The organism is Xanthomonas sp. WHRI 6106 (assembly GCF_040202405.1).
GTDB lineage: Bacteria > Pseudomonadota > Gammaproteobacteria > Xanthomonadales > Xanthomonadaceae > Xanthomonas > Xanthomonas cannabis.
Window position 1 is genome coordinate 329,909 of sequence record NZ_JBEGFC010000003.1, and the last position, 115,343, is coordinate 445,251.

Here is a 115,343-nt window from a genome sequence, read left to right on the forward strand (position 1 = left end):
TGTTCCATGTGGTGCACGGTGGAGGTCAGGCGGAAGCGGCGCGGCTCGTGGATCAGCCGCATGATCTTGACCAGGTTCTCGCCGAGAAAACTGTTCAACTCCAGGATGCCCTGGCCGACGCCATGGGTGGTGCGGCCCAGACGGTCGAGCGCGGCGACGAAGCCGTAATCGCGCTTGGGCTTGGGGCGTTCGTCGTTGAGTTCCTCGATGGTGCACACCAGGGCCTGGTGCTCGTCGCGGAAATCGATGGCGTCTTCCTTGAGCCCGAGGCGGCCGGCAAAGCGCAGCAGCTGCAGCACGCCGGCCGAATCCAGTTGCCCGATACCGCGCGCGTCGATGCGGCGCACCCCGTCGGGCACGGTCTGCAACAGTTCTGCCTGGGGCAGGGCGGTCGCCAGGACCCAACTGCCGGCGAGGCGGATCTGTGCCTGATCCTGCGAGTCTTGTTCGATGCGGGGAGGTTGCGGTTTGATCATGGGTGGCCTGTCCGTGGCACCAGCATACAGGGCCGGCGTGAGCGAAAGATGGGGACGCGGCGGCGGCGATCGCCTCGCCCCCGGCAATCAGGGCGCCGGCCACGCGCGCTGCGGCATACACTGGCGGCCTCGCCACACGGCGTTTCTCCGGCCCGACCCGCCACGCATGTCCGCTGCCACCGTCGTCTTACCGTCCGCCAGCGCCACCTACGCCCAGCGCGTCGCCTTCGTATCGGAAATCGCCGGGCGCCTGCATTCCTATGGCACCACCGCGCAGCGCCTGGAGGCGGCAGTGGTCGGGCTGTCGCAAAAACTCGGTCTGGACTGCGAACCCTGGTCCAACCCCACCGGCATCATCCTGAGCTTCAGCGACCCGACCAAGGCGATCGGCTCCAGCGACATCACCCGGGTGATCCGGCTGGCGCCCGGCGAAAACGATCTGTACAAGCTCAGCGTGGCCGACTACGTGGCCGACAGCGTGGCCAACGGGCGCATGAGCATTGCCCAGGGGCACACCGCCTTGCGCCGGTTGGACCGGGAGGTCGATCGGCGCGGCAAGACCATGCAGGTGCTGGCGTTCGGGCTGGCAGCCGCCGGCGTGGCCGGGTTGTGGAAGCTGCCCTGGCTGGACATCGCCACTGCCGGCGCCATCGGCATGTCGATCGGCCTGCTGACCCAGTACACCGACAAGCGGCCTGCGACCAAGGAGGCCGGCGAAGCGCTGGCCGGGCTGCTGGCCGGCGTGGTGGCGGCAGTGGTGGCCTCGCTGGTCGGGCCGTTGAACCTCAATACGGTGATCATCGCCTCGCTGGTGGTGTTGCTGCCCGGCATGTCGCTGACCAACGCATTCAACGAGCTGGCCAGCCAGCACTGGGTGTCCGGGACTGCGCGCCTGGCCGGTGCGGTCACCACGGTGCTCAAACTCACGGTCGGCGCGGTGATCGCGGTGACGCTGACCCAGCTGGTGGGCCTGCACCCACGGGTGGCCGCCTTGCGTCCGCAGTCGGGATGGGTGGAATGGGCCTCGCTGCTGGTGGCCGCGTACGCGTTTGCGGTGTTGTTCAAGGCCAATCGGCGCGATTATTTATGGATCATGGCCGCGGCAATGTCCGGTTATGTCATCGCGCGTTATGCCGGGCATGCCTGGGGCGGCCCGGCTGGCGTATTCGCCTCGGCCATGGCACTGACCGCCGCCGGGAATCTGTTTGGGCGGGTCGTTCAAAAACCCGGTGCGCTGATCCGGTTGCCGGGCATCATCATGCTGGTTCCCGGGAGTGTCAGCCTGCGGGGATTTTTGACCCTGGTGCAGCAGCAGGATGTCAGTGTCGGACAAGCGGCATTGTTGGCGGTGACCAATATCGTGATGGCATTGATGGCCGGCCTGCTGTTCGGCAATCTGCTGATTCCGGCGCGCAAGAATTTATGAATAAGCCGATCATCGCCCAATAAAAACGCCGGCAATGCCGGCGTTTTTATTGGTCTGGATTTAAGCGGCCTTGGCTTTCTTACTGGCGCGCTTGGTTGCCGTCTTGCGCGGCGTGGTCTTTTTTGTCGCCGCCTTCTTCGTACCACCGCCCACCTTGCTGATCAGAAAGTCTTCCACTTTCTTGCCGGCAGCGGTCAATTCAGCCAGCCAGCGCGGCTGCTTGCCGCGGCCGGTCCAGGTTTCCTGGGCATTGGCAGGGTTGCGGTATTTCGGCGGAACCTTGCCCAGCTTGCGGCCGGCACGCGGGCCAGGCTTGCCGGCAGCGGCGGGACGACCCGGCCCGGCACTGGCGGCGCTACCGAACAATTCTTCGATGGAATACCCCTGGGCTTTTGCCGCACGGGTCAGCTGAGTGCGAACCTTGGCGATCGGGGCGCGCTTGGCAACCACGGTCTGTTGCTTCTTTGCGTTTTTGATCAAGGCGCCCAATTGCTTGGCCGACAGGCCGGTGAGATCGATCGACATCACTACTCCGGAAGAATGAGAGAGAAAGAATGCCGGTCCGTGGCAGCGGCGGCCATCATAATGTCAGGAAACCGGTATGACAAATGCGCCGAAATACTTCGGCGCCTTGCGTTCATCCAATTGGAGCGGTGGTGCGTTGTTTGATCAACGGCCCAGGCGGGAGAATAATCCGGCCTTATCCAGGTTTTCTGCCGATTCGGCGGTGCGGGCGCGATATTCAAATGTGCCGGCGGCCAATCCCCGTTCCGAGACCACCACCCGATGCGGAATGCCCAAGAGTTCCATATCGGCAAACATGGCACCCGGACGTAGGCCGCGGTCATCCAGTGCTGCATCGATACCGGTGGCAATCAATTCGTCCAGCAATGCCTGGGCGGCGGCCACCACGCTGGCATCCTGTTTGGGATTGATCACGCACACCACCACCTGCCACGGCGCCATCGGCGCCGGCCAGATGATGCCGGCCTCGTCGTGGTTCTGTTCGATCGCTGCGGCAACGATGCGCGAAATGCCGATGCCGTAGCAGCCCATCTTCATCACCGCGGCCTTGCCGTTTTCATCGATGACGGTGGCCTGCAGTGCCTGCGCGTACTGGCTGCCCAGCTGGAACACGTGGCCGACCTCGATGCCGCGCGCCAGACGCAGTTCGCCGCCATCGGCGGCGCGCTCGCCTTCGACCACGTTACGCACATCGGCCACGGTCTCCGGTTCCGGCAGGTCGCGTCCCCAGTTGACGCCGACCAGATGCGCGCCGACCACATTGGCGCCGACCACGAAATCGGCCATTGCCGCGACATCGCGGTCGGCGACCACGCGCACCGGGCGCGCAGTGTTCACCGGGCCCAGGAAACCCGGCTCGCACCCCAGGTGCTCGCGGATTTCGGTTTCGTTGGCCAGGCGGTAGTCGGCCAGGCCAGCCACCTTGCCCAGCTTGATCTCGTTGACCGCATGGTCGCCGCGGACCAGCACCAGCACGAAGCCGGCCTGCGTCATCACCGCCACCGACTTGACCGTGCGCTGCAACGCGATGCCCAGCAGCTGTGCGACGTCTTCGCAGGTCTTCTGGGTGGGCGTTGCCACCTGCTGCATCACTTCGCTGGCGTCGGGACGCGCGGCGGGCAGCGCGGCGCTGGCGGTTTCCACATTGGCCGCGTAATCAGACCCGGTGGAGAACGCCAGCGAGTCTTCGCCGGAGGCGGCGATGACGTGGAATTCCTGCGAGGCGTCGCCGCCGATGGCGCCCGAATCGGCCTGCACCGCGCGGAACTCCAGCCCCAGGCGGGTGAAGATGCGGGTGTAGGCGGCGCGCATGTTGTCGTATTCGCGCGCCATGTCCTCGTCGGTGAGATGGAAGGAGTAGGCGTCCTTCATCAGGAACTCGCGCGCACGCATCACGCCGAAGCGCGGGCGGATTTCATCGCGGAACTTGGTCTGGATCTGGTAGAAGTTCAGCGGCAGCTGCTTGTAGCTGTTGATCTCCTGGCGCGCGAATTCGGCCGCGGCTTCTTCGGCGGTGGGGCTGTAGCAGAACTCCTGCTCCTTGCGGTCCTTGATCTTGAGCAACTGCCCGCCGAACTTTTCCCAACGGCCGGTGGCGTCCCACAGCTCGCGCGGCTGGATGGTGGGGAACAGCACTTCCACCGCCCCGGCACGGTTCATTTCCTCGCGCACGATCGCCTCGACCTTGCGCAGCACGCGCAGGCCCAGCGGCGACCAGGTGTACAGCCCGGAGGCCAGCTTGCGGATCATGCCCGCGCGCAGCATCAGACGGTGGCTGACCAGCTCGGCGTCGGCCGGGGTTTCCTTGGTGGTGTGCAGGTGGAACTGGGAAAGACGCATCGGGCTTCGCTTGGGCGGAAAGCCCATAGTTTGCCAGTCTCGCGCCCTGCCGGTCATCGCCGGGTGCGCGTTGCCGGTGGTCGCCGGCCGGCAGGGCGGCTGCCCGGCGGCTCTCGGGCGCCCGGGTCTGCGCTCTCGAGTGCCTCGCCAGGGGAGCGGCCGTGCGCAGACATCGGCAGTGGGCGAGCCATCCGATGCCGGTTCAAGGTGGTCATCACGCGAGCCCGGAGATCGTGCAATGGGTCAGGCCACTGCCGCCATCCGGTATCGCGTTCGTTCTGCCAGGACGTCCAGCCGCATGGATGCGGCCGGTATTGGCAGCATGACCGGTGCATGGGCCTCGGTCCGCAGGCGGGACGGCGTCGCCCGTGCGCTGGCGATGCCGTCCGGCTCAGGTGGCCGGGGTGCCAGTAGCTGCCGGCTTGCAGTAGGCCTTGACGGCGGCGTCGGCAAGATTGCGCTGCGCGGCGCGGGCGTCCGCATCCAGCACCGCGCCGGGCTTGCCGTCGGCGCCGGCGCTCATGCTCACCTCGCCCTTGCCGCTGAGCAGCTCCAGGTTGCGGCGGGCGGTCAGGCAGTCGGCCGACTCGGGCGCGGTGGTCTGCGGGGCCGCAATGGCGGCGGTGCCGCTGCGCGCATCGATCCGGCGCGCCTCATAGCGCTGGCCGGTCGGTGGCGGGGTTTCGGTGTAGTGGGTCACGCCCTTGGCGTCCTTCCACTTGTACAGATCGGTGGCGCCGGCGGTGGCGCTGACCAGCAGCAACAGGGCGCAAAGCCCGGACGGCAGGTGCATGTGGCTTTCCCCTGGATGATTCCCGCCGCGATTGCAGCATCCGGCGCCTGCCCTGGCAAGTGATCGCGCGTGCAGGGCGCGCTACCGCCGGACGGACCTCAGGCCCTACACTTGGCGGATGGATGAAATGAGACCGCCTCCGCGCTCGCGCACGATTTACCTGCTGCCGAACCTGTTCACCACCGCCGGGCTGTTTTCCGGGTTCTACGCCATCATCGCCGCCGCCAATGGCCAGTTCGTGCAGGCGGCGATGGCGGTGTTCGTGGCTGCGGTGATGGACGGGCTGGACGGCCGGGTGGCGCGCCTGACCAACACCAGCAGCGAGTTCGGCGTGCAGTACGACTCGCTGGCCGATCTGGTCAGCTTCGGCATGGCCCCGGCGCTGGTGATGTACCACTGGTCGCTGTCGGCGCTGAAGTACGACAGCAACGTGATGGGCCGGGTTGGCTGGTCGGCTGCCTTTCTGTATGCGGCCTGCGCGGCGTTGCGGCTGGCGCGCTTCAACACGCAGGTCGGGGTGGTGGACAAGCGCTGGTTCATCGGGCTCGCCAGCCCGGCGGCGGCGGGGCTGATGATGTCCTTCGTGTGGGCATTCGCCGACGACAGCCTGGGCTTCGATGGCGAACAGCTGCGCTATGTGGCGCTGGCCGTCACGGTGGTGTCGGCGCTGTTGATGGTCAGCCGGATCCGCTTCTGGAGCTTCAAGGGTGGCGCACGCGGCCCGCGTGCCGACCGTGTGCCGTTTCTGGCATTGGCCATCGCCACGGTGGTGATCGCGTTGCTGGTGATCGATCTGGCGCGCTCGCTGCTGGTGATCGGCGTGTTGTATGCGTTGTCCGGCCCGGTGATGTGGCTGTGGCGGCGCTGGCGGCGCGTGCCCGAGCTCCCGTGAGCCGGCGTCCATGAACCAGGCAGCCAGCGAACCGGTGTGGTCCGATCTGCAGGTGTCGTGCCTGCAGGCGATGGGGCACACCGTGTATCTGGACCGTGATGCGGCCGATGCGTTGCCCGCACCCGTGGACGTGGCCGACAGTGCGCCGGTGTCGGCGCCAGTGCGTGCGCCACGCGCACCGCAAACCGCGCCGGCTGCCAGCGCATCGCCGCGGCGTCCGGCGCCTGTAGCGCCGGCCGAGCCGCCGCGTGTCCCGGACACCACCGCCACGACCGCGCCCCAGCGGCGCAGCCGTGTCGGTCTGCCCGATCGCCTGCAGATGGCGCTGTTGCGTGCGTCCGGTTGCAACCCCGGTGATCCCAGCACCCAAGCCTTGATGGCGTCCTGGCCGTTGGCCGAATTGCGTGGCAACCCGGCCGCCAAGCGGGCGCTGTGGCCGCAGCTGCGCGCGTTGCGTCGTCGCCAGGACCCGGCATGAGCGCGATGAACGCGCCGCTGCCCGCCACGTTGCGTGCCATGCGCGAAAGCGATCTGGACGTGGTGATGGAGATCGAGCTGCGCGCCTACCCGTTCCCTTGGACGCGCAGCATCTTTCGCGATTGCCTGCAGGCCGGTTACCCGGGATGGGTGATGGAGCAGGGTGGTCGGGTCATCGGCTATGGCGTCATCAGCGTCGCTGCCGACGAGGCACATGTGCTCAATGTCTGCATTGCGCCCGAAGCACAATCGCAAGGGCACGGGCGCGTGCTGTTGCGCGCGCTGATCAAGGGCGCCTGCGACCGCGGCGCGCGGCGCGCATTTCTGGAAGTACGTCCATCCAATCCGTCGGCGATTGCGCTGTATCACTCCGAAGGCTTCAACGAGATCGGGCGGCGTCCGCGGTACTACCCCTCCCACACCGGCCGCGAGGATGCGTTGGTGATGGCGATCGAGTTGTTCTTCGAAGGCTTCTCCTGAGCGAGCGCGGCAGTCCTGCCATGGCGGGGCGCTGTGCGTTGACTTGAGTGCGGATCTGGCGCGCATCGGTGCGATGCGAAAGGCGCCAGCGTACGCGTGAGGAGACCGCGATCCTGGCGATGGACACGGCTCGCCATGGCGGCTGGAGCAGCGAACGAGACGATTGCGTGCACCGCCAGGCGGGCGCGGCCGGTGCCCGTGATGGGCAGCTATCTGTCGATTTCCGGGCCCTACGCGCCGCCCGCACCACATGACGGCTGCCGCTGAGCGCTCGTGAACATCTGTGCACCGTTGCGCCGCATGCGTGCCGCTACGGATGCGGCGCTTGGTCGCAGGCGAGACGGTCCAAACGCGCCGATGGATTGCATCATCGTCAGCAGTTGCGGTGAGAATGCTTCGTCTGCGATTACGGCGTTTCTTGCAGTGCCTTGCGTCAACCACTCGGTGCGCAGGATGTCTCGGCCGGATCGTACACGCCATGTGGGTCTGTCGGGATACGTGTCGCTTATGTAGCGCGTCGACGAGCCGCCAACGCGTACGGCATCAGCGGTTGCGTTATCGCGGCAACCACATGCGCAGCGATTGAACGCGTGGCAAGCGACACGTCACTGTGCGCCGCACGCACGTTGACGCTGCCTGCGTGTGATCGCAGCGGCACCCGGTATCCGACCCATGCACGGCTGCACGGCGACCCGCATCATGTTGCGTTGCAGTGTCCTTGGCGCTGTCCTCGCGTGTCTTGATTGCAGCGTTTTGTCCTCTCTTGTGTGTCTCGCAACCGTTTGCGTGACTGCGCGTGCATATCGATGCATTGCCTAGATACAAGCGATTGCGATGCTCCTAGTATCGGTGACGCGGAACTGAAAAGTACAAACCTGAAAAGTACGTTCCGTAGTCGATAGACGAGGGATGTGCCGCTGCGCGGTGCATCGAACCCATTCGAGGGAGACATCCAAGATGAAGCCGAAATTATCAACGGCGGCCGCCGCGTCGCTGTTTGTCGGGTCGTTGCTGCTCACCGGCGTTGCCTATGCCGATCCTGCGCTGGAAGTGGCAACCACCGGGTGGGCAACGCAGAACGGTGGCACCAAGGGCGGTTCGAAAGCAGCCGCCGCCAACATCTACACGGTCAAGACTGCTGCGGAACTGAAGAACGCGCTCAAGGCCAGCGTGGGAAGCAACGGGCGCATCATCAAGATCAGCGGCATCATCGATATCAGCGAAGGCAAGGCCTATACCACGACGGCCGATATGAAGAGCCGCGCGCGTCTGGACATCCCGACCAAGACCACGCTGATCGGCATCACCAGCAACGCCGAGATCCGCGAAGGCTATTTCTACGTCAAGGCCAACGACGTCATCATCCGCAACATCACCATCGAAAATCCGTGGGACCCGCAGCCTGTGTGGGACCCGGATGATGGCAGTGCCGGCAACTGGAATTCCGAGTACGACGGCCTGACCGTGGAAGGCGCCACCAATGTGTGGGTGGACCATGTCACCTTCACTGACGGTCGCCGCACCGACGACCAGAACGGCACCGCCAACGGCCGCCCAAAGCAGCACCACGACGGCGCGATGGACGTCAAGAAAGGCGCCAACTTCGTGACCATCTCGTACTCGGCGTTCAAGTCGCACGAGAAGAACGACTTGATTGGTTCCAGCGACAGCGCTTCCAGTACCGACAGCGGCAAGCTCAAGGTCACCATCCACAACACCTTGTTCGAAAACATCTCCGCGCGTGCGCCGCGGGTGCGCTTTGGCCAGGTGCATCTGTACAACAACTACCACGTGGGCAGCACCAGTCATAAGGTGTACCCGTTCTCGCACGCACATGGCGTGGGCAAGGAGTCGAAGATCTTCTCCGAGCGCAATGTGTTCGACATCAGTGGCGTGAGCAGCTGCGACAAGATCGCCGCCGACTACGGCGGCAGCGTGTACCGCGACCAGGGCTCGCTGCTCAACGGCAAGGCACTGAGCTGCTCGTGGAATAGCAACATCGGCTGGACCCCGCCCTACACCTACAGCCTGTTGTCGGCCGACAAGGTCGCCGCCGACGTCAAGGCAAAAGCAGGCGCCGGCAAGCTGTAAGCGATCGCACCTTCGACAAGACGCGCCACATGCAGTGCGCGACGACGCGTGCTGCATGTGCTGCGGAGTCATTCCAAAAACGCAGGTGCAATATGTGCGAAATGTACTGTTAAAAAACGTACATACGCATTAGCATCGGACGGGCTCGCTAGGGGACTGGCCTGATGGCCTGGGCGAGCACACGGCGAGCACACGGGGAGCACACCGCATGGCGGTGTGCCATGCACCACTCATTCAAGAGATTTGATCACCATGTCGAAAGCATCGACTGTTGTGGGACGTACCGTTGTGGGTGTCATGTTGAGCGCCACGTTGTTGTCGACCACGGCCCACGCCGCCGACCCCGCGCTGGAGGTTGCCACCACTGGTTGGGCCACCCAGAACGGCGGTACCAAGGGCGGTTCCAAGGCAGCGGCCGCGAACATCTACACCGTCAGCACCGCAGCACAATTGAAGGCCGCATTGAAGGCCAGTGTCGGCAGCAACGGGCGCATCATCAAGGTCAAGGGTGTCATCGACATCAGCGAAGGCAAGCCCTACACCAAGACCTCGGACATGAAGACGCGTGCGCGCCTGGACATCCCGACCAAGACCACCTTGATCGGCGTCGGCACCAATGCGGAAATTCGCGAGGGCTATTTCTACGTCAAGGCCAATGACGTCATCGTGCGTAACCTCACCATCGAAAATCCGTGGGATCCGGAGCCGAAGTGGGACGCCGACGATGGCGACAAGGGCAACTGGAATTCCGAGTACGACGGCCTGACCGTGGAAGGCGCCACCAATGTGTGGGTGGACCATGTCACCTTCACCGATGGTCGCCGCACCGACGACCAGAACGGCACCGCCAACGGCCGCCCAAAGCAGCACCACGACGGCGCGATGGACGTCAAGAAAGGCGCCAACTTCGTGACCATTTCGTACTCGGCGTTCAAGTCGCACGAGAAGAACGACTTGATCGGTTCCAGCGACAGCGCTTCCAGCACCGATAGCGGCAAGCTCAAGGTCACCATCCACAACACCTTGTTCGAGAACATCTCCGCGCGTGCGCCGCGGGTGCGCTTCGGTCAGGTGCATCTGTACAACAACTACCACGTGGGCAGCACCAGTCATAAGGTGTACCCGTTCTCGCACGCACATGGCGTAGGCAAGGAGTCGAAGATCTTCTCCGAGAACAACGCCTTCGACATTAGCGGCGTGAGCAGCTGCGACAAGATCGCTGCCGACTACAAGGGCAGCGTGTACCGCGACCAGGGCTCGCTGCTCAATGGCAAGGCGCTGAGCTGCTCGTGGAACAGCAACATCGGCTGGAAGCCGCCGTACACCTACAACCTGCTGTCTGCCAACAAGGTCGCTGCAGACGTCAAGGCCAAGGCCGGTGCCGGCAAGCTGTAACCAGGTGCAGGCAACGCTGTGATGGCTGCAGCGCCAAACAGCAACATCCAACGCCCGCAGCACTGCGGGCGTTGGTCATTGTGAGCCTGGGTATTCGCCACGACACGCTGCGCACTGGCGCAGCGCAGCCATTCAGCCCCATTGCCTGTCTGCCGGCCGACGCGTCCTCAGTCCTGCGCAGTGTTGCTGGGGCCCTGGCCCGGCGCGCAGACCGGCTTCTGGCGTTTGTCCACCAGCTTGCCCATCAGGCGATCGCTGAGCGGGAGCATGTCGCCGTTGAGTTGCCAGTCGTAGATCACGCTGAAGGCCAGCACGCGCGCAACATAGTCGCGGGTTTCCTTGTAGCTGATGGTCTCGATCCAGAAGTCCGGCTCGAAGCCGGGGCGCTGCGATAGCCAACGGCCGGTCGGGGCGGGGCCGGCATTGTAGGCGGCGATGGTGAGGTAGGGCAGGCCGTAGGTGTTGAGCAACTGACGCAGGTAGGCGGTGCCGATGGCGATATTGGTGTCCGGCTCGTACAGGCTGGCGGCGCCGGCATAGCCGGGCAGGGCGATCCCCTTGGCCACCGCCGCGCCGGTGCCCGGCAATACCTGCATCAGGCCCATCGCATTGGCGGGCGAGCGTGCGCGCGGATTGAAGATGCTCTCGGCACGGATCTCCGCGGCCACCCAGGCCGGGTCGATCGCATTCTTGGCAGCTTCGCGACGAATGCTGTCGTCGTGATGCAGCGGGAAGCGCAGCGAATACAGCCGCTGCTCGTCCGGTTGCTTGCCAAGTGCAAACACCGCGCGGTCGAACCAGCCGTTGTCGCTGGCCACTTCCACGGCCAGACGGCGCTGGGTGTCATCGAAGCGGCTGGCGGCATCGTTCCATTCGGCCACCGCCCAGCCGGGGCGGTCGATCTGGAACAGGGCGATCGCGCGCATCAGTGCGGGATCGCGTGCCACCGCGGCCTTGGCCTGCGGGCTGTCCTTGGGCTCCCATGGGCATAGCCGATACGGTTGCTGCACCCGGTCGGCCGCCAGGAAGCCGTGGAAGGTGGGCGACTGCGCCGCTGCGCGATACAGCGGCTGTGCAGCGGCGGCCGCGCCGGTCTTTTCGGTGAGGCGCGCTTCGAAATACTGCCAGCGCGAGTCGGCGCGTTGGCTGGCCGGCATCTTGCGGATTGCGGCCAACGCCGCGGGCCAGTCGCCACGCGCCATCGCCTCGCGTGCGCGCCATTCGTGCAGGCGTTCGTCATAGGCGCCGTCGGGCACCGCGTTGAGCCGGCGCGCCGAGTCCGGCAGGTAGGAGGCGACTGTCCAGAGCGCGATCTGATACAGCACCTGGCCGCGTTGCGCGTCGCTGAAACCCAGCGCGCTGGCGAGCGGCGGCAACTGTTGTTCGGCAGCATCGGGGGCACTCTTGGCGAGCTTGGCCAGGCCATCGACGGCGATGCGGCGGCTGCGTTCGGTCCGGGGCCAACCCAGTGCACGCGGGTGGACCTTGTCGAGAAAGGCAGCGTAATCGGTTGCCAGCGCCAGATCAGCCGCCGGCAAGCCGCGCGCGGCGGTACGCATCACCGCAGGCAGCTGCGCATCGGCAGCGGCTTCCACGCGCTCCCAGCGCAACGCCGGGGTCAGATCGCCGCGCGCATCCAGGGCGGCGATGACGGGTTCGCAGGCATCAGGCAGGGCCTTGCCGTTGCGCCACAGCCCCAGCGCGTCGCGGCTCCACTGCGCGTCCATCCGTCCGGTGGCCTGCCGCGCAGTGAGGTGTGCGCAGCGCAGGCCGATATTGTCGGTGTTCTTCCAATTGGCCAGCAGCGTGGTCCAGTCCTGACGCCGTGCCACTGCCGGCAGCCAGGTGCTGCGGAAGCTCTCGGCCACCGGCTGGCCGGCGTAGCGCTGCAGAAAGCTCTGCGCCTGCGCGTTCGAGACGGTGTCGATGCTGCGCTTGAGGGTGGCGAACTCCAGCCAGCCATACAGCGGATGGCGGTTCAAGGCAGTGAGCTGGGCGGGATCGGACTGGCCGCGCTCTGCCGTGGCGATGGCGTCGCGCATCGCGGTCAGCTTGGGATCGAGGATTTGCGCATGCAAGGCGGTGCTGCCAAGGCACAGCAGGCCGGCGAGGAGAGCGGCGAAACGGGGGGCAGAAGTCATCGCGCGATGATACCGAAGCAGGGCTGGGCACCTGAGTGAACGCGAGAGACAGCCATGCCGGCGAACCATGCAGCCTTGACCATGATCCCACGCTGTGGCCGCAGCGCGGCGTCATGGCGATCGCCCAATCGCCATGACGCGGAATGTGCAGGCGCTGGCGCCAGGCCCAGTCCCAGGCCGGCCCCGAACGCGACACGCATCGCAGTGCTGCACCGCCAGATTGCGATGCGTTAAGGTTTCGTTTACAAGTTGGAGCGGGACCGCAGGGCACGGGGGCGTGCGGACACTTTGAAGAATCCTTCTGGAGAGAGAAAGGATGAAGCGTCTGATTTGCCCGTCGCGGTCGCGCCTGGCCGTGCAGTTGTCGTTGTGTTTGATTCCCACGCTCGCCTGGGCGCAACAGCCCGAGGCCGCACCCGGCACGCGCACGCTCGATAGCGTGCAGGTCACCGGTACCCGCATCAAGACGGCCGAGCTGCAAGGCCAGGTGCCGATCCAGACGCTCAACCGCGCCGATATCGAGCGCACCGGCCTGACCTCGATCGGCGAGGTGCTGCAGGAGCTCACCGCGTCCGGTTCGGCGCTCAACGCCAAGTTCAATTCGTCCGGCAATTTCGGCTTTCCGCCCGATGGGGGCGGGGTGGGCGCGGGCTCGGCGCAGGTGGATCTGCGCCATCTCGGCTCCAAGCGCGTGCTGGTGCTGGTCGATGGCATCCGCTGGGTCAACGAATCCTCGGCGTCCGGCGTGGGATCGTCGACCGACCTCAACACCATTCCGCTGGCGATCGTGGAGCGCATCGAAGTGCTCGAAGACGGCGCCTCGTCGTTGTACGGCTCCGACGCGATTGCCGGCGTGGTCAACATCATCACCCGGCGCACCTTCGATGGCGCGCAGGTCACGCTCAACTACGGCCAGTACGGCAAGGGCGATGGCGCCAACCAGGGCGTGGATCTGGCCTGGGGCACCAGTGGCGAGGATTTCAGCCTGTTCTTGGGCGCCAGCTACGTCAAGCAGGATCCGATCTATGCGCGTGACCGTGCGCAGGCGCGCTTCCCGATCCCCGGCACCGGGCTGACCTTCGGCAGCTCGGCCACGCCGGACGGGCGCTTCCAGTTCGTCGACCCGAACACGGGCGCGCGCCAGAACCTCACCCCCAATGCCGGTGTGGGCACGCCGCAATACGATGGCAGCGCCGGTTGCACGCGCAGCGATGATTACCACTGCTTCGGCACCGCCGACCGCTACAACTTTGCCGAGCAGAACCTGCTGCTGACGCCGTCCGAGCGCAAGGGCGTGTTTGCGCAGTTCCGCTATTACTTCAACGACGATGTGCAGTGGTACGTCAAGGCGTTGGGCAATCGCCGCGAGTCGACCAACCAGGCCGCACCGGAGCCGATCTTTCTCGGCCCCGACGCCGGCACCGGCAATCCGCTGGCCGACAACATCCGGATTTCGGCGCTCAATCCGTTCAATCCGTTCGGCTTCGATCTGGATTCGGCCACCAATCTGATCCAGATCGGCCGGCGCCCGGTGGAAGGCGGGCCGCGGCGCTACCAGCAGCAGGTGGATACGCAGTACGTCGGCACCGGGCTGGTGGGCACCTTCGAGGGCGCCGCGCGGACCTGGTTCTGGGACGTCAACGGCATGTACAGCAAGAACAAGGCCGAGCAGACCAACTACGGCAGCTACAACCTGTTCAACATCAATCTGGCGCTCGGCGACCCGGCTGCATGCGCGGCAGTGGCCGGCTGCGTGCCGCTGGATATCTTCAGCGGCGCCGGCAGCATCACGCCGGACATGTTGCGCTGGATCCAGCCGGTGGTCCGCGACCGCAGCCAGAACGAATTGAGCCTGTTCACCGCCAACCTCAGCAGCGAACTGTTCCAGTTGCCGGGCGGCGCGGTGTCGTTTGCCACCGGCTACGAATACCGCAAGTACGAAGGCGCGTATCAGCCCGATCCGCTGACCGTGGCCGGGCGCTACAACGGCGTGCCGTCGTTGCCCACCTCCGGCAGCTACGACGTCAACGAGGCCTATCTCGAGCTCAACATCCCGATCTTCGCCAACTCCTCGCTGGGCGACAAACTCGATCTGAACATCGCCGGGCGCTATTCGGATTACTCCACCTTCGGTGGCGAGTTCACGCCCAAGTACGGCCTGCGTTGGCAGGTGACCGACGAGCTGGTGTTGCGCACCAGTTACGCCGAAGGTTTCCGTGCCCCCACCATCGGCGAGCTGTTCGGTTCGGCCGCACGCGCCGACCTGCAGCTGTCGGACCCCTGCTCGATCGGCCTGGGCGGCACCGCACCACGTGGCAGCGCCGCCAACTGCGCCGCGCTGGGAGTGCCGGGCGGGTACCAGCAGGCCAATCAGCAGATCTCGGTGACCACTGGCGGCAATGAACAGCTGGACCCGGAACGCTCACGCAGCTTCAGTGCCGGCTTCGTCTTCAGCCCCGGCTTTGCCAGCAACGCCAGCTGGTCGGATCGGCTCGACCTGGAAGCCACGTTCTATCGCCACCATGTGGACGGTGCGATCCAGGCGATCAATGCGCAGACCCAGCTGGATCTGTGCGTGGACACACTGGACGTGCTGTATTGCGACGGCATTGCACGCGCCTCCACCGGCGGCATCAATGCGTTCAACAACCGCCTGACCAACCTGGGCTCGATCAAGACCGACGGTTGGGACGTGGACGTGTTCTGGACATTGCCGGAAACCACGTTCGGCCGCTTCAAGCTGTCGTGGCAGAACACCTTCGTGGGCCGCTACGAGGCGCTTGGCGCAGCGGGCCAGCGCCAGCCGCAGGGGCCGGGCATCGAAGTGGTCGACAGCGCGATTCCCGAGTGGACCAGCAATGCCGTGCTGGATTGGTCGCTGGGGAACTGGACGGCGTCGTGGACGGCGCGGCACATCTCCAAGCTCACCGAGCAGTGCGGCGATGCGGTGGAGTTTGCGGTGTGTGGCAACCCGGCCGAAGGCACCAATCAGCTGGATGCGATCACCTATCACGATGCACAGATCGGGTATCGCGTCGATTGGCTCAAGGGCCTGCAGCTCACGGCCGGCTTGAACAATGTGTTCGACAAGGACCCACCGATCTGCCTGTCGTGCTCGCTCAACGGCTATGACGCCTCCACCTACGACATTCCCGGCGGGCGTTTCTGGTACGCGCGTGTGGACCTGAAGTTCTAGGGCGTGACCAGACGCCGCGTGGTTCTCAGGGAGGGCCACGCGCGCCGACATGCAACGGCGGTCATGCACAGGCATGATCGCCGTTGCGGCTTGCTCCTGGCATCGGACCTGGGTGCCGGCCGCCAGGCGCCATATCGATGGACGGAGCGCTGCCGTGCAGTGGTTGCGACGGACCGGCCGCAACGGCCGCTTTAAAGGGGTGCTATCGGGCGATAGTCGGGCAAGGCAATCCTGTTGGAATCACGTGCGAAGCCGTCAGTGACGAGACGGCGAACAATTGGCATGCCTGCCAGGCGCATCGCCCCACGCAATAGCGTCAGCCCGGCTGCGGAGTGCGGCCACAACAGGCGTGGTACGAGCTTGGGAATGTTCTGACCTTCCTTGACGAACGGGCGCATGATCCTTTCGTAGCGCATGCATGCGTGCATCGGCGAGACGGCCTGGGCAAGTTCGCCTGCCAGCACGTAGCTGCCGACCAACGCCAGCGTCGTGCCGATGCCCGACAACGAGGTGGGGCACCAGGCGGCATCGCCCGTCAGCACCACCCGGCCGGCGGACCACCGCGGCATGTGCACCTGGCGCAACACGTCGAAATAGAAATCGTCGACGTCCCGCATCGCGGCGAGAATGCGTGGAAATTCCCAGCCATCGTTGGCGAACTGGGTTTCGATGAAGCGCCGCTGCCGCTCCGGCGTCCAGGCGTTCTCGCCTCCGGGCTTTTTTTGTATGCCCAGATAAGCGCCAAGCTTGCCGTCGAGTGCGGGTTTGAGCGTTGCGCCGCGTCCGCCCACCGTGTTGTATTGCCTGGCATAGGCACTGTCGTGCGATTGCCGGGGGATGCTGAAATAGGCAAGGGTCAGGTCCATCCAGCGCGGCACGTTCTCGCCGGGAAACACCAGTTCGCGGGTATGCGACCCAACGCCTTCGGCGACGATGACCGCGTCGTAGCGGGTGCATCGACCACTGTGGAAGGTGATCTCGACACCGGCCTGGTCCTGGGCGACACCGCACACGCTGTCGCCGAAGCGATAGGCCACGCGTTCACGCGAGGCCTCGTACAACATGCGCGCCAGGTCGCCGCGACGGATTTCCAGGTCGGCGGTGGGGCCGCTGTCGGTGTCTGACGCGTCTGCCTTGAACCGCGCAATGACGCGATCGTCTGCGTCCACCCAGTCGGTGCCGAGCTCCCTGGTGCTGCGTTCGAATGCGCGGGCTTCCAGTCCCATGCGGCGCAGCACGTCGCGCGCATTGCCCCGGACGTCGACGTTCTGGCCGCCGTCACGAAACGCCGGTGCGCGTTCGACCACCTCCACCTCGACCCCGTACGCGTCAAGCCACCACGCAGCGGTGGTCCCGGCGACGCTGGCGCCTGTAATGAGTATCCGGCGGGACATGCGACCACTCCTGCAGTGAATTTACATCATGTATGATACGTAAATATCATGCATGATGCTATTCGCTGGCAGCGGATTCCAGGTTGGCGATGAGCCGGCCGAGAAGCGCCGTCAGCAGGCCGGCGTCCTTGCCGGAAAATCCCGAGACGCCGAGTGCATTGACATCGAGCAGGACGGTACGCCCGGTTGCGGCGGCGTCTTGCCCTGCCGCGGTCAAGCGAACGGTGGCGGCGCGCTTGTCGGTCGACGATGCTTCGCGCGCGATCAGCGCCATCGCTTCAAGCTTGTCCAGCAACGCGGCCATCGCCGGCTGCTTCACCGCGGACTCGCGCACCAGGTCCCGCTGCAGCATCGGGCCCTTCCAGGACAACAGCAGTAATGGCCCGATCAGCGCGAGCGTGATTCCATGCTCGCGCAGGCGGGCATCGACCAGGCGATTGAAGACGCGCGCGGCATGGTTGGCCAGATAGCCGGGCGCGATGGCGGCTTCCGGGTGGATGTCCGAGGTCATGCGCAAAGCATAGCCCACGTGTGCCGGGCTAGGTGCTTGCGTCAATGGCGCTGCGGTCATCTTGCAGGCAGCAGTACCGTTGCCGATGAAGTGGCGCCCGGTGCTGTTGCCGAGCGCCTGCAACGCGACGCGCCGCTGCCGGTGCGCGAGGCGACCGGCGCGCTCGCGCTTCCAGTTTCAAGCAAGCGCTAGGCTCAACGGCGAACCGGCGCATCGCCTGCGATGTAATAGTCGGCCGTGCTGCGCGGCAAGGGAGTGCGCCCGCGCATGCGGTCGGCGATCTTCTCGGCGATCATGATGGTGGTCGCATTGAGGTTGCCGGTGATGATGCGTGGCATGATGGACGCGTCGATCACGCGCAGGCCTTCCATGCCGTGCACGCGGCCCTGCCCATCGACCACGGCCATGTCGTCGGTGCCCATCGCACACGAACACGACGGGTGGTAGGCGGTTTCCGCACGCGCGCGGACGAAGGCATCCAGTTCCGCATCGGTCCTGCAATCGGCGCTCGGGCTGATTTCGCGGCCGCGGTACGCATCGAGCGCGGGCTGGGCGATGATGTCGCGGGTGATCCGGATCGCGTCGCGGAATTCCTGCCAGTCCTGGTCGGTGGATTGGTAATTGAACAGGATGGACGGATGCTGACGCGGATCGCGCGACTTGGCATGCACGCGTCCGCGGCTGGGCGTACGCATCGAGCCGACATGCGCCTGGAAGCCGTGCTCCTTCACCGCATTGCTGCCGTTGTAATTGATGGCGACGGGGAGGAAGTGGTACTGGATGTTGGGCCAGTCGAACTCATCGCGCGTGCGGATGAAGCCGCCGGCTTCGAACTGATTGCTGGCACCGGTGCCGGTGCCGGCGAACAGCCATTCGGCGCCAATCGCAGGCTGGTTCCACCATTGCAAGGCCGGGTACAGCGACACCGGCTTGGTGCACGCGTACTGGATGTAGACCTCCAGATGGTCCTGCAGATTCTGGCCCACGCCTGGCAGGTCGTGCACCAGTTGCACGTCGAGCGCACGCAGCAGATCGGACGCGCCCACGCCGGAGCGCTGCAACAGTTGCGGCGATGCAATCGCGCCGGCGCACACCAGCACTTCGCGGCGCGCGTGCGCATCGATGCCTTCGCTGCTGTTGCCGACCAGGTAATGCACGCCGATGGCGCGCTTGCCGGCAAACAGGATGCGGTCGGTAGTGGCGTGGGTGACGATGTGCAGGCCATCGCGCGGCTTGGCCATGTCCAGGTAACCGCGCGCAGTGCTGGCGCGGCGGCCGCGCGGGGTGACGGTACGGTCCATCGGCCCGAAGCCTTCCTGCTGGTAGCCATTGAGATCATCGGTGCGTGGGTAGCCCGCCTGGACGCCCGCCTCGACCATGGCATGGAACAACACGTTGTTGTCGTTCTTCGGCGTGGCCACGCTCACCGGGCCGTCGCCGCCGTGATAGTCATTGGCGCCGATGTCGCGCGTTTCGGCCTTGCGGAAGTAGGGCAGCACATCGCGGTAGCTCCAGTCCTCAAGGCCCGGCCGCCTGGCCCAGTGATCGAAGTCCAGCGCGTTGCCGCGGATGTAGCACATGCCGTTGATCAGCGAGGAGCCACCCAGGCCCTTGCCGCGCCCGCACTCCATCCGCCGGCTGTCCATGTACGGTTCCGGCTCGGTTTCGTAGGCCCAGTTGTAGCGGCGGCCCTGCAGCGGAAATGCCAGCGCTGCGGGCATCTGGGTGCGGAAGTCCAGACGGTAGTCCGGCCCGCCTGCTTCGAGCAACAGCACAGTCACGCCCGGGTCTTCGGTCAGGCGCGCGGCCAGCACGTTACCGGCCGAACCTGCGCCGATGATGATGTAGTCATATTCGCGTTGCATGGTGGTCTCCTGAAGCATCTGCGATGCCGCGGCAGTTGAGGTGCGGCGCAGGTGTGCGGGCTTGCCGCGGCAACGTGTGACCACGCCCCGCGCCTGGTTGGCAGGAGGCAGCCGCCGAGCGACTGCGACCTGGGGCGAACCCCTCAGAAGACCGAGGCGTAGCGTTCCAGCTCGACCTGGACCGATTTGGTACGCGTATACGCCTGCAAGGTGGCCAGGCCGTTCTCGCGCCCCACGCCGGATTGCTTGTAGCCGCCCACCGGCATCGGTGCGGGCGACTCGCCCCAGGTGTTGATCCAGCAGATGCCCGCTTCCAGGCGATGGATCAGCCGATGTGCACGCGCCAGATCCGGCGTGACAACGCCGGCCGCCAGGCCATAGCTGGTGGCATTGGCGCGTGTGATCGCTTCGTCCTCGTCGTCGTAGGTGAGCAGGCTCAGCACCGGCCCGAAGATTTCTTCGCGCACGATGGCCATCACGTCGGTGCAATCGCTGAAGATGGTCGGGGCCACGTAATAGCCCTGCGCCAGCGCACCATCGCGCAGGCGCTCGCCGCCGCACAGCAGGCGTGCACCCTCGGCCTTGCCCTGGTCAATGTAGTCGAGCACCCGCTGCATGTGCGCCGCGCTGACCAGTGGGCCGAAGGTGGTGCGCGTATCCAGCGGGTCGCCGATATGGATGCGTTGCACGCGTGCCAGCAGCCGCGCTTCGAAGGCGTTGCGCAGCGCGCGCGGCACGAACACGCGGGTGCCGTTGGTGCACACCTGCCCGGAGCTGTAGAAGTTGGCCATCATCGCGATGTCGGCGGCCAGATCCAGGTCGGCATCGGCACACACGATCAACGGCGACTTGCCGCCCAGTTCCATGGTCACGTCCTTCAGCGACGAACTCGATGCGCTGGCCATCACCTTGCGGCCGGTGGCGGTGCCGCCGGTGAAGCTGATCTTTTCGATCTGCGGGTGTTCGGTGAGCGCGGTGCCCACGCTGGCACCATCGCCGGGCAGCACGTTGAACACGCCATCGGGCAAGCCGGCTTCGGTGAACAGCTCGGCAAGCTTAAGTGCGGTGAGCGGGGTGACTTCGCTGGGCTTGAAGATCATCGCGTTACCGGCCGCCAGCGCGGGTGCGGCCTTCCACAGCGCGATCTGGATCGGGTAATTCCACGCGCCGATGGCACCCACCACGCCCAGCGGCTCGTGCCGTGTATAGAAAAAGCTGCCCTCGCGCAGCGGCACCTGCGCACCCTGCAGTGCGTGCGCCACACCGGCGTAGTACTCCAGCACGTCGGCGCCAGTGACGACGTCCACGCTGCGGGTTTCGCTCAGCGGTTTGCCGGTGTTGAGCGTTTCCAGTTCGGCCAGCGCATCATTGCGCTCGCGCAGCAGGGCCACCGCGCGCAGCAGGATGCGCGAGCGCTCCACGGTGGTCAGCGCCGCCCATTCGCGCTGGCCGGCCCTGGCGCTGTCGACGGCAGCATCCAGATCGTCGGCACCGGCGCTGTGCACGTTGGCCAGCACCTCGCCGGTAGCGGGGTTGACCACTTCGAACGTATGGCCGCCGCGGGCGGGAACATGACGGCCGCCGATGTACAGCAACTGGTCGGGAAAACGTGGCATGACAAACCTCCTGGGGACAGGCGCCGCAGTGCTGCAACTCAGCGGGTGAGGTGCAGGAACTGTAGGTGACGCTCGTATTGATCGATGATGTCGTTGATGATCTGCTCGCGGCTGTAACCGACCAGGTCGTAATCCTGGCTGCCTTCGTACAGATACACTTCGGCGCGGTAATAGCGCTGGTTGCGCAGGCGCTGTGCAGCAAACGACGGGGTGAGATACCCGCGCAGGACCACCTGGTAGCGGAAACCCTGTTGCTCGCCATGATCGACGCTGATGTCCATGTCGCCGTCGTCGATGCGGCTGCTGACGTTCCAGCCTTCTTCCTGCAGCTGTGCAGTCACCGCCTCGATGGCCGGGCGCACCTGGTCGCGCATGAAGCGATAGACCTCGTCGCGCGCCGGGAAATGCATGGCCTGGCCCAGGCGTTGGCGCCAGCCGCCATGATGGCGCGATTGCCCGATCAACGGACTGGGGCTATGCAGCTGTGCACGTTTGCGCTGCGATTCCTCGCTGAGCGCGCGCGACAGCCCCCACGCCATCAACAGCAATACCGCCGAGAACGGCAACGATGCCAGCACCACCGCCGATTTCAGCGCGTCCATGCTGCCGGCCAGCAACAGGCCTGCGGTGACCACGGCAGTGAGCACGCCCCAGAACACGCGCAGCCAGCGCGGTCCGTCATCGTGCGGTTCACCGCCATGCGAGGACAGCGTGGACAACACCACCGTGCCGGAATCGGCCGAGGTCACGAAGAACACGAAGCTGATCGCCACGGTCACCGTGATCACCGTGCGGCTCCACGGGTAACTCTGCAGCAACGAATACAACACCGTCTCAGGGGCGTCGATGGCCTGCTGTGCCCACGCGGCCTGGCCATGGTGCAGGAGCTGATCCAGTGCGCTATTGCCGAAGATCGACAGCCACGCCAGCGTAAAACCGAGCGGTATCAACAGCACGCCCAGCACGAACTCGCGAATGGTGCGCCCGCGCGAAATGCGTGCGATGAACAAGCCCACGAATGGCGCCCAGCCGATCCACCAGGCCCAGTAGAACACCGTCCAGTTGCCCAGCCAGTCGGCGCGGCCGCCATAGGCATACACATCGAAACTCTTGCCGACCACGCTGCCCAGGTAGTCGCCCAGATTCTGCATCAAGGCATTGAGCAGGTACTGCGTGGGGCCGGCAAACAGCATGAACAGCAACAGCGCGATCGCCAGCAGCATGTTGATGTCCGACATCCAGCGCACGCCTTTTTCCACGCCGGAGACCGCGACAATGATTGCCGCGCCCATCATTGCCGCGATCAGCGCGACCTGCACCCAGTGCGCGTGCGGCACGTCCATCAAGGTGCCCAGGCCGGCGTTGAGGTGCAGCACGCCAAAGCCCATGTCCGCGCCCAGGCCGAACACGGTGGCCACGATGCCCAGTGCGTCCACGGTGTAACCGATTGGCCCGTTGATACGTTTCCCGATCAGCGGATACAGCGCCGAACGCAACGCCAGCGGCAAATTGTGGCGGAAGGCGAAATAGGCCAGCGCCATCGCCGCCAGCGCGAACACGCCCCAGCCATGCAGGCCCCAGTGCAGGCACAGCAACTGCATGGCCTGCCGGGCGGATGCTTCGCCGTTGCCGGTGCCGCCCTGGGGCGGTTGCAGATAATGGGTGAGCGGTTCGGAGACGCAGAAAAAGAATAGCGTGATGCTGATGCCCGCCGCGAACAACATGCCGGCCCAGGAGAGATAGCTGAATTCCGGTTCGTCGTGATCGGCACCGAGCTTGATGTTGCCGTAGCTGGACAAGGCCACGCCCAGCACGAACACCAGGTACACCGTCATTGCCAGCAGGTAGTACCAGCCGACATTGCGCGAGGCCCAGGTCTGCGCATCCAGCAGTACGCGGCCTGATTCAAGCGGAAACAACGACACCAGCACGGCGAACGTGCATACGACCGTGGCCGCCAGCACGAACACCGGGCGCAAGGTACGGACCGGCTGGGTGTGCGGCGCTGTCGCACTCATGGCAACGCACTCATACGATGCGTATCACGTGATGTGCTCCCAACAAAAAACCGCCTGCGTTATCGCACAGGCGGTGTCGAGGGGGTGTCATCGGTCGAGTTCGCCAGTGCGAACCCGTTGGCAGCTTGCGTGCGCTAGCGCAGCAGCTGCAGTGGCACGCGGATATCCATGCCGACCGCCAGATGATCCGAAAACGCTGCCGGTATGGCTTCGGTGTGTTCGATCACCAGGCTGTCGCTGACCAGGATATGGTCGATCGCCCGGTCCGGCCGCCAGCTCGGGAAGGTATGCACCACGCAACTCGGCGGCTGCAGGCGCGTATGGCGGTACAGGGCCTGCATTTCCGGCCGGTCGGCCACGCAGTTGAAGTCGCCCATCAGCATGGCGTTGGGATGCTCGGACAGGAGTTCGGCGATGAAGGCCAGCTGCGCCATGCGCGAATTGGCGCCCAGCGACAGATGCGCCACCGCCACCGCAAGTCCCTCGCGGCCCTGCCCGAACTTGGCCAGCAGGATGCCGCGCCCGCCGATGCGGCCGGGCAAGGCATGGTCCTGCACTTCCAGCGGTTCGAGCTTACTGAGCAGGCCGTTGGCGCTGGAGGCCACCCCACCCATGCGGCGGTTGGGTTGGTGGCTCCAGTAATGGAAGCCGGCGCGCTCGGCCAGGTAGTGGGTCTGGTTGGTGAAGCCCGAGCGCAGGCTGCCCGGGTCGGCTTCCTGCAGGCCGACGATGTCGCGTTCGCCGGCCAGCTTGGCGATGCTGTCCAGGCTGGTGCGCTTTGCTCCCAGCGGCAGCGCATGCGACCAGCTGCGGGTCACGTAATCGCTGTAGCGGCGGGTGCTGGAGCCGGCCTGGATATTGGCGGTCAGCACCCGCAGGGTGCGCGAGTCCGAAGCGTTCACGGCGTGACGGTCGTCCGGCTCACTTGGCCAGCGTGGCGCGTTCGCGCGCGATCAGGTGATCGGCGATGCGCAGCATGTCCGGGAAGCTCTGGCCCTTGACCAGGTACTTGCCGTTGACGATCAGCGACGGCGTGCCGGTGATCTTGCTGCGGGTGGCGAACTGCTTGGCACGGTTGGTCTTGGCCGAGACGCCGAAGCTGCTCATGGTGTCGATGAAGGTCTTGGAGTCCACGCCGTACTTGGCGTAGAACGCGGCGATGTCCTGCACCGAATCCTTGCCGCGCTCGCCCTTCAGGCTCTGGTCGACGTGGATGGCCTTGTACAGCGCTTCGTGGGTCTTTTCCTGCACGCCCAGCGTTTCGGCGGCGTAGAAGGCGCGCGCGTAGTCATCCCATGGACCACCGAACATCGCCGGCACGTAGACGAAATGCACGTCCGACGGCAGCCCGGCCTTCCACGGCCCGATCAGCGGCTGGAACGCGTTGCAGGCTGGGCAGACATAGCCGAACACCTCCGCTACTTCGATCTTGCCGGCGGCCTGCTGATACGGCTGGCCACCGTCGATATCCAGATAATCGGTGCCGGCGACCGGCTCCGGGCCATTCGGCGCGCGCGGGGCGGCGCTGGGTGCGGCCGGCGGCGGGGTGGTGGCGCTTTCGCCCACCGCTGGCGGGGCGGCCGGGTCGGCGGCCGGTGTGGCAGCGGCCGGAGCGGGCGCCGTCTCGGCCGACGGCGTGGTGGCGGGCGCAGTGTCGGACGAGCCGTCCTGGGCCTTGCAGGCGACCAGGATCGGCAGCAGCGCCATCAGCGTCAGGGCGAAGCGGGTCTTCATCGGATTGGATCTCCAGCGTGGGGCGAGGAAAGGGCCGGACGGCCGCGGGGCGCATGATGCCACGGGCGGCTGTCGGTGGCGGTTACGCGGTTCAGCGCTTGGCAGGTGCGGCGTGTTCGCGGGCGATCAGGTAGTCGGCCACGCGCAGCATGTCCGGATAATTGCGCGCGCCGATCAGATAGCGGCCGTTGACGATGAGGGCCGGCGTGCCGGGCAGCTTGCTGCGCAGGGCGAACTCGCGTGCGGCCTTGAGCCTGGCGTCCACCGCCTCGCTCTTGAAGGTGTCGACGAAGCGCTGCTGCGGCACGCCGTAGTCGGCATAGAACACGGCCAGTTCGTCTGCGGACACGTTCTGGGTCGGCACGCTCTGCTTTTCATGGATGGCATCGAACATTGCGCGGTGGCTGCGCTTGGCCACGCCCAGGATGTCGGCGGCGAAATAGGCCCGCGCAAACGCATCCCAGTACCCGCCGAAGGCCGCCGGCAACGGGGTGAAGCGCACATACGCGGGCTGCTTGGCGGCCCAGGCCTCCAGCGTGGGTTCGAAATGCGCGCAATGCGGGCAGGTGTAGCCGAACACCTCGACCACTTCGACCTTGCCGGCCAGCGGCGCATACGGCTGGCCGCCGTCGATCAGGGTGTAGTCCTCGCCTTCGACCGGTGGCGCCGTCTTGTCGGCGGCGCAGGCTGCCAGCGGTACCAGGATCAACAACAGCAGGGACAGGCGGGAAAGCAGATTCATGCGGGCTCCGTGGGGCGAGGGGGAGAGCGGGAAACGACGACGCCGGTCTCGGGACCGGCGTCGTGACACGGTGGGGCAGGTGCGTCCGTCAGCTCATGAGCGTGCCGGTGTGCCGGCGGGCATCTGGGCGGCGGCCGCATCGTCGGCGCGGTCGTGCAGACCTTGCAGATAACTGGCCAGCGCCTGGATCTCCTGCTCGGTCAGCGGGTGCGCTACCTGCGCCATGATATTGAACAGCGCCGGATTGCGCTCCTGGGTGGTGCCGGCCTGGTATTCCTTCAGGCGGCGCGCCACGTACTCGGCATGCTGGCCACCCAGGCGCGGGTAGGCCGGGCCGGGATTGCCGCCGCCGGATGGGCCATGGCAGGCCATGCAAGCCGGCACGCCGCGCGCGATGTCGCCGCCGCGGTAGAGCTTTTCGCCGACCTCGTAGAACTTCATGCCCTGGTACGGGCCCTCGGCGATGGCCGCGTCGTCGGCCACCCCGGCGGCGGACTTCTGGGTGGCGAAGTAGGCCCCCAGGTCGCGCATGTCCTGCGCCGTGAGGTCCTTGACGAACGGCACCATGACCGCCGACATGCCGGTGTTGCGTTCGCCGCTGGCGATCAGCGCGACCTGATGCGCCACGTAGCGCTCGGTCTGCCCGGCGATGCGCGGGTACATGGCCACCGCCGGGTTGCCGTCCGGGCCGTGGCAGGCCGCGCAGGCCGCCGCCTTGGCCTGGCCGGCCTTGGCATCGCCCCAGGTGGTCTTGGCCAGATCCACCTCCAGCGGCGCAACGCGCACGGGCGGCGGATCGGGGATCGGCGTGACCGCCGACTGCGCAAATGCCACGGCCGCGATGACCGGCACGGCGAGGGTGGCGAGGACTAGCACACGAGCATGGCGCATCAGCTAAAGCTCCGTATGGACCCGGCCCGCGCGCGTTGGGTGCTGGCTGTGGCAGGCGTGCTTCGATTATCGACACGCCTTTGCGCCAGGGTCAACGAACAGTGCAGCAAAACCGGCAGAGCCCGAACGTGCGATCCTAGGGGGATGTCGCTCCTTATCGAACAAGCCCGCTACCACCTGTCCGCCCACAACGCCCGGCAATTGCCCGACGATGGCGGTTACGAGGTGGCCTTCGCCGGCCGCTCCAACGCCGGAAAATCCAGCGCGCTCAATGCGCTGACCCGCCAGAATTCGCTGGCGCGCGTGTCCAAGACCCCTGGCCGCACCCAGCAGCTGGTGTTCTTCCAGATCCAGCCCGAGCGCTACCTGGTGGACCTGCCCGGCTACGGCTACGCCAAGGTGCCGCAGGACCTGCAGGCGCACTGGCAGGCCTTCATCGACCGCTATTTCCGCACCCGCGAGGCGCTGCGCGGGCTGGTGGTGGTGATGGACATCCGCCACCCGCTCAAGGATTACGACCTGCAGATGCTCGGCTATGCCGCCGAACGCGGCCTGCCCGCGCACGGCTTGCTGACCAAGGCCGACAAGCTCGGCCGTGGCCAGCAGATGCAGACGCTGCAGAAGGTCAAGAAGGAAGTGACCTCGCGCTTCGGCGACAGCGTGACCGTGCAGACCTACTCCGGCGAATCGCGCCAGGGCGTGGACGAACTGCGCGGGATTGTCGGTGGCTGGCTGGGGCTGGATGTGGAAACGCCCGCCGCCGAGTGATGCCCGGCGGCCGTGACCGCCGCGGCCCATCGATGCGATGCGCGACGGCGGGCGAAGGCCCGCCGTTTCGCGTTCAGGGCGTGGCCGGCACCGCGCCGAACTCGGTCGGCACCCAGGCGAACGCGGCACCGTCGCGGCGCACGTGGCCCAGCCCCGGGAACGGCAGGTGCGCGCCGGCCACCCACCACCGGCCGTCCGCAGCCTGCGCCAACATGCGGCGGCGAGAGCCGATCGCCCTGGCACGGTCGCTGTCGGCCTCGAACGAGGCGTCCGGCTGTGCGAACTGCACGGCGTGGTAGTGCAGCACGTCGCCCCACACCAGCAGCGTGTTGTCGGGGCCGCCGTCGAAGCGATATGAGACATGGCCCGGGGTGTGGCCCTGGCTGTCCAGGGCGACGATGCCGGCCGGCAGGGCGGTCTTGCCCGGCTGAAACCGGCGCAGACGTCCCTGCGCCTGGTAAGGCGCCACCGCCGCGCGCGCCAGCGGGAACGCGAATTTCAGCAGCGGCCCGGCACCCGCCTCGGATGCGGGGTCCAGCCAGTACGCGGCATCGGCAGCGGACAACCATACCGTGGCAGCGGGAAACGCCGGTTTGCCCTGGGCGTCCAGCAGGCCGCACAGGTGATCCGGATGGGCGTGGGTGAGCAGGACATCGTCGACCTGGGCCGGGTCGTAGCCAGCGGCGCGCAGACTGCTCAGCACCTGGCCCAGACCAGGGCCCAGACACTGCGCGGTGCCGGTATCGACCAGGCTGAGGTGGCTGCCGTCCTGCACCAGATACGCGTTGACTGCTGTCTGCAGTCCCCTGGCGTCTTCGGGCACGAAGCCCTGCGCAAGCAGCCGGTCGCGTTCGGCCGGGTCGAGATGGGACAGCTGCTGGCGCGTCAATGCGACGCTGCCATCGAACAGCGCGGTCACCCGCAGCGTGCCGATGCGTTGCAGATAGAAACCGGGCGCCTGCTGGTGGGTGCCGGCAGGCGTGGCAGCCTGGGCGAGGGTGGCGCTGGCGGCCAGCAGCAGGGGCGCCAGCGAACGCAGGGCGGGAAACGACATGGGGGCAACTCCAGGACAGGCGGCACCGCCGCGGTGGCGTCATGCTGGGCGCCGCGGCGCGCGCGATTCGCTCATTACGCTGCGTCAAGCGCTCGGCGCGGTCGACCTAGCGGCTGTTGCCGATGCTGCCCGGGTCCAGCCCGTAGCGCTGCTGGAAGCGCTGACTGAAGCTGCGTGTGGAGCGATAGCCCGCCCGTGCGGCCACGGTCTTGAGCGGCCAGCGCGTGGTGTAGAGCAGGGCCATCGCGTGCGCGAGCCGCGCATCGGTAATCAGGTCGCGCAGCGAGCGCTGCTCGGCGGCCAGATGCCGGCGCAAGGTGGCGCCGCTGATGCCCAGGCTGTCTTCGATATCGCGCGAGCGCCAGGCCCGCTGTGGCTGTGCGGTGATCAGCGCACGCACCTGGTCGGCGAGACTGGGCGCAGGCGGTAACAGCAGACCGCCGTGGCCGCGACGGCAAACGCCGATGATCAACGCGGCCAGTGCAAGGCGCGCTTCGGTGTACAGCCCCTGTTGTAGCGCATCGCGCCATTGCCGCAACGGCCCGTCGAACGCGATGGCCGGCAACCGCGCGATGTCGGCACCGGCCTCGGGGAGCGGCTCGTTCCACAATGCCCGCGCTGCGGACAGGGCCTCTTCGCACAACGGGACCACTGCACTCAGGTAGAGCCCGGTGTGCGGGTCGGGGGTGTTGACGATGTCGATGCGGCAGCGGCGCGTCACCAGGAACAGGTCGCCGGGTACGAATTCCAGCACTTGGGTTGCCGTGCGTACCTGCTTGCGGCCCTGCAGCAGGATGGCGAACTGCGCCTGGGCCAGGTCCACCGAGCGCGCCCCGTGCTCGCGTCGCGCGCTCACGCAGGCAAAGCCTTCGGCGCGCTCGCAGTGCATCAGGCTGGTCATCTGCGCAAGCAGGGCGTCGGTGGGCGTGGGCGCAACGGTCATGGCCGGGCGATGCTACAGGATCGTGTGCGCGCCACTGCCTAGCGCCGTGCCTGCCGCTCTGCCGGGTCGTGCGGGCCTACGACGGGCGAATGAAGCACGCTGCTGAAGGCTGGTCCCTGGCGCCCCCGGGTCGGTTCGATTGCGCAACCTTCCTTCTGGAGGCGGCCGGAGGATCCAGGCGAGTCGGGTTCGAGGGCAGTGGTGAGTGCAGGCTGCTGCGACGGCCATGCCCGACATCGCTCACCGGCGACGTTGCCTGCGCTTGGCATTGCGGCAGGATCGTGCCGGCGTGCAGGGGGCTGCCGCCAGCCTCGACGCTGCCATGCGCATGGATGGAAATCTCAGACCCGGCCGATGGCGGCAATTCTTCCATGCCCTGCGGGTATAGTGCGGGCCTTGCGGTGGCTGGGGAGGACCCCCACATCGTCCCACCCCTTTCGTTTGCGAGCCTGCCCTTGTCGAGTCCCAGCCACGTTGCCGAAACGCCGATCACCGAACGCGCGGAACTGGTCCAGGTGCTGGCCTCCGGCGAAAAACCGAGTGCGGACTGGCGGATCGGTACCGAGCACGAAAAGTTCGGGTTCCAGCTGGATGATTTGCGCGCGCCTAGCTTCGAGGGTGCCCGCGGCATCGAGGCCTTGCTGACCGGCTTGACCCGTTTCGGCTGGGAGCCGGTGCAGGAAAACGGCCACACCATCGCGTTGCTGCGCGACGGCGCCTCGGTGACCCTGGAGCCGGCCGGCCAGCTGGAGCTCTCCGGCGCGGCGGTGGAAACCCTACACCACACCTGCGTGGAAACCGGCACGCACTTGGACGAAGTGGCGCAGGTGGCCGGCGAGTTGCAGCTCGGGTTCCTGGGCATGGGCTTCCAGCCCAAGTGGCGCCGCGACCAGATGCCGTGGATGCCCAAGGGCCGCTACCAGATCATGAAGAACTACATGCCCAAGGTCGGCTCGCTCGGCCTGGACATGATGACGCGCACCTGCACGGTGCAGGTCAACCTGGATTACGCCACCGAAGCGGACATGGTGCAGAAGTTCCGCGTCTCGCTGGCGCTGCAGCCGATCGCCACCGCGCTGTTTGCCGATTCGCCGTTTACCGAAGGCAAACCGAACGGCTACCTGAGTTACCGCTCGCACATCTGGACCGACACCGACGCCGACCGCACCGGCATGCTGGATTTCGTGTTCGAAGACGGCTTCGGCTACGAGCGCTACGTCGATTACCTGCTCGATGTGCCGATGTATTTTTCCTACCGCGATGGCGTCTACCACGATGCCAGCGGGCAGAGCTTCCGCGACTTCATGCAGGGCAGGCTGCCGGCGCTGCCAGGTGCACTGCCGACGCTGCGCGACTGGTCCGACCACATGACCACCGCGTTCCCGGAAGTGCGTTTGAAGAAATATCTGGAAATGCGCGGCGCCGATGCCGGCCCGTGGGATCGCCTGTGCGCGTTGTCCGCGTTCTGGGTGGGCTTGCTGTACGACCAGACTGCGCTGGATGCGGCCTGGGACCTGGTCAAGGATTTCAGCCCCACCGAGCGGCATGCGCTGCGCGACGGTGTGCCCAGGCACGCGCTGGGCCTGCCGTTCCGTAACGGCACCGCGCGCGATCTGGCAGTGGAGGCGGTCAACATCGCGCGCGAAGGCCTGCGTCGTCGCGCACGCCTGAACCGCGACGGGCAGGACGAGACCGGGTTCCTGGACGTGATTGCCGAGATCGCCGAAAGCGGCGTCACCGCCGCCGAGCGCAAGCTGGCGCTGTATCACGGCGCCTGGAATGGCGATATCGACCGCGTGTTTCGCGAGTTTTCGTACTGAGTGAGCGGTACGCGGCGGAAGGCGCGCCGTGAGGTGGCGTGCGTTGCCGTGGGTGACGGTGCGCGCAGTGGATTGTCGGTAGCGCACAGATTGCGTTTTGCGGTGCGCCCTCCATGCCTATCCGACAACTGCTCGCCAGGCGTTGTCGCCACCGCTATTGGCACCGCCGCAGTCACTGGTCCCGCGCACTGATCCGTCGTTGGCCGGCCCGCTCTGCGCTCAGCGCCGCTCCGGCATGCACGGCAGGCGCACGGTCACGCGCAATCCGCCCTGGGCGCGATTGTCCAGACGCAGATCGCCGCCGTGCGCCAGCACGATGCTGTGCGCCACCGACAGGCCCAGGCCGATGCCGCCGGTGCCGCGGTTGCGCGAGGACTCGCCACGCACGAACGGCAGCAGCAGTTGCTCGCGCTGGGTCGGGTCGATGCCGGGGCCGTCGTCGTCGATCCACAGCACCCCGTCCTCGCCGTCGCGCTGCAGGTGCAGACGGGCGCATTTGCCGTATTTGAGCGCATTTTCGAGCAGGTTCATCACCGCGCGACGCAACGCCAGCGGGTCGCCGTCCAGGGTGATCGCCGGGCCCGGCAACAGCACCGCGTCGGCGCCGATATCGGTGGCGTTGTCGACCACGCTTTCCACCAGCAGTCGCAGGTCCAGCGGCGCGCGCTCGCCGCGATGCCGATCGTTCTGGATGAAATCCAGTGCGGCGGAGATCATCGCCTTCATCTCGTCGATATCGGCCAGCGCCTTCTCGCGGAGCGGCGGTTGCAGGTCGTCCAGGCGAAACGACAATCGCGCCAGCGGCGTGCGCAGGTCGTGCGCGATCGCTGCCACCATGTGGGTGCGCTCGTTGATCAGGCGGTTCAGGCGTGCCTGCATGCCGTTGAACGAATCGGCCGCGCGCACGATCTCCGGCGGGCCGCTGCGTTGCAGTGCAGGGGCATGCGGGTTGCGGCCCAGCCGGTCGGCGGCTTCGGCAAAGCGCTTGATCGGCGCCGACAGCGCGCGCGAAAACCACCACGCCAGCGGTACGTTGGCGAGCAGGCCGGCCAGGAACAGCAACACGACGTGCGTCTTGAATTCGGCCGACAACCGCCGGCGCGGCGACTCCACCGTGCGCCAGCGGCCATCGGGCTGCTGCAGGGCGGCGGTGAAGCCGTCCAGCAGCGGCACGCCGGGTGTCAGCCGTTCGTTTTCCCAGTCTTCCGGCGCCTGGCCCGGCGCTGCTTCACTGCCGAAGGGCCGGCCGTCGGTCGCGACCGCACCCGCACGGGCGGGCGGCCATTCCGTCGGCCGCTGTCCGTGGTCGCCAGCGGCGCCATCGGCCATCTGCGGCAGCCTGCGCGCGCGCGGCGACGGCTGCTCGTCCAGGCGCGGGACCTGGCGCTCGTCGGCGCTGCGATAGAACCGCACGTGGCGTGCGTCCACGTCCAGCCAATGCGCCAGCAGCATCTCCGCAAACCGGTCGCGCACCTGGCCAGACGGCGGTGTCGGCGCCTGCGCACCATCGTGCACCTTCAGGGTCTGGGTACCGGCCGGCATGCGCGTGGACAGCAGTGCCACCACCTCCGGCGGATGCACCGGTGGCTCGTACACCGGCGTGCGCATCACCAGCAGGGCGATGCCGATCACCTGGGCGGTGAACAGGGCCACCGCCAGCAACACGAACGTACGGGCAAAGATCGACAGCCCGCGCCGTGCCGGCTTGCTCACAGGCGCGAGACGCTCGGCAGCAGCATGTAGCCTTCGTTGCGTACGGTGCGAATCAACTCGGTATGGACGCGCTCATTGATCTTGCGGCGCAGGCGGCTGATCTGGCTGTCGATGGCGCGGTCGTAGACGTCGGTGTCGCGACCGCGGGCATAGTCCAGCAACTGGTCGCGGCTGAGCACCCGCTGCGGGTGCTCGACGAAGGTGCGCAGCAGGGCGAATTCGCCATCGGACAGATTGATGAAGATGCCGGTGGGGTCGCGCAGGTCGCGGCGTACCACGTCCAGCCGCCAGCCGGCGAATTCGTAGACGTTGCCGCGCTGGTCGGCCTGCTCGCTGCTGGCCTGGCTGCGCCGCAGCAGCGCGCGGACCCGGGCCAGCAACTCGCGTGGATTGCAGGGTTTGGCCAGGTAGTCGTCGGCGCCCACTTCCAGGCCGATGATGCGGTCGGTGTCGTTGCCCAGCGCGCTGAGCATGATGACCGCAGGTGAACCGCGCTCGCTGGCCAGGGCACGTGCCGCACTCAACCCATCTTCTCCGGGCATCATCACGTCGAGTACGATGAGGTCCGGGCGGTGCTGCGCCATGCGCGTGCGCATGTCCGCCACGTTTTCGGCCACGTCCACCTGGTAGCCGTGGGCGCTCAGGAATTCGCCGATCAGCTTGCGCAGGTCGGGGTCGTCGTCGACCACAAGAACGCGGGGTTGTTGCATATCCATGGAGGTCATCGTCGGTGGCGCGGAGGTTGGCCCGCGCGGGGTGGTGGCTACCGGATACATGGTGCTCGCAGATGCAAGGCTGGAACAAACATAATAATGATGGATTTTGTCAACCATTGGCACACGTGCAAGGCACCATGACGGGACGGGACATCGCGCAGGACATCATCGCTTCGACACTGCGCCAGCCCGACGGTGTGCGTGCGCAGGCAAGGGCGTTTCCGATGATGCGGGTGATCAGCCGCGACAACGGCGTGGGCCTGACCCGCGACATGGTGCTGATGGCGCAGACCCTGCGCGCCGGCGGCGTGCCGGTGCAGGAACTGGGGTTCACCAGCCAGCGGCTGCAGGACACCGGCCGCGAAGCGCGGCTGTGGGCCAGCCGCGCGCTGTTCGGGCGGGTGCCGCTGCAGATCTTTTCCGAACGCGTCTACGCGCGCTGCCTGGCGCTGGGGCAGATCAATCTGCTGGTGCCCAATCCGGAATGGCTGCTGCCCAAGTGGCTGCCGTTGTTGCCGCGCTTCGATGCGGTGCTGTGCAAGACCCATCATGCCGAGCGGATTTTCCAGAGCCTGGGTTGCACCACGCGGTTCATCGGTTTCACCAGCCCGGATCGCTACGACCCGCACGTGCCGCGGCAGCGCGCGTTTTTCCACCTGGCCGGGCGCAGCACCGCCAAGGGCACCCGCGTGCTGCTGGAGACCTGGAAGCAACACCCCGAGTGGCCGCTGCTGACCGTTGTGCAGAACCCGCGCACCGCCGGCAAGCCGGTGGTGGCGCCGAACATCGATCACCGCGTCCGTTATCTGGACGATGCAGAACTGCGCCGGCTGCAGAATGCCCATCTGTTCCATCTGTGTCCTTCCGAGGCGGAAGGATTCGGTCACTACCTGATGGAGGCGCTCAGCGTCGGCGCGGTGACGCTGGCGACCGATGGCGAGCCCATGAACGAATTGGTGCGGCCCGAGCATGGCGTGCTGATTCCTGCGGCCGAGGTGCGCCAGCGGCGCCTGGCCTCGTATTACTACGTGGACGCAGCTGGCATTGCGCAGGCGGTGGATACCGCACTTGCCATGCCGCAGGTGCAGCTGGATGCCCTATCGGCCAATGCGCGCGCCTTCTATCAGGCCAACGATGCCGCATTCGCGGCCCGCTTCCGGAATGCGGTGCTGGCATCGCTGCCCGGGCATGTGGCAGACGACGCAATCGGTGTCGAGCCGGTCGGTGTCGAAGCAGTCGTGGTCGAGCGTTGACGTTCGACGTCGATGTGCTGCATTGCTGCACATGCTGCAGCGCCTGCGTGTGCCGAGCTGCCATCGATCGGTGTGCGCATGTGCGTGAGGTGCTTCCACCTCTCCGCCAGATTGCGGGCCGGCTGATCCTCATCAGCATCTGACTGCATCGCAACGCCTGCGGCGGGCGGCAAGCGGACGTTGCCGTAGGTGCGCCTTGCGTGATGTATCGCCAAGCGCCGATGGATTAGGGTGCCCGGACTACGCTGATCGAGAACGCGCTACGGCTGCCGTCATCGTGCAGCGCCTGGTCCGTGTCGAGCACGCTGCTGACAACCTCTTCGCTGTTGATCGCGCATTGTGGTTGCCAAGGATTGCGAGTGATCGATCATGGCTCCTGCAGGAAAGATCCCGTCACAATGAAGAGTCCCTCCGGGCCACAGTTTGAGAGTGAGGTGGCGTTGCGCGACGAGCTGGAGGGCATGCGCCAGCTGCATGCGTTGCAGGTCGGCCTGGCGGCGCAAGCGGACGCGCGCGTCGCGTTGAGCGAGATCACCGCGCTTGCCTGCGCATTCGCGCGCACCGCCTGTGGCTGCGTGCAGCTGGTCGATGCGCACAGCAGCGAGATGGAGTTGCGCGTCTATCAAGGACACGACGAAAACAGCCCGTTCGTGCAGCATTTCCTCAAGGACGGGTTTCAGGCGACCTGCCAGGCCATGCGCCGCGAACGCCGGCAACTGGTGATCGAAGATATCGAAGCGTTCGCGCCGCTCAAGCACACGCCGGACTACGACGCAGCGCTGTGCAGCGGCATCCGTGCCGCCCAGTTCACGCCGTTGTTCAGTCGCGACGGCACGCTGCTGGGCTTGCTCGGAACGCAGTTCAGCGTCCCGTATCGTCCCGCCGATCATGAGCTACGGCTATTGGAACTGCTGGCATGGACGGCGGCCGATTTCATCGAGCGCTACCGGTCCGAGCGCGCGCTGCGCGCCAGCGAATCGCGATTGCTGGCCTTGTCTGCAGCAAGCTCCGAGGTGCATTACCGGGTGAGCCCGGACTGGAGCGAGATGTGCGCGCTGGGCAACGCGGACGCGTTCGCGGGGGTGGTTGATCCGGACCGGCGCTGGATCACCGACTACATCCCCGAGGAGGATCAGGCGAAGGTACGCGATCGCATCGATGCAGGCATCCAGGGCAGGAGCGCGATCATGCTCGAGCACCGTGTACGCCGCAGCGATGGCAGCGTCGCGTGGATGTCGACCAAGGCCGTGCCGGTGATGGAGGCCGATGGCCGCATCCGCGAATGGTTCGTGGCGGGTGTCGATGTCACCGCCCGCAAGCAGGCCGATGTGCAGCTGCGCGCCAGCCAGGCGCGGCTGGCCTATGTGCTCGATCAGGTCCCCATCGGCGTGGGATTGTTCGATACCGCCGGCATCTTCACTTACAGGAATCCGCGTCTGCACAGCCAGCTCGGTGACCGGATTCCGTCGCGCGACGACGTGCATGGTGGGCACTGGAAGGGCTTCGACCAGCAGGGCTGCCCGGTGGCAAGCGAAGACTTTCCAGGCGCGCTGGCCTTGCGTGGGGTGGACTCCGCCTTGCCGGTGGACTTCGTGCATGTCGGGGGCGACAGCGAACGCTGGTTGCGCGTCACCGCCGTGGCGCTGCGCGACGGCGACAAGGTGACCGGCGGGCTGACCGTGGTGCAGGACGTCACCGAGCAGCGACAGGTGCAGGCAGCGCTATGGCAGCTTGCCGAACGCAACCGCGACATCCTGGAAAGCATTTCCGATGCGTTCTACGGCGTGGATGCGCAATGGCGTTTCACCTACGTCAATCGGCAGGCCGAAGCGGTGTGGGCGCGCACGCGTACAGCGTTGCTCGGCAAGGTGCTGTGGGACCAATTCCCGGAGATGGTGGGCTCGCCAACGCACCGCGCGCATCTGCAGGCAGCGCAGAGCGGCCGCATGATGCGCCTGGATGCCGCATCGCCGGTGCCCGGGCACTGGGTCGACATCAGCATCTATCCCACCGGCGACGGCGGCCTGTCGGTGTATTTCCGCGACATCACCGATCGCAAGCATGCCGAGCAGCAACTGCGTACCAGCGAGGAACGCTTCCGCACCGCACTGACCATCGAAACGGTGGGGGCCACGTACTTCGACATGGACGGCCGCCTGATCGATGCCAACGATGCGTTCCTCAAGATGACCGGCTACAGCCGCGCCGAGGTCGAGGCAGGCGGACTGACCTGGCAGAACCTGACGCCGGCGGCGGCGAGCGCGTTGTCGGCGCATGCCTTCCACGAGCTCAAGACCAAGGGCAGTGCCACGCCGTACGAGCGCGAATATCGGCGTAAGGACGGCAGCCTGCGTTGGGCCTTGTTCGCCTCCAAGCTGCTGCCCGACGGGACCGGATTCGAGTTCGTACTGGATATCACCGACCGCAAGGCCACCGAGGCGGCGCTGCGCGAAGTGCAGGACCGCAACGCCTTCCTGCTGAAGCTCTCCGATGCGCTGCGGTCGCTGTCCGATCCGGCAGCGATCCAGAGCAAGGCGGTGTGCCTGCTCGGCGAACACATGAACGCCGGGTGCGCCTATTACATGGACGTGGACGGCGATGGCGGGCGCCCGCTTGTCGCACGCCACTGGCATCAACCGGGCCGGGCCAGCCAGGCGCACGGCACGGTGCTGACTACCTGGCCGCTGTCCTGGCTGAGCGAGCCGGGCACCTGGGTGGTGCGCGACACCCGCACCGGGGGCGCGCTGCCCGACGACCAGCGCGCGGCGGCCGGTGGCAACGAGATCGGTGCGCTGATCGCGGTGCCGTTGATCAAGCAGGGGCAGCTGGTGGCCGCGCTCGTGGTCAATCAGCGCAACGCGCGCGACTGGACGGTGGCCGAGGTGCGGCTGGTGGAAGAGACCGCAGCACGCACCTGGGAGGCCCTGGAGCGTGCACGTGCGCAGGGTGCATTGCGGGACAGCGAGGAGCGTCACCGCGTGATCCTGGAAAGCGCGCTGGACTATGCCATCTTCACCGTCGACCCCGGCGGGCGGATCCAGACCTGGCCACCCGGCGCCGAAGCGGTGTTCGGCTGGAGCGCCGAGGAAGCGGTAGGGCAGGACATGGCGATGACCTTCGTCGCCGAAGACCGGCTGGCGGAGGTGCCGCAGCACGAGCTCGAGCAGGCGCGCCGTAGCGGCGTGGCCCCGAACATCCGCTGGCATCAATGCAAGGACGGCCGCCGGGTGTTCATCGAAGGTGCCACGCGCCCGTTGCGCGATGGCAACGATAAGCCGCTGGGCTATCTCAAGATCGGCCAGGACGTGACCCGGCGACGGCAGTGGGAAGATCGCCAGCAGGTATTGCTGGCCGAGCTGCAGCACCGCACGCGCAACCTGATGGGCGTGGTGCGCGTGGTCTTCAACCGCACCCAGCGCAGCAGCAAGAGCATTGCGGAACTGGCGCTGGTCTACAACGACCGTCTGGATGCGCTGGCACGCGTGCAGAGCCTGTTGTCGCGCTTGAACGACGGCGACCGCATCCTGTTCGACGAGTTGCTGCAGGTCGAACTATCGGCGATGGGCGCAATCGATGCGCAGGGGCGCGGTGAGCGTGTCGTGCTGGAGGGGCCGCGTGGAGTGCGGCTGCGCTCCAGTACCGTGCAGACCTTTGCGCTGGCCCTGCATGAGCTGGCCACCAATGCCAACAAATACGGCGCGCTGGCGCAGCCTGGCGGGCACCTGCTGGTGCGCTGGCAGCTGCATTGCACCGACGACGGCATGCGCCTGCGCATCGAATGGCGCGAATCCGGCGTGGACATGCCGGCACCGGGGGCCGCCCCGCAGGGATCCGGCTACGGCCGCGAACTGATCGAGCGCGCGCTGCCGTATCAGCTGCAGGCCGAGACCACGTATGTGCTTGGCCCCGATGGCGTGCGTTGCACGATCGCGCTGCCGGTCTCGGAAAGCATGCGGCTGGCAGCCGACCGCAACACGCCATCTGCCGCCGGCGACGAAGGACGTGCTGCCGGCGATGGGTAGCGCACGCGGGTGCCGCGGCCCGACGCACGCTGCCGTGGTCCCGTCGGGATCGCGCCTGTCGTACGCAGGTCTGCGGCGCAGGACGTCGCGCGATGGCATGCGGCAACGCAACAGTCCACTGACGCAGGCGGGTTCAGCCTGGCACGCGCCAACCGTCCCGTGCTGACCTGAAAACCATCACGGCGGTACTGAAAACCGTCTGCGCGCCTAACGCGTCCAGCGGTGGCATCGCTTTTCTGCTGGAAATGCCTATACTGCCCCCCAGTATTTTGGCTGGGGGCCGGCATGCCGCATTCGCCGCTGGAAAAGAAGCGCGCCCTGGCGCGGGTGCGCCGCTTGCGCGGGCAGTGCGACGCGCTTGAGCGGGCGCTGGAGTCGGGCGCAGACTGCGCGCCGGTGTTGCAGCAGATCGCTGCGATCCGCGGGGCCGTCAACGGGCTGATGTCGCAGGTGCTTGAAGCGCATATCCGCGAGGACTTCGGGCATGCCGCCGCATCCGATGCGCAACGCGCCGAACGGGTGCAGGACCTGCTGGGTCTGGTCCGGTCCTACCTCAAATAAATCTCCCACCGGGCCGGCGCTTGCCGGTTCCGTCCTTGAACATCTCGTCAGGAGCGCTACCCCATGAAATCCCGTGCAGCAGTCGCATTCGGACCCGGCAAACCGCTGGAAATCGTCGAAATCGACGTCGCACCGCCGAAGGCCGGCGAAGTGCTGGTCCGCATCACCCACACCGGCGTGTGCCACACCGATGCCTTCACCCTGTCTGGCGACGACCCGGAAGGCATCTTTCCCTCGGTGCTGGGGCATGAAGGCGGCGGCATCGTCGAGCAGGTGGGCGAAGGCGTCACCAGCGTCAAGGTCGGCGACCACGTCATCCCGCTGTACACGGCCGAATGCCGCAAGTGCAAGTTCTGTCTGTCCGGCAAGACCAACCTGTGCCAGGCCGTGCGCGCCACCCAGGGCAAGGGCCTGATGCCCGATGGCACCACGCGCTTCTCCTACAACGGCGAGCCGATCTATCACTACATGGGCTGCAGCACCTTCAGCGAATACACCGTGGTGCCGGAAATCTCGCTGGCCGTGGTCAACCCCGACGCGCCGCTGGAAAAGGTCTGCCTGCTTGGCTGCGGAGTCACCACCGGCATCGGCGCGGTGCACAACACCGCCAAGGTCAAGCCGGGCGAGAGCGTGGCGGTGTTCGGCCTGGGCGGCATCGGGCTGGCGGTGATCCAGGGTGCGGTGCAGGCCAAGGCCGGGCGCATCATTGCCATCGACACCAACCCGGGCAAGTTCGATCTGGCGCGCAGCATGGGCGCCACCGATTGCATCAACCCCAAGGACTACGACAAGCCGATCCAGGAGGTCATTGTCGAGCTGACCGATGGCGGCGTGGACTTCAGCTTCGAGTGCATCGGCAACGTCAACGTGATGCGTTCGGCGCTGGAGTGCTGCCACAAGGGCTGGGGCGAGAGCGTCATCATCGGCGTGGCCGGTGCCGGCCAGGAAATCAGCACCCGTCCGTTCCAGCTGGTCACCGGCCGGGTGTGGCGCGGTTCCGCATTTGGTGGCGTCAAGGGACGCACGCAGTTGCCGGGCATGGTGGAGCAGTCGATGAAGGGCGAGATCGATCTCGATCCGTTCATCACCCACACCATGCCGCTGGAAGAGATCAACGAGGCCTTCGACCTGATGCATGAAGGCAAGTCGATCCGCACCGTGATTCATTTCTGACCAGACGGCCAGGAGCGGCGCGCGGCCGCCTCCGCGCACGTGGTACCCGAGACTCCCGGGAGGGACATGATGACAAACGTGTCGATTCATCCTTCGGTAGATGGTGGTGTTGCGCGTGGAGGTGCGGAGGGTTTTCAGGGGGGGACCCTCGAATGCCACTGCGCGACCGACAAGGTGACCGTGGAGGTGGCCGCGCAGACCGCGCACAACCACGCCTGCGGTTGCAGTAAGTGCTGGAAGCCTGCGGGCGCGAAATTTTCGGTGGTGGCGGTGGCGCCGCGCGACAAGGTCACGGTGACCGCGCATCCTGAAAAGCTGAAGATCGTCGATGAAAGCGCGACGATCCAGCGCCACGCATGCACCGGATGCGGTGTGCATCTGTATGGCCGCATCGAGAACAAGGACCATGCGTTCTACGGTCTGGATTTCGTGCACACCGAGTTGTCGAAGCAACAGGGCTGGTCAGCACCGGGCTTTGCGGCCTTCGTGTCGTCGATCATCGAAACCGGCACGCCGCCGGCGCAGATGGACGGCGTGCGCGCGCGGCTGACCGAGTTGGGGCTGACCCCGTACGACTGCCTGTCGCCGGGATTGATGGACGCGCTATCGACCCAGGTTGCGCGCCAGAAAGGCCTGCTGCATTGATTGTCCAACCCTGCAGCCGGTGCACCGGCTGCAGGGTTTCTCTTCGTAAGGAATCTTCATGGAACGTATCGAACACCGCGCCTGCTTCGGCGGCTGGCAGGACGTGTATCGCCATCAGTCGCAGACCTTGAATTGCAGCATGCAGGTGGGCGTCTATCTGCCGCCGCAGGCTGCCGATGGCCCCTTGCCGGTGCTGTACTGGCTGAGCGGCCTGACCTGCACCGAACAGAATTTCATCAGCAAGGCCGGCGCGCAGCGCTACGCGGCCGAGCACGGCGTGATCCTGGTTGCGCCCGACACCAGCCCGCGCGGCGACGATGTGGCCGACGCGGACGGCTACGACATCGGCAAGGGCGCCGGTTTCTACGTCGATGCCACCGAGCAGCCCTGGGCCGCGCACTACCGCATGTACGACTATGTGGTGAACGAATTGCCGGCGTTGATCGAAGCCAATGTCGCCACCACCGGCGTGCGCGCGATCAGCGGCCACTCGATGGGCGGGCACGGCGCGCTGACCATTGCATTGAAGAACCCGGGCCGCTATCGCAGCGTATCGGCGTTTTCGCCGATCGTCGCACCGAGCCTGGTGCCGTGGGGCGAGAAGGCGTTTGCGCAGTACCTGGGCGACGATCGCGCGACGTGGAAGGCCTACGACGCCACCGCGCTGATCGCGCAGGCGCAGGAACGGTTGCCGCTGTTGATCGACCAGGGCGATGCAGACGAATTCCTTCAAAACCAACTGAAGACCGCGCTGTTCGAAGATGCCGCCAACGCGGCCGGCTATCCGGTTACCGTGCGGATGCAGCCAGGCTATGACCATAGCTATTACTTCATCGCCAGCTTTATCGGCGAGCACATCGCGCATCATGCGGCGGCGCTGCGCGGGTGATGGGGTGCGGTTGCGGGCGGTTGAGGATGTGATTGGGCGGGGCGGGGCGGGGCGGGATGGCGCGGCACGGCAAAGTGGCAGACATCCCCGCAGTCCCCAGGTTGCACCGATGGTGGCAACGCACACGAGCGCAGACCGCAAGTGATCCCTTCTCCCTTCGGGAGAAGGTGCCCCAAAGGGGCGGATGAGGGTACGGGCGAAGCCGCACGCGGTTGAACGTAGCGTGGGCTTCGCCACGTACCCTCACCCCAACCCCTCTCCCGGCGGGAGAGGGGCTTGCCACCGCGCTGAAGTTCCGCGTCGAGCGGATGGTGGATGCAGCCAGGCCATGACCGTGGCGGTTATTTCATCGCCAGCTTTAGGTGCGAGCACATCGATCGCCAGTTGTATCGGCGAGCACATCGCGCATCATGCGGCGGCGCTGCGCCAGTGGTGGGGTGCGGTTGAGGTTGTGATTGGATGGGACGGGACGGAACGGGATGGGATGGGCAAAGTGGCAGACATCTCGAAGTCCCCGTGTCGCACCGATTGGCGGCAACGCACACGAGCGCAGACCGCAAGTGATCCCTTCTCCCTCCGGGAGAAGGTGCCCCGAAGGGGCGGATGAGGGGACGGGCGAAGCCGCATGCGGTTGAACGTAGAGGGCTTCGCCACGTACCCTCACCCCAACCCCTCTCCCGGCGGGAGAGGGGCTTGCTACTTCACTGAACGTCAGTGTCGCGTTGGTGCGGGTATCGTCGTCACCCAACACCCAACACCCAACACCCAACATCCAACATCCAACATCCACACCAACACCAACACCAACACCAACACCAACACCAACACCAACACCAACACCAACCAAGCTGATGCCTGCAACGCGCTAGCGCGCCGCCCGGGCCGCCAGCTTCCCCAATCGCCGCATTGCGCGTTCCAGCGTCTCGCTCCATGGCTGGCCGCAGGTCAGGCGGATGTGATCTGCGTAGTCGCCGCGGCTGGAGTACAGATGGCCGGGCGAGGTGCCGATGCCTTCAGCCAGTGCGGCCTCGAACAATGCTTGGCCACTTCCACCCTCGGGCAATTGCAGCCACAGCGATAAACCGCCAGCCGGGTCGCCGATGCGTGTGCCATCGGGCCAATGCCGCACGATCGCATCGCGCAGGCGTTGGCCGTTGTCGGCCAGGGTGCGGCGCAGCTTACGCAGATGCCGTTCCAGGTCGTGCTGCGCCAGATAATCGGCCAAGGCCAGTTGCGGCAGGCTGGCGCTGCCGACGGTGGAAAAATACTTGGCGCGTACAAAGGCCTCGGTCCAGTCGCCACCGAGCAACCAGCCCACGCGCAAGCCGGGTGCCAGCACCTTGGAAAACGACCCGCAGGTGATCACATTGGCATGGGTGTCGAAGTGGCGTAGCGGGCGCGGTCGCTGGCCCGACCAATCCAGCTCGCCGTAGATATCGTCCTCGATCACCACGGTGCCATGGCGGGCGCAGCTGTCGAGCAGTGCGCGCTTTGCGCTGTCGGACGTCAGGCTGCCATTGGGATTGTTGAAGTTGGGCACCAGCACCGCCGCGCGCACCGGCGTGCGTTGCAGCAGCGCGTCCAGGCGCGCGACATCGATGCCCTGGCCTGCGCGGTTGGGCACCTCCAGTACCTTGAGCCGCAAGGCGGCCACCGCCTGCAGGATGCCGTGATAAGTGGGCGTCTCCACCAGCACCACGTCGCCCGGTGCGGTGAGCGTGCGCAAGGCCAGGCTGATGGCTTCCATCGCACCGGCAGTGATCACGACTTCTTCCGCAGCCACGGTGGTTGCGCAGTGTGCATAACGCTGTGCGATCTGCCGGCGCAGTGCGGCATGGCCTTGTGGCGGTGCGTAGTCCAGTGCGGCGGTACGTTGGCGACGCAACTGACGCGAGAATGCTGCTGCCAACTGTGCGGCCGGCAACAACGCCGGCGCGGGAGTGGCGGTATGCAATGGCACCAGCTCGGTACGCGCCAGGGTGTCGAGTACGCGCTGCAAGGCCGGGTTGTCCACCATGCCGGGTTTACGCCGACGCGTTGCGGGTGGTGGTACAGGTGATGCAGCGGCGGTGGTGCGCACGAAGTAGCCGGAGCGCGGCCGCGCCTGCACGCGTCCTTCGCGTTCCAGCTGCAGGCAGGCCTGCACTGCCGTTGCCGTGCTGATGCCGTGGTTGGCGGCCAATTGCCGGATCGAGGGCAGACGCTCGCCGGCACGCAGGGTGCCGCCTTCAATCTGCTGTCGCAGCTGCATGGCGAGCGATTCATACAGAAGCATGAGCCGGTACCTTTCATCTGTATTGGTCAATTTGCAGCGTATCTGAATCTGTCATGGTTGTGTGGTGCATTGCAGACTGGCTGTGCCCGGTGAATGCGCCAGGCGTGTGTCCTCTCTTGCGAGGTTGGTCGTGCTGCTTCCCGTGTTTATCGTCGATGCGTTCACTGCGGCGCTTCAAGGGCAATCCTGCGGTAGCGAAGATCCGGTGACCGGGTCGATCCATGCCGCGCTGGCGCCGCCATGGCCGGGCAGGCCGGGCAGGACGCAGTTGACCGCACTGCAGGCATCTGCGCGCGCCGGCGAACGTGCATGCCGGGTGGAGCCGCGGCATGTGTCTGTGCGCGGCAGCGCTGTGCAGTATCCGCAGGGAACGATTGCGCTATGAGCATCGCCTTGTCTGTTCAAGCGGCATCGGCCGGCATTGCGCGACGTGCGATCTGGCAATTGCTAGTGGCCGAGGTGTTGATCGGGTCAGTGGGCGTGTTCGTGCACGAAAGCGGGCAGGATCCGGTGACGGCGGTGTTCTACCGCTGCCTGTTCGGCGCGCTGTTTCTCAGCATCTGCGGCCTGATCGGCGGACAGTTGCGTGGGGTGTGGCGCGACCGCACGCTGCTGCGCGATGCCGTCATCAGTGGCGTGCTGCTGGTGCTGAACTGGGTGGCCTTGTTCGCCGGCATGGCGCGCTCGTCGATCGGCGTGGCGACGATGGTCTACCACGTGTTTCCGTTCGTGATGTTGCTGCTGGCGGCGCTGCTGCAGGGCGAGCGCACCCGCCGCGCCGACCTGGGCTGGACGCTGCTGGCGTTTGTGGGCGTTGCGTGTTCGGCCGATCCGGCGCGGCTGTGGCAGGCCGCCGATCGCGGCTATCTGCTCGGGATTGCGCTGACCTTGCTGGCCGCGCTGCTGTGCGGCGCCTCGCTGCTGATGTCACGCCGCATCAGCCGTGAGCGGCCGTTGGCGGTGGTGACGGTGCAGTGCTGGGTCGGCACGTTCCTGCTGGCGGGGTTTTCCAGCAGCAGCGCGTTGCATCTCGGCCTGCACTGGGTCTGGCTGGTGGGGCTGGGCGTGATCCACAGCGGCATCGTGTACGTGCTGTTCTATTCGTCGTACCGGCATCTGCAGGTGGCCACGATCGCGGTGCTGGCGTTCGTGTATCCATTGGTCACGCTGCTGCTGGACTATCTGCTGTACGGCCACGCCCTGGTACCGGTGCAGTGGCTGGGCCTGGCACTGATCGTGCTGGGCACGCTGGCGGTCAACCTGAAATGGCGCTGGCCACGCCGTGCATCGACACAGGCGTGAGCGTGCGCCGCCACGCATCCCGCATGGCGGCGCACACCGTCAACGCACGTCGCGCATCTGCCAGTGCGACCCGGCCAGGGCCTGCATGCGCTGCTTGAACAGATCGCCGGGAATGCTGGTGGTGGCAACCAGATCGATGCGCAGGTCCTGCTGCTTGCCGGTGACCGTGGCAGCCGGGTCGGTGATGCCCAGGCTCGGGTCCACCTCATCCGGGTCGGCCTGCAGCTGGCGCCAGCGATCGAACCACGCCGGATCGCGCAGGGCGGCCTGCAACTGCTCGGCAAACGCCTCGGCGCCGTTGGCGGTGAAGCTCACCGAGGGCGCGCTGCCGCGGGCGAGCTTGGGGTCGGGCAGGCTGATCGAGTAGCTGACAGGCATGGACACGCTCCGTTGAATGACGGCGGCACACTAGCCGAGGACGGGTGAGAACGCCGTCGAAGGCCAGGTGCCGCCAGGCGCGTGCCTCAGGCGGAAAAACCATGCGGCTGGGCCGCGAAGGCCACCGCCAGCGCGCCCTTGCCGACGTTGACCATGCCGGTCAGGCTCATCACGCTTTCGAACAGTTCCACGCCGTGGCTCTGGCAGGCGCCCTGCAGCGCCGCGTAGCCGGGCAGGGCATGCAGCTCGGCCAGCTCGCCGCCATAGCCCACGCACACGGTCGGGGTCATCAGGCCGTCGCGGATCTTGCGGACGGTGAAGCCAAACAATTTGTCGGCCGATGGCTCGAAGCCCTTGAGCTTGGCCACCGGCTCGGTGACGCCGCGGTACGCGCGCAGCACCGGCTTGATATCCAGCGCGCTACCCAGCGCCGCACCGATCAGGCCCACGCTGCGGTCGCCCTTGGTGCGCGCCCGTGCGCGCAGGTAGTAGAGATCGCGCGGGATCATGTAGCCGTAGGTGTGCTCGGCCAGCTGTTCCAGGCGGGTGCGGATCGCCGCCACGCCCTGGCCCTGCTCGCGCAGGCGCACGGCCTCCACCGCGGTGATGCCCTGGCCGGCAAACAGGTTGAGTGTGTCGATCACGCGCAGCGCAAACGGTGAGCCGTGGCCGGCGGCCTGACGGATCGGCTTGTAGTCGTTGAGAATCGCAAAGCTGGCCTGCATCGCGTTGTCGAAGATCTGGCTGCGCAGCTTGGAGATGGTCAGGCAGAACACGTGGTCGTAGTCGATGACCAACCGCTGCAGGAACAGGTCGCGGATCTGGTTGACCGAAAGCGGCGTGGTCTCGGCCTCGTGGCCGCGCTCGGCCACATGCGCCTGCAGAAAGCTCAGCGTGGCCTCTTCATCGCGGTGATCGGCCAGCACGGCCTCGCCGATGCGCACGCTGATCGGCAGCACGATGACGTTGTTGCGTTGAAGAAATTCCTGCGGCAGATCGCACGCACTATCCACCACGATTCCGATGCGCATCGTCGCCCCCTCCGGCTGTTGCGTCGTCTGTACTGCGAACGCTATCGCAAATCCGCCGCCGCGCGTAGACCCGTTGGCGGGCCGCGTGCAGGCTGCTTGCGCGCCTTCAGCCGCGCCTGCCGGCCCTTGCATGGCCATTGTCCGGCAGCCCGGGCCGCGCTGCGGTGGCAGCACACCCGTCGGCGGTGCGTTGCCTGCCATGTCGCCCTGCAGCATTCCCCCTCGCGGGTGTGCCCAGGTGCCTGAGCGATACATCTCGCCACCGCCGGGAAATGGCGGCGAACTGCGGACCAGGACACGCTTGGCTTGCCAGGTAGCGCCCGCTATCGCGCTTGGCTGCTCCGGCCTGCCGGAATCGCTATAGCTCCTCTCACAGCACCGCTGCTAGGGTCGGTCACGACCGCTGCAGGGCGGGTCTCGGTGGCGCCGCACTGGCGCCGCCGCGCCGAACACAATGGAGACAGAGATGCAGACCACCCCATCCAACACCCTCACGCAGGCCGCGCCCAAGGCGACCACTACACGGCGGCGCGCATCGCGCTGGTGGAAGGCGGCACTGGCCCTTGGCCTGGTGGCGCTCGCCCCCGTGGCCCTGGCCGGCCCGTACAAGATCTTTGGCAACCACTACGCGTGGGTCAACAACTTCAACGACCCCAACAACATCATCCAGGGCACCTTCGGCACCGGCAGCACGCCGGAGTTGACCGTCACCTTCAACTTTGCCGACTACAACCTCTACGGCTACCCGGCCATCGTGCGCGGCTGGCATTACGACTGGAATCCGACCACCGACACGCTGTTTCCCAAGCAGATCTCGTCGATCAGCTCGCTGCCGTTCAAGTTCAACTACAGCGCCGGCGGCAGCAATCTGGCCGGCGACTTCGCCTACGACATCTTCTTCCGCTGGGATACCGCCAAAGGCAATCCGCAGCTGGAGGTGATGATCTGGGGCGACCACAACTCATGGCCGATCGGCACCGTCACCGCGACCAAGGTGATCACCGCCGGTGGCCGCACCTTCGATCTGTGGGAGGGCTTCAACTCCGGTGCCGGCTATTACGTCTACACCTTCATCCCGACCGGCACCGCCGGACAGCCCACGCTCAAGACCAGCGGCAGCCTCAACATCGACGCCAAGCCGTTCCTGACCTGGCTGCAGAACAACCGCTCCAAGGATGGCCGCTACAACAACAGCATGTATCTGCATGCGGCCGAGGCGGGCTTTGAAGTGGTGCGTGGCAATGGCTGGGCCAAGGTCAGCGCCACGATGGATGCCAAGTAACGCGATGGGCTGAGGTGCGCGTGGGCCGCCAGTGTGGCGGCCCACGCGCTGCGCTGTTCGCGCGTGCATCGCCGGCAGCTGCGTGGGGCACCACCTGCTCGCGGCTTTCGCCGGGCATGAGGCGCATCACGCCAATGAGGTGGCCGTCTGCGCCGCGCCTGTCATGCAGGCGGCGCGCATCGGAGGAGGCCACGGTGACCGGTCCGCATGGGGGCCGTGTCTGCGCCCCGTCAGCGCGTGGACATCTGCTGCGTGACGCAGGCCGGTGCGCTGGCGGATGACGCAATGGTCGTGTGTCCGGTGCGTGGCGTCCTGCCAGATGGCAGGCGTCCCCATCCCCTGATCGGAGCTCACCCATGCACCGGCAGCGCGTACCTGGCGATTACGTAGTCGTGTTCACCGCTGTTACATCGCCACTAGCTGGATGCTGTCGAACACGACGGCCGGGCTGAGGAACCCGTTATCCGGCGATCCGGAGGCAAGCCCGATCTCGATGCGGTTGCTCCCGGCCTGCAGCGCCGACGCGGGGATGTCCACCTCATACAGCGTGTTGTTGCCGCGTGTGGTGCCACGGGTGATGCCGCGCGTCTTGGGCTGGTTGGGAGCAGCGGGCACCGGGCCGTTCCAGCGGGCATTCACGCTGACCTGCGGGCGTGCGCTGACCTGGGCCAACGGCACGAAGATGCGCAGGCGATAGTCGCGCACCTCGCCGGAGGCCAGGGCGAAGTCGATGCCGGTGGGGGAGTTGATGCTGCGCCACTGCACCGCCGGAAAACTGCTCATGCTGCTGGCGCCCACGGTGTAGGTCAGCGGTGGCCAGCTCATGCGCCGGTCGGACGGGTGCGCGCGCGGCAGCAAGTCGGCATGTCGAAATCCGGCCGGCGTGCCGTCGGGCACGCCGATCTGCCACTTCACCGTTCCTGGCGCTGTCACCGCCTGCAACGCGGCCTGCGCCGTGGCATTGGCAAACACTTCGACATCGCGCTGCGCCACCTCCAGCTCGTTCTGATACAGCGTCATGCGATAGCGCCCCGGGCGCACGCCGGCAATCTGGTAATCACCGCTGCCATTGGCTCTGGCCCAGTACTGCGCCTGCGCGTTGCGCAGCCCGATCACCGCCGGCTGCCCGGAGAGCACGCCGCCGACGCGGCCGCTCACCGCACCCCGCCCGTTAGCGGCCAGATAGCCGTTCAAGCCCAGCGTGGCATCGACGAAGTCGGTGCTCAGCTGCGCGCTCGATGGCGCGCCGCCATCGGTGAACAACAGGCCGTAGACACCATGCAGGCCGCCGCGGAAGGCCTCGGTCTGGGTATGGTCGGAATACATGTAGTTGTAGAGCTCATGGGTCACGCGGGTTTTCTGCGTGGCGATGTCCTTGAAGAACGGCCCGCCGGAACTGCGTTCGCGGTTGCCCATCAGCATGAACACCGCAACCCCGGCGCCGCTGACACCATGCACCTGGTCGTCAAGCATGCGCCGCGCGGAATAGAACTTGGAGCTGGTGCGGCCGTCCGGCAGCAGGAAGACATCTTCGCCTTCGATCGCCGTGCCGACGCTGGAATCGGGTTCCTGCTGGGCAGTCGGCAACTTGGACACATTCAGGCGCGCGATGAAGCGCAGTTCGCCCACCGGCAGCAAGGTCGGCGCATAGGTGGCCATGTAGATCGCATTACGGCCCTTGCGCACGATGTAGTACTGCACCAGATCGCCGGCCTTGGCCGATACCACGATCGCCCCGCCCACCACGCGCGCGTCCACGCTGGCACTGCCCAGCCCGGAGGCGATGTGCGAGCCCTTCGATTCGGTGGTCTGCAGCTCGTTGTCGCGGTAGCGCATCGACACGATGTCGCCATTGTTGGCATTGACCGAAAACACCAGCTCGGCGCCGCTGTCCACCACCACGCGGTCGCCGCTGCGGGTGAATCCGAATGCCGCCATGGCCGGGGCGCTGACGCCGGCGTACAGGCACAACGCGCATGCCAGCATGCGCAGGGTCGGGCAGAACATGTGGGTCTCCATGGCGACGTGAGGCGGCAAGCCGGATGCCGATGCGCGATGCTAGGCGGGCTGGACCACGACGGCGAGCGCGCAAGCAGCAGAGCGTGCGGCGCGTCCAAACTTCAGCAATGAACCTAAGCGCCGGTCACGCTTCGGCTGCGACCGGCAGACGTATGGCATGTGCCGCAGCACCTGCCTGCTGCGTCGATCTGCGTCGCGATGTGGCTGGCTTGGCGCAGCACGCCGCAATCGAGCCAACGTCATCCGCCGGCTCGAACCAGCGGGTCCGTGGTCGGGCAGCGGCTGCGCCCGCAGCTGGCAGCTGCCAGGGCACGAAGGCTGCCGGGTAGTGCCAGCCGCCAAACCGGCAACAGGCGATAGCCCCGATGGCTGCATCACTGCAGCGAAGGCCGCCGGCGCCACGCGACGAGACGCCACGACAGCGCATCGCCCATGTCTGCCAGTCCACCGCCCACCCACGTGCAACAGCAGGTCGTGCAGGGTGGCGGTGTTGCCGAGCGCGCACTACGGGCGGCGCTGCCAAGGCCGCTGCATGTGCGGGCTGCGGGTGTGATGGCAGCGCCCTGCGGCGTACGCATCAGCGCACGCCGCACGCACTCACTTCAGGTACGCACGTGGCAACTGCCCGGCCTGCTGCAGGTAGCGGTCGCGCAGTTCGCTCTGGCGCGAGCGCATCGGCATCTCGCGCCCGCCCAGCCAGACCTGCTCGGCGTAGTGGGCGACATCCAGCGGGTCGCCTTCCCACAGCACCAGGTCGGCCTGCTTGCCCACCGCAATGCTGCCGATGCGATCGCCCACCCCGAAGATCTCCGCAGGCACGCGGGTCAGGCCGGCCAGCCCCGATTCCCACGGCAAGCCATTGGCCACCGCATTGCCGGCCAGCTGACGCAGCTTGCGGGCGTTATGCGAGGCGTCGCCGCTTTGGCTGAAGCTGACCTCCACACCGGCCGCGCGCAGGCGTGCGGCGTTTTCCAGCGTCGCGCCGATCTGGTCGAAGGTCGCCGGCAAATCCGCCAGCGCGTTCACCAGCACCGGGACCCTGGCCTGCGCCAGTTGCGGGGCCAGCTTCCACGCCTCGGCCCCGCCGGCGATGGCGATACGTACCTTCTCGCGTTGCGCCCAGCGCAACAGCTGACGGATGTCGGCGGCCCGTTCGACCTGCACCACGATGCGGCCTCGCCCGGCCAGATACCGGGCCAGCACGCTGCGCCCCATCGGCGTCAGCAGTGCATGCGGCGACCCGGCGGGCACGCGGCCGCGTGCTTCGGCCACCAGTTGATCCAGCAGCATCCATTGCGCGGCACGCGAGCTGCCGGTGAGGTCGGACGCCGCTGCACCGATGCGGATGAACAATGCATGCGGGCCCACCGGGTCCGGGCTGCCATCCAGCCGCACGATGCCGCCCTGGCCGGCAATGAAGGCGCCGCTGGTGGTTGCGCCCAGCGCCGTGAAGCCGATGCCTTCCACGCGCGCCACCGGCACCAGCACCGAGTCGGGGTTGTAGGCCAGGGTGACGTCGAACTCCGGGCGCATCGGTTGCTCGGCCAGCTTGACGCCGCTGTCCACGGTGCTGTCTTCGCCAGAGACTTCTTCGATGCCGATCTCGGTAATGCCGCCGAACAAGGCCGGCGTCAGCGGGCGGCCCTTGGCCTCGATCACGCGCCCATCGGCCGGCGCGGCCAGGTTGCTGCCGATCGCACGGATCACGCCGCCCTGCACCAGCACGTCGGTATGCTGCAGCGTGCCCTGCGCGGTGGCGGTGTGCACGGTGGCATCGCGGATCAGCACCTGCTGTGCCAACGCCGGCAACGCCAGCGCGGCCAGCACCAGCGCCGACAGGGCACGCAGTTGCGGGCGTGTCAGGATGCGGCGGCTCATCGTGCCACCTCCTGGCCCAGCATGAAGTCCGACACCGGTTGCAACGCGCGTTGATGCCGGTCGTAAACCTGTGCGCCGTCGATATACACCTGTTCGGCCAATGCGTAGGAACTGAAGGGGTTGCCATTCCACACCACCACATCGCCCATCTTGCCCGGCTCCAGCGCGCCGGTCTGCTGCTCGATGCCCAACGCCTTGGCGGCGTTGCTGGTGAGCCAGCGGATCGCGCGCTCGGGCGCAATCTCCATGCCGCTGCGGCGCGCAGTGGCGATCACCTTGGCGGCCTCCTGATTCAGGCGCTGGATGCCTTCTTCCGAATCCGAATGCACGATGGCGCAGCTGTTGGCAGGCCGGTCGACCATGGCGATGTTCTCCTGGATGCCGTCGAAGGCTTCCATCTTGAAGCCCCACCAATCGGACCATAGCGCGCCGCAGACGTTTTCCTGCGCCAGCCGGTCGGCCAGCTTGTAGGCCTCCACGCCATGATGGAAGGCGGCGATGTGGAAGCCGAATTCCTTGGACAGGTCCAGCATGGTGGCCATTTCGTCGGCGCGGTAGCAGTGGATGTGCACGCGGATGTCGCCGTTGATGGCGCCGGCCAGCGTATCGAGCTTGAGATCACGCTTGCCGCCGGCATCGCCGCTGCTGTCGTTGTCGCCACCACTGCTCCACCAGTGACGCTTCTTGGCGGGTTTCTTCTTCGGTGCGTTCTTCTGCAGGTACTCGGCCGCATCGATGAACGCAGCGCGGTACCCGGCGACATTGCCCATGCGCGTACCGGGGCCGCCCTTTTCGCCGTAGACGCGTTTGGGGTTCTCGCCGCAGGCCATCTTCAGGCCCCACGGTGCGCCGGGGAACTTCATACCCTGATAGGTCGTGGAGGCGACGTTCTTCAGCGTGACGCCGCGCCCGCCGATCAGGTTGGCCGAGCCTGGCAGGATCTGCAGCGAGGTGATGCCGCCGGCCAGCGCGGTGCCAAAGCCCGGGTCCTGCGGCCAGATCGAATGCTCGGCCCACACATTGGGCGTCACCGGTGCGGTCATCTCGTTGCCGTCGCTATGCGCGCTGACGCCCGGGCTGGGGTACACGCCCAGATGCGAGTGCACATCGATGATGCCGGGCGTCACCCACTTGCCGGTGCCGTCGATGCGGCGTGCATCGGCCGGCGCCTCGAGTGCGCGGCCAACGGCGGCCACCTTGCCGTCGCGCAGCAGCACGTCGGCATCGTCCAGCCGCTCGCCGGTGCCGGTGAGCACCGTGGCGTGCTGGATCAGCACCGGACCGGACGCGAGCGCGCGGTAGGTGCTGGGGTAAGGGTCTTGCACGAACCGCGATGCCGCAGACGCAGGCCCGCACAGCAGCGCCGCGCCAAGGGCGGCGAACAGGATGGAACGCATGGATTTCCCCGGTGACACGAAAGCACAGGCCGCAAACCTAGCTGCCAGCGCCGTGCTTGCCAAGTGCTGGAGGTTGCGGTCGCGGCTGCCTCATCACATGCCAGAGCGCATGCTGTGCCGTATTCCTCAGGGGGGGCGTCGATGATTGCCAAAACAGAACGCAACAAACAGGCCGATGTGGTGTTGGCTTTCTGGGAACTGGCCGGCTCGGCCCGCTGGTTCACGCACAACGATGCCTTCGACGCCAACTTTCGTCAGCATTTCAGCGAGCAGCACTTTGCCGCCGCACGGGGCGAGTACGCGCACTGGATGGCGCGCGCCGAGGATGCACTGGCCTTGCTGATCCTGCTGGACCAGTTCCCGCGCAATGCGTTCCGTGGCAGCGCGCATGCCTATGCCACCGACGGGTTGGCGTTGCAGTGCGCAAAGCAGGCGGTGGAGCGCGGCTTCGACCAGCAGGTCTCGGCGCAACTGCGGTTGTTTTTCTATCTTCCGTTCGAGCATGCCGAAGACCTGCAGGAGCAGGCACGCGCGGTGGAGCTGATCGGCGCACTGGACGATACGCAGACCACCCACTGGGCGCTCGAACATCAACGCATCATCCAGCGCTTTGGCCGGTTCCCGCACCGTAATACCGTGCTGGGGCGTGTGACCAGCGCAGAGGAACAGCAGTTTCTCGATGACGGCGGGTTTGCCGGCTGAAGGCCACCATCGACGCGTTGCATCGCGGCGGGCAAGGGGTGTACACCGTGTCTGCATGCCAGCGTGATCGCCGAACAGCTGCGGGTACTGCAGCGGGGAAGGGCGCCACGCGCGATGCCACCACCGGCACCGCGCATGCCGTCGATCGATCAGCAGCCGCCTGGCAAACCTTCCGACCGCCAGCTGGCACCTTCGCCGAGCAAGAGATAGAAGCCGTAGCTTTCGTAGCCGCTTTCCGACAGCACCAGATCGAGCGTGCCATTGCCGTCGATATCGCCGAACTGCAGCAGATGGGTGCGCTGCGGCAGGTCTTCGCAATCGTCGCAGCCGCTGGCGGCCTGGCCGTGGCGGAACTGCCAACGGCTGCCGTCATGGTCGAAGATCGCGAGCACCACGAGCACGCCGGTCGGGTTCTCCGGATTGCCGGTCTTGGTCGGGTGGTTGGAGGTCAGCACGGCCACGCGCCGCTGCGGCTGCTGCGCATCGGTGATGATCTGCAGCGCGGCCAGATCCTGCGCGCGGTCGGTATTGAACGCGGCCAGTGCCTGCGCCAATGCCGCCGGCTTGACGCGCTTGCGCAGCTGCGCGGTGTCGCTCGCCTGGCGAAACAATTCGCTCTGTTCGGTGGCGGTGGCTGCACGCGACGCAAAGCGCTTGCCCGGGTTGAGATCCACCGTCGACAGCAGCGGCGAATCGGACAGCGTGGTGCCGCCCTTGATGCGCAGCTTCGCGGTGCCGCCGCACATGCTGTTGTCGTCCACCGTCAGCGACGCAAGCCGCACGGTGCCGGTGGATACGCCGGTATTGAAGACCTGCAGCGGCTGGCCCAGCAACGCCTTGGGCAGGGTCGATTCCTTTGCCACAGCCTTGCCGAGCCACACCGGAATGTATTCCAGCGGATCGTCGGACGGCTGGCTGTCGTAGGTCTGGACCAGCAGCACCGCGCGCGGCGATTCGGCAGCGTGGGCAGCCAGCGGTAGCAGCGCGGCCAGGGCGAGCGGGAGCAGGCGGGTGTGCATTGCAGCGGTGTCCTTGTGCGGGTTGATCCATGAAAAAACGGACGCTCCAAGGAGCGCCCGTTTCGGTGTGCGGTGCCGCAGCCGTGCCAGCCGTGGTCACACGAGTCACGCAAGCGCGGCAGTCTGCACGTGCGGCGTGACGCGTGTGCGGCGGCCGCGACCGCTCGCGTCTGCTCAGTATTTCGCCACGCCGTTGTCCACCTCGTCCGACCACGCATCGATGCCGCCGGTGACGTTGTAGACGTTGGTGAAGCCCAGGCCGCGGAAATGCTCGGCGGCCTGCAGGCTGCGCCCGCCGCGGTGGCACAGGAATGCCAGCGGGGTGTCCTTGGGCAACTGTTCGATGGTGGCGCGTTCGTGCGCATCCAGCGTGCGGAACGGTGCGGCCACCGTGGCCAGCGCACGCTCGTCGGCCGGGCGCACGTCCACCAGGGTCAGGCTGCCGGCCTTGAGACGGTCGTCGGCGTCGCGCACCGACAGCTCCTGCACCGGCTTGGGCGCGTTGGGGTTGTCGATCGCCAGGCCGCGGCCGCGGATGTCGTCCACCCAGTCGATGGTGATGCCGTCTGCGCGGCGCGCGCTGGCCAGGTCGAACTGCACGCGCAGGCCGTTGGATTCGGCGGCGATGGCGTTCGGGTTGGTCGGCGCCAGCTGGAAGTTCGGCTGGAAGTTGGCATCGATGGACAGCGTCAGCGATGCGTCCGGCGCATCGGCCAAGGCACCCTTGAGCATCTCGACCGCGGCCGGGGTGATGGTGATCTTCGGCGGGCTGCGGTCGGGCGCCTGCAGGCCGAGCATGTTGCTCAGCTCGCCGCTGTCGGCCATCTGCACGATGATGTCGCTGCCGCCGATCAGCTCGCCGTCCACGTACAGCTGCGGGATGGTCGGCCAGTCGCCGTAGGCCTTGATGCCTTCGCGGATGTCCTGGTCGGCCAGCACGTTGACGTGGGCATAGTCGATGCCCAGCCCGTCCAGCACGCCGACCGCCTTGGCCGAAAAGCCGCACTGCGGCATGCCGGGCTGGCCTTTCATGAAGAGCACCACGCGGCTGGATTGCAGCAGCGTATCGATACGGGAACGCAGAGCGGGATCGAGGGACATGGCAGCACTTCGGTCAGATCGTGGAGACCGGGCATTCTACGCCGCGTGGCATCATGCGGCATGACCACGCCGGAAACGCTGTATCGCATCCCCTCCCGCCCGTACCGCTGGGTGGGCTTGTTTGCCCTGTCGCAGCTGGCGGTGGCGGTGCTGTGGTGGCATCTGGGCTGGGCCTGGGGCCTGCCGATGCTGCTGGTGTCGCATGCGCTGTTCGTGGTGCCGGTGTTCCTGCCGCGTGCGCGCCTGTATGCGCCGGTCCTGGCACGGCTGCCGGGCCGCGCGCCGCAGGTGTGGCTGACCATCGACGACGGCCCGTCCGACGACACCCCGGCCATGCTCGACCTGCTGGATGCCTACGGCGCCAAGGCCACCTTCTTCGTGGTCGGTGCGCGCGCCGAACGGCGGCCCGAGCTGGTGCGCGAGATCGTGCGACGCGGCCACGGCATCGGCAACCACAGCCATACCCATCCGCAGGCCTGGTTCTGGGCGCTGGGGCCGCGCCGCATGGCCCAGGAAATCGGGCTGGCGCAGCGCACCCTGGCCCGGATCACCGGCCAGGCGCCCCGGCTGTACCGCTCGGTGGTCGGCATGACCAACCCGTTCGTCGCCTCGCCGCTGCGCGCGCATGGCCTGACCCGCGTGGCCTGGAGCGCGCGCGGTTTCGATGGCGTGCGCTGCGAACCGGACACCACCGTGGCGCGCATCGTGCGCGACCTGCGGCCCGGCGCCATCGTATTGCTGCACGAAGGCGCCGCACACGGCCACAACCTCACCATCCTGCGCGGCGTGCTGGAGGCGATGCGGGCGCGCGGGCTCGTGGGGCAACGTCCGGATTGAACGCTGCCTCGGCGCGTGGCGTGGCGGGTGCAGTGCTACTGCGGAGCGTTGTCTGTGTTGATCGCCGGTGGCCAATACGGCACTGGCGCAGCGCCGTGCGCACTTCGCCGCCGGTATGGCAGCGTGCCAGGGACGCTGCGTACGAGCGCGGTGTCGGGCGCTCTTGCGTCAGCATGAAGCGACATCGCGCGGCAAGGTAAGGGATCGCGGGCGGCCGGCAATCGGTTGCCAATGCGGTGGCAACCCAGCGTGCAAACCAGACGGCGTTTTTCTCGCCAACTGCAGCTCCCCGGCGCCGGCGTCTATTGACAGCGATGGGGCATGGATCGACCATGCGCGCCCAGCCAGCCAACGGGCCGCACCTCGCACGGTGTGACCGCGCCAGCCTCAGCGGCCGTCTTCGACGGCAGTGTTTCGATCATGAGGCGGACACCAATGTTCTCTCGTCCCGTGTCTGCGCGCGCTGGTGCGCGTGCCGATCTGCGCCTGTCGCGCGTGACCACCCGACGCGCCGTGCTTGCACTGGCCTGTGCCTGCCCGGCGCTGGCAAGCGCGCAATCGCATCCCGGCGATCCGGTCGATCTGGATCGGCTGCAGATCCAGGCGCACCGCAGTGCCACCACCGAGGGCAGCGATTCCTACACCGCCGATATCGCACGCAGTTCGGCCAAGCTGTCGCTGGCGTTACGCGACACGCCGCAGTCGGTCGTGGTGGTGACCCGCCAGCAGATCGTCGACCGTAACCTGCAATCGCTGCAGGACGTCACCGACACCGTGGCCGGCTTCAACTCGCCGACCTGGGATACCGAGCGGACCTACATCACCGCACGCGGCTTCGAGGTGGATTACTACCGCATCGACGGCATTCCCACCGATTACAGCGGCGATGTGCAGCAGAACATGGCCATCTACGACCGCGTCGAGATCGTGCGTGGTGCCAACGGGCTGACCTCCGGTGCCGGTAGCCCGGCGGCATCGATCGACCTGCTGCGCAAGCATGCCGACAGCGACGTGTTGACCGGCCGCGTGGATCTGTCGGCCGGCCGCTGGGACCGCTATCGCGGCACGCTCGATCTGCAATCGCCGCTCAATGCCGCCGGTACGGTGCGCGGCCGCGTGGTGGCCAGCTATGAAGACAAGCAGTCCTTCCGCGATTACTACGGCAAGCAGTCGTCGTTGTTCTACGGCATCGTCGATGCGGATCTCAGCGAGGCCACCCGCGGCTACATCGGCATCAACAAGCAGCGCAACGATGGGCGCGGCACCACCTGGGGGGGCGTCCCGGCATATTTCAGCGACGGCAGCCGCACCGATTTCGCGCGCTCGGACGCGTTCACGCCACGCTGGGCGCGGGGCGTGGCCGATACCACCAACGCCTTCGCCGGGCTCACCCATCGTTTCGACAATGGCGCGCAGCTGCAGGTGGAGTACGCGCACCAGCGCTTCGAAACCGACTGGAAATCGGTGTTGTTCGGCTACCTGGATTATCCGGACGCACAGACCGGCCTGGGACTTGCCGGCACCTTTGGCGGGCGCTATCCCGCGCTCAGCGCGCAAAACAGTCTGGATGCCTACCTCACCCTGCCGTTGACGCTGTGGGGCCGAGAACACGAAATCGTGGCCGGCGCCACCTGGCTGAATCGCAATGTGCGCAACTGGTCCAACCTGCCGCTGCAACCGTTGATCGCACAAAGTGTCTTCACCTGGACCGGCACCATGGCGCAACCGCAGTGGACGCCGCTGAGCAAGGGCGAAGACCGCGATGTGCGTCAGGTGGCCGCCTATGCCGCCGGACGATTCCAGCTGACCGACACGCTGAAGGCCATCGTGGGTGCGCGCGTCACCGACTGGAAAAGCACCGACCAGCTGGTGCCGGAAAATTCGTACGAGCGCCGGGGCCGCACCACACCCTACGCCGGCCTGATCTTCGATGTGGACGACCACCACGCGCTCTATGCCAGCTACACCGGCATCTTCAAACCGCAGAACAACCGCGACCGCGGCGGGCGCTATCTCGATCCGCTGGAAGGCGATAGCTACGAGGTGGGTGCCAAGGGCGAATATTTCGGAGGCCAGCTCAATGCCGCGTTGGCGCTGTTCCGCATCGAGCAGGACAATCTGGCCGTCAACGACCCCGGGCAGCTGGTGCCAGGCACCACCAATCAGGCCTATCTCGCTGCCAGAGGCACTGTCAGCCAGGGCGTGGAGTTCCAGCTGGATGGCCAGCTGTCGGAGCAGTGGCGTCTCGCGTTCGGCTTCGCGCAGTTCGATGCCAACGACGCCAGCGGCGCGGACGTGAACCCTGCCAGCCCGCGCCGTGAGGCCACGCTGTTCACCAGCTGGCAGACCGGGCCGTGGCGGCTGGGTGGGGGGCTGAGCTGGCAGTCGGCCATCCACGAGCTGATGGCCGCGCCGCAGGGCAACACGCAACGGCTGACGCAAGGCAGCGTGGTGCTGGCCAATGCCATGGCGCGCTACGACTTCAACCAGGCCTGGTCGGCACAACTCAACGTGCGCAACCTGTTCGACCGCCGCTACTACGCCAACATCGTCTACCAGAGCCAGCTGATCTACGGCGACCCGCGCGATGTGGAGCTCACGGTGTCCTGGAAGTTCTGACCTTGCTCCAGGCGACACGCGTTGCGGCGTGGATGCCGCCATCGAGCCTTATGGACGAGTTAACCGCGTGTCCCGCGACGATGAGGGAGCCGCGCCCTGGATCAGACTTGAAGACAGCCAAGTGATCGAAAGACGCGCAGTGCAGGCGTCGTTACCTGATTGCTCAATACTGGAAGATCAGGCGCAGAGCGGATGGTCTGCGCCTTTGCTGCAGGGCCCTTGCCCGCCCACCATCGCGGGACACGCTGCAAGTACGTCCTTGTAAGCTCCGTGGCGGCATCCATGCCGCCAAGGGTCCCGCGACGGTGGGCGGGCAAGGACCAGTCGAGATGGTCGGTGTGCATGGATCTCAACCAGCGACTAGCAAGCTGGTGCCGCGGTGTCTTTGCTCTTCAACAAAACCACCAGTCAACTGTCTGGCTGGTGTCCTCGCCGATTGCGGGACCGTGTGGCGGCATGGATGCCGCCACCGAGCCCCCATGGACGGATTCACGGCGTGTCCCGCGAGCGGTGAGGGCACCGCGCGCTCGACCAGACGTGAAGATCGCCAAGTGATCGCGACAGGCGCGATGCAGTTGTCGCTACCTGATTGCTCAATAACGGCAGATCAGGCGGAGAGCGGATCATCTGCGCCTTTACTGCAGGGCCCTTGCCCGCCCACCATCGCGGGACACGCTGCGAGTACATCCATGTAGCTCCGTGGCGGCATCCATGCTGCCAAGGGTCCCGCGACGGTGGGCGGGCAAGGACCCGTGAGGTTGGTCGGTGTGCAGGGTTTTCAAAAAGCACACCAGCGACGCGGCATTTCGTTTTCAGCAAAAACTACCAGCCAACTGTCTGACGCGGTGATTTCGTCCTTCAATAACGTCATCAGCAGGCTGCCTGGTGCGATGTCCTTATCACTTGCGGGGCCGCTTACGGCATATGCCGCAAACCAATCGCCATGGATGGATTCATGCGTGTCCCGCGAGCGGTGAGGGCACCGCGCCCTCGACAACCCAGCCGCATCTGCTCGAGTGGATCGGCAATGGCGATCTCAAGCCAAGCGCCTCATCTCACACCGCATGCCGCCCGGGATCGTCCAGATAACGCCAGGAGCGGCTGTTACAACGACTACGCGACTGCCAGGCATGCCGCGTCATGCACACGCGTACATCTCGGTCTCTGCGTGCCGTCCACATCCGTCCGGCGACCGCGCGTTATGTCTGTCAGCCGTTCTGAATCGAGCAAGCCTCGTTGTGCACGGCTCAGCGCGGCTCGGCCACGATCAACCAGTTGTTGAACGGCGTATTGCCGTACAGCGGTGCAAACGTGGCGCGCAGGCCGGCCGCGTCCAGCTGCGCCTGCAGGCTGTCGCGGGTGGGGTAGCTACGCGGCATGCGCTGCATCCAGCCGCTCAGGTGCGCCAGCACGTCGGTGACGCGGCTGGTGCGGCCGCGGCTGCTGGCATCGCCCAACGCGCTGCGGATCACCAGTTTGGCGCCGGGCGTGAGCATCTGCGCCACGCTGCGGAGCAGGCCGGCCTGCATGTCCGCTTGCAGATACTGCAGCACGTCCAGGATGGTGACGCTGCCCTGATGCTGCGGCCAGGCCAGGCTCAGGTCGACCACCTCGAACCTGGTATTGCCCAGTGCCGAGCGCTGCGCGATATGTTGCGCGCGGCGGATCTTGGATGCATCCACATCCACTCCGTAATACGCCAGCGCCTGCCCGTCGGCGCGCAAGGCATGCGCCAGCAGGCCCAGCCCGCAGCCCAGATCCAGCACCGGCGCGGTGGTGGTGTGCAGCTGCGCCAGTACGCCCGGGTAGAGTGGATCGGTGCGCAACTTGGCGTGCGTGTAGTAGTAGTCGTAGCGGTTGCCCAGCGGGTGCTTGGGCAAAAACGCGCGTGCGATCGCCAGCGCTTGCGCGCGGCTCATCGGCTGGGTGGCGGTGCTGTGCAATGTCGTTCCTTGGCAATCAGGCGTGCTGCGCGGGTAGCTTAGGGCCTGCCGGCGTGATTGCGGTAGGCCCGATTGGCGTTTTCCCAGTGCCTGGTCACGCGCAGCCCTGCCCGGCGTCGTTTGCGCGCTTGTTGCGGCCTTGCGGCGCGGCGCGCCGTTGGTGATGTGCGGCAGCGCCGACCAGCTGGGCGGTCGCGAGACGGCGGCAACTGCTGCCCGTGCCTCAGGCCGATGACCACGCAGCACCAGACCAGCTCGCGCCTGCTTCGCCTAAGCGCAAGCGCACGCCGTTGGCTCAGGCAATCGTGTCGACAGATCCCAATGCGCCCAGCGCATCGCGCGCCGCAGGCAGCGCCACGGCGGCCCAGCGCGCATACATCGCAGCCGAGGGATGCAGTCCGTCGTCGACCAGCATCGCGATCGCATCGCCGCCGTCGCGGCTGGTGGCGGTGATATCGATGAAGCGGACGGCGCGCTCGCCGCAGCGCTCGGCCGCCACACCGTTGAAGGCATCGATCTGCGCGGCGATCAGCCCGGCATCGCGGCCTTGCGCGCGCGCAAAGGGCGTCAGCCCCCAGTCGGGAATCGACAGCACCAGCACGCGTGCCGCATGGCCGTCGGCCAACGCAATGGCCTGCTGCAATAATGCGTCGAACTGGCTGCGGTAGTCGTCCAGCGCCAGCCCGCGGTATTGATTGTTGACGCCGATCAACAGGCTCACAAGGTCGTACGGGCCCTGCGGCGCCGCAGCGTCGATGCCGGCCTGCAGTTCGTCGGTGGTCCAGCCGGTGGTGGCGATGATCTGCGGCGCCTGCACCGACCAGCCATGCGCGCGCAGGCCCTCGACCAGCTGCACCGGCCAGCACTGCGCGGGGTCGACGCCTTCGCCAATCGTGTACGAATCGCCCAGCGCCAGATAGCGCTGCGGCGTGCCGGAGGCGGCCATCACGCCACGCTGCGCGACTTGAGCGGCACCACCTTGGTCACCGCCTCAGCGCGGCGTGCCAGGGCGCGGTCGATGCGTGCGAACACATCACGCATCACGCTGGCCTCGGGCATTAGGGTCACGCGGAAATGGTGACGGTACGGCACGTTGAAGCTGGAGCCGGGCACCACCAGCACGCCTTCCTCGTTCATCAGATCGAGTGCGAACTCGTGATCGTCGAAGTTGCGTGCCGCCGTGCCCACTACCGCCGGGAATGCGTACAGCGCCCCGGCCGGTGCCACCAGCTGCAGGTGCTCGCTAGCCGCACAGGCCTCGATCACCGCGCGGCGGGTTTCGTACAGGCGGCCACCCGGCGCGCACAGCGCCGAAATGGTATCCGGCCCGTTCACCGCCGCATCGATGGCGTACTGCCCCGGCACGTTGGCGCACAGGCGTAGAGCGCCGAGCAGGTCCATCGCGTTGCGCAGGTCGTTGATGCGCGCCTGCTCGCCGGACAGCAGCGCCCAGCCCACCCGCCAGCCGCAGGCGCGGTGCACCTTGCTCAAGCCGCTGAAGGTGATGCACGGGTGCGCGCCGGCCAGCGGCGCCACCGGCACGAAGGCCGCGCCGTCGTAGAGCACCTGGTCGTAGATCTCATCGACCATCAGCAGCAGATTGTGCTTGGTGGCGATGGCCACGATGCGCTCCAGCAGCTCGCGCGAATAACTGGCGCCGCTGGGGTTGTTCGGGTTGATCAGCACGATGGCGCGGGTGCGCGAGGACACCAGCGTCTCGATCTCCACCGGATCCGGCTGGAAACCATTTTCCGGCGCGCAGCGGTAGTACACCGGGCGACCATCGTTGAGGATGGTGGCGGCCGACCACAGCGGGTAGTCGGGCGAGGGCACCAGCACCTCGTCGCCGGGGTTGAGCAGAGCGCGCAGCGACAGGTCGATCAGCTCGCTGACGCCGTTGCCGACAAAAATACGGTCCGGGTGCGCGTCCGGGTGCTGGCGACGCGAATACGCGGTGGCGATCGCCTCGCGCGCTTCGGGCAGGCCTTGCTGATGGGTGTAGGGATCGGTGCGGCCCATGTCATCGGCGATCGCGCGCTGCAGATGCTCCGGCGCGCGGAACCCGAATGCACCCGGGTTACCGATATTGAGCTTGATCAGCTTGCGGCCCTGCGCCTCCAGCTCCCGCGCTCGTCGCGCCAGCTCGCCCCGGATTTCGTAGCGGACTTCGGACAGACGCTCGCGGATGGCGAGCGGCTTTTGCGGGGCAGTGGACATACGACGGGCCGGTTGTAGGCGTGAGGCTTGGCATGGTAGCGGAAATAGGACAGGCGGACATGCTTGCATCGGCAACGATGTCAAGGGGGGCTTCAGGCCCGCGCGAACCGATTGCACAGGCCGCAGTGGCCAGCCAGCTAGAATCGCCCCATGAGCGACACATTTCCCGATTACCCCACCCTCCAATCCATCGGTTGGCCCTGGCCTGGCCCCCCGGAAGACTCCGCCTGGCAGGCGATCTTTGCCGCGCATCCACTGGCGTTGCCGGCGCGGGTGGTGGAGCAGCACCGTACCGGCTATGTGGTGGCCGATACGCCGGAGGCCAGCCTGAAGGCGGAGTCGTTGCCGGAGTGGCAGCGGCCGCGCTTTCCGAGCCATGAGCGGGCGGCGGTGGGCGATTGGGTGCTGATGGAGGGCAAACGCATCGTGGCGCTGCTGCCGCGGCGTACCTCGATCAAGCGCGGTGCGGCCGGCGAGCATTATCACCAGCAGGTGATCGCGGCCAATATCGATACGGTGTTCATCGTGTGCGGGCTGGATGCGGACTTCAATCCGCGCCGCATCGAACGCTATCTGCTGCTGGTCGGCGGCGGTGGTGCGCAGCCGGTGGTGGTGCTGACCAAGGCCGACCAGACCGAATACGCTGAGGATGCATTGGCGGTGCTGGAGGAGCTGGAGGCGCAGAACATTCCGTTGCGCGCGGTCAACGCGAAGGACCCGGACAGTGTGGCCGCACTGCGGCCGTGGCTGGGCGATGGGCGCACGGCGGTGCTGGTGGGCTCGTCCGGTGCGGGCAAATCGACGCTGACCAATACGCTGCTCGGCACGCAGAAGATGAAGACCAATGCCGTGCGCGAAAACGATTCGCGTGGCCGGCATACCACCACGCATCGTGCGCTGATCCCGCTGCCGACCGGTGCATGTCTGATCGATACGCCGGGCATGCGCGAGCTCAAGCCCACCGGCGAGGAAGATCTGGCCGAAGGCGGGTTCTCCGATGTGGAGGCGCTGGCGGCGCAGTGCCGTTTCAACGACTGCGCACACATCGCCGAGCCCGGTTGCGCGGTGCGTGCGGCGATCGAGGCCGATACGCTGGATCCGGAGCGGGTGGCCAACTACATGAAGCTGCGCGTGGAAGTGGCCGCCGCCGCCGAAAAGCTTGCCACCCGGGTCGCGCAGAACACACGCGGCAAGGGCTCGGGCAAGCGACCGGCCAGCGTCGATCGCCCCGGGCGGCGCTGAGCATGCCCTCGCGCAAAGGCCCGCCGGACATCGTCCATCACGCGGCGCTGGACGCGCGTTTGGTCAAGGCGGTGCGCGGCGTGCGCCTGCTGGCGTTGGCCAGCTGGCCGCGCTCGCTGCAGGAACCGTTTCTGCACAGCGTGGCGCGTGGCCAGCCGGAATTGCCGCAGGTGGAGTACCCCGCGCTCGATTTCGGCGACACCCGGCGCGAACTGTCCGCCATCGCAAAAGCCGCCGACCCGCATCATCCCATCGGTGCGTACCTGATCGATTCGACCCATAGCTGGGACCTGGCGGCCGGCCTGCTGGAGTCGCTGGGTACCGCCGCGGTCAGCGATTACTCGGCGCAGCTGTTCGGCGTGCCCGACGACCCGATGCCGGGCAACGGCCCGACCACGCGTGAGGCGGCGCGCCACTTCATCCAGATCGCGCAGGAACTGGACCGCGAGCTGCTGGCGCCGGAAGAGCAGGTGCCGGTCTCGGCCACCGCCTTGCGCATGCAGCTGCAGAACGACCTGGATGCGTTCTTCGACGGACGCGTCATCACCGTCACGCTCGACCCGGATCTGCTGGCCAAGGCGGCCGCCGGTGCACACCGCATCCGCTTGCGTACCGGCGCCACCTTCAGCGATTACGACCGCGCGCAGTTGTTCCATCACGAAGCGCTGGTGCATTCGCTGACCGCGCTCAATGGCCGCGCGCAGGTGCACCTGCCGAGCCTGGGCATTTCCTCGCCGCGCACTACCGCCACACAGGAAGGTCTGGCGACGTTTGCCGAGCAGATCACCGGCAGCATCGATATCGAACGCATGAAACGCATCAGCCTGCGCATCGAGGCGATTGCGATGGCGCGCGCGGGTGCCGACTTCATCGAGGTGTTTCGTTATTTCACCAGTGGTGGCCAGAGCGCGGCGGAGAGTTTTTCATCCGCCCAGCGCGTGTTCCGCGGCGTGCCCACCAGCGGGGGCGGTGCATTCACCAAGGACACCGTCTACTTGCGCGGCCTGGTGGCCGTGCACACCTTCTTCCGGCATGCCTTGCAGCGCGACCAGCTGCAGCTATGCCGTTACCTGTTCGCCGGCAAGATGGCACTCGGCGATGTGGCGCGGTTTGCGCCGTTGTTCGACAGCGGCGTGCTGGTGGCCCCACGCTGGTTGCCGCCGTGGGTGAGCCGTGCCAGTGGGCTGGCCGGCATGCTGGCGTTCTCGCTGTTTGCCAATCGCATCCGCATGGACCAGTTGCAGCCGCCGGCGATCAATGTGTGAGGCTCCGCGCGGCAGCGGCAAGAACGCAGCGATGATATTGGTGAACATTGCATCGCACACCCACGCGCTCTACACGAGGCTGCAACGAGCTGGACTGCACACTGCCTGCCTCGCCCGAGACGGGCAACGACGCGAGGCAATGCGATGAAAATCCTGATGGTGCTCACCTCCCACGACCAGCTCGGTGATACCGGCAAAAAGACCGGCTTCTGGCTGGAAGAATTCGCCGCGCCGTATTACGTCTTCAAGGACGCGGGCGCAGACATCACCCTGGTCTCGCCCAAGGGCGGCCAGCCGCCGCTGGACCCGAAGAGCGACGAGCCAGACGCCCAAACCGACGCCACCAAGCGTTTCAAGCAGGACCCGGATGCGCAGAACGCGTTGGCGAGCACGCACCGCCTGGCCGACGTCAAGGCCGACGACTTCGATGTGCTGTTCTACCCGGGTGGCCACGGCCCGCTGTGGGACCTGGCCGAAGATGCGCATTCCATCGCACTGATCGAGGTATTCGCCAAGGCCGACAAGCCGCATGGGCTGGTTTGCCATGCACCGGGGGCGCTGCGCCGCGTCAAGGGCAGCGACGGCAAGCCGCTGGTCAACGGTCGCCGCGTCACCGGCTTCACCAATGGCGAAGAAGAAGGCGTGGGCCTGACCAAGATCGTGCCGTTCCTGGTTGAGGACGTGCTGACCGAACTTGGCGGCAAGTACGAAAAGGGTGCGGATTGGGGCGTGCACGTGGTCACCGACGGCACCCTGGTCACCGGGCAGAACCCGGCCTCGTCCGAGAAGACCGCAGAGACCTTGCTTACGTTGGCGAAGCGCTGATCTCGCGAAAGCCCCTCTCCGTGGGGGCGAAGGGGCACAGCTTGCGCGCCACAGGCGCACGTGCCCTGGAGCGCCTGCGCCGCAAGCGCAGACCGGGGTGCGGAGCGGTGATTGGGGTGAGGGTAAAGTCCGCTTGTAACGCGGCAATCCGCTGCTCACCGCACCACCGCCCGCTCGCTCAGGCCCCACGCTGCAACCAACGCACCCCATAAGCTGGGAGCAAAAGCGGCACGTTATCGCCCGGCGTTGCAATTTCCACATCGCCGCCGGTCTCCAGCAGCGTCCAACCGCCACCGTCGATCGCCGCAAGCTCAACCGCAAGCGGCTGCTGGCCGAAATTATGCACGGCCACAAAGCTGTGGCCACGCGTCAACGCAAACAGTTGCGGATTGCCTAGCGCAATGCTGCCAAGCGTCTGATCGGCAGCCAATGCGGGAAGTGCGGCACGCTGCTGGATCAACCCACGCAGACGGTGATAGACCGCACCACTCAAGCTATCTGCATCGTGGCGTTGCGCAGCGGCCTGCCAATCCATCGCCGGCCGATGCAGCCAGCGGCCTTCGTGCTGGCGCTCAGCATCCGTGCGGTAACCGGTGTCGTTGACCAGTGCCAATTCGTCGCCCATGTAGATCAGCGGCACGCCCGGCATCGCAAGCACAACCGCGTACAGCAGCACCAGCCGGTTCACTGCAACCGTCAACGCCGCCGCATCGTCTGCCTCGTGCGCTGCCTGGATGCCAGTCAACGCAGCGGCCATGCCGTTGGTGCCGTGCACGCCATCCCCGCTGCTTTGAAAGCTTTCGCCGCGTGCGTAGCTGCCCGGTACTTGATTGGCATAAAAGCGCGCGACATCGCGCAGCGAAAACGGCGGCTGCGTCGCATTGCCGGCTGCTTCGTGCTGCAACACGTTCCAGCCGATGTCGTCGTGGCAGCGCACATAGCTCAGCCATGCACAATTGGCCGGCAATGGCGGGCTGTGCGCGATGACGTTGTGCAGAATGTCGCCGCGTTGCAATGCAAGTGCCGACCAACCGGCTGCCATCAGCGTGCTGTGGTAGGCCAGATGACATTCGTGGCCCTGATCCATGCCGCTGCCGAAGTACGGCGGCAGTTGCGTCATCGGCACGATCGCCTCGGCCTTCATGGCGACCGCCGGCGCCACGATGTCGGTCACCGCGCGCAACGCCACCAGCAAGGTGTGCGCCTCGGGCTGGTTCATGCAGTCGGTGCCAATGCGCTTCCACAGGTACGCAGTGGAATCCAGGCGGAACGCTTCCACGCCCAGATTGGCCAGCTGCAGCATGGCCAGCGCCATGTCGCCGAACACGGCCGGGTTGCTCCAGTTCAAATCCCATTGGTAGGGATAGAACGTGGTCCACATCCACTGCGCGGTGTCGTCCACCCAGGTGAAGTTGCCGGGCGCGGTATGCGGGAACACTTGCCCCAGCGTGCGTTCGTACTGGTCGGGCAGGGTGCGGTCGGCGAAGTGATGGTAGTAGTCGAGATAGCGTGCATCGCCTGCGCGTGCGGCCTGGGCCCAGGTGTGATCGTCGGCGGTGTGGTTGAGCACGAAGTCGGCGCACAGGCTGATGTCGGCTTCGCGCAGGCGGGTGGTGAGTGCGATCAGGTCGTCGTTGTTGCCCAGGCGGGGTTCCACCTGGCCGTAATCGCTGACCGCAAAGCCGCCGTCATTGTCGCCGGCGCGTGCACGCAGGAACGGCAGCAGGTGCAGGTACCGCACGCCCAGTTCCTGCAGGTACGGCACACGTTCTGCCACGCCCTGCAGCGTGCCGGCGAAGCGGTCCGCGTAGGCGCTGTAGCCCAGCATGTGCTGTTCGCCGAACCAGCCTGGCTGGCGTGTGGCATCGAGCTGTTGCAATGCCGCCGGCCGCTGCTGCGCGCTGTTGCCGAGCGCGCCTAGCCAGGACGTCAACCAGGTCGAGAAATCGCCGCGTTCGCCGTACAGCGTCTGCAGCGCATCCAGCAGGCGGGGCGCATGCGCATCGAAGCGCGCCAACAGTATGTCGGCACGCGATGCATCCAACGGCGCAGCGAACGCTGCGCGCGCAGTGGTCAAACGGATGGGGAAGGTGCTCATCGGCAGACGCCGGGCCTGGGCCCGGCGTGGGGTCCTTAGAAGTCGTAACGCAGGCTGATGCTGGTGGTGCGGCCGGCAATCGAGCGCGCGCGGATGATGCCGTTGGCCGGAATGCTGGCCTCTTCGGCCTCGGTCAGGCCAAAGGTGTTGAACAGGTTGTTGACGTTGAGCGCCACGGTGAGCGCATCGGTCACGCGGTAGTCGCCGAACAGGTTCACCTGCGTATAGCCGGGCATCTTCAACTGGTTGGAGTCCTGGGTGTAGGCATCGGTGGTGCCGATCAGGTTCACGCCGAACTGGTAGCCGTCTCCGCGGTAGCTGGGCGTGAGCTGCCACACCACGTCGGCCTGGCGACGCGGCACATTGCCGGTGTTTTCCGGGGTGATCTGGTCGCGGGAGATTTCTGCATCGGTCCAGGTCAGGCCGCCGTTGAGGGTGAAGCCTTCGTAGCGGTAGCTGGCTTCCAGCTCCACGCCGTGCGCTTCGTAGCTACGGTTGAAGAAGCGCTGGCTGGTGACTTCGAAGTTCTGTTCCTGGGTGCGCGCGGAGAACGCAGTGGCGAACAGGCTCAATCCATCGCGGCGCCACTTCAGGCCGGCTTCGGCCTGGCGCACCACGTTGACGCCCTCATCGGACGACACCGAGCCGTCGTCGCGCGCCACGCCGAACAACAACCGGTCTGCGTTGGCGCGTGCGCCGCGGCTGATGCGCGCGAAGGCGCCCAGGTCGTCGGTGATCAGGTAGTTGCCACCCAGCGAGTACGACAGGTAGTTCCAGTCGTAGTCCACCGGGCGGGAGTTGGCGGTGTCGACCGTGGCCACGCGCTGCTCCACCGGCTGGATCACGCCGTCGCCGTTGACGTCCAGGTTCTGCGCGATGGCGGTGCCGTTGTAGCTGCCACGCGCATCGCCCATGTCGTAGCGCAGGCTGCCGTCGACGCTGAACTTGCCGCTGTCGAAAGTCAGTGCCACATACGGTGCGTTGACGTCGTAACGCACGTCGTAGCTACGGGTGACGCAGCAGTCGCCCCAGAACGGGGTGCCGTAGGCGTACAGGCCGTTTTGCGAGCGCGATACGCCGGCAGCGTCGACCACGTTGAGCAGGCGCGAATCGCGGCCCAGGCTCTGCACGTAGGAGTTCCAGGTCCAGTCCATGTCGATGGTCTGGCGCGAGCTGTAATAGCCGGCGCGCAGGTTGAGCGTGCGGCCGTCGCCGCCGAACTCGCGCGAGACGCTCAAATCGTTGGTGACATTGCCCAGGTCGTTGATGGCGACATTGAACAGATGCGTGCGGATGGCGTTGCCGGTGTAGGCCTGGCCGGCATCGGCGCCGCTGGCCTGCACCAGCTGCGCACCGGCGCCGCCGATGGAGGCGGCCAGCGTGGCCGCATCGGTGACTTCGGCCGGGAACGGGCTGACGAAGCGGCCGCTGTTATCGGCGATACGGAATTTCTCGCTCAGGTTCCAGCCGTTGCCCAGGTCGAACCAGGCTTCGGCGCCGATGGTGCGCGAGATTGGGTGCATGCCGTCGCCCAGGTCGGTGCGGCGCGGCCGGTTGTTGCCGTCCAGGCCGACATCGCTGCGGAAATTGCGGCTGTACAAGGTGTCGTTGCCGGGGTCGAAGCCGGGGAAGCCGCCCAGGTCCGGCGAGCCGTCACGGCCACGCACGGAAGTGGGCACCGGCAGGTAGCCGGCGGCGCGGTCGTTGAGGTATTTGCCGTACAGGCGCACATAGCCGTTGTCGAACAGACGGGTGAGGTTGGCCTTGATCTGGCCGCCCTTGTCGGTGGTGTAGCCGGCATCGCGCACGCCATCGCCCTGGCGGAAGAAGCCGCCGATGTTGAACTGCCATTGCTCGGCGAACGGCGCACCGTAATTGAAGTCGATGCGGGTGTTGTCGTAGTCCAGGCCGCGGCTGACGCCGACGCTGCCGCCTTCGGTATCACCGGTCTTGCTGATGAAGTTGATGATGCCGCCGGGCGCGTTGCTGGTAAACGTGGACGCCGAGCCGCCGCGGATGGCCTCGATGCGGTCCAGGGTGAAATCCGAGCGCAGGAAGATGTCGGCATTGCCGAAGGCGATATCGCCGAACTCCATCACCGGCAGTCCGTCTTCCTGTAACTGCAGGAACTTGGCGCCGCCCGATGCGACGGGAAGGCCACGCACGGCGATGTTGGCATTGCCTTCGCCACCGCTGGATTCGGAGCGGATGCCGGGGATGTTGCGGAAGATTTCGGCGGTGCTGCGTGGCGCCGATTGTTCGATGGCCTCGGCACCGACGGTGCTGACCGAGACGCTGGATTTCAGCTTGGTGGTGGCGGTGGACGTGCCGGTCACGAACACCGAATCCAGATTGACCGCGGCGCTGTCGGCGGCCGGCGGAGTGGCAGGTGCGGCAGCGGTGTCCTGGGCCAGCGCGGCGGGCGCGCACAGGCAGGAAACGACCGCGCAGGCCAGGGCATGCAGGCGCAGGGTGTGCAAGGTGGACATCGCGATTCTCTCTCTCACAGGTGGTGGTGTGCCGACGCCTGCATCGTCCCCTCCCAGGGAATGGCCGTGCGGCCTGCAGTGCGAGCGCAGTAATACGCGTCAATACAATCGATTGCAATCGTGCATTGCAGCATCCGAGTGACTTCCCGGCCGCCCATAAGGCAAGGCGGCAACGTGCTGCGGCGCAGCGTTACAATCGATTGCAAAGGCGGCAGGGTACAGTGCGCTGCGGCCGCTGGGAGCCGCACCGATGCCCAGGGCCCTGCATGTCGTCGACCGCTCCTCCGCTTTCCTTCGCGCGCATCCTGGCGCTCAACGCCGGCTTCTTCGGCGTGCAATACAGCTTCGGCTTGCAGCAGAGCAACATGAGCCCGATCTACAACTACCTGGGCGCCGACCACGCCAGCCTGCCGTACCTGTGGCTGGCCGGGCCGATCACCGGGCTGGTGCTGCAGCCGTTCGTGGGTGCATGGAGTGACCGCTCGGTCACCCGCTGGGGCCGGCGCATGCCGTACATGGTGCTGGGCGCGCTGGTGTGCAGCCTGTGCCTGCTGGCGATGCCGTTCAGTACCGCGCTGTGGATGGCGGTGTGCTTGCTGTGGATCCTGGATGCGGCCAACAACGTGGCGATGGAGCCGTACCGTGCACTGGTCAGCGACGTGCTGGCGCCACCACAGCGGCCGCTGGGTTATCTGACCCAAAGCGCATTCACCGGTCTGGCGCAAACCCTGGCCTACCTCACGCCGCCGCTGCTGGTGTGGATGGGCATGAACCAGGATGCCGCCAACGCACACCATATTCCGTACGTCACCATCGCTGCGTTCGTGATCGGTGCGGGATTTTCGGCCGCCTCCATCCTGCTCACCGCTCGCAGCGTGCGCGAGCCGACGATTGCGCCGGCAGAGATCGCGCGCATGCGCCAGCGCGGCGCCGGCCTGGGCGCAGTGGTGCGAGAGATCGGCGGCGCGTTGCGCGAAATGCCACCGACCATGCGCCAGCTGGCCCCGGTGATGCTGTTCCAGTGGTACGCGATCTTCTGCTACTGGCAATACATCGTGCTGTCGTTGTCGACCACGTTGTTCGGCACCACCGACGCCACCTCGCACGGGTTCCGCGAGGCGGGGCTGGTCAACGGGCAGATCGGCGGCTTCTACAATTTCATCGCGTTTCTGGCTGCATTTGCGATGGTGCCGGTGGTACGCCGCTTCGGCCCGAAGTACACGCATGCCGCGTGCCTGCTGGCGGCGGGCGCCGGCATGTGGATGTTGCCGGGCATCGAGAACCGCTGGCTGTTGCTGCTGCCGATGATCGGCATTGGTCTTGCCTGGGCCAGCATGATGGGCAACCCGTACCTGATGCTGGCCGACAGCATTCCGCCCGAGCGTACCGGCGTGTACATGGGCTTGTTCAACCTGTTCATCGTGCTGCCGATGCTGATCCAGATCGTCACCTTGCCGCTGTATTACGAGCGCCTGCTGCACGGCGACCCGCGCAACGTGATCAAGCTTGCCGGCGCACTGATGCTGGCCGCCGCGGTAGCGATGCTGTGCGTGCGCGTCCGCAAGCCGAAAGTGATCCTGTCAGATTCTTAGGAATACCTAGCTGACATCGCCGGCTGCCTGCCCCCTCATCCGCCCTTCGGGCACCTTCTCCCGCAGGCGGGAGAAGGAAGCGGGCCGCCGGCTGGTATCTCCGAATCGGCAATCCGCAATCCCAATCCGCAATCCCAATCCGCAATCCCAATCCGCAATCCCAATCCCGAATCCCGAATCCCGAATCCCCGCTTCACGCCGACTCGCGCACCACCAGCTTCACCGGCATTTCAACCGATTGCAACGTTTCGCCGGCAATGAGCGCCAGCAGGCGATCCACCAGCAATCGTGCGGCCAGGCCCAGGTCCTGCCGTACCGTGGTCAGTGGGGGCTGGCTGTAGGCGGCCAGCGGGATGTCGTCGAAGCCCACCAGCGAAATGTCCTGCGGCACGCGGTGGCCGGCTTCGACCAGGGCGCGGATGGCGCCCACCGCAATCACGTCGGAGGCGGCAAACAGGCCATCCGGCGGGTCAGTCTTCTTGAGCATGGCGCGGGTCAGCCGGTAGGCGTCTTCGCTGACGAAATGGCTGCGCGCATGCAGGCGGGTGTCGAATTCCAGCCCGTGCTGCTCCAGCGCGTGGCGGTAACCAGCAAAGCGCGGTGCCACTTCCGGCAGCTGGTCGTCGCCGAGAAAGGCGATGCGCTGGCGGCCGCTGGCGATCAGGTGTTCGGTGGCCAATGCGCCGCCCTGGAAATTGTCGCTGCCTACGCTGATGTAGGCCTGCCCGTCGATGCGGCTACCCCAGACCGCCATCGGCAAGCCATCGCGTGCGGCCTCGTCCAGTGCGGCATGCTCGGAGCTTTGCCCCAGCACGATCACGCCATCGGAGCGGTTGCCGCGCGCCAGCTGCTCCACCCAGCCGTCCTGGTGTCGGTCCAGCTTGGACAGCAGCATGCTGTAACCACGGCCGGTGAGTTCTTCGGCCAGCAGCGCCAGCATGGTCATCAGAAACGGATCGGACAGCGGCTGATCCAGCGCATGCATCATCGGCACCGCCACGCTCACCGTGTTGGAGCGTTTGGCGCGCAGGCTGCGCGCGACCGGGTCGACCTGATAGCCGGCATCGGCGGCAATCTGCTTGATGTAGGCGCGGGTGCGCTCGGCCACCACCGGGCTGCCGGCCAATGCACGCGACACGGTGGACTCGGAGACGCCGGCCATGCGGGCGATGTCGGCCATCTGCGGGCGGGCATTGTGCGTGGTGCGTTCTGAAGGTTTGGCCATGGCAGCGCACTGCGGAAAAGCCAGAGTGTAATCAGTTCGCACTAGAGGCGGGTTGTTCGCGTAGTGGCGGCCGCTTGTGCGCGGATGCGCTACGTCATCGCGCACCCATGTCCTAGCGTTTGCACTTGATCGGTCGACGTGCGTGGCAGACGGACACGACGGCTGCGTCGCCATGGCCTGTGCCCGAGGTACCGAAGAGGTGCCGCCAGTGGCATGCGGCGACGGCCATCAGCCCATGTAGAGGCCGCCATTGACCGCATAGTCGGCGCCGGTCACGTAGGCAGCTTCGTCGGAGGCCAGCCACGCGCACAGGCCCGCCACTTCGGCCGGCTTGCCCAGCCGGCGCACCGGCACCGAGGTGGCCAGGCGGTCGAGTACGTCCGGCGGAAAGCTGCTGATGGATGCGCTGGCGATGTAGCCGGGCGAGATGGTGTTGACGGTCACCCCGCGCGAGGCGACTTCTTGCGCCAGGGCGCGGCTGAAACCATGCATCGCCGCCTTGGCGGTGGCGAAGTTGATCTGCCCGATCTGGCCCTTGTGCGCGCTGACCGAACCGATGTTGACGATGCGCCCCCAGCCGCGCGACGTCATGCCATCGACCACCTGCTTGGTGATGTTGAACAGCGAGTGCAGGTTGCTGGCGATCACCGCGTTCCAGTCGTCGCGGGTCATCTGCCGGAACAAGGTGTCGCGGCTGCCGCCGGCGTTGTTGACCAGCACATCGATCTCGCCGACTTCGGCCTTGACCTTGGCGAAGGCAGCCACGGTGGACTCCCAGTCGGCGGCATTGCCTTCGGAGGCCACGAAGTCGAAACCCTGTTCGCGCTGCTCGCGCAACCAGGCCGACTTGCGCGGCGAATTGGGCCCGCAACCGGCAACCACGGTGTGCCCGCTGCGCGCCAGCTTCTGGCAGATCGCGGTGCCCACACTGCCCATGCCGCTGGTGACGTATGCGATGCGGAGAGTCATTGAGTAACTCCTTCGGAGTTGGGATTCGGGATTGGGGATAACGGGATTCGTAACAGCGGGCAGTGATTCGCTCTGGCTTTTGCGAATCCCCAATCCCGAATGCCGAATCCCGGCGCGCGGCTAGCGCGCCAACGGAAACAGGCCAAACGCCAGCCCGCCCGCCAGCATCAGCAGGGAAATCAGCACCGCCCACTTCAGCGTGAAGCGTTGGTGGTCGGCAAAGTCGACCTTGGCCAGGCCGACCAGCAGATAGGTCGATGGCACCAGAGGGCTGAGCAGATGCACCGGCTGGCCGGCGAGCGAGGCGCGGGCCATTTCCACCGGGGTGATGCCGTAGTGGCCGGCCGCTTCGGACAGGATCGGCAGCACGCCGAAATAGAACGCGTCGTTGGACATGAAGAACGTAAACGGCATGCTGACGATCGCGGTGATCACTGCCAGGTACGGGCCCCAGCTATCGGGGATCACCGCCAGGAAACTGCGCGACATCGCCTCCACCATGCCGGTGTTGGACAGGATGCCGGTGAAGATGCCCGCGGCGAAAATCAGCGACACCACCGACAGCACGTTGCCGGCATGGTTGACCAGGCGGCGGCGCTGTTCGGCCAGGTTCGGGTAGTTGATCATCAGCGCCAGCGCAAAGCCGATCATGAACAACACCGGCATCGGCAGCACGCCCACCACCAGCGCGCCCATCAGCGCCAGGGTCAGGATCAGATTCACCCACAGCAGCTTGGGCCGCTTCATGTCTTCGGTATCTTCCACGCGCGGCAATGCGTCGTTGTCTTCGGGGATGCTGGTGTCCAGCCAGTTGCCGTCGGCCGGCAAGCGCACCACGCCCAGGCGGCGGCGCTCGCGCATGCCCAGGTACCACGCCAGCGTCAGGATGCCGGCAATCGCCAGCAGCATGGCCGGTACCAGCGGCACGAACACATCGGCCGGGTCCACATGCAAGGCAGTGGCGGCGCGCGCGGTGGGGCCACCCCACGGGGTCAGGTTCATCACGCCGCTGGCCAGGATGGTGACGCAGGTGAGGTTGAGCGCGTTCATGCCCAGGCGCTGATACAGCGGCAACATCGCCGAGACGGTGATCATGTAAGTGGTGGAGCCATCGCCATCGAGCGAGATCAGCATCGCCAGGATCGCCGTACCCATCACGATCTTCAGCGGGTCGCCCTTGACCAGGCGCAGGATGCGGCCGACCAGCGGGTCGAACAACCCGGCATCGATCATCACCCCGAAGTAGAGGATGGCAAACATCAGCATCACGCCGGTGGGCGCGATCTTCTTGATGCCTTCGAGCATCATGTCGTTGATGCCGGTGCCGAAGCCGCCCAGCAACGCGAACACGATCGGCACCGTGATCAGAGCCACCAGCGGCGACAGCCGCTTGCTCATGATCAGGTACATGAAGGTGATCACCATTCCGAAACCGAGCGCGGTCAGCATGCGGGCAAATCCTTTGAGGCGTACAGCACGGGGAGGGCGGAGCGCAGCGCTGCACAGGACGCGCAGTGCTGGTGATGCGGTGGTGTGGGAACGGCCGGTGGTACAAGCACACGCGCATTGCAACGATGCAGCGTCTTGCGCGGACCGCGCTGCGCACGCGTAGCGATGGCACGCAAGGCGCTCACTTCACTGCAAGGTGCGGGCGGGCACCGCATCAGAAGTCGTACTGGAAGCGGCCGGTGACCGCCAGCGTGTGATCGACCACCGCATTCATGGTGCGGTCGCGGTTGCGGCTGTCGATGACATTGAGCATCACGCGCAGGTTGGGCTTGAAGTACCAGTTGCCGCCCAGCGTCCACGACTGCGTGCTGGCATCGATGAAGTCGGGCTGCCCATCCAGATGCTGGTCGCCGCGCATGTAGTCGTAACGCAGCGCCAGCTCGAATGCGCCGCTGGGGCGGTTGGGCGTGGCGATGCGGCTGAAGCGGCCGGTCTTGCGGTCGTAACCGCGCGATTCGCCGGTGACGAACCAGCTGACCAGCCCGTAGCTCGCCAACACCTTGGCATGCTGGCTGCCATCGTCGAGCAGGCCGCCGCTAAATTCGCTCTGCCACGACCACGGGCCCATGACTTCGGCATATTCCAGCGACCATTTGTCGAAGTCGGTATCGCGGCCGTCGGCAAAACGCGCCAGGGTGATGCGGCTGTTGTTGGCCAGATCGTTTTCAGGGCGCGGCCGGATCAGCAGCGGCGCTGCGCCGGCGCTGCCCGGGTGCGAATAACGCTCGTGCGCCAGCGAGACGCCCAGGTGGCGCAGGCGCGCTTCGCCCATCTCCGGCGCAAAGGTCAGCCGGGTGCCGAGCGCACCGCCCTTGGTGGCGGAATTATCGATGCTTTCCAGGCTGTACAACGCCGTGGACCAGGTGGCATCCGGGCGGTTGGCCTGCCAGGAAATCGCCTTGCGGTAGATCGGCGCCAGCGTGGTGGAGGCATAGCCGCGCTCCAGGAACGGGCCGTAATTGGAGCCGGTGCGGTCATCGAGCGAGAAGTACTGCTTGAACTGGCCCACGGTCAGCGTACCGGCAGAAAACTTCTTGGCGATATAGACATCGCGCGCCAGGATGCCGCGGCTGCCCGGCTCGTACTGCAGGCCGGCAAATTCCGCCTCGGCCTTGTAGTTGAAGCCGTAGAACTTGCCCGCCACGTCCAGCCACGCGCGGCGGAACTGGGTGTCGTTGCGCTCGGGCGTGCCGCGATCATCGTTGTCGAACACGGTGAAGTCCCAGTGGATACGCCCGCCCACTTCCGCAGTGACCGGGCCTTCGCCATCGGCCGCATGCACTGCCGGTGCCAGGCAGAGCGCCGCACAGGCGGTGAACGCACGCAGGCGCAAGGTGTCGTTGCTCACAGACCCTCCCAGGTACATGTGTGAATCACGTTCAGCGATGCACCGCACAACCGCCGCGGCGCGTTGGCAGCAGCCTAGTCCGGTGAAGCTGTCATGGACCTGTCGTTGCTGGGCGGGGATTGGGGAGTCGGGATTGGGGATTCGTAAGAGCAGAACTGCAACAGCGGCAAGCTTTTGTGCGCGCGGCCTGTTACCTTCCGGCCGCAGCCAACCGCTGTTACGAATTCCCAATCCCTATTCACGAATCCCTGCCGCATGCGCCTGCTGCTAGTCGAAGACAATGCCGATCTCGCCGATGCCATCGTGCGGCGCATGCGCCGGAGCGGGCATGCGGTGGATTGGCAGGCCGATGGGTTGGCGGCGGCGAGCGTATTGCGCTATCAGAGTTTCGATCTGGTGGTGCTGGATATCGGCTTGCCCAAGCTCGACGGATTGCGCGTGCTGGCCGGGATGCGCGAGCGCGGCGACACCACGCCGGTGCTGATGCTGACCGCGCGCGATGGCATCGAAGACCGCGTGCAGGCGCTGGACGTCGGAGCGGACGACTACCTGGGCAAGCCGTTCGATTTTCGCGAGTTCGAAGCACGCTGCCGCGTGCTGCTGCGCCGCAATCGTGGCCAGGCCACCGAGGTGGTGCAGATCGGCGGCTTCGTGTTCGACAACGCGGCGCACACGGTGACACTTGACGGTGCGCCGATCGACCTGCCCAACCGCGAATACCGCCTGCTGGAGATATTGATCGGGCGGCTGGGCCACGTGGTGGGCAAGGACGAGATCGGCAACGGCCTGTTCGGCTTCGACGACGACGCCGGGCCGAATGCGATCGAGCTGTATGTCGGCCGGCTGCGGCGCAAGCTGGCCGGTGCGCCGTTGCGCATCGTCACCGTGCGCGGCGCCGGTTACAAGCTCGAGGAAGCCGACCCGCATGCGCCCGCAGAGCCGGCCATCGATGGCTGAGCCGCTGCCGGTGGCGCCGTCGATCCGGCGCACCTTGCTGCTGTATCTGGGCAGCCTGTCGCTGCTGGGCGCAGTGGTGCTGTTCTTTGCTGCACGCGATTACGGCGAGCGCGCGGCCAACCGGTCCTATGATCATCTGCTGGTGTCTTCGGCGCTGTCCATCGTCGATAGCGTGGCGCTGGTCGGTGGCGACTGGCAGGTGGACCTGCCGTATGCCTCGCTCGACCTGCTCGGCATGGCGCCGGAAGACCGTGTGTTCTACCGCGTGTTCGACGCGCAGGGCCGCACCATCACCGGTGAAGACACCCTGCCGTCGCCGGCGCGCGCGCCCGGCGACGAGCGCCCGGTGCTGTTCGATGCCCTCTACAGCGGTGAGCCGGTGCGCTTTGCGGTGGTGATGCACCGCGTGGCCTCGGCCTCCGGGCAGGGCGAAGTGCGCGTGCAGGTGGGCCAGACCCGGCGCGCACGCGATGCAGTGGCGCGCGATGTGGTGCTCAATGCCCTGGTGGCGATCGGGGTGTTGTCGCTGCTGGCGCTGGGGCTGGTGTGGCTGGGCGTGTATCGCGCACTGCGGCCGCTGCAACGGATCGAACGTGACCTCTCCCGGCGTGAACCGTCGGAGCTGAAGCCGCTCACCGTGCCGGCACCGCAGGAAATGCAGTTGATGGTGGCCGCGCTCAACCGCTTCATGGCACGGCTGTCGTCCAGCAACGAAACCCTGCGCGCCTTCATGGCCGAAGCCGCGCACCAGATGCGCACACCGCTGGCCGCATTGCGCGCGCAGGCACAGCTGGCCATGGACGACGACGACCCGCGCGAGATGCAACGCAGCCTGGTGGCGATCGAGCGCAACGCCAGCCACATGAGCCGGCTGCTCAATCAGTTGCTCAGCGATGCCAGCGTGATCCACCGTGCAAACCTGCAGCGCTTTGCCACCGTGGATCTGGCCGAGGTGCTGCACCAGGCCCTGCACGAAGCGCTGCCGCGCAGCGAGGGCGCACCACGCGTGCAACTGGCCATCGACCCGCAACCGGCGCTGTTGCGCGGCGATGCGCTGCTGCTGCGCGAAGCGCTCAAGAACCTGATCGACAATGCCTGCAAATATGGCGCCGGCGCGCCGCTGCAGGTGGCGCTGACCAGCGACGGCAGCCATCACGTGCTCACCATTGCCGACCACGGCCCGGGTATCCCGGCCGCCGAGGCCGAGCGCGTATTCGAGCGCTTCGTGCGTGGGCCCGACGCGCCGGCCGGTGGCGCGGGGCTGGGGCTTGCCATCGTCAAGCGCGTGGTGGAAGCGCATGGCGGGCGTATCGATCTGGCCAACCGCATCGGCGGCGGGTTGATCGCTTCGTTGCATTTTTCTGGAGGAACGGCGTGATGCGTGTGCTGTGGGTCATCGTCTTGTTGCTGATGCAGGGGGTCGCGTGCGCGGCGCCAGGCGATGTACGGCGCTTCCCCGCGCAGGGGCCGGTGCATGCGCAGCTGCGCGTACAGGGTTCCACCGATCTGGAAGTATTCGGCGCCGTCATCCAGGACTACCAGCGCCTGCATCCCGGCACCGAGGTGATCTACGAAGACGTGATCGCCTGGGACATCTACGCGCACTATCTGCAGCCCGGCGCCGGCACCTCGACCGCCGACATGCTGATCAGCGCCAGCATGGACCTGCAGACCAAGCTGGTGAACGACGGCCATGCGCTCGCCCACCGCTCGGCGCAGACCGAGGCATTGCCTGCCTGGGCGCAGTGGCGGCACGAGGTGTTCGGGATCAGTTACGAGCCGGTGGCCATCGTCTACAACACCCGCAAGCTCGATGCGGCGCGGGTGCCGCGGACCCGGCGGCAGTTGCTGGCCTTGTTGCGTGCACCCGATGCGCCGTTACGCGGCAAGGTGGGCACCTACGATGTCGAGCGCAGCGGGGTGGGGTATCTGTTCGCCACCCAGGACGGGCAGGTGGGCAGCATTGCCGGCGCGTTGCTGGCCGCGTTGGGGGCCAACCAAGTCAGGCTGGAAGAACGCACCGGCACCTTGCTCGACCGCGTCAGCCGTGGCGACCTGCTGCTGGCCTACAACGTGCTCGGCTCCTACGCGCAGACCCGCATCGACGCCGGCGCCCCGCTGGGCATCGTGCAGCCGCAGGACTACACGCTGGTGGCGCTGCGCACCGCGGTGATCCCCAAGACCGCGCCGCATGCGCCGGAAGCACGCAGGTTCCTCGACTATCTGCTGTCGCCACGCGGCCAGCAGGTGCTCTCGCGCGAGGCGCGCCTGATGCCGATCCTGCCGGCCGCCGGCGGCCGCGGCGGCTCGGCGCAACCACCGTTCCGGCCGATTCCGCTCGGCCCGGGTCTGCTGGTCTATCTGGACAAGCTCAAGCGCCGCCAGTTTCTGGATGCCTGGCGTGCGAGCACGCATCCGCCGCGTTAGAGCGTGTTATGCACTTTGAGATGAGATGCGTTGGCCCTCAGCGGTGCGGAGCGGGTGCTGTGTGGCATCGGCTTGGCTGGCGCCAGGGCAAGCCAAGCGGCGCGCGCTCCGTGCCGCTGACGGCCAACCCTCCGGGAAGCGCCCTGTAACGCGCCGATACCGCGTTGCGCGCCTTGCCCGGGCGGCCAGCCTGGGCCGCAGCGCACGCCTTGTCTCGACGCGCCACAGGACGCTTCGCACTCACCTCAAAGTAGATAGCACGCTCTGGGCAAGGCAGCGGCGGCAGCCATGTGCCAGACTTGGCGCATGGCCGATCTCACCATCCTCGTCGCCGACGACCACCCGTTGTTCCGTGCCGCCGTGATCCATGTGCTGCAGCAGACCCTGCCGCAAGCCGACGTGGTGGAGGCCTCCAGCGCCGCCACGCTGAGCGCGATGCTGCGCTCGCACCCCCAGGCCGAGCTGGTGCTGCTGGACCTGGCGATGCCGGGCGCACGCGGCTTCTCGGCACTGTTGCACGTGCGTGGCGAGCATCCGGACATCCCTGTGGTGGTGATCTCCTCCAACGATCACCCACGCGTGATCCGGCGCGCGCAGCAGTTCGGCGCGGCCGGCTTCATTCCCAAATCCACCCCGGCCGAATCGATCGGCACGGCGGTGGCCAGCGTGCTGGACGGCGGCACCTGGTTTCCGCCGATGACCGCCGAGCGCTCGGAAGCCGATGCGCAGCTGGCCGCCAAACTCGCCCAGCTCACCCCGCAGCAATTTCGCGTGCTGCTGAGCCTGGCCGATGGCCTGCTCAACAAGCAGATTGCGCACGAACTGGGCCTGGCCGAAAACACCGTCAAGGTGCACGTCACCGCGATCCTGAAAAAGCTCGACTGCTATAGCCGCACGCAGGCGGCCGTGCTGGTCAAGGCGCTGGAGCCGGAAGGCGAGGGTTGATTGCGCGTGCGCTGCGGGCTGCGGCCTGCAGCCACACCACACACGGCGCACAGCGCACGCAGCCAGTGCCCACCCATCACGTGCGGCTGCAACACCATAGCGAGCAAGCGTCAGCTGGCCATGCACGGCGCGCGCAGAGCCGCGATGTACGCGTGGTCCATGCCACACCGAGCACCGAGCGCGCCCGTCTGACGACTGCGTAGCCGTTGTGCTGGTCGCTCTACGCCGGCGGCTGCCGATAGAACACCATGCTGCCGTGATGCAGCTCGTCGTCGGTAACGAACTGGCCGTCGGCGGTGAACCCGGTGTCGTCCCAGTAGTCGATGTGAGTGCCGGTGATTTTGTAGCGTCCCTGGTAGGCGCTCTGGCGTGTGCCGCGGGCCTCGTCGTAGCGGCCGTTTGGCAGTAATTCCTGCCGGATCCGTCCGTCGCCGGTGACCCACATGCCGATAAACGGGTGCGCTTGCATGGCGTGTCCTGGTTGCTGTGGCGATGTGGTGGTGGCCTTGGTCGGCTGCGCGGCCGCTACCGACGGGCAGGCGAGCGCAGAACCGGCGCCAAGCGCCACCGCAATGGCCGCTTTCATCGGCATGTCGCTCATGGGCTGGCCCTGCGTTGCATGGGGCGTTGACCGCGCTGCAGCACGGCGTCGTAGGCGGGCAGGTCCAGGAACGCGTTGACCTCGACAGCCTTGCCGTCGTGCATCCGCATGATCCATGCGTAACGGTTGCGATAGCTGCCGCCGTCGCGCAGCGTGGCCACGCCTTCCCACTGCACGATGACATGCTCGCCATCGGCCCAGATGCGTTGCTGCACCGGGCGCAGTGGCGAGGCCAGGCGCTCGGCTAGCGGGCGGACTGCGGTGGCGATCAACACATCGCGGCCGCGCAAGCTGCCTGCGCTTGGGCCGGAGCCTTCGATGGTCCACACCACCTCGGGCGACAGCAGCGTTTGAAAGAGGTCGCTGCCGCCGGCCTGCCACTGCGCAAACGCCGCTTCGACGATGCGCTTGTTGCACACGTGTACCGGCTGCCCCGCGCAAACCTCTGCGGATGCAACGTCCTTCGACATGGCACCGGCGTTGCCTGCGAAGGTTGCGGCGACAAGCAGCGCTGCCGCCGCCAGGGCTGAGGGTCTGGTCATGGCTGCTCCGTGGTAATCAGCTGCGCAGCTGCAGCGGATGAGTGCCGTAGATCAACTGCTGCGCCATCGGCCTGCCGATGAAGCGTTCGGGGAAGATCGGCGGCAAGGCGCTGACGCTCTCCAGGCGCGCAAGCTGGTCGTCGTTGAGCACGATGTCCAACGCACCGAAGTTGTCTTCGGCCTGCTGCAGGGTACGTGCGCCCATCACCGGCGAGACCACCGCCGGGTGGCGCAAGGTCCAGGCCAGGGCCACCTGCGAGCGGGAAGCGCCCACTTCAGCGGCGACCGCACCGACCGCATCGGCGATGTCCAGCGAGCGCGCATTGAGATGCCCGGTCGATGCGATCACGCCCTTGCGGCTGCTCGACACGTCGGCCGAATTATCGTCGGACAGGTCCGCGCGGCTGTATTTGCCGGTCAGGATGCCGCCGCCCAGCGGTGACCACGGCAGCACGCCCAGGCCCAGCTCCCGCGCCATCGGCATCAGTTCGTGTTCGACGCTACGCTCGACCAGGCTGTATTCGATCTGCAGCGCCACCAGCGGCGACCAGCCACGCAGGTCGGCCAGCGTCTGCAGCTGCGCCACCCGCCAGGCCGGCGTGTTGCAGATGCCGATGTAGAGCACCTTGCCCGCCTGGACCAGATGGTCCAGCCCGCGCATGACTTCCTCCGGCGAGGTGGTGAAGTCCCAGGCGTGCAGGTACAGCAGGTCGATGCGATCGGTGTCGAGCTGACGCAGGCTGGTCTCGACCGAGCGAATCAGATTGAGGCGATGATTGCCGCCGGAATTGATGTTGCTCGCGTCACGCGCCATGGTGAATTTGGTGGCAAGCACGAAGCGTTCGCGACGGCCCTTGATCAACTCGCCGAGGATGCGTTCGGAGCCGCCGTTGGTGTAGTTCACCGCGGTGTCGATGAAGTTGCCGCCGCGGTCTGCGTAGGCATCGAAGATGCGCCTGGCTTCGCCTGCATCCGCGCCCCAGCCCCACGCCTCGCCAAAGGTCATGGTGCCCAGCGCGAGTGGCGACACCCGCAGCCCCGAGCGGCCGAGCAGGCGATAGCGATCCAGCGAATGTGTCTGTGTCATGGGGTGTCTCCCGGCAGTGGCGTTGTGCGTTATGCGATGCACTTTGCCGCTGGCAGGGCGACCAGCGTGAGCCCGGTTATCCGGGAGTCTTGCCTGATCGTCCGGATCCACGACCCCGACCGCGCCTCAGCATAATTGCGTGACCCGGCGACGTGGCTGGGTGCGCGTTGAGGTCAGGAGGCGAGCTTCAAGCGGACGCAGGTGCGGACGCAACTACGGGTGCAAGTAGAGACGCAAGTACAGACGCAAGTACAGACGCCCAAGCTGTCCTTGTTCCTGTAGGAGCGACCCTGGTCGCGAGGGGCCTTCCCCGTGACGGGCAAGCCCTCGCGGCCAGGTCCGCTCCTACAAGGGCCGCGCCAGCCCAAGCTGTCCTTGCTCCTGTAGGAGCGACCCTGGTCGCAAGGGGCCTTTCCCCGTGACGGGCAGGCCCTCGCGGCCAGGTCCGCTCCTACAACGGCCGTGGAAATAACCGCGCAAGCCAACGGGTACGACTGCGCTCTGCGCGCGTGGCGACGTCAGGGCTTGGGCCGGTAGACCACAATGCCGGCGGTCCTGGCGACGTACTCCAGGAAGGGTGAGTCCACCACCTTGTTGTTTTCCGGCCGCGAGGACGCATTGCGCAGCACCGGGCCGGCCTCGGTCATCAGGAAGATGCCGACATGGCTGACATCCAGCCCGGCCGCGGGCGAGTATCTGCCGACATAGTCGCCGGTGCGCAGCTGGCGCACGACGTTGCTGTCCACGGCAGCAGCCGGGATGTAGGTGATGGTTCGCTGCACGATCGGCAACCCGGGCAGGTAGTTGCTGCCATCGGCCTTGAGATTCAGCGCCTTGTCCACGCTGACCGCAGCGGGGCTGAGCGTGGCGGTGATGTCGTCGGCCAGCTCGTAGGGGCGGGCGACCCAGTCCGAAAAGAAATGCTTGCGATAGGGAAAGCCGACGATGCCATCGACATAGCGGGTGAGCACCAGCCGATTGACGAAATCCTGCTGCGAAGACGCCCTGCGCGCGGCTTCGACGTAATCCAGATAGGTGAAGCAATCCAGACCGGTGAAATCGATGATCAGCTTTTCCGGCGTCGTCGCCGAGCCCTGCAGCATGTTGGCCTGGTAAGGCGCGTCGAGAAAGAGGGCCGAAATCCGCTTGATCAGATGCCCCGGGCTCAGGCCGCGGTGACGGGAAACCTGGTCCAGCACCGTGTTCAGGCGCTGCACCGTGTAAGGGTTCAAGTCCGCACGGATCGGCCCGGCGGGCTGCACGGTTGCCGCAGGCGTGGCTGCCTGCGCGGGCAGGCTGGCCGCGCAGCCTGCAGACAGCAACGAGGCCGCTAGCAGTGACGTGTGTTTGAACATGGTGACTCCATCGTCCGGGGGGAGGAAATCGACCAACGCGCAAGCGTGGAATCTAAACCAGCAACACTGCAAAGGCGTTGCACGGTGTCGCCGTCGTCTGCGTGTTTATTCGCTGAGAAAGCGCCCGCTCTGTTGCCACTGTAGCGCAACAGGCGACCGGAAACCCCGCACAGGAATTATGCGAAACACCGAGATAATGTCGCGATTTACACAGTAAAAAAGCCGACGTTTGCACACGGAATCAACGCAGGCGCGCAACGCAACATCGTTCGGGACGTGGCACGCGGCTTCAACCGCGGCGCAACAGCATCTGCGTCATCAGCGCGCGTAGCGCGGGCGGGCGCACCGGCTTGGAAAGAAACCCCCATCCCAATTCCTGCGCATGCTCGCGCAATGCCGGGTCCGGCTCTGCGGTGATCAGGATGATGCGTGGCTCGCGTTGCCAGCGCTCCACCAGTTGCGGCAACAGCATGGGGCCGTAATGCCCGCCCATGCGCACGTCCAGCAACACCAGCTCAGGCGCGTCGTCGGCACTGGCAGTGGCAAGCGCGTCATCCGGGTCGCCGGAAAAATCCACGCGGCATTCCCAGCGCTCCAGCAGGGCACGGCTGGCCTCGCACACGCGCGGGTCATCGTCCACGCACCACACGCGGCAGCCGTGCAGGATGGGGTCGTTGCCGTGTTCGGCCGTGGGTGAAGGCGGCGGCAGCCGGGCGGCGATGGCGGCGCGGTCGCCCAGCGGCACGCTGACCGAAAACACGCTGCCGCTGCCGAGGGTGGAGCGCAGCCCGATCCGGTGGCCGAGCAGGCGGCCGATGCGCTCGACGATGGCCAGGCCCAGGCCGGCGCCGCGGTCGTTGGCAACCCCGTCGTCCAGGCGGCGGAATTCCTCGAAGATTTCCTGCTGCAACGCCTCGGCAATGCCCGGGCCCTGGTCGTGCACTTCGATGCGCAACCAGCCGCCACGGCGACGGCAGCCGATCAGCACGCGTCCACGCGGCGTGTAGCGGATCGCGTTTGACAGAAAGTTCTGCAGGATGCGGCGCAGCAGGTTCTCGTCGCTCAGCACCACCGCCGAGGTAGGCACCCAGTCCAGCACCAGGCCACGGTCTTCGGCCAGGATGCCGAACTCGCGTGCCAGGGTTTCCAGCAGGGGCGCGAGGGCGAAGTCGCGTACCTGCGTGTTCAGGCTGCCGGCTTCCAGGCGCGAGATGTCCAGCAGGCTGTTGAGGATGGCGTCCTGTGCGGCAAGGGCGCCATCGATGTTGTCCACCACGCGCGCGCTGCCGGGCTCGCGCACCTGTCCGCGCAGCACCGACACGAACATGCGCGCGGCATTGAGCGGTTGCAGCAGGTCGTGCACGGCCGAGGCCACAAACCGCGTCTTGTAGCGGTTGGCGCTTTCGGCCTCGCGCTTGGCGGCGGCCAGGTCGCGGGTGCGCTCTTCCACGCGGTGCTCCAGCGCATCGGCCAGCGAGCGCAGTTCGCGTGCGGCGTTCTTGTAGCTGGTGATGTCGGCGTAGCTGGTGACAAATCCGCCATCGGGCAACGGGTTGCCGCGGATCTCCAGCACCGTGCCGTCTTCCTTCTCGCTTTCGCGCATATGCGGCTTGCCGCTGCGCAGGTGATTGAGCCGCCGCTCGATCGCCGCTTCGATCGGCCCTGGCCCCAACAGCCCGCGACGCGCATTGAAGCGGAACAGGTCTTCGATCGGCCGGCCGATCTTGAGCAGCTCCGGCGGGAACCGGAACAGCTCCACATAGCGCGAATTCCACGCCACCAGATTGAGCGCCTCGTCGATGACCACCACGCCTTGCGGCAGATGTTCCAGGCTGCGGCTCAGGCCGGCATTGGACTGCTGTGCGGCGGCGACCACGCCGTCCTGCGCGGTGCGCAGTTCTTCGGCATGCTGTTGCAACAGGGTTTCCAGCTCGTGCCGGCTGCGCTGGCGCAGCGCCGACAGGCGGCGGCGCTGCTGCACGAACAACCACAGCAACGCCAGCGCCAGCCAGGCGCCTGCAGCCGCAATGGCGGCGGCGCGGCCGGCGGCGGCGCTGGCGCGGGTGTCGTGCAGCAGATGCAGGCGCCAGCCGCTTTCCGGTACCTGCTGCGTCTGCCACAGCACCGGTGCGCCCAGCGGCGGGTCGAGCACATCGGCCAGCACGCCACCATTGCCGGTCTGCTCGATCAGCCGGCGCCGCAGCGGCAGCAGGCCCTGGTTGGCGTACTGGCGGGTGCTCTGCAATTCGTTGCGGTCGCGTGGGGTCAGCGGTGCCAGCATGCGGTAGCGCCAGCGCGCGCGGCTGGCCAGAAACACCACGCCGTGGGCATCGGAGGCCAGCACGATATCCGGCGTCTGCAGCCATTCGCGCTCCAGTGCGGCCAGCGCGATCTTGATCACCACCACGCCCTGCACCTGGCCGGCCGAATCGACGATGGCCTGCGACAGGAAATAGCCCGGCTCGCTGGTGGTCATGCCGATGCCGTAGAAGCTGCCGCTGCCGGTCGCCAGCGCCTGCTGGTAATACGGGCGGAAGGCGTAATCCACGCCGACATTGCTGCGCGCCGCACGCCAGTTGCTGGCCGCCAGCGCAATGCCGCCGCGATCGATCAGCGTCAGCGTGGACGAGCGGGTGACGTTGTTGGCGCGTTCGAGCTTGCGGTTGAGCTGATCCACCTGCGCGGCCGACAGCGGGCCGGAGACGGCCGCGCGTAGCTCCGGGTCCAGCGCCAGGATCTGTGGCAGGGTGCGATAGCGGTCGATGCGCTGTTGCAGCGCCTGCGCATACAGGCCCAGTTGCCGGCGCACGGTGGCGCTTTCCTCGCGCAGTGCGTTCTGTTCGACGAAGTGCCCGGCCGCCAGCATGGCCACGACCATGCCGCCCAGCACGATGACCAGGGTGAGTAACAGGCGGCGGCGTTGCGAGGCATACATGCCGGCAAGTATGGGGGTCTGCCGCCTGATCGCGCAGCCATCGCCTCAGTGCGCGATGCATAGGCGCCCGAACGACAACGGCCGCACCCGTGAGCGGATGCGGCCGTGTCGAACACCAAGTGCGCTACGCGATGCCGGCAATGCACCGGCGAACCGCTGCCGGCAATGACTCGCTGCAGTTGGCGCCGGACCGAATGGCCGGTGCGTTGCAGCGCCCCGGCGCTGCTTAGAACTGCACCTGCGCGCGCAGTTCCATCACGTGCGGGGTCTCATGCACGCCGTTGCGCGAGGAATCCATCCAGCTGTAGTTGGCCTGGAACTTGAAGTGGCTGGTGAGGTACCAGTTGGCGCCGATGGTGGTGTCGTGCTGGCGGCCGCCGTGCACGTTGTTGTCTTCCAGGTTCAGGCGGCTGTAGCGGGCGGTCAGCTCCACCGCGCCGTAGTCGTGCGCCGGCTTGAGGTTGCCCGGCACGCCGCCGGCATAGCTGCGCGACTCGCCGGTCAGCGACCAAGTACCGTACACGTACTGGCCCTGGGCGATGAAGTGCGGCTGGCCGGCATTACGTGCCACTTCGGCACGCAGCGCTTCGCTCTGCAGCGAGAATGGGCCATGGATCCACACCGCTTCCACGCCGCTGCGGATCACGTGGTCCACATCCAGGATGGTGCCGGTGTCGATCAGGCGCACGTCGGTCAGGCCGGCTTCCGGGCGCGCACGCAGACGCACGCGCGGGCTGAACGACACGCCGCGGCCGTCGCTGAAGCCGCGCGGGTTCTCGATCGAGCCGGCGATGCCCAGGTGCAGCACGTCGCCTTCGGCCTTGGCCGGGGTCCACGCCGCATGCACGGCCTGGGTGGTGCCCGGGTTGTCGCCCTGCAGGTCCTTGCCGCCGTAGGCGCCGGCCTGCAGCAGGTACTGCTGACGCTCCAGCGTCCATTCCACGCCGGTCCGGCGGCCCTGGAACACCGCCTGCACCGGCAGGCCCAGTTCCATGAAGCTACCCGCACGCGAGCTCTGCACCGCTTCCAGGCCCACCGGCACCTTCATGTAGCCCAGGCGCACGCGGCCATAGTCCTGGCCCAGCAGCGCCTTGGTCTCGAAGCGGTAGAACACGTCCAGCCACAGCTTGGCCTCGAAGTCGAAATACACCATGGCGTCGTAGACGCCCTTCTTCTTGAGGGTGGCGCCGAATTCCTTGCGACGGAAGTCGGTGCGGTCTTCCAGGCGGTCGTCGCCGGAGAAGTTGTTGTCGTCGTACGCGTAGTTGCCGGTCAGACCCAGCTCGGTGCCATCACCGAAGGTGTATTTGGTCGGCCAGTTTTCGATCGAGGTGGCTGCAGTGGCAGCGGCGGGGACGATGGCGAGAGCCAACGCCAGGACAAGCAGGTTGAGGCGCATAGGAATGGTCTTCGGCGAGGAAAGGGGCCGGGCGTCCTGCCATGGCGATCGCGGTGAACAGCTTCAGCAAGCGCGCAGGTTCCGGACGGCGACTGCACAGAAACATCGGTGTCTGCGTTAAACGCAATTAACGGCCTGCGGCGGCGCGGCTGAAGTGTAAGACCAGGGTCGCCCGACGGACAGTGCTGCAGATGGGTGCCCGCAGTGTCCACGCGCCCCTCGCCGGCGTGGCAGGTCGTGCAGAAAGTCCTTGCCCGGCGCGGGGTTGCAACGCATGCCGCGCGGCACCGGGCAGGTGCCCGCGGCGCTGCGGCGCATTCGTAGTACCAATGGGTTATCGGCCCGGGCTGTGACGTGCGGCCAGAATGCCCGCACCGGGTGCCTGCTTAGGCACCCTCCAGTTCCCTCGGAGTGGTGCCATGCACATCAGCAAGCCTGCCGGCCCGTTGCCGGCGTCCGTGCCCTTCTACCGCCAGCTGTACTTCCAGGTCGTGGTGGCCATCGTCCTCGGCGCCCTGCTCGGCCATTTCGAACCGGCCTTCGCCGAAAGCCTCAAGCCGCTGGGCGATGCCTTCATCAAGCTGGTGAAGATGATCATCGCCCCGGTGATCTTCCTGACCATCGTCACCGGCATCGCCGGCATGACCCACCTCAAGACGGTGGGCCGGGTATTCGCCAAGGCGATGACCTACTTCCTGTTCTTCTCCACGCTGGCGTTGATCGTGGGCATGATCGTGGCGCACGTGGTGCAGCCCGGCGCCGGCATGAACATCAACCCGGCCGAGCTGGATCAGAGCGCGGTCAACACCTACGTGCAGAAGTCGCACGAGCTGAGCCTGGTCGGCTTTTTGATGGACATCATCCCGGCCACGCTGATCAGCGCCTTCGTCGATGGCAACATCCTGCAGGTGCTGTTCGTGGCGGTGTTGTTCGGCATTGCGCTGGCCCTGGTGGGCGAGCGCGGCCGCCCGGTGCTGAGCTTCCTGGAAGCGCTGACCGCCCCGGTGTTCCGCCTGGTGCACATGCTGATGAAGGCCGCCCCCATCGGCGCGTTCGGGGCGATCGCCTTCACCATCGGCAAGTATGGCGTGGAATCGCTGGTCAACCTGGCCTGGCTGGTGGGTTCGTTTTACCTGACCTCGCTGTTCTTCGTGCTGGTGATCCTGGGCGTTGTCTGCCGTCTGTGCGGCTTTTCGGTGCTCAAGCTGATCCGCTACCTCAAGGCCGAGCTGCTGCTGGTGCTGGGCACCTCGTCCTCGGAGTCGGCGCTGCCCTCGCTGATGGAAAAGATGGAAAAGGCCGGCTGCGAGAAGTCGGTGGTGGGCCTGGTGGTGCCGACCGGCTACTCGTTCAATCTGGATGGCACCAACATCTACATGACCCTGGCGGCGCTGTTCATCGCCCAGGCCACTAACGTGGACCTGACCCTGGGGCAGCAGATCACCCTGCTGGCGGTGGCGATGCTCAGCTCCAAGGGCGCGGCCGGCGTGACCGGCGCCGGCTTCATCACCCTGGCCGCCACGCTGTCGGTGGTGCCGGACGTGCCGGTGGCCGGCATGGCACTGATCCTGGGCGTGGACCGCTTCATGAGCGAGTGCCGCTCGCTGACCAACTTCATCGGCAACGCAGTGGCCACCGTGGTGGTGTCGCGCTGGGAAAATGCGCTGAACCGCGACCAGCTCAAGCTGGTGCTGGACGGCGGCTCGCCGCCGCTGCAGGCCCCGGTGAGCTCGACCGACGTCGTCGCCCCGATCAGCGCGCGCTGATGCTTCCTACGGCCCTGTTCTCCGTCGGCATGTCCGGCGGGGCGCAGGGCCGTTTTACATTGAGTTAGCCGCTCTGCGCTGCACCCGGCTGCGCCGCACGCCGCGCTGCAGCATGAATCTCCCTGCCGCGCTGACAGCTGCGCGACAGGCCCTTGTTCAGGCAGGGGGGTAGAATTCAGCCCTCCTGCGCCTTCGAGACCCACACAGCCGATGTCCACCGACGACTTCAAACAGGCCGCCCTCGACTATCACCGCCAGCAGCCGGCCGGCAAGATCAAGGTCACCGCGACCAAGCCGATGCTGACCCAGCGCGATCTGTCGCTGGCGTATTCGCCGGGCGTGGCCTTCGCCTGCGAGGCGATCGTCGAAGAACCCACCCAGGCCAGCGAGCTCACCGCGCGCGGCAATCTGGTGGCGGTCATCACCAACGGCACCGCGGTGCTGGGCCTGGGCAACATCGGCCCGCTGGCGTCCAAGCCGGTGATGGAAGGCAAGGGCGTGCTGTTCCAGAAGTTCGCCGGCATCGACGTGTTCGATATCGAAATCAACGAGAACGACCCGGACAAGCTGGTGGACATCATCGCCAGCCTGGAGCCGACCTTCGGCGGCATCAACCTGGAAGACATCAAGGCGCCGGAGTGCTTCATCGTCGAGCGCAAGCTGCGCGAGCGCATGAACATCCCGGTGTTCCATGACGACCAGCACGGCACCGCGATCATCGTCGGCGCCGCGGTGCTCAATGCGCTGGTGGTCACCGGCAAGAAGATCGAAGAGGTCAAGCTGGCCACCACCGGCATGGGCGCGGCCGGCATTTCCTGCGTGAACATGCTGGTCTCGCTGGGCCTGAAGCCGGAGAACATCCTGGCGCTGGACCGCGATGGCGTGATCCACACCGGCCGCACCGACCTGGACCCGGACAAGCAGCGCTACGCGCGCGACACCGACAAGCGCACCCTGGCCGAGATCGTCGAGGGCGCGGACATCTTCCTGGGCCTGTCGGCGGCCGGCATCCTGAAGCCGGAGATGGTCGCCAGCATGGCGCGCCAGCCGGTGATCTTCGCGCTGGCCAACCCCAACCCGGAGATCACCCCGGAAGCGGCCAAGGCGGTGCGCCCGGATTGCATCATCGGCACCGGCCGCTCGGACTACCCGAACCAGATCAACAACGTGCTGTGCTTCCCGTACCTGTTCCGCGGTGCGCTGGACGTGGGCGCCACCGGCATCAACGAGGAAATGAAGATCGCCTGCGTCAAGGCGATTGCGGCGATGGCACGGCGCGAGGCCTCCGACCTGGGCGCAGCCTATGGCGGCGAGACGCCGAGCTTCGGCCCGGAATACCTGATCCCGCGTCCGCTGGACCCGCGCCTGCTGGTGGAACTGTCGTCTGCCGTGGCGCAGGCGGCGATGGACTCGGGCATCGCCACGCGCCCGATCACCGACATGGAGGCCTACCGCGACAAGCTGGGCCAGTTCGTCTACCGCACCAGCCTGATGATGAAGCCGGTCTACGACCGCGCCCGCGCCGACAAGCAGCGCGTGGTGTATGCCGAAGGCGAAGAAGAAGTGGTGCTGCGCGCGGTGCAGAACGTGGTCGACGAAGGCCTGGCGTTCCCGATCCTGATCGGCCGCCCGGACGTCATCGAAGCGCGCATCCAGCGCATGGGCCTGCGCCTGACCGCGGGCGTGGACTTCGAGATCACCAACATCCTCGACGACCCCCGCTTCAACGAATACTGGCAGTACTACCACGCGCTCACCGAGCGTCGCGGCGTGACCGTCACCGCCGCCAAGGAGTTGATGCGCTCGCGTCCGACCCTGATCGCCGCAGTGATGGTGGCGCGCGGCGAAGCCGACGCGATGCTGTCCGGCGTGGTCGGCCGCTTCCACAAGAAGCTGGGCTATGCACGCAGCGTGATCCCGCTGGAACCGCGCGTGAGCTCCACCTCGGCGATGACCGGGGTGATCAACCAGCTGGGCGTGTTCTTCTTCCTGGACACGCATGTGCAGGAAGACCCGACCGTGGAGCAAGTGGTCGAAGCGACGCTGCAGGCGGCGTATCGCCTGAAATTGTTCGGCATCGAGCCCAACATCGCGCTGCTGTCGCATTCCAACTTCGGTAGCCACGACTCGCGCGACGCACTGAAGATGCGCCAGGTGCGCGAAGCGCTGCTCAAGCGCAAGCCCGAGCTCAACATCGACGGCGAAATGCAGGGCGACACCGCCTGGGACGAAGCGCTGCGCAAGCAGATCATGCCCAACAGCACGCTGAAGGGCCGCGCCAACCTGTTCGTGCTGCCGAATCTGGAAGCGGCCAACATCGCCTACAACCTGGTGCGCGTGTTCACCGACGGCGTGGCGATCGGCCCGATCCTGATGGGCATCTCCAAGCCGGTGCACATCCTCACCACCAGCGCCACCTCGCGCCGGGTGATGAACATGACCGCGATCGCCGCAGTGGATGCGCAGATCCGCAGGCAGCGCGACGCGGAAAAGGCGGCAACCGAGAAAGGCAACGACTGAGTCAGAAACTTGGTTGACCGAGCGTTGCTTGAGTTGAAGCGGTAAGCGCTCGGTCGACAAGACAACAGCCGTAAAGCGTCTCGCCCGACATGGTGTTGCGAGGCGCCCACCACTCGGCGCCCAGTCCGCGGCAACGACTCAAAAGCCCCTCTCCCCGCGGGAGAGGGGTTGGGGTGAGGGTACGGTTCACCAGACCTGCCCACGTTGCAGTGGGGCCTAACTCCCGCAGCAGTCGTGCGCTTTTGCTGTTTGCGTCCACGTCAGTCCACTTGCCCATCAACAGCAGTGCGACCATGGATTCGATAAAAGCCTCCTTCAACGCACCGCAGGCTCCGCCCCCAGCAGTTCGATCTCCGCCAGCTGCACCTTCGCCGGCGCACTGAAGCGCAGCCGGTATTCGGCATACGCACCAGGCATGGCGATACGAAACGGGCGCGTCTGCAACGGCCATTCGAACGTCTCCTCATCGCGCTGATCGATGACCTTCCACGCGCCATCAGCCGTACGCGCTTGCAAGGTCCATCCACTTGCCGCAAGTACCGCATGGCCATTGGTCAGTGTGTAGAACGTTGGCGTGCCGCGCGCAATGCCGCTAAGCGTCAGTGTCGATGTCGGGGCAATTGCAGCGACCGTTCCGGCATCGTCGTCATGCAACGCAGCCACGTCGCCGCCATCGGCCAGCGTGATGCGCGCCGTGTCTCCGAGCAAATCCCGCAACGGGGCAGGGCGCTTCCCCGCAGGGGTCAACGACGGCGGCGCTTCATCCGCTCCGCTCCCCCAGCGTGAAGGCGCCGGCCCCATCTCGAAGTCCAGCCTCGCACCGTCGGCAATGGCCGCATGCGGCAACCAGGTCTTGCGCCAGGGTTTGCCGTTGACCTTTAGCGATTGCACATACACGTTCTGCGGCGAATTCTGCGGTGCATTGACGACCAGCGTCCCGCCATTGGGCAAACGCACGCTGGCATGCTTGAACAACGGCGAGCCGATCACGTATTCCGGCGCGCCCATGCGCAGCGGATACAGCCCCAGCGATGCGAACAGGTACCACGCCGACATTTCGCCGTTGTCTTCGTCGCCCGCATAGCCCTGGCCGATCTCGCTGCCCAGGTACAGCCGCGCCAGGATCTCACGCGTCAGCTGCTGTGTTTTCCACGGCTGACCGGCATACAGGTACATCCACGGGATGTGGTGCGCCGGCTGGTTGCTGTGCGCATACATGCCCATGCGCACGTCGCGTGCCTCGGTCATTTCGTGGATGACGCCACCGTAGGACCCGGAGAACGCGGCTTCGCCGGTTTCGGGCGTGGCAAAGAAGCGGTCCAGCTTTGCCGCCAGGGCATCACGGCCACCGTAGAGCGCGGCCAGTCCCTGGCCATCGTGCGGTGCGGTGAACGCAAAGGTCCAGCCGCTGGATTCGGTGTAATCATGGCCCCACACGCGCGGGTCGTAGTGCGCGGCATCCACCCGCCACTCACCATCTGCCCTGCGGCCCTGGAAGAAGCCCACGGAGGGGTCGAACAGGGCCGCATAGCCGGCCGCGCGATGACGGAAGTACACCGCTTCGGTTGCATAGCGCTCACGCTCGTGTGCGGTGGTTGCCTGCCTGGACAAGGCATCGGCCATGTTGGCGATACCGAAGTCGTTGAGCGCACCTTCCATCGACCACGACATGCCTTCGTGCGTGTCGGTGTCGGCATAGCCGCGGAAGGTCGAGCGCGCCATGCCCTTGCGGCCCACATGCCGATCCGGCGGCACTACAGTGGCGTTCTTCAGCGCCGCAGCGTACGCCTCGGCCGGGTCGAAGCCGCGCACGCCCTTGAGCCAGGCATCGGCAAACGCCACGTCCGAGCTGGTGCCCACCATCAGGTCGGCGTAGCCGGGCGAAGACCAGCGCGCAATCCATCCTCCTGCACGCGCCTGCTCGATGAACCCCTGTACCAATGTTCCGGCCTGGTCGGGTGCAAATAGCGCATACGCCGGCCATGCGGTGCGAAAGGTATCCCACAGCCCGTTGTTGACGTAGACCCGGCCATCGCGGATCGGCGCAAAGCTGCGCACCGCGCTGCCATCGATGTTGTCGTCCGACCAACTGTTCTGGCTGGCGTAGCGCCAATCGGGCGCGTCGGCGCTGCCGACGTTTTCGTGTGCCGAGTTCGGATAAAGGTGCAGCCGATACAGGTTGGAATACAGCGTGGTGGCCTGATCGTCCGTCGCATCGGCAACTTCGAAACGGCCAAGCAACGCATCCCAGGCATCGCGCGCGCGCGTGGCGACCTGCTCGACACTGGCCTGCGGAGCGATTTCCAGCGCCAGGTTATGCCTGGCCTGGTCGAGCGAAATCAGCGAGGTGGCGATGCGCATCTGCACCTGGCGCGCGCTGCCGGCATCGAACTTGATCCAACCGGTGGGCCGGCCGGTGTCGATGCGGCCGCTGTCCTTCCACGGGCGATCGAAGGTGGCATACACATACATGCGCGTCGCCCCGGTGGACAGCCCGCTGCGCACGTCGGTGTAACCAGCCAGCGTCTGGGTTGCCGCATCCAGGCGCAACCCGCCGCGTGCATCCACGTTGTCGAACAGCAGATTGGCATCGCCCCGCGCCGGGAAGCGAAAGCGGAACAGTGCCGCGTGATCGGTCGGTGCGATCTCGGCGTGCAGGCCGTTATCGAACTGCACCGCATAGCGGTAAGGACGCGCTACCTCGTTGGCATGCGAGAACGCCAGCGCGCGTTTGCCGCGATCGGCCTCCGGCACCCCGGCAGTGAGCGACGGCATCACCTGGAAGGTCTGCCGGTCGCCCATCCAGGGGCTGGGCTGATGGCTGAGCGACAGCGCCTGCAGGCGCGGCCGGTTGTCCGCATCGTTGTGTTCGTTCCACCGGTACAGCCAGGTCAGCGTCCCGGCATCGGTTACCGGTGTCCAGAAGTTGAAGCCATGCGGCACTGCCGTCGCAGGGAAGTTGTTGCCACGCGAAAACGTGCCGTTGGACTGCGTGCCACGTGTGGTCAGCACCCGATCCGATGGACGAACGGGCGCGATCACGGGCACATCGGCAATGGCCACATCGTCGATCCAGCCGACAGCGGTTGCGCCAGCAGGTGGTGCCAGATCCAGCTCGATCGCACGCACGCGGCGCCCCCGCAAACCAGCCACCTCGCCGAGCCGCACCTGCTTGCGTGCCCACTGCTGGGGGTACAGCGTCTTCGACAGCCCCTGCGCACGCGCTCCCAAGGCCACGCCATGCTGGTCACGCGCCAGGGTGTCGGACAACCGCGTGCCGTCGTCCAGCACCAGATCCAGCGACACATACGTCGATGCCACATGATCGCTGCCGACGCTTTCCGGCAGCACCATCCACGACAGCGTGGTCTGCGCATCGATTGCAAGATCGGTGGCAAACAACACACGTCGGCCCCCGGCACCGCTGCTGTCGTAGCGCAACGCGCGTGCGCCGCTGTACCCGGCACCGGGCTTGGCCGCAGACGGCGCGGCAGGACCATTGCCGAGCGCAATCTGCACCCCGCCAGCACTTGCCGCGGCGGGCGCGGGCTGGCCCTGCTCGAACGAGCTTGCAAAGCCGGTGGCGGCCCCTGCAGGCAGCGAGGCGACGGCCAGCGCCGCAACCAACGGCAAGTGCCGCACAACGACAGACAGACTCACGTGCTGGTTTCTCCTGGGGCGTCCGAGGGCGCGCAGTGTTGCGCGGGCCGCAGCGCCGCGTTGCAGCGCTCGGACCCGCGCGTGGCGATCCAACGAGGTCCTGCCGGCGTGGTGCCCGCAGCGCCGGTGCTGGCCGATCGTGGACAAAACACGCAAGGCACGCAAGCGAGCTGGGCACTGCCTCGTCCGATGCGTGGCGGGCGAGCGGAACAAACACTGCGGACAGATCCGCTCGGGACTGCGCAGGTCTCAACATGTGTCTTGACCGGCGTTTCGCGCTTAGTGGCTTGCGAAGTGGACGCTGCCACGCCGCTGATCGACCCGGCTGACCATCTCGCAGCGCAAGGAGAAGGGCATGATGCGCATGGCAGGCAAGGCCGCGTAGTCACCAGCCATGGCGTTGCGTCACCGCAGAAGGCATTACGCACATCAAGCGACGTCGAGCTGCAGGTCATCGATGCGCGTCAATCGACATCACTCCATGTGTGGCCCATGCCGCTCAGGTGACATGGTGCGGCGTTTCAGGCGCCCGGGCGCCGCGTCTGCCCGCGGCAACACGCCGTCTCCACCCCAGGCCTGCCGCCGGCCGTCGAGCACACCGCACGCCGGTCAGGGCACCGTGCCGGCCACCGCGCCACCCTGCGGGTGCGGGCAGGCTGCTAGAATCCGCGCTCTGTCTTCGTTTCCCGACTGCACCGCCATGAGCCAGACCGCCACCGCGCCCGCCAATGCCGAAACGCGCTACACCGTGCAGCGGGCAGACCTGCCGCTGAGCTGCCCGACGCCGCAGATGGCGCTGTGGAACTCGCATCCGCGCGTGTACCTGCCGATCGAAGACGAACCCAACGGCGAAGCCAAGTGCCCGTACTGCGGCGCGTTGTTCGTGCTCGCCGACTGATCCTGGCCGGATGCACCGCCTGACCGTGGTGCAATTGCTGCCGGCGCTGCAGTCCGGCGGCGTCGAGCGCTCCACCTTGGAAATTGCCGCGGCGCTGGTGCGCGCCGGGCATCGTGCCGTGGTGGTATCGGCCGGCGGGCGCCTGGTGCAGCCGTTGCTGGACGCCGGTGGCGAGCACCTCACCCTGGATATCGGCCGCAAGTCGCTGCTGACCCTGCGGCATGTGGTTGGCCTGCGCCGGCTGTTTGCCGAACTCGGTGCCGACATCGTCCATGCGCGGTCGCGCCTTCCGGCGTGGCTGGGCTGGTACGCGTTGCGCGGGATGCCGGCCGCGACCCGGCCACGCTTCGTCACCACCGTGCACGGGCTCAATTCGCCCAGCCGCTACAGCGCGGTCATGACCTATGGCGAGCGGGTCATCTGCGTCTCGCAGACCGTGAGTGACTACGTCCGCGCGCATTACCCGCAGACCGACCCGGCGCGCATGCGCACCATCCCGCGCGGTGTGGATATCGCGCAGTTTCCGCGTCGCCTCGGGGCCGACCGGCGCGCGCGCGCCTGGGCGCAGACACTGCTGCCCGGCCTGCCGGCCGACGCATCGTTGCTGCTGCTGCCCGGACGCGGCACCCGTCTGAAGGGTCATGCCGACGGCCTGCAACTACTGGCCGCGCTGCGCGCGTCCGGCGTGCCGGCCTGGCTATGGCTGCCGGGCGCGCGCGAGCCCGGGCGTGAAGCCTATGTACGCGAGCTGGAAGCCGAGGCCGCGCGCCTGGGTGTGGCCGCGGCGGTCGCCTTTACCGAGCCCACCGCGCGCATTGCCGAGGCCTACGCCGCCAGCGATCTGGTGTTGCAGCTCTCGCGCAAGCCAGAGGCCTTCGGCCGCACCGTCGTCGAAGCGTTGGCAGTGGGCCGCCCGGTCCTGGGATGGGCGCATGGCGGGGTTGGCGAATTGCTCGCCGAGCTGCAGCCTGCCGGCGCGGTGCCGGCCTTCGATACCGCCGCGCTGCACGCGCAGGCGCTCGCGCTCCTGCAGCGCCCGCCCGCGCCGCCGGCGGTGCTTCCCTATACGTTGCAGGCCATGCAATCGGCCACCTTGAAGGTCTATGACGAACTCCGCCGCTGAGCCCATCGCGCAAGCGCCCGTGTTGACGCGCGACGTCGGGCGCTGGGCGCCGCTGTGGGTGATCCTGTTCGTTGCCCTGTGGCCCACGCCCGGGCTGGCCGAAACGGTGCTGTCGCTGGGCGCGTTGTTCGCGGCCTACCGCCTGGCGCATGCCCGCTTCCGTGGCGGCACCGGCTTGCTCAGCGGCGCCGCCTGGGCGCTGACCAGCGTGCTCTTCTTTGCCTACTGGCTGCCGCAGATGCTGTCGGCGCTGGATGCGGTGGATGCCGGGCGGGCGCTGCGCAAGTCGGCCACCGACCTGCGCTATCTGCCTTTCATGTGGCTGTGCGCGATCGCGGTGGCCAACGCGCAGCGCCGCCGCCGGACCTTCACCGGCCTGGCGGTGATCGGCGCGGTATGGACGCTGGATGCGTTGTTGCAGGCCGCATCCGGCAGCAGCCCGTTGTTCTTCGCGCTGGATGAACTCAAGCAGCTGATCAGCGGTCACGGGCTGTGCACGCCGCAGGAGCTGGCGCTGGTGGACCGCCTCAGCGGCGTGCTGGGGCCGTGCAATCTCAAGTTCGGGCAGACCCTGGCCAGCCTGTCGCCGTTTCTGTTGCTGGCGCTGGGGCGGCGCAATCGCTGGGCCTGGGCGGGCGCGGCGGCAGCCGTCGGCGTGGTGCTGGTGCTGGCGGGTTCGCGCGCGTCGTGGATCACCTACGGCGTGATCGTGCTGCTCTCGGGCTGGCAATTGCTGGGCGGCCGCCGTCTGGTGGTGGTGGCCGTGGCCGGTGTGCTGCTGGGCGGGGCCGTGGTGGCGGTGGCACCGCAGGCACGCGAGCGTCTGCAGCGCACGGCACTGGCATTCGGCAACGGCGAGCAGGGCGTGGACCACGCCTTGTCCGGGCGCGGCCAGATCTGGGGCGCCGCGCTGTGCATGATTGGCGAGCATCCCTTCAACGGTGTCGGCGCGCGCGGGTTCCGGCAGGCGTATCCGGCCTGCAATCCGGCGCCGTCGCAGCCACCGGCCTGGGGCGATGGCCCGGCCTTCCATGCGCACCAGATCGTGCTGGAAATCCTGGCCGAAACCGGCGTGATCGGCCTGCTGCTGTGGCTGGCCGGGGCGGCGCAGGCGTGGCGTGCGTGGCGCTATTCGAGCGTGGGCGCGCGTGAGCAGGCCCGGCCAGCGATGATTGCGCTGGTGGCCACCGTGTTCCCGCTCAATACCCACCTGGCGTTCTATTCCAGCTTCTGGGGCGGGCTGAGCCTGATGCTGGCGGGTTTGTATGCGGGCGCGCTGCTCAACGACGACGCGGAGCAGGCACCGCCGCGCTAGCGACGCCGGCCGATCGATCACCTGCACCTGCAGCACGCTGCAGGGCCGTGGGCGTCACTGGTAGAACGCGCTACGGCCGCCCGGCTGTCGCTTGAAGCGGCGATGGATCCACAGGTATTGGTCCGGCGCCTCGCGCACCATGTCCTCGATCGCCGCATTGACCTGCGTGGTATCGGCGATCACGTCCTCGGACGGGATGCCTGCCAGCGGCGGTGCGATCTTGAGGATGTAGCGGCCGCCTTCGCGGCGATGGAAGTAGGGCACCACTGCGCAACCGGTCAGTCGCGCCAGCTGATGGGTGGCGGTGATGGTGGAGGCCGGGTGCCCGAAGAACGGCACGAACACGGTGTCCTTGCCGCGCATGTCCTGGTCGGGCGCGTACCACAGAAAACCGCCGCGCTTGAGATGCTTGATGGTGGCGCGCAGGTCCTCGTTGGCGAACATGTGCGTGGCATAGCGCAACCGCCCGCGCTTGACCGCCCATTCGAACACCGGGTTGCGGTGCCTGCGGTACATGCCGGCCAGCGGCACGTGGTCGCACAACAGGCGCCCGCACATCTCCAGCGTCATGAAATGCCCGGACACCAGCAGCACGCCACGCTTCTGCTCCTGCAGCCGCTGCAGATGTTCCAGGCCTTCGATCTGCACCCCCGGGCGGATGGCGTCGATGCTGCCCCACCAGGCGCGCGCGAACTCGAACAGGCCCACGCCCAACGCATCGAAGCTGTCGCGCAGCAGTCGTGCCCGCCAGGCATCGTCCTGCTCGGGGAAACACAGCTTGAGGTTGACCTCGGCAGCGCGCCGCCGCGTGCCCGCCGCGCGCATCGCGATCCAGCCCACGCCGCGGCCCAACGCGCGTTGCAGCGTCCAGGGCAGGCGGCCGGCCAGCACCATGACGGCCAGGCCCAGATACATGGGCCAGTGCCTGGGATTGCGCAGGGACGGGCGAACGGCGACGTTGGCGGGTTCTGACATGCGGCAATTCTAAGGGATCGTGCACATGCGCACCTGCGGACGCTCCCGTATCCTGCACGCATGCGGAAAGACCCGATCGAATGGCTGTTGCGCGGGCTGTACTCGGCGCTGCTCTACCTGTTGTTGCCGGTCACGGTGTACCACCTGGTGTGGCGCGGCTTTCGCGTGCGCGAGTATTTCAATCGCTGGAACGAGCGCTATGCCTCGTACACGCATGCCTGTGGCCGTCCACGGGTCTGGGTACATGCGGTGTCGGTGGGCGAGGTCAACGCCGCTGCGCCACTGGTCAACGCCTTGCGTGCGCAGCGGCCGGACATCCGCTGGGTCATCACCACCATCACGCCCACCGGCTCCGAACGCGTGCGCGCCGTATGGGGCGATGCGGTCGACCATGTGTATCTGCCCTACGACGTGCCCGGTAGCGTGGGCCGGTTTCTGGAGCATTTCCGGCCACGGCTGGCGCTGATCCTGGAAACCGAGTTGTGGCCGAACATGCTGTTCGGCTGTCGCGACCGCAAGATCCCGTTGTACATCCTCAATGCGCGGCTCTCGGCGCGGTCGTTGCGCGGTTATCGCGTGCTGGCCCCGTTGATCAGCCGCGCGCTGCGCACGGTGACCTGCGTGGCGGCACAGTCGCAGGACGATGCGGAGCGTTTCATCACCCTTGGCGCGCGTCCGGACCAGGTGGTGGCACTGGGCAATCTCAAGTTCGATATCGCTGCGCCGGCGCAGTTGCAGGCACTGGTCGCGCAGTTTCGCGCGCATGTGCCGGCCACCCGCCCGGTGTGGATTGCCGCCAGTACCCACGAAGGCGAAGAGGCCGCGGTGGCCGATATCCATGCGCGGCTGCTGCTGCAATGGCCCGACCTGTTGCTGCTATGGGCGCCGCGCCATCCGGAACGGTTTCCCAAGGTCGAGGCGCTGGCGCGCGAACGTGGCTGGGCCGTGTCCACGCGCAAGACCCAGCAATGGCCAGACGCGCGCGACAAGGTATTTGTCATCGATACCCTGGGCGAGTTGATGAGTTTTTATGCCTGCGCGCAGGTGGCCTTCGTCGGCGGCAGCCTGCAGCCGATCGGCGGGCACAACCTGCTGGAGCCGGCGGCAGTCGGTACGCCTGCGGTCACCGGCCCGCATCTGCATAATTTTTCCGAAATCTCGCGGCGCATGCGCGAAGCCGATGCGGTGGCCATCTGCGAGGACGCCGAGTGCGTGTACAACGATCTTGTCCGCTTGCTGGGCGATCCTGCACAGCGTGACGCAATGGCCGCCGCTGGCCTGGCCTTGGTCGCCAATGGCAAGGGCGCCGTCGCGCGCACGCTGCTGCACATTGCACAGGATCTGCCGCCGGTGGCGAACGACGGCGCTGCTGCGTAAGGCTTGTTGATCCGGTGCATGACTGCGTGCATCACATGCAGCAATTCTGCAGACGCCAGCTGCCAGATTGCAGCGGTCGTTGCGTTCACCAGTGAGAGCGTGCAACGGTGACTGACGCGAGCCTGGCTTTATCCAACGCAGCGCATCGGGCGTCGTAACGACCGCTTTACCGTACTAACCGAACTTGCAGCAGTCGCCACGAAAAGCGCCCATGCAATCGCCTGGCGCGTACAAAAAAGGCGGGCCTGGGCCCGCCTTTCGCGTTACCGGCGGATCGCCTTACTGCAGCGAGCCGCTGCCCTGCAGCCTGGACTCGGCATCCTGCGACAGCAGGCGGTTGACGTCCTGCAGATCGGTAATGTCGAGCTTGCCGATGGCCTGGCCCAGCAACAGCCGGTTCTGCAGGAAGGTGTAACGCGACTGTGCGTAGTTCAGCTGTGCCTGGAACAGGGTGCGCTGGTTCTGCACCACGTCCAGGACGGTGCGCGTGCCGACTTCCAGGCCGACCTGCGAAGCGTCATAGGCCGCCTGTGCGGAGACCACGGCCAGGCGGCGCGCTTCCACTTCGCTGATACCGGCAACCACGGTTTGATAGGCATTGCGCGTATTGCGATCCAGCGCGCGCTTCTGCTGCTCGTAGGTGTCCTGCTGGATGTCGCGACGTGACAGCGCCTGGCGCACGGCCGACTGGGTTGCGCCGCCAGCGAAGATCGGGATCGACAAGGTCACGCCGATCGAATCGGTATCGATGTCGCGGCCGTTGGTGGTGAAGTTGCCAGCTGCCTGATCCACCGTTCCTTGGCCACCCCAACTGTTGCTGCGGCCGATATTGGCGCCGAGATTCAGGGTCGGGTAATGCCCGGCACGCGCGGCGTTGACCTGCGCTTCGGCCGCGCTGACCTGCAGCTGCTGTGCCTTCAATGCCGGGTTATCGGCAATGGCGGTGGACACCAGTTGATCGACATTGCTGTAGGCCGCCGGGACTTCCGGGCGGAAGTCTTCCGGCAGCGCACGCAAGCCCACCACCGGCTGGCCGGTGAGTTCGGTCAGCGCCTGGTAGTAATCCTTCAGCGTATTGCGTGCGTTGATGGTGTCCGCGCGCGCCTGGTCGTACTGGGCACGGGCTTCGTGCACGTCGGTGATCGGCGCCAGGCCAACCTCCAGACGCTTGTCCGCGTAATCGAACTGCTTCTTGGCGGCTGCTTCGTTGGTCTCTGCTGCCGCGAGCGATTCGATGCCCACCAGCACCTGGAAGTACGCCGCCGACGTACGGGTGATCAAATCGTTGTTCGCCGACGCCAGCGTGAAATCGGCTGCCTTGGCGATTTCGCGCTGGGCACGCAGGTTGGCGAACTGGGCCCAGTTGAAGATGGTCTGGCTGCCCTGGATCGCGTACTGCCGCTGCTTGGTCGTCGAACGACCGTCAACCCCTTCCAATTCGCGATGCGCCTGGGTGAATCCGGCAGTGCCGTCCAGCTGCGGCAACAATGCCGCGCGCGCCTGTACCTGGCCTTCCCGATTGACCAGGCGCGTGGACTCGGCCACGGCCAGTTGCGGATCGCCGTTGCGGGCCATTTCGTAGACCTGCAGCAGGTCGGTGGCGTGCGCAGCCATGGGAGACAGGGCGGCGGCCAGGGCCAGAACGAGGGATCGGCGAATCATCGGGGAAGCTTCCTTGGGAATCAGAATTGGAATCGGGGCGTGGGTGCGGCGCCCTGGAGATAGGCGAGGTCGGTTTCGAACAACGATTCGATGCGCGGGGCGTTGACATCGCCACGGACCAGGACCGCTTCCATCACCGGTTCGTGACCGCGCACGACAAACAGCCGGCCATTCGGGCGCAACCACTGCAGCCACTGGACGGGGAGGGTGTCGACTGCGCCGGTCACGCAGATGGCATCGAAACGGCGCTCGCTCTGCCAGCCGAACACGTCGGCGGTGTCGATCCGGACATTGCTGCCCAGGCCGGTTGCGTCCAGATTGGCGCGCGCGGCGCTGGCCAGCGCGGGGTCGATTTCCAGGCTGACGACCTCGCGCGCGAGCGCCGCCAGGCAGGCGGTGGCAAAGCCGCTACCGGTGCCCACTTCCAGCACGTCTTCGCCCGGCTGCAGATCCAGCGCCTGCAACATGCGGCCTTCGACCACCGGCTTCATCATCTTGTGGCCGGCCGACAGCGGAATCTCCACATCGACATAGGCCAGGGTCTTGTAAGCCTCCGGCACGAAGGCCTCGCGCGGCATGCGCGCCAGCACGTCGAGCACGCGCAGGTCCAGCACGTCCCACGGCCGGATCTGCTGCTCGACCATCTTTTCGCGGGCCTGGGTGAAATCGATCGTCATGGTGCGGTTATCCAACGCGGTGGGGCGGACATTTTACCGGTGCGCGGGGCAACTGGCGCATCTAGCATCGCCGCGCATGGACCACCGGCGCAGTGCCGGAAGTCATCGCCACCAAAGGCCGGGGGCGGTCAGCGGGGTGCATAGGCCCTCAAAAAGAAGTCCACGCTGGATTCGATGTGCTCGTCCACCTGCGCACGGGTGGGCTGGCCGTGCAGGCCGCACATCATCAAGGCGTACAACTCGCCCTTGAGCAGGCAGAAGAACTGCGACGCCGCGCGGGCCAGGTCGGTGATCTCCAGCTGGCCATCGGCCACCCGTGCGGACAGGAAATCCGCCAGCGCCTGTTGGGTCCGCTTGGGGCCGGCGTCCCAGAACATCTCGCGCACATGCACGTCGCCGGTGCCGGGCGCCATCATCATGCGGTGGGTGGAAATGGCCGAGTCGGTACTGACCATGGCGAAGAACGCATGCGCGATCTCGATCAACTGGTCGCGCAATGCACCCTCGGGGGCATGGTCGAACAGGTCGTCCGGCATCATGTGCTGGCATTGCGCGCGGATCGCCTCGGAAAACAGGCTCTCCTTGTCGCCAAAATGGCTGTAGACGGTCAGCTTGGAGACGCCGGCCTGTGCGGCGATCCCATCCATGCTGACCCCGGCATAGCCTTGCTCCATGAACATGGTGCGCGCAGCGCCCAGGATGGCGGCGCGTTTCCCAAGATCCTTGGGACGCCCAGGGCCGTTGCTCTTGGCCTTGGACTTGAGGGGGGGCGAGCTGGACATGTGGTCAATACTAGACCATCGGGTTCTATATTTATACTCGGTGGCCTGAATGCATCAGCGCGCGCGTCGCAACCCACAGCTCTGCACTGCGTGGGAGCGGGCGGCAGATGACCACCCCGCGTGCCCCGTTGTCGCTGAAATAGTGATGAGCCATCACCGTCTCGGCCGAATGCCTCCCGGTGTCATGGTGGTCCCGGCAGCTGTGGGGAATCCACCTAGGGCGGGCCGTAAACCCCGGTGATAGATTTGCCGCAGGCCTGTCCGTGCATACCGACAGGCGGGGCCAGCAGGCACGGACGAGGGGACGGAAGCGTGGACAGGGTCGGGGCGCAGACGCATGCAGGCTGCGTTCGCAGCACAGGTGTGCTGCGGGCGGCGCTGCTGTGGGTCGTGCTGTGCTGCGCGACGCTCGGGTTGCCGCTGGCTGGCGCGCAGGAGCTCGACCACACCGCCTACCACACCGTCACGCGCTGGAACATGGACGACGGCCTGCCGCACAACCTGGTGCATGCGGTGGCCCAGGGCGAGGACGGGCTGATCTGGCTCGGCACCTGGGAAGGCGTGGCGCGGTTCAACGGTCGCGACTTCACCGTCTACGACCGCCAGAACACCCCGGGCGTGGAACTGGGGGGCGTGTTCGTGGTGTTGCGCGACAGCACCGGCGGCATGTTGTTCGGGACCGCCTTCGACGGGGTCTACCGGTACCAGGATGGCAAGTGGCAGCAATTGGGCGATGCCTCGGCGCGCCATCTGGCGGTCAGCGCGTTGCTGCGTCGTGCCGATGGCGCGTTATGGGTGGGGACGCCGCAGACGCTGTACCGGATCGAGCCGGATGGGCGCCTGATCGATGTCGGCCGCCAGGCCGGGTTGCCGCATGCGCGCATCACCGCGCTGTCGGCCGACGACACCGGCGAGCTGTGGGTAGGCACCGAAGTGGGCTTGTACCGGCTGCCGCGCTCCGGCGGTGCAGCAGAAGCCTGGGGCAAGGCGCATGGCATGCAGGCCGTGCCGGTCCGACGGCTGGCCAGCGATCGCCAGGGTGGCCTGCTGGTCGCTGGCGACGATGGCGTGTGGTGGTGGGGCCGCGCCGGCGGACTGCAACGGTTTCGCCAGGGCCAGCGGGTGGATGCGCTGTTGCTGGATCGGCGCGGGCATCTGTGGATGAGCATGCCCAGCGGCACGCTGCTGGTGCATCGTAGCGCCGGGGTGCCCGACGAGCAGGTGCAGATCTCCGGTGTCGCCAGCCCGGCATTGCTGGAAGATGCCGAAGGCCTGATCTGGGTCGGCAGCACCCATGGCCTGTTCCGGATTGCCGAAGGCGCCGCGCACGGCGTCACTCAGGACGACGGGCTGGCCTCCGATTACGTGCGCACGGTGTTGCAGACCCGCGATGGCACCGTGTGGGTCGGCAGTGCGGTCGGCCTGGACCGCTGGCGCAACGATCAGATCACACGGGTGTCGCTGTTGCCCTCCGAGGGTGGCCGGATCCTAGAGCAATCGGTGCTTTCGCTGGCCGATGCCGGCGACGGCGGGGTCTGGGCCGGCACCTACAGCCAGGGCGTGCTGCGGCTGGACGCGCAGGGCAGGGTCTTGGTGCGCATCGGTGCGGACGATGGGTTGCCCTCGCTGTCGGTGCGGGCGGTATTGCCCGATGGCGAGGATCTGTGGATCGGCACCACCGGCGGGCTGGTGCGCTGGCGGCATGGCAAGGCGCGCCGTTACACCGCGGCCGACGGGGTGCCTGACGGTTCGGTGCAGGCGCTATACCGCGATGCGCAGGGCATCATCTGGATCGGGACCGATCGCGGCATGACCGGTCTGTCGCCGGGTGGCAGCACGCGTGCGTGGCTGGGCGAACAGGACTTCCCTGGGCAGAACGCCTTCGACTTCCTGCGTGACGCCGGCGGCGATCTGTGGATCGCCAGCGATCGTGGCCTGCTGCGCCTCCATGGCGAGCAGTTCCGCGTCTACGACCACCGCGTAGGCCTGCCGCGCGACAAGGTGTTCCGCGTGATCGACGATGGTCGCGGCTACCTGTGGCTGTCCAGCAATCACGGCGTGTTCCGCATCGCGCGCAGCGACTTTGACCAGATCGATGCCGGCACCCGCGAGCAGTTGAGTGTGGAGGTGGTGGACCGCAGCGACGGCATGCCCGGGAACCAGGGCAACGGCAGCAGCGCACCGGCCGGTTGGCTGACCTTGTCCGGGCAATTGCTGTTTCCCACCGCCGCCGGCCTGGGCGTGATCGATCCGGCGCGCGTCGGCACCTTGCAAGGTCACCGCGTGCCGATCGTGTTCGAGCGCTTGCTGGTCGATGGCATGGTGCAGCCGGTCAGCGGCCCGCATCGCTTTGGCGCCGAGACGCGGCGCATCGCCATCGGCTATGCCGGGCTGAACTTCCGCGGGCCCGACAAGGTGCGTTACCGCTATCGCCTGGAAGGCTTCGACCCGGAATGGGTGGACGCCGACACGGCCACCGAGGCGGTGTACACCAACCTGCCGCCGGGCCGCTTCCGTTTCCGTGTGCAGGCGATGTCGCTGCCGGTGGACTGGCGACAGACCGCACTCCTTGGCGAATCCAGTCTGGTCATCGCACTGGCCCCGCCGTGGTGGCGTCGTGGCGAGGTGATCGCGCTGGGCGTCCTTGCGCTGGCCAGCCTGATTTACGGGTTTTACCTGTGGCGTACGGCCAGCTACCGGCGAAGCCAGCGCCAGCTCAATACCGTGATCGATCGGCGCACACGCGAACTGCGCGAGAAGAATCTGGCGCTGCAGCAGGCCAGCGCGGAGCGTGAAGCCCTGATGCAGCAGCTGGAATACCGCGCCAGCCATGACGTGCTCACTGCATTGCCCAACCGGCGCGAAGCCGAGCGCGTGCTGCAGCAGTGGTTCGACGCTGCACGCAGCGGTGGCCCGGCACTGGCGCTGGCGCTGATGGACATCGACCACTTCAAGCACATCAACGACGCGTATGGCCATGACGTCGGCGACGCGGTGTTGAGCGCGCTGGGCGATGCCTTGAGCGCCCAGGATCAGGCGCAGTGTTTCGCCGCGCGCCATGGCGGCGAAGAGTTCCTGCTGGCCGCCACCGGGCTTGACGCGGTGCAGGCACGCGCGCTGTTCGAGCGCATGCGGCAACGCCTGGCGGCAATCGAAGTGGATGCGCACGGCACCAGCGTGCAGTGCACCGCAAGCATGGGCATGGCGATGAGCCACGAAGTGCCGACGCGGCGCGAACTGCTGGCATTGGCAGACCGTCGCCTGTACCAGGCCAAGCGGCAGGGGCGCGACCGGCTGGTCGACCACTGACCTCGTGCTGGCGTATTACGCTGTCTGCCGGGTGTAGCAGTGCAGAACAGCGGTGGCTGGATGCGCCTGTTCTTGCGTGCGATGCGTGAGCGCTCCGCAAATGTCTTTATCCTTGTGACACTGTGCGGACCAGCGGCGCAGCAGTGCTGGCAGGTGGGTGCGGATGCGAGCGGAGCATGTCGTGCACCACGCGCTTCAGGGACTGCGTCACGTCTGGTCTGCCTGTGCGTTCAACAGCGCCACAAACGCCTGCGCCGCACGTGACAAGGTACGCCCGCCGTGCGTCACGCAGCCCAGCTCGCGCGACAGCGTCACATCGGCCAGCGGCAGCGCGACGATCTGATGGTCGATCATGCGTTCGGGCAACACGCTCCAGGCCAGCCCGACCGATACCAGCATCTTGATCGTCTCCAGATAATTGGTGGTCATGCGCAGGTGTGGCGCCAGGCCACGCTCGGCAAACAGCCCGGCGACGATGCGATGGGTGAACGTGCCGGGGTCCGGCAGCACTGCAGGATGCGCCACCACGTGGTCTAGCGTCACCTCCCGCAGGGCGGCCAATGGATGGTCGGGCGCCACCACGAACTGCAGATGGTCGTGCCAGATCGGCCGCGCGCGCAGCGGCGCGCGCGTGTCCGGTGCCAGGGTGGTCACAGCCAGTTCGACCTCGCCGCGTAGCACCGCCGCATACGCCAGTTCCGAATCCAGAAACTGGATGTCCAGCGCGGCCTGCGGGTGCTGCGCAGCGAAGCGACGCAGCAACGCCGGTAGGCGGTGCAGGCCCACGTGGTGGCTGGTGGCCAGGCTCAGGCGCCCGCCAACCGAGGCCCCGAGGTGCTCGAGCACGCGGCGGGTGTCCTCCAGTTCGGCAAGAATGCGTTGGGCGCGCGGCAACAGGGCCTGCCCGGCCTCGGTCAGCACCACCTGCCGGCCCAGGCGATCGAACAACCGCGCCGACAGCTGGCCCTCCAGCAAGGCGATGCGCTTGCTCACCGCCGGTTGGGTGAGGTGCAGCGCCTCGCCGGCCGCCGAGAAGCTGCCGCTCTGGGCAATGGCCACGAATGCGCTGAGGCTTGCGAGATCCACTGGCATTCCTGAAATTCATTTGTTGAATAAACAATATGAATTTGCGTTATCCAAGGCAAGCTCCTAGCATCGATCTCAGCCAGGTGGGCGCACCCACCATTCGCCACCCGGATTGCCGCGATGACTGCCAAGACGCTGTACGACAAGCTGTGGGAACTGCATGAGGTCGCCCGTCGTGACGACGGCTCCTCGCTGATCTACATCGACCGCCACATCCTGCACGAGGTGACCTCGCCGCAGGCCTTCGAAGGCCTGCGTCTGGCCGGGCGCAGGCCATGGCGTATCGGCGCCAACATCGCCACCCCCGACCACAACGTGCCGACCACACGTGCCGAGCGCCAGGGTGGGCTGGAGTCGATTTCCGATGAAGTCTCGCGCCTGCAGGTGCAGACCCTGGACGAGAACTGCGACGACTTCGGCATTCTCGAGTTCAAGATGAACGATGCGCGCCAGGGCATCGTGCACGTGGTCGGCCCGGAGCAGGGCGCCACGTTGCCGGGCATGACCGTGGTCTGCGGCGATTCGCATACCTCCACGCACGGTGCGTTCGGCGCGCTGGCGCACGGCATCGGCACCTCCGAGGTCGAGCATGTGCTGGCCACGCAGTGCCTGATCGCCAAGAAGATGAAGAACATGCAGGTGCGCGTGGAAGGCACGCTGCCGTTCGGCGTCACTGCCAAGGACATCGTGCTGGCGGTGATCGGCAAGATCGGCACCGCCGGCGGAAACGGCCATGCACTGGAGTTTGCCGGCAGCGCGATTCGCGACCTGTCGATGGAAGGGCGCATGACCATCTGCAACATGTCCATCGAAGCCGGCGCGCGCGTGGGCATGGTGGCGGTGGACGAAAAAACCATTGCCTACGTCAAGGGCCGTCCGTTCGCCCCCAAGGGCGCCGACTGGGATGCGGCTGTCGCGTTGTGGAGCACGCTGGTCTCCGACCCGGACGCGCACTTCGACACCGTGGTGGAACTGCGTGCCGAAGACATCAAGCCGCAGGTCAGCTGGGGCACCTCGCCGGAAATGGTGCTGGCGGTGGATCAGCAGGTGCCGGACCCGGCCGCCGAGCAGGACCCGACCAGGCGCGACTCGATCGAACGCGCGCTGAAATACATGGGCCTGAAGGCCAATCAACCGATCACCGACATCCGCCTGGATCGCGTGTTCATCGGCTCATGCACCAACTCGCGCATCGAAGACCTGCGCGCCGCCGCCGCAGTGGCCAAGGGCCGCAAGGTCGCTTCCACGATCAAGCAGGCGTTGGTCGTACCAGGCTCGGGCCTGGTCAAGGCACAAGCCGAAGCAGAAGGCCTGGACAAGGTATTTCTGGAGGCCGGTTTCGAATGGCGCGAGCCAGGCTGCTCGATGTGCCTGGCCATGAACCCGGACAAGCTCGGCAGCGGCGAACATTGCGCCTCCACCTCCAACCGCAACTTCGAAGGCCGCCAGGGCGCCGGTGGACGCACGCATCTGGTCAGCCCGGCGATGGCCGCTGCCGCGGCGGTGAGCGGACACTTTGTCGATGTGCGTGAACTCGGGGATTCGGCATTGGGAATTCGGGATTCGTAAAAAAGCGCTCCGCCATCCCCGGCCTTTTCGAATCCCCAATCCCCCAATCCCAAATCCCGGCCCCTCCCAATGACTCCTTTCACCCAACACACCGGACTGGTCGCGCCGCTGGATCGCGCCAACGTCGACACCGACCAGATCATTCCTAAACAATTCCTCAAGTCGATCAAGCGCACCGGCTTCGGGCCGAACCTGTTCGATGAGTGGCGGTATCTGGACATCGGCGAGCCTGGCCGCGACAACAGCCAGCGCCCGCTCAATCCGGAGTTCGTGCTCAATTTCCCGCGCTATCAGGGCGCCAGCGTGTTGCTGGCGCGCGAGAACTTCGGCTGCGGCTCCTCGCGCGAGCATGCGCCGTGGGCGCTGGACGAGTATGGCTTTCGCGCCGTGATCGCGCCCAGCTTCGCCGACATCTTCTTCAATAACAGCTTCAAGAACGGTCTGCTGCCGATCGTGCTGGCCGAGGCGGAAGTGGATGCCTTATTCGAACAGTGCCTGGCCACCGAGGGCTATCAGCTCACCGTGGATCTGGCCGCACAGCGTGTGCGCCGTCCCGATGGCGTGGAATACGGTTTCGACATCGACGCCTTCCGCAAGCATTGCCTGCTCAACGGGCTGGACGACATCGGTCTGACCCTGCAGGACGCCGATGCCATCGGTCGCTTCGAGCAAGGTCATCGCGCACGCCAACCGTGGTTGTTCGGCGCGTTGCAGTAATGCTTGCGTCGTGAACGCCGCAGCACAGTGAAACAACGGGTGCGGTAGCGCCCTTCCACGAGGATTGCATGAGCAAGCAGATTCTGATTCTTCCCGGCGACGGCATCGGCCCGGAAATCATGGCCGAAGCGGTCAAGGTGCTGACGCGCATCGATACGCAACACGGCTTGGGCGTCACCCTGGTGTACGACGAACTCGGTGGCGCGGCCTACGACAAGTACGGCAGCCCACTGGCCGATGAAACGCTGGAGCGCGCGCGCGCTGCCGATGCGGTGCTGCTGGGCGCCGTCGGTGGGCCGCAATGGGACACCATCGACCCATCGTTGCGCCCGGAGCGCGGCCTGCTCAAGATCCGCTCGCAGCTGGGCCTGTTCGCCAACCTGCGCCCGGCGTTGCTGTATCCGCAATTGGCCGATGCGTCCACGCTCAAACCGGAGGTGGTGTCCGGGCTGGATCTGTTGATCCTGCGCGAACTCACCGGCGGCATCTACTTCGGTCAGCCGCGCGGCACGCGCACGCTGGAGAACGGCGAGCGCCAGGCCTACGACACCTTGCCGTACAGCGAAAGCGAGATCCGCCGCATCGCTAAGGCCGGCTTCGAGATGGCGCGCTTGCGCGGCAAGAAGCTGTGCTCGGTCGACAAGGCCAACGTGCTGGCATCGAGCCAGCTCTGGCGTGCAGTGGTCGAAGAAGTCGCCAAGGACTACCCGGATATCGCGCTGTCGCACATGTACGTGGACAACGCGGCCATGCAGTTGGTGCGCGCGCCCAAGCAGTTCGACGTGATCGTGACCGACAACATGTTCGGGGACATTCTGTCCGACCAGGCATCCATGCTCACCGGCTCGATCGGCATGCTGCCGTCGGCCTCGCTGGATGCCAACAGCAAGGGCATGTATGAGCCCTGCCACGGCTCGGCGCCGGACATCGCAGGCAAGGGCATCGCCAATCCGCTAGCGACCATCCTGTCGTTAGCGATGATGTTGCGCTACACCTTCGCGCAGTCCGCAGCAGCTGATGCGATCGAGCAAGCGGTCG

Annotated in this window: 84 protein-coding genes, 1 other RNA gene and 3 pseudogenes (2 of these 88 running past the window's edge); 39 read left to right on the plus strand and 49 right to left on the minus strand. The window is 66.6% G+C overall.

Features of this window, described 5'->3' with window-relative positions; all coding sequences use genetic code 11:
- On the minus strand, positions 1 to 476 hold the beginning of the coding sequence (locus ABQZ09_RS07095; protein WP_039412538.1) for an MlaE family ABC transporter permease. The gene continues 637 nt to the left of window position 1, outside the view; only the first 476 of its 1,113 coding nucleotides appear in the window; its start codon is at positions 474 to 476; its stop codon lies beyond the left edge, outside the window.
- A gap of 166 nt (positions 477 to 642) precedes the next feature.
- Here ABQZ09_RS07095 and ABQZ09_RS07100 point away from each other — a divergent pair, with 166 nt between their 5' ends.
- Positions 643 to 1,902 carry a threonine/serine exporter family protein gene (locus ABQZ09_RS07100; RefSeq protein WP_039566260.1) on the plus strand — a complete coding sequence of 420 codons (1,260 nt, stop codon included), beginning with the start codon at positions 643 to 645 and terminating at the stop codon, positions 1,900 to 1,902.
- Between the two features lie 60 nt (positions 1,903 to 1,962).
- Here the strand turns inward: ABQZ09_RS07100 and ABQZ09_RS07105 are convergent, their stop codons facing one another.
- From ABQZ09_RS07105 to ABQZ09_RS07115, 3 genes are all read right to left on the minus strand, one after another.
- Positions 1,963 to 2,427, minus strand: a complete 465-nt coding sequence (locus tag ABQZ09_RS07105) for an H-NS histone family protein (protein ID WP_179456680.1) — start codon at positions 2,425 to 2,427, stop codon at positions 1,963 to 1,965.
- A gap of 144 nt (positions 2,428 to 2,571) precedes the next feature.
- Positions 2,572 to 4,266 carry a proline--tRNA ligase gene (locus ABQZ09_RS07110; RefSeq protein WP_349776485.1) on the minus strand — a complete coding sequence of 565 codons (1,695 nt, stop codon included), beginning with the start codon at positions 4,264 to 4,266 and terminating at the stop codon, positions 2,572 to 2,574.
- A 391-nt stretch (positions 4,267 to 4,657) separates the two neighbouring features.
- A complete protein-coding gene (locus tag ABQZ09_RS07115) occupies positions 4,658 to 5,059 on the minus strand; it encodes a DUF4124 domain-containing protein (RefSeq protein ID WP_349776486.1) in 402 nt (133 codons plus the stop codon).
- A gap of 118 nt (positions 5,060 to 5,177) precedes the next feature.
- Between ABQZ09_RS07115 and pssA the strand changes: the two genes are divergently transcribed.
- The 5 genes from pssA (at position 5,178) to ABQZ09_RS07140 (ending at position 10,394) form a co-directional block, all read left to right on the plus strand.
- Positions 5,178 to 5,951 (plus strand): CDP-diacylglycerol--serine O-phosphatidyltransferase, encoded by a 774-nt coding sequence (gene pssA / locus ABQZ09_RS07120; protein ID WP_039412527.1) that lies wholly within the window; start codon positions 5,178 to 5,180, stop codon positions 5,949 to 5,951.
- A 10-nt stretch (positions 5,952 to 5,961) separates the two neighbouring features.
- Positions 5,962 to 6,429, plus strand: coding sequence for an alanine acetyltransferase (locus tag ABQZ09_RS07125; RefSeq protein ID WP_349776487.1), 468 nt, complete (start codon positions 5,962 to 5,964; stop codon positions 6,427 to 6,429).
- Positions 6,426 to 6,908, plus strand: coding sequence for a ribosomal protein S18-alanine N-acetyltransferase (gene rimI / locus ABQZ09_RS07130; protein WP_349776488.1), 483 nt, complete (start codon positions 6,426 to 6,428; stop codon positions 6,906 to 6,908). Before ABQZ09_RS07125 ends, rimI begins: the two co-directional genes overlap by 4 nt.
- A gap of 957 nt (positions 6,909 to 7,865) precedes the next feature.
- Positions 7,866 to 8,999 (plus strand): pectate lyase family protein, encoded by a 1,134-nt coding sequence (locus tag ABQZ09_RS07135; RefSeq protein WP_039412517.1) that lies wholly within the window; start codon positions 7,866 to 7,868, stop codon positions 8,997 to 8,999.
- A gap of 297 nt (positions 9,000 to 9,296) precedes the next feature.
- Complete coding sequence (locus ABQZ09_RS07140) at positions 9,297 to 10,394, plus strand: pectate lyase family protein (protein ID WP_228314561.1); 1,098 nt, start codon at positions 9,297 to 9,299, stop codon at positions 10,392 to 10,394.
- Positions 10,395 to 10,561: 167 nt separating this feature from the next.
- Here ABQZ09_RS07140 and ABQZ09_RS07145 read toward each other — a convergent pair whose 3' ends face one another.
- Positions 10,562 to 12,535, minus strand: a complete 1,974-nt coding sequence (locus tag ABQZ09_RS07145; protein WP_349776489.1) for a transglycosylase SLT domain-containing protein — start codon at positions 12,533 to 12,535, stop codon at positions 10,562 to 10,564.
- A 316-nt stretch (positions 12,536 to 12,851) separates the two neighbouring features.
- Here ABQZ09_RS07145 and ABQZ09_RS07150 point away from each other — a divergent pair, with 316 nt between their 5' ends.
- Positions 12,852 to 15,731, plus strand: a complete 2,880-nt coding sequence (locus tag ABQZ09_RS07150; RefSeq protein WP_349776490.1) for a TonB-dependent receptor — start codon at positions 12,852 to 12,854, stop codon at positions 15,729 to 15,731.
- A gap of 191 nt (positions 15,732 to 15,922) precedes the next feature.
- On the opposite strand, the gene ABQZ09_RS07155 is transcribed toward ABQZ09_RS07150, so the two are convergent.
- From ABQZ09_RS07155 to ABQZ09_RS07195, 9 genes are all read right to left on the minus strand, one after another.
- Positions 15,923 to 17,125 (minus strand): FAD-dependent monooxygenase, encoded by a 1,203-nt coding sequence (locus tag ABQZ09_RS07155; RefSeq protein WP_349776491.1) that lies wholly within the window; start codon positions 17,123 to 17,125, stop codon positions 15,923 to 15,925.
- 58 nt (positions 17,126 to 17,183) lie between these two features.
- Positions 17,184 to 17,636: a MarR family winged helix-turn-helix transcriptional regulator gene (locus ABQZ09_RS07160; protein WP_349776492.1), complete on the minus strand. Its 453-nt coding sequence runs from the start codon at positions 17,634 to 17,636 to the stop codon at positions 17,184 to 17,186.
- 194 nt (positions 17,637 to 17,830) lie between these two features.
- Positions 17,831 to 19,501: a choline dehydrogenase gene (gene betA / locus ABQZ09_RS07165; RefSeq protein WP_349776493.1), complete on the minus strand. Its 1,671-nt coding sequence runs from the start codon at positions 19,499 to 19,501 to the stop codon at positions 17,831 to 17,833.
- Between the two features lie 143 nt (positions 19,502 to 19,644).
- The gene (betB, locus tag ABQZ09_RS07170; RefSeq protein ID WP_349776494.1) at positions 19,645 to 21,117 is read right to left on the minus strand and encodes a betaine-aldehyde dehydrogenase; all 1,473 of its coding nucleotides are present in this window, start codon (positions 21,115 to 21,117) and stop codon (positions 19,645 to 19,647) included.
- 38 nt (positions 21,118 to 21,155) lie between these two features.
- Positions 21,156 to 23,135 (minus strand): choline BCCT transporter BetT, encoded by a 1,980-nt coding sequence (gene betT, locus ABQZ09_RS07175; protein ID WP_349776495.1) that lies wholly within the window; start codon positions 23,133 to 23,135, stop codon positions 21,156 to 21,158.
- Positions 23,136 to 23,269: 134 nt separating this feature from the next.
- A complete protein-coding gene (locus ABQZ09_RS07180) occupies positions 23,270 to 24,007 on the minus strand; it encodes an endonuclease/exonuclease/phosphatase family protein (RefSeq protein ID WP_047694993.1) in 738 nt (245 codons plus the stop codon).
- Between the two features lie 49 nt (positions 24,008 to 24,056).
- Complete coding sequence (locus ABQZ09_RS07185) at positions 24,057 to 24,869, minus strand: thiol:disulfide interchange protein DsbA/DsbL (protein ID WP_349776496.1); 813 nt, start codon at positions 24,867 to 24,869, stop codon at positions 24,057 to 24,059.
- Between the two features lie 91 nt (positions 24,870 to 24,960).
- On the minus strand, positions 24,961 to 25,611 hold the full coding sequence (locus ABQZ09_RS07190) for a thiol:disulfide interchange protein DsbA/DsbL (RefSeq protein ID WP_349776497.1): 651 nt from the start codon (positions 25,609 to 25,611) through the stop codon (positions 24,961 to 24,963).
- Positions 25,612 to 25,704: 93 nt separating this feature from the next.
- Positions 25,705 to 26,502: a c-type cytochrome gene (locus tag ABQZ09_RS07195; RefSeq protein ID WP_039411918.1), complete on the minus strand. Its 798-nt coding sequence runs from the start codon at positions 26,500 to 26,502 to the stop codon at positions 25,705 to 25,707.
- A 144-nt stretch (positions 26,503 to 26,646) separates the two neighbouring features.
- Between ABQZ09_RS07195 and yihA the strand changes: the two genes are divergently transcribed.
- On the plus strand, positions 26,647 to 27,270 hold the full coding sequence (yihA, locus tag ABQZ09_RS07200; protein ID WP_039411921.1) for a ribosome biogenesis GTP-binding protein YihA/YsxC: 624 nt from the start codon (positions 26,647 to 26,649) through the stop codon (positions 27,268 to 27,270).
- A gap of 73 nt (positions 27,271 to 27,343) precedes the next feature.
- Here the strand turns inward: yihA and ABQZ09_RS07205 are convergent, their stop codons facing one another.
- Positions 27,344 to 28,324, minus strand: coding sequence for an MBL fold metallo-hydrolase (locus ABQZ09_RS07205; RefSeq protein WP_349776498.1), 981 nt, complete (start codon positions 28,322 to 28,324; stop codon positions 27,344 to 27,346).
- Between the two features lie 106 nt (positions 28,325 to 28,430).
- Positions 28,431 to 29,267 carry a helix-turn-helix transcriptional regulator gene (locus ABQZ09_RS07210; RefSeq protein ID WP_349776499.1) on the minus strand — a complete coding sequence of 279 codons (837 nt, stop codon included), beginning with the start codon at positions 29,265 to 29,267 and terminating at the stop codon, positions 28,431 to 28,433.
- A gap of 455 nt (positions 29,268 to 29,722) precedes the next feature.
- On the opposite strand from ABQZ09_RS07210, the gene ABQZ09_RS07215 reads away from it, so the two are divergent.
- Complete coding sequence (locus ABQZ09_RS07215) at positions 29,723 to 31,087, plus strand: glutamate--cysteine ligase (RefSeq protein WP_349776500.1); 1,365 nt, start codon at positions 29,723 to 29,725, stop codon at positions 31,085 to 31,087.
- A 219-nt stretch (positions 31,088 to 31,306) separates the two neighbouring features.
- On the opposite strand, the pseudogene ABQZ09_RS07220 reads toward ABQZ09_RS07215, so the two are convergent.
- The 3 genes and pseudogenes from ABQZ09_RS07220 to ABQZ09_RS07225 form a co-directional block, all read right to left on the minus strand.
- A pseudogene (locus tag ABQZ09_RS07220) lies at positions 31,307 to 32,296 on the minus strand (ATP-binding protein); the annotation flags it as partial.
- Positions 32,297 to 32,475: 179 nt separating this feature from the next.
- Positions 32,476 to 32,800: pseudogene (locus ABQZ09_RS19870) on the minus strand (two-component sensor histidine kinase); the annotation flags it as partial.
- Positions 32,797 to 33,516: a response regulator gene (locus ABQZ09_RS07225; RefSeq protein ID WP_081422439.1), complete on the minus strand. Its 720-nt coding sequence runs from the start codon at positions 33,514 to 33,516 to the stop codon at positions 32,797 to 32,799. The gene ABQZ09_RS07225 and the pseudogene ABQZ09_RS19870, both read right to left, overlap by 4 nt.
- A gap of 137 nt (positions 33,517 to 33,653) precedes the next feature.
- Between ABQZ09_RS07225 and ABQZ09_RS07230 the strand changes: the two genes are divergently transcribed.
- The 6 genes from ABQZ09_RS07230 (at position 33,654) to fghA (ending at position 42,059) form a co-directional block, all read left to right on the plus strand.
- Positions 33,654 to 34,769 carry a glycosyltransferase gene (locus ABQZ09_RS07230; RefSeq protein ID WP_349776502.1) on the plus strand — a complete coding sequence of 372 codons (1,116 nt, stop codon included), beginning with the start codon at positions 33,654 to 33,656 and terminating at the stop codon, positions 34,767 to 34,769.
- 398 nt (positions 34,770 to 35,167) lie between these two features.
- Positions 35,168 to 38,791 (plus strand): PAS domain S-box protein, encoded by a 3,624-nt coding sequence (locus tag ABQZ09_RS07235; protein WP_349776503.1) that lies wholly within the window; start codon positions 35,168 to 35,170, stop codon positions 38,789 to 38,791.
- A gap of 285 nt (positions 38,792 to 39,076) precedes the next feature.
- Positions 39,077 to 39,352: a metal/formaldehyde-sensitive transcriptional repressor gene (locus ABQZ09_RS07240; protein ID WP_039411209.1), complete on the plus strand. Its 276-nt coding sequence runs from the start codon at positions 39,077 to 39,079 to the stop codon at positions 39,350 to 39,352.
- A 63-nt stretch (positions 39,353 to 39,415) separates the two neighbouring features.
- Complete coding sequence (locus ABQZ09_RS07245) at positions 39,416 to 40,525, plus strand: S-(hydroxymethyl)glutathione dehydrogenase/class III alcohol dehydrogenase (RefSeq protein WP_039411211.1); 1,110 nt, start codon at positions 39,416 to 39,418, stop codon at positions 40,523 to 40,525.
- Between the two features lie 69 nt (positions 40,526 to 40,594).
- Positions 40,595 to 41,170, plus strand: a complete 576-nt coding sequence (gfa, locus tag ABQZ09_RS07250; RefSeq protein WP_039411228.1) for an S-(hydroxymethyl)glutathione synthase — start codon at positions 40,595 to 40,597, stop codon at positions 41,168 to 41,170.
- A gap of 58 nt (positions 41,171 to 41,228) precedes the next feature.
- Entirely contained in the window at positions 41,229 to 42,059 is an 831-nt protein-coding gene (gene fghA, locus ABQZ09_RS07255; protein ID WP_039411212.1) for an S-formylglutathione hydrolase, read from the plus strand.
- Positions 42,060 to 42,924: 865 nt separating this feature from the next.
- Here the strand turns inward: fghA and ABQZ09_RS07260 are convergent.
- Positions 42,925 to 44,334, minus strand: a complete 1,410-nt coding sequence (locus tag ABQZ09_RS07260; protein WP_349776504.1) for an aminotransferase-like domain-containing protein — start codon at positions 44,332 to 44,334, stop codon at positions 42,925 to 42,927.
- A 190-nt stretch (positions 44,335 to 44,524) separates the two neighbouring features.
- On the opposite strand from ABQZ09_RS07260, the pseudogene ABQZ09_RS07265 reads away from it, so the two are divergent.
- Positions 44,525 to 44,719, plus strand: a pseudogene (locus ABQZ09_RS07265) (phenazine biosynthesis protein PhzF); the annotation flags it as partial.
- Complete coding sequence (locus ABQZ09_RS07270) at positions 44,716 to 45,636, plus strand: DMT family transporter (protein ID WP_349776505.1); 921 nt, start codon at positions 44,716 to 44,718, stop codon at positions 45,634 to 45,636. The pseudogene ABQZ09_RS07265 and the gene ABQZ09_RS07270, both read left to right, overlap by 4 nt.
- A gap of 39 nt (positions 45,637 to 45,675) precedes the next feature.
- Here the strand turns inward: ABQZ09_RS07270 and ABQZ09_RS07275 are convergent, their stop codons facing one another.
- Both ABQZ09_RS07275 and ABQZ09_RS07280 read right to left on the minus strand, forming a co-directional pair.
- Positions 45,676 to 46,014 carry a hypothetical protein gene (locus ABQZ09_RS07275; RefSeq protein ID WP_039411215.1) on the minus strand — a complete coding sequence of 113 codons (339 nt, stop codon included), beginning with the start codon at positions 46,012 to 46,014 and terminating at the stop codon, positions 45,676 to 45,678.
- A gap of 86 nt (positions 46,015 to 46,100) precedes the next feature.
- Complete coding sequence (locus ABQZ09_RS07280; protein ID WP_039411217.1) at positions 46,101 to 47,045, minus strand: DegV family protein; 945 nt, start codon at positions 47,043 to 47,045, stop codon at positions 46,101 to 46,103.
- Between the two features lie 466 nt (positions 47,046 to 47,511).
- Here ABQZ09_RS07280 and ABQZ09_RS07285 point away from each other — a divergent pair, with 466 nt between their 5' ends.
- Positions 47,512 to 48,327, plus strand: coding sequence for a GH12 family glycosyl hydrolase domain-containing protein (locus ABQZ09_RS07285; protein WP_039411219.1), 816 nt, complete (start codon positions 47,512 to 47,514; stop codon positions 48,325 to 48,327).
- A gap of 405 nt (positions 48,328 to 48,732) precedes the next feature.
- Here ABQZ09_RS07285 and ABQZ09_RS07290 read toward each other — a convergent pair whose 3' ends face one another.
- From ABQZ09_RS07290 to ABQZ09_RS07300, 3 genes are all read right to left on the minus strand, one after another.
- Entirely contained in the window at positions 48,733 to 50,334 is a 1,602-nt protein-coding gene (locus tag ABQZ09_RS07290) for a rhamnogalacturonan lyase B N-terminal domain-containing protein (RefSeq protein WP_184556080.1), read from the minus strand.
- A 609-nt stretch (positions 50,335 to 50,943) separates the two neighbouring features.
- Positions 50,944 to 52,224: an amidohydrolase family protein gene (locus tag ABQZ09_RS07295; RefSeq protein ID WP_349776506.1), complete on the minus strand. Its 1,281-nt coding sequence runs from the start codon at positions 52,222 to 52,224 to the stop codon at positions 50,944 to 50,946.
- On the minus strand, positions 52,221 to 53,621 hold the full coding sequence (locus ABQZ09_RS07300; RefSeq protein WP_349776507.1) for an amidohydrolase: 1,401 nt from the start codon (positions 53,619 to 53,621) through the stop codon (positions 52,221 to 52,223). Before ABQZ09_RS07300 ends, ABQZ09_RS07295 begins: the two co-directional genes overlap by 4 nt.
- Before the next feature lie 141 nt (positions 53,622 to 53,762).
- On the opposite strand from ABQZ09_RS07300, the gene ABQZ09_RS07305 reads away from it, so the two are divergent.
- Positions 53,763 to 54,323, plus strand: a complete 561-nt coding sequence (locus ABQZ09_RS07305) for a DUF924 family protein (RefSeq protein ID WP_349776508.1) — start codon at positions 53,763 to 53,765, stop codon at positions 54,321 to 54,323.
- 149 nt (positions 54,324 to 54,472) lie between these two features.
- Here ABQZ09_RS07305 and ABQZ09_RS07310 read toward each other — a convergent pair whose 3' ends face one another.
- Both ABQZ09_RS07310 and grxD read right to left on the minus strand, forming a co-directional pair.
- A complete protein-coding gene (locus ABQZ09_RS07310; protein WP_349776509.1) occupies positions 54,473 to 55,342 on the minus strand; it encodes a hypothetical protein in 870 nt (289 codons plus the stop codon).
- Between the two features lie 174 nt (positions 55,343 to 55,516).
- Complete coding sequence (grxD, locus tag ABQZ09_RS07315; protein ID WP_349776510.1) at positions 55,517 to 56,443, minus strand: Grx4 family monothiol glutaredoxin; 927 nt, start codon at positions 56,441 to 56,443, stop codon at positions 55,517 to 55,519.
- Positions 56,444 to 56,503: 60 nt separating this feature from the next.
- Here grxD and ABQZ09_RS07320 point away from each other — a divergent pair, with 60 nt between their 5' ends.
- Positions 56,504 to 57,280 (plus strand): polysaccharide deacetylase family protein, encoded by a 777-nt coding sequence (locus ABQZ09_RS07320; RefSeq protein ID WP_039406218.1) that lies wholly within the window; start codon positions 56,504 to 56,506, stop codon positions 57,278 to 57,280.
- 435 nt (positions 57,281 to 57,715) lie between these two features.
- A complete protein-coding gene (locus ABQZ09_RS07325; protein ID WP_349776511.1) occupies positions 57,716 to 59,899 on the plus strand; it encodes a TonB-dependent siderophore receptor in 2,184 nt (727 codons plus the stop codon).
- 1,247 nt (positions 59,900 to 61,146) lie between these two features.
- Here the strand turns inward: ABQZ09_RS07325 and ABQZ09_RS07330 are convergent.
- The 3 genes from ABQZ09_RS07330 to ABQZ09_RS07340 all read right to left on the minus strand — a co-directional run bounded on the left by ABQZ09_RS07330 (position 61,147) and on the right by ABQZ09_RS07340 (position 64,059).
- Complete coding sequence (locus ABQZ09_RS07330) at positions 61,147 to 61,818, minus strand: methyltransferase (protein WP_349776550.1); 672 nt, start codon at positions 61,816 to 61,818, stop codon at positions 61,147 to 61,149.
- Positions 61,819 to 62,137: 319 nt separating this feature from the next.
- Positions 62,138 to 62,788 carry an SGNH/GDSL hydrolase family protein gene (locus ABQZ09_RS07335; RefSeq protein ID WP_349776551.1) on the minus strand — a complete coding sequence of 217 codons (651 nt, stop codon included), beginning with the start codon at positions 62,786 to 62,788 and terminating at the stop codon, positions 62,138 to 62,140.
- Positions 62,788 to 64,059 carry a pyridoxal phosphate-dependent aminotransferase gene (locus ABQZ09_RS07340; RefSeq protein WP_349776512.1) on the minus strand — a complete coding sequence of 424 codons (1,272 nt, stop codon included), beginning with the start codon at positions 64,057 to 64,059 and terminating at the stop codon, positions 62,788 to 62,790. The genes ABQZ09_RS07335 and ABQZ09_RS07340 overlap by 1 nt, the downstream gene beginning before the upstream one ends.
- A gap of 150 nt (positions 64,060 to 64,209) precedes the next feature.
- Between ABQZ09_RS07340 and rsgA the strand changes: the two genes are divergently transcribed.
- The 3 genes from rsgA (at position 64,210) to ABQZ09_RS07355 (ending at position 67,391) form a co-directional block, all read left to right on the plus strand.
- Positions 64,210 to 65,301, plus strand: a complete 1,092-nt coding sequence (rsgA, locus tag ABQZ09_RS07345; RefSeq protein ID WP_228314539.1) for a ribosome small subunit-dependent GTPase A — start codon at positions 64,210 to 64,212, stop codon at positions 65,299 to 65,301.
- A 2-nt stretch (positions 65,302 to 65,303) separates the two neighbouring features.
- Positions 65,304 to 66,566: a flavohemoglobin expression-modulating QEGLA motif protein gene (locus tag ABQZ09_RS07350; RefSeq protein WP_184556105.1), complete on the plus strand. Its 1,263-nt coding sequence runs from the start codon at positions 65,304 to 65,306 to the stop codon at positions 66,564 to 66,566.
- 144 nt (positions 66,567 to 66,710) lie between these two features.
- On the plus strand, positions 66,711 to 67,391 hold the full coding sequence (locus ABQZ09_RS07355) for a type 1 glutamine amidotransferase domain-containing protein (protein ID WP_228314540.1): 681 nt from the start codon (positions 66,711 to 66,713) through the stop codon (positions 67,389 to 67,391).
- Between the two features lie 178 nt (positions 67,392 to 67,569).
- Here the strand turns inward: ABQZ09_RS07355 and ABQZ09_RS07360 are convergent, their stop codons facing one another.
- On the minus strand, positions 67,570 to 69,489 hold the full coding sequence (locus ABQZ09_RS07360; RefSeq protein WP_228314541.1) for an alpha-amylase family protein: 1,920 nt from the start codon (positions 69,487 to 69,489) through the stop codon (positions 67,570 to 67,572).
- A 35-nt stretch (positions 69,490 to 69,524) separates the two neighbouring features.
- Positions 69,525 to 71,978, minus strand: a complete 2,454-nt coding sequence (locus tag ABQZ09_RS07365; protein WP_349776513.1) for a TonB-dependent receptor — start codon at positions 71,976 to 71,978, stop codon at positions 69,525 to 69,527.
- Between the two features lie 266 nt (positions 71,979 to 72,244).
- Between ABQZ09_RS07365 and ABQZ09_RS07370 the strand changes: the two genes are divergently transcribed.
- Positions 72,245 to 73,570, plus strand: a complete 1,326-nt coding sequence (locus tag ABQZ09_RS07370) for an MFS transporter (protein WP_228314543.1) — start codon at positions 72,245 to 72,247, stop codon at positions 73,568 to 73,570.
- A 193-nt stretch (positions 73,571 to 73,763) separates the two neighbouring features.
- Here the strand turns inward: ABQZ09_RS07370 and ABQZ09_RS07375 are convergent, their stop codons facing one another.
- The 4 genes from ABQZ09_RS07375 to ABQZ09_RS07390 form a co-directional block, all read right to left on the minus strand.
- Positions 73,764 to 74,795 carry a LacI family DNA-binding transcriptional regulator gene (locus ABQZ09_RS07375; RefSeq protein ID WP_349776514.1) on the minus strand — a complete coding sequence of 344 codons (1,032 nt, stop codon included), beginning with the start codon at positions 74,793 to 74,795 and terminating at the stop codon, positions 73,764 to 73,766.
- 228 nt (positions 74,796 to 75,023) lie between these two features.
- Positions 75,024 to 75,764 carry an acetoacetyl-CoA reductase gene (phbB, locus tag ABQZ09_RS07380; protein ID WP_039406241.1) on the minus strand — a complete coding sequence of 247 codons (741 nt, stop codon included), beginning with the start codon at positions 75,762 to 75,764 and terminating at the stop codon, positions 75,024 to 75,026.
- A 120-nt stretch (positions 75,765 to 75,884) separates the two neighbouring features.
- On the minus strand, positions 75,885 to 77,213 hold the full coding sequence (locus tag ABQZ09_RS07385; protein ID WP_039564397.1) for a CitMHS family transporter: 1,329 nt from the start codon (positions 77,211 to 77,213) through the stop codon (positions 75,885 to 75,887).
- Between the two features lie 214 nt (positions 77,214 to 77,427).
- Entirely contained in the window at positions 77,428 to 78,621 is a 1,194-nt protein-coding gene (locus ABQZ09_RS07390; RefSeq protein ID WP_228314544.1) for an OprO/OprP family phosphate-selective porin, read from the minus strand.
- Between the two features lie 255 nt (positions 78,622 to 78,876).
- Between ABQZ09_RS07390 and ABQZ09_RS07395 the strand changes: the two genes are divergently transcribed.
- The 4 genes from ABQZ09_RS07395 (at position 78,877) to ABQZ09_RS07410 (ending at position 82,950) form a co-directional block, all read left to right on the plus strand.
- On the plus strand, positions 78,877 to 79,578 hold the full coding sequence (locus ABQZ09_RS07395) for a response regulator transcription factor (RefSeq protein WP_039406246.1): 702 nt from the start codon (positions 78,877 to 78,879) through the stop codon (positions 79,576 to 79,578).
- Positions 79,571 to 80,956 (plus strand): sensor histidine kinase N-terminal domain-containing protein, encoded by a 1,386-nt coding sequence (locus tag ABQZ09_RS07400; protein ID WP_349776515.1) that lies wholly within the window; start codon positions 79,571 to 79,573, stop codon positions 80,954 to 80,956. The genes ABQZ09_RS07395 and ABQZ09_RS07400 overlap by 8 nt, the downstream gene beginning before the upstream one ends.
- Positions 80,956 to 82,005, plus strand: coding sequence for an ABC transporter substrate-binding protein (locus tag ABQZ09_RS07405; protein ID WP_047696978.1), 1,050 nt, complete (start codon positions 80,956 to 80,958; stop codon positions 82,003 to 82,005). The genes ABQZ09_RS07400 and ABQZ09_RS07405 overlap by 1 nt, the downstream gene beginning before the upstream one ends.
- Before the next feature lie 306 nt (positions 82,006 to 82,311).
- Positions 82,312 to 82,950 (plus strand): response regulator, encoded by a 639-nt coding sequence (locus ABQZ09_RS07410; RefSeq protein WP_349776516.1) that lies wholly within the window; start codon positions 82,312 to 82,314, stop codon positions 82,948 to 82,950.
- An 84-nt stretch (positions 82,951 to 83,034) separates the two neighbouring features.
- On the opposite strand, the gene ABQZ09_RS07415 is transcribed toward ABQZ09_RS07410, so the two are convergent.
- The 7 genes from ABQZ09_RS07415 to ABQZ09_RS07445 form a co-directional block, all read right to left on the minus strand.
- A non-coding RNA gene (locus ABQZ09_RS07415) (sX9 sRNA) lies at positions 83,035 to 83,111 on the minus strand.
- A 59-nt stretch (positions 83,112 to 83,170) separates the two neighbouring features.
- Positions 83,171 to 83,536 carry an Atu4866 domain-containing protein gene (locus ABQZ09_RS07420; protein WP_349776552.1) on the minus strand — a complete coding sequence of 122 codons (366 nt, stop codon included), beginning with the start codon at positions 83,534 to 83,536 and terminating at the stop codon, positions 83,171 to 83,173.
- A gap of 11 nt (positions 83,537 to 83,547) precedes the next feature.
- Complete coding sequence (locus ABQZ09_RS07425) at positions 83,548 to 84,093, minus strand: nuclear transport factor 2 family protein (protein WP_349776517.1); 546 nt, start codon at positions 84,091 to 84,093, stop codon at positions 83,548 to 83,550.
- 16 nt (positions 84,094 to 84,109) lie between these two features.
- On the minus strand, positions 84,110 to 85,180 hold the full coding sequence (locus ABQZ09_RS07430) for an aldo/keto reductase (protein ID WP_349776518.1): 1,071 nt from the start codon (positions 85,178 to 85,180) through the stop codon (positions 84,110 to 84,112).
- A 518-nt stretch (positions 85,181 to 85,698) separates the two neighbouring features.
- A complete protein-coding gene (locus ABQZ09_RS07435; protein ID WP_349776519.1) occupies positions 85,699 to 86,535 on the minus strand; it encodes a DUF1460 domain-containing protein in 837 nt (278 codons plus the stop codon).
- A 289-nt stretch (positions 86,536 to 86,824) separates the two neighbouring features.
- Positions 86,825 to 89,470, minus strand: a complete 2,646-nt coding sequence (locus ABQZ09_RS07440) for a hybrid sensor histidine kinase/response regulator (protein WP_349776520.1) — start codon at positions 89,468 to 89,470, stop codon at positions 86,825 to 86,827.
- Positions 89,471 to 89,696: 226 nt separating this feature from the next.
- Positions 89,697 to 90,869: an OprO/OprP family phosphate-selective porin gene (locus tag ABQZ09_RS07445; RefSeq protein ID WP_349776521.1), complete on the minus strand. Its 1,173-nt coding sequence runs from the start codon at positions 90,867 to 90,869 to the stop codon at positions 89,697 to 89,699.
- Between the two features lie 419 nt (positions 90,870 to 91,288).
- On the opposite strand from ABQZ09_RS07445, the gene ABQZ09_RS07450 reads away from it, so the two are divergent.
- Both ABQZ09_RS07450 and ABQZ09_RS07455 read left to right on the plus strand, forming a co-directional pair.
- Complete coding sequence (locus tag ABQZ09_RS07450; RefSeq protein ID WP_228314549.1) at positions 91,289 to 92,635, plus strand: dicarboxylate/amino acid:cation symporter; 1,347 nt, start codon at positions 91,289 to 91,291, stop codon at positions 92,633 to 92,635.
- Between the two features lie 210 nt (positions 92,636 to 92,845).
- On the plus strand, positions 92,846 to 95,155 hold the full coding sequence (locus ABQZ09_RS07455) for an NADP-dependent malic enzyme (protein ID WP_039406270.1): 2,310 nt from the start codon (positions 92,846 to 92,848) through the stop codon (positions 95,153 to 95,155).
- A 315-nt stretch (positions 95,156 to 95,470) separates the two neighbouring features.
- Here the strand turns inward: ABQZ09_RS07455 and ABQZ09_RS07460 are convergent, their stop codons facing one another.
- A complete protein-coding gene (locus tag ABQZ09_RS07460) occupies positions 95,471 to 98,815 on the minus strand; it encodes a GH92 family glycosyl hydrolase (RefSeq protein WP_349776522.1) in 3,345 nt (1,114 codons plus the stop codon).
- Positions 98,816 to 99,515: 700 nt separating this feature from the next.
- Between ABQZ09_RS07460 and ABQZ09_RS07465 the strand changes: the two genes are divergently transcribed.
- From ABQZ09_RS07465 to ABQZ09_RS07475, 3 genes are read left to right on the plus strand one after another with little or no spacing between them, the layout of a single operon-like run.
- The gene (locus tag ABQZ09_RS07465) at positions 99,516 to 99,713 is read left to right on the plus strand and encodes a zinc-finger domain-containing protein (protein ID WP_039406274.1); all 198 of its coding nucleotides are present in this window, start codon (positions 99,516 to 99,518) and stop codon (positions 99,711 to 99,713) included.
- A 10-nt stretch (positions 99,714 to 99,723) separates the two neighbouring features.
- Entirely contained in the window at positions 99,724 to 100,836 is a 1,113-nt protein-coding gene (locus ABQZ09_RS07470; RefSeq protein ID WP_349776523.1) for a glycosyltransferase, read from the plus strand.
- Positions 100,817 to 102,151, plus strand: coding sequence for an O-antigen ligase family protein (locus ABQZ09_RS07475; protein ID WP_349776524.1), 1,335 nt, complete (start codon positions 100,817 to 100,819; stop codon positions 102,149 to 102,151). Before ABQZ09_RS07470 ends, ABQZ09_RS07475 begins: the two co-directional genes overlap by 20 nt.
- A 54-nt stretch (positions 102,152 to 102,205) precedes the next feature.
- Here ABQZ09_RS07475 and ABQZ09_RS07480 read toward each other — a convergent pair whose 3' ends face one another.
- On the minus strand, positions 102,206 to 103,126 hold the full coding sequence (locus ABQZ09_RS07480; RefSeq protein WP_039406279.1) for an LpxL/LpxP family Kdo(2)-lipid IV(A) lauroyl/palmitoleoyl acyltransferase: 921 nt from the start codon (positions 103,124 to 103,126) through the stop codon (positions 102,206 to 102,208).
- 60 nt (positions 103,127 to 103,186) lie between these two features.
- On the opposite strand from ABQZ09_RS07480, the gene waaA reads away from it, so the two are divergent.
- A complete protein-coding gene (gene waaA / locus ABQZ09_RS07485; protein ID WP_349776525.1) occupies positions 103,187 to 104,503 on the plus strand; it encodes a lipid IV(A) 3-deoxy-D-manno-octulosonic acid transferase in 1,317 nt (438 codons plus the stop codon).
- A gap of 279 nt (positions 104,504 to 104,782) precedes the next feature.
- Here waaA and ABQZ09_RS07490 read toward each other — a convergent pair whose 3' ends face one another.
- The 3 genes from ABQZ09_RS07490 to ABQZ09_RS07500 form a co-directional block, all read right to left on the minus strand.
- Entirely contained in the window at positions 104,783 to 106,165 is a 1,383-nt protein-coding gene (locus tag ABQZ09_RS07490; protein WP_039406284.1) for a TolC family outer membrane protein, read from the minus strand.
- A 20-nt stretch (positions 106,166 to 106,185) separates the two neighbouring features.
- A complete protein-coding gene (locus ABQZ09_RS07495) occupies positions 106,186 to 106,842 on the minus strand; it encodes a protein-L-isoaspartate O-methyltransferase family protein (protein ID WP_047696996.1) in 657 nt (218 codons plus the stop codon).
- A 128-nt stretch (positions 106,843 to 106,970) separates the two neighbouring features.
- Positions 106,971 to 107,624, minus strand: a complete 654-nt coding sequence (locus tag ABQZ09_RS07500; RefSeq protein WP_047696950.1) for a TetR/AcrR family transcriptional regulator — start codon at positions 107,622 to 107,624, stop codon at positions 106,971 to 106,973.
- Between the two features lie 312 nt (positions 107,625 to 107,936).
- Here ABQZ09_RS07500 and ABQZ09_RS07505 point away from each other — a divergent pair, with 312 nt between their 5' ends.
- Complete coding sequence (locus ABQZ09_RS07505; protein WP_349776526.1) at positions 107,937 to 110,933, plus strand: two-component regulator propeller domain-containing protein; 2,997 nt, start codon at positions 107,937 to 107,939, stop codon at positions 110,931 to 110,933.
- Between the two features lie 207 nt (positions 110,934 to 111,140).
- On the opposite strand, the gene ABQZ09_RS07510 is transcribed toward ABQZ09_RS07505, so the two are convergent.
- A complete protein-coding gene (locus ABQZ09_RS07510; protein ID WP_349776527.1) occupies positions 111,141 to 112,019 on the minus strand; it encodes a LysR family transcriptional regulator in 879 nt (292 codons plus the stop codon).
- A gap of 120 nt (positions 112,020 to 112,139) precedes the next feature.
- On the opposite strand from ABQZ09_RS07510, the gene leuC reads away from it, so the two are divergent.
- The 3 genes from leuC to leuB all read left to right on the plus strand — a co-directional run.
- Positions 112,140 to 113,588, plus strand: coding sequence for a 3-isopropylmalate dehydratase large subunit (gene leuC, locus ABQZ09_RS07515; protein ID WP_349776528.1), 1,449 nt, complete (start codon positions 112,140 to 112,142; stop codon positions 113,586 to 113,588).
- A gap of 69 nt (positions 113,589 to 113,657) precedes the next feature.
- A complete protein-coding gene (gene leuD / locus ABQZ09_RS07520; protein ID WP_039406294.1) occupies positions 113,658 to 114,305 on the plus strand; it encodes a 3-isopropylmalate dehydratase small subunit in 648 nt (215 codons plus the stop codon).
- A 68-nt stretch (positions 114,306 to 114,373) separates the two neighbouring features.
- Positions 114,374 to 115,343, plus strand: partial view of a 3-isopropylmalate dehydrogenase gene (gene leuB / locus ABQZ09_RS07525; RefSeq protein ID WP_349776529.1) — the 5' portion only. Its footprint extends 104 nt past the window's final position; 970 of the gene's 1,074 nt are visible here — the first part of the coding sequence; it begins with the start codon at positions 114,374 to 114,376; its stop codon lies beyond the right edge, outside the window.

Bases quoted from the DNA above. Each gene is read 5' to 3' on its own strand.
- ABQZ09_RS07100 (WP_039566260.1), top strand. From the start codon at position 643: ATGTCCGCTGCCACCGTCGTCTTACCGTCCGCCAGCGCCACCTACGCC.
- ABQZ09_RS07105 (WP_179456680.1), bottom strand. From the start codon at position 2,427: ATGTCGATCGATCTCACCGGCCTGTCGGCCAAGCAATTGGGCGCCTTG.
- ABQZ09_RS07110 (WP_349776485.1), bottom strand. From the start codon at position 4,266: ATGCGTCTTTCCCAGTTCCACCTGCACACCACCAAGGAAACCCCGGCC.
- ABQZ09_RS07115 (WP_349776486.1), bottom strand. From the start codon at position 5,059: ATGCACCTGCCGTCCGGGCTTTGCGCCCTGTTGCTGCTGGTCAGCGCC.
- pssA (WP_039412527.1), top strand. From the start codon at position 5,178: ATGGATGAAATGAGACCGCCTCCGCGCTCGCGCACGATTTACCTGCTG.
- ABQZ09_RS07125 (WP_349776487.1), top strand. From the start codon at position 5,962: ATGAACCAGGCAGCCAGCGAACCGGTGTGGTCCGATCTGCAGGTGTCG.
- rimI (WP_349776488.1), top strand. From the start codon at position 6,426: ATGAGCGCGATGAACGCGCCGCTGCCCGCCACGTTGCGTGCCATGCGC.
- ABQZ09_RS07135 (WP_039412517.1), top strand. From the start codon at position 7,866: ATGAAGCCGAAATTATCAACGGCGGCCGCCGCGTCGCTGTTTGTCGGG.
- ABQZ09_RS07140 (WP_228314561.1), top strand. From the start codon at position 9,297: ATGTTGAGCGCCACGTTGTTGTCGACCACGGCCCACGCCGCCGACCCC.
- ABQZ09_RS07145 (WP_349776489.1), bottom strand. From the start codon at position 12,535: ATGACTTCTGCCCCCCGTTTCGCCGCTCTCCTCGCCGGCCTGCTGTGC.
- ABQZ09_RS07150 (WP_349776490.1), top strand. From the start codon at position 12,852: ATGAAGCGTCTGATTTGCCCGTCGCGGTCGCGCCTGGCCGTGCAGTTG.
- ABQZ09_RS07155 (WP_349776491.1), bottom strand. From the start codon at position 17,125: ATGTCCCGCCGGATACTCATTACAGGCGCCAGCGTCGCCGGGACCACC.
- ABQZ09_RS07160 (WP_349776492.1), bottom strand. From the start codon at position 17,636: ATGACCTCGGACATCCACCCGGAAGCCGCCATCGCGCCCGGCTATCTG.
- betA (WP_349776493.1), bottom strand. From the start codon at position 19,501: ATGCAACGCGAATATGACTACATCATCATCGGCGCAGGTTCGGCCGGT.
- betB (WP_349776494.1), bottom strand. From the start codon at position 21,117: ATGCCACGTTTTCCCGACCAGTTGCTGTACATCGGCGGCCGTCATGTT.
- betT (WP_349776495.1), bottom strand. From the start codon at position 23,135: ATGAGTGCGACAGCGCCGCACACCCAGCCGGTCCGTACCTTGCGCCCG.
- ABQZ09_RS07185 (WP_349776496.1), bottom strand. From the start codon at position 24,869: ATGAAGACCCGCTTCGCCCTGACGCTGATGGCGCTGCTGCCGATCCTG.
- ABQZ09_RS07190 (WP_349776497.1), bottom strand. From the start codon at position 25,611: ATGAATCTGCTTTCCCGCCTGTCCCTGCTGTTGTTGATCCTGGTACCG.
- ABQZ09_RS07195 (WP_039411918.1), bottom strand. From the start codon at position 26,502: ATGCGCCATGCTCGTGTGCTAGTCCTCGCCACCCTCGCCGTGCCGGTC.
- yihA (WP_039411921.1), top strand. From the start codon at position 26,647: ATGTCGCTCCTTATCGAACAAGCCCGCTACCACCTGTCCGCCCACAAC.
- ABQZ09_RS07205 (WP_349776498.1), bottom strand. From the start codon at position 28,324: ATGTCGTTTCCCGCCCTGCGTTCGCTGGCGCCCCTGCTGCTGGCCGCC.
- ABQZ09_RS07210 (WP_349776499.1), bottom strand. From the start codon at position 29,267: ATGACCGTTGCGCCCACGCCCACCGACGCCCTGCTTGCGCAGATGACC.
- ABQZ09_RS07225 (WP_081422439.1), bottom strand. From the start codon at position 33,516: ATGGATATGCAACAACCCCGCGTTCTTGTGGTCGACGACGACCCCGAC.
- ABQZ09_RS07230 (WP_349776502.1), top strand. From the start codon at position 33,654: ATGACGGGACGGGACATCGCGCAGGACATCATCGCTTCGACACTGCGC.
- ABQZ09_RS07235 (WP_349776503.1), top strand. From the start codon at position 35,168: ATGAAGAGTCCCTCCGGGCCACAGTTTGAGAGTGAGGTGGCGTTGCGC.
- ABQZ09_RS07240 (WP_039411209.1), top strand. From the start codon at position 39,077: ATGCCGCATTCGCCGCTGGAAAAGAAGCGCGCCCTGGCGCGGGTGCGC.
- ABQZ09_RS07245 (WP_039411211.1), top strand. From the start codon at position 39,416: ATGAAATCCCGTGCAGCAGTCGCATTCGGACCCGGCAAACCGCTGGAA.
- gfa (WP_039411228.1), top strand. From the start codon at position 40,595: ATGACAAACGTGTCGATTCATCCTTCGGTAGATGGTGGTGTTGCGCGT.
- fghA (WP_039411212.1), top strand. From the start codon at position 41,229: ATGGAACGTATCGAACACCGCGCCTGCTTCGGCGGCTGGCAGGACGTG.
- ABQZ09_RS07260 (WP_349776504.1), bottom strand. From the start codon at position 44,334: ATGCTTCTGTATGAATCGCTCGCCATGCAGCTGCGACAGCAGATTGAA.
- ABQZ09_RS07270 (WP_349776505.1), top strand. From the start codon at position 44,716: ATGAGCATCGCCTTGTCTGTTCAAGCGGCATCGGCCGGCATTGCGCGA.
- ABQZ09_RS07275 (WP_039411215.1), bottom strand. From the start codon at position 46,014: ATGCCTGTCAGCTACTCGATCAGCCTGCCCGACCCCAAGCTCGCCCGC.
- ABQZ09_RS07280 (WP_039411217.1), bottom strand. From the start codon at position 47,045: ATGCGCATCGGAATCGTGGTGGATAGTGCGTGCGATCTGCCGCAGGAA.
- ABQZ09_RS07285 (WP_039411219.1), top strand. From the start codon at position 47,512: ATGCAGACCACCCCATCCAACACCCTCACGCAGGCCGCGCCCAAGGCG.
- ABQZ09_RS07290 (WP_184556080.1), bottom strand. From the start codon at position 50,334: ATGTTCTGCCCGACCCTGCGCATGCTGGCATGCGCGTTGTGCCTGTAC.
- ABQZ09_RS07295 (WP_349776506.1), bottom strand. From the start codon at position 52,224: ATGAGCCGCCGCATCCTGACACGCCCGCAACTGCGTGCCCTGTCGGCG.
- ABQZ09_RS07300 (WP_349776507.1), bottom strand. From the start codon at position 53,621: ATGCGTTCCATCCTGTTCGCCGCCCTTGGCGCGGCGCTGCTGTGCGGG.
- ABQZ09_RS07305 (WP_349776508.1), top strand. From the start codon at position 53,763: ATGATTGCCAAAACAGAACGCAACAAACAGGCCGATGTGGTGTTGGCT.
- ABQZ09_RS07310 (WP_349776509.1), bottom strand. From the start codon at position 55,342: ATGCACACCCGCCTGCTCCCGCTCGCCCTGGCCGCGCTGCTACCGCTG.
- grxD (WP_349776510.1), bottom strand. From the start codon at position 56,443: ATGTCCCTCGATCCCGCTCTGCGTTCCCGTATCGATACGCTGCTGCAA.
- ABQZ09_RS07320 (WP_039406218.1), top strand. From the start codon at position 56,504: ATGACCACGCCGGAAACGCTGTATCGCATCCCCTCCCGCCCGTACCGC.
- ABQZ09_RS07325 (WP_349776511.1), top strand. From the start codon at position 57,716: ATGTTCTCTCGTCCCGTGTCTGCGCGCGCTGGTGCGCGTGCCGATCTG.
- ABQZ09_RS07330 (WP_349776550.1), bottom strand. From the start codon at position 61,818: ATGAGCCGCGCGCAAGCGCTGGCGATCGCACGCGCGTTTTTGCCCAAG.
- ABQZ09_RS07335 (WP_349776551.1), bottom strand. From the start codon at position 62,788: ATGGCCGCCTCCGGCACGCCGCAGCGCTATCTGGCGCTGGGCGATTCG.
- ABQZ09_RS07340 (WP_349776512.1), bottom strand. From the start codon at position 64,059: ATGTCCACTGCCCCGCAAAAGCCGCTCGCCATCCGCGAGCGTCTGTCC.
- rsgA (WP_228314539.1), top strand. From the start codon at position 64,210: ATGAGCGACACATTTCCCGATTACCCCACCCTCCAATCCATCGGTTGG.
- ABQZ09_RS07350 (WP_184556105.1), top strand. From the start codon at position 65,304: ATGCCCTCGCGCAAAGGCCCGCCGGACATCGTCCATCACGCGGCGCTG.
- ABQZ09_RS07355 (WP_228314540.1), top strand. From the start codon at position 66,711: ATGAAAATCCTGATGGTGCTCACCTCCCACGACCAGCTCGGTGATACC.
- ABQZ09_RS07360 (WP_228314541.1), bottom strand. From the start codon at position 69,489: ATGAGCACCTTCCCCATCCGTTTGACCACTGCGCGCGCAGCGTTCGCT.
- ABQZ09_RS07365 (WP_349776513.1), bottom strand. From the start codon at position 71,978: ATGTCCACCTTGCACACCCTGCGCCTGCATGCCCTGGCCTGCGCGGTC.
- ABQZ09_RS07370 (WP_228314543.1), top strand. From the start codon at position 72,245: ATGTCGTCGACCGCTCCTCCGCTTTCCTTCGCGCGCATCCTGGCGCTC.
- ABQZ09_RS07375 (WP_349776514.1), bottom strand. From the start codon at position 74,795: ATGGCCAAACCTTCAGAACGCACCACGCACAATGCCCGCCCGCAGATG.
- phbB (WP_039406241.1), bottom strand. From the start codon at position 75,764: ATGACTCTCCGCATCGCATACGTCACCAGCGGCATGGGCAGTGTGGGC.
- ABQZ09_RS07385 (WP_039564397.1), bottom strand. From the start codon at position 77,213: ATGCTGACCGCGCTCGGTTTCGGAATGGTGATCACCTTCATGTACCTG.
- ABQZ09_RS07395 (WP_039406246.1), top strand. From the start codon at position 78,877: ATGCGCCTGCTGCTAGTCGAAGACAATGCCGATCTCGCCGATGCCATC.
- ABQZ09_RS07400 (WP_349776515.1), top strand. From the start codon at position 79,571: ATGGCTGAGCCGCTGCCGGTGGCGCCGTCGATCCGGCGCACCTTGCTG.
- ABQZ09_RS07405 (WP_047696978.1), top strand. From the start codon at position 80,956: ATGCGTGTGCTGTGGGTCATCGTCTTGTTGCTGATGCAGGGGGTCGCG.
- ABQZ09_RS07410 (WP_349776516.1), top strand. From the start codon at position 82,312: ATGGCCGATCTCACCATCCTCGTCGCCGACGACCACCCGTTGTTCCGT.
- ABQZ09_RS07420 (WP_349776552.1), bottom strand. From the start codon at position 83,536: ATGAAAGCGGCCATTGCGGTGGCGCTTGGCGCCGGTTCTGCGCTCGCC.
- ABQZ09_RS07425 (WP_349776517.1), bottom strand. From the start codon at position 84,093: ATGACCAGACCCTCAGCCCTGGCGGCGGCAGCGCTGCTTGTCGCCGCA.
- ABQZ09_RS07430 (WP_349776518.1), bottom strand. From the start codon at position 85,180: ATGACACAGACACATTCGCTGGATCGCTATCGCCTGCTCGGCCGCTCG.
- ABQZ09_RS07435 (WP_349776519.1), bottom strand. From the start codon at position 86,535: ATGTTCAAACACACGTCACTGCTAGCGGCCTCGTTGCTGTCTGCAGGC.
- ABQZ09_RS07440 (WP_349776520.1), bottom strand. From the start codon at position 89,470: ATGTATGCCTCGCAACGCCGCCGCCTGTTACTCACCCTGGTCATCGTG.
- ABQZ09_RS07445 (WP_349776521.1), bottom strand. From the start codon at position 90,869: ATGCGCCTCAACCTGCTTGTCCTGGCGTTGGCTCTCGCCATCGTCCCC.
- ABQZ09_RS07450 (WP_228314549.1), top strand. From the start codon at position 91,289: ATGCACATCAGCAAGCCTGCCGGCCCGTTGCCGGCGTCCGTGCCCTTC.
- ABQZ09_RS07455 (WP_039406270.1), top strand. From the start codon at position 92,846: ATGTCCACCGACGACTTCAAACAGGCCGCCCTCGACTATCACCGCCAG.
- ABQZ09_RS07465 (WP_039406274.1), top strand. From the start codon at position 99,516: ATGAGCCAGACCGCCACCGCGCCCGCCAATGCCGAAACGCGCTACACC.
- ABQZ09_RS07470 (WP_349776523.1), top strand. From the start codon at position 99,724: ATGCACCGCCTGACCGTGGTGCAATTGCTGCCGGCGCTGCAGTCCGGC.
- ABQZ09_RS07475 (WP_349776524.1), top strand. From the start codon at position 100,817: ATGACGAACTCCGCCGCTGAGCCCATCGCGCAAGCGCCCGTGTTGACG.
- ABQZ09_RS07480 (WP_039406279.1), bottom strand. From the start codon at position 103,126: ATGTCAGAACCCGCCAACGTCGCCGTTCGCCCGTCCCTGCGCAATCCC.
- waaA (WP_349776525.1), top strand. From the start codon at position 103,187: ATGCGGAAAGACCCGATCGAATGGCTGTTGCGCGGGCTGTACTCGGCG.
- ABQZ09_RS07490 (WP_039406284.1), bottom strand. From the start codon at position 106,165: ATGATTCGCCGATCCCTCGTTCTGGCCCTGGCCGCCGCCCTGTCTCCC.
- ABQZ09_RS07495 (WP_047696996.1), bottom strand. From the start codon at position 106,842: ATGACGATCGATTTCACCCAGGCCCGCGAAAAGATGGTCGAGCAGCAG.
- ABQZ09_RS07500 (WP_047696950.1), bottom strand. From the start codon at position 107,624: ATGTCCAGCTCGCCCCCCCTCAAGTCCAAGGCCAAGAGCAACGGCCCT.
- leuC (WP_349776528.1), top strand. From the start codon at position 112,140: ATGACTGCCAAGACGCTGTACGACAAGCTGTGGGAACTGCATGAGGTC.
- leuD (WP_039406294.1), top strand. From the start codon at position 113,658: ATGACTCCTTTCACCCAACACACCGGACTGGTCGCGCCGCTGGATCGC.